This window comes from Arthrobacter sp. D3-18 (genome assembly GCF_054408525.1).
In genome coordinates, this window is the sequence record NZ_CP096439.1 from 173015 (window position 1) to 287741 (window position 114727).

At 60.6% G+C, this 114727-nt stretch carries 106 protein-coding genes, 1 pseudogene and 1 riboswitch (2 of these 108 cut by a window edge); of the genes and pseudogenes, 37 read left to right on the forward strand and 70 right to left on the reverse strand.

What is annotated here, in order from left to right; all coding sequences use genetic code 11:
• The 8 genes from M1D89_RS00780 to M1D89_RS00815 form a co-directional block, all read right to left on the reverse strand.
• Positions 1-467, reverse strand: partial view of an ATP-binding protein gene (locus M1D89_RS00780; RefSeq protein WP_498643862.1) — the 5' end (the start) only. The gene continues 631 nt to the left of window position 1, outside the view; 467 of the gene's 1098 nt are visible here — the first part of the coding sequence; its start codon is at positions 465-467; its stop codon lies off the left edge, out of view.
• 1328 nt (positions 468-1795) lie between these two features.
• Complete coding sequence (locus tag M1D89_RS00785; protein WP_498643864.1) at positions 1796-1933, reverse strand: hypothetical protein; 138 nt, start codon at positions 1931-1933, stop codon at positions 1796-1798.
• A gap of 333 nt (positions 1934-2266) precedes the next feature.
• Positions 2267-3907 carry an amidohydrolase gene (locus tag M1D89_RS00790; RefSeq protein WP_498643866.1) on the reverse strand — a complete coding sequence of 547 codons (1641 nt, stop codon included), beginning with the start codon at positions 3905-3907 and terminating at the stop codon, positions 2267-2269.
• 239 nt (positions 3908-4146) lie between these two features.
• Complete coding sequence (locus tag M1D89_RS00795; protein WP_498643868.1) at positions 4147-4956, reverse strand: amino acid ABC transporter ATP-binding protein; 810 nt, start codon at positions 4954-4956, stop codon at positions 4147-4149.
• The gene (locus tag M1D89_RS00800; protein ID WP_498643870.1) at positions 4953-5960 is read right to left on the reverse strand and encodes an amino acid ABC transporter permease; all 1008 of its coding nucleotides are present in this window, start codon (positions 5958-5960) and stop codon (positions 4953-4955) included. Before M1D89_RS00800 ends, M1D89_RS00795 begins: the two co-directional genes overlap by 4 nt.
• On the reverse strand, positions 5957-6898 hold the full coding sequence (locus M1D89_RS00805; RefSeq protein ID WP_498643872.1) for an ABC transporter substrate-binding protein: 942 nt from the start codon (positions 6896-6898) through the stop codon (positions 5957-5959). The genes M1D89_RS00800 and M1D89_RS00805 overlap by 4 nt, the downstream gene beginning before the upstream one ends.
• Positions 6899-7551: 653 nt before the next feature.
• Positions 7552-9309, reverse strand: coding sequence for an FAD-dependent oxidoreductase (locus tag M1D89_RS00810; protein ID WP_498643874.1), 1758 nt, complete (start codon positions 9307-9309; stop codon positions 7552-7554).
• 65 nt (positions 9310-9374) lie between these two features.
• Complete coding sequence (locus tag M1D89_RS00815; protein ID WP_498643878.1) at positions 9375-10676, reverse strand: MFS transporter; 1302 nt, start codon at positions 10674-10676, stop codon at positions 9375-9377.
• Between the two features lie 191 nt (positions 10677-10867).
• On the opposite strand from M1D89_RS00815, the gene M1D89_RS00820 reads away from it, so the two are divergent.
• Together M1D89_RS00820 and M1D89_RS00825 are read left to right on the forward strand one after the other, a co-directional pair.
• Entirely contained in the window at positions 10868-11722 is an 855-nt protein-coding gene (locus M1D89_RS00820; RefSeq protein ID WP_498643880.1) for a sugar phosphate isomerase/epimerase family protein, read from the forward strand.
• Between the two features lie 5 nt (positions 11723-11727).
• The gene (locus M1D89_RS00825) at positions 11728-12513 is read left to right on the forward strand and encodes an SDR family NAD(P)-dependent oxidoreductase (RefSeq protein WP_498643882.1); all 786 of its coding nucleotides are present in this window, start codon (positions 11728-11730) and stop codon (positions 12511-12513) included.
• Here M1D89_RS00825 and M1D89_RS00830 read toward each other — a convergent pair.
• The gene (locus tag M1D89_RS00830; protein WP_498643884.1) at positions 12510-13511 is read right to left on the reverse strand and encodes a LacI family DNA-binding transcriptional regulator; all 1002 of its coding nucleotides are present in this window, start codon (positions 13509-13511) and stop codon (positions 12510-12512) included. The genes M1D89_RS00825 and M1D89_RS00830 overlap by 4 nt on opposite strands.
• Before the next feature lie 112 nt (positions 13512-13623).
• On the opposite strand from M1D89_RS00830, the gene M1D89_RS00835 reads away from it, so the two are divergent.
• Entirely contained in the window at positions 13624-13893 is a 270-nt protein-coding gene (locus M1D89_RS00835; protein ID WP_498643886.1) for an ROK family protein, read from the forward strand.
• A 373-nt stretch (positions 13894-14266) separates the two neighbouring features.
• On the opposite strand, the gene M1D89_RS00840 is transcribed toward M1D89_RS00835, so the two are convergent.
• The 9 genes from M1D89_RS00840 to M1D89_RS00880 form a co-directional block, all read right to left on the reverse strand.
• Positions 14267-14521 (reverse strand): hypothetical protein, encoded by a 255-nt coding sequence (locus tag M1D89_RS00840; RefSeq protein ID WP_498643888.1) that lies wholly within the window; start codon positions 14519-14521, stop codon positions 14267-14269.
• A 482-nt stretch (positions 14522-15003) separates the two neighbouring features.
• Positions 15004-15525, reverse strand: coding sequence for a hypothetical protein (locus M1D89_RS00845; protein ID WP_498643890.1), 522 nt, complete (start codon positions 15523-15525; stop codon positions 15004-15006).
• Positions 15503-16798 carry an SIR2 family protein gene (locus tag M1D89_RS00850; protein ID WP_498643892.1) on the reverse strand — a complete coding sequence of 432 codons (1296 nt, stop codon included), beginning with the start codon at positions 16796-16798 and terminating at the stop codon, positions 15503-15505. Before M1D89_RS00850 ends, M1D89_RS00845 begins: the two co-directional genes overlap by 23 nt.
• Positions 16799-17054: 256 nt before the next feature.
• Positions 17055-18152, reverse strand: coding sequence for an ATP-binding protein (locus M1D89_RS00855; protein ID WP_498643894.1), 1098 nt, complete (start codon positions 18150-18152; stop codon positions 17055-17057).
• 377 nt (positions 18153-18529) lie between these two features.
• Complete coding sequence (locus M1D89_RS00860) at positions 18530-19918, reverse strand: FAD-binding oxidoreductase (protein WP_498643896.1); 1389 nt, start codon at positions 19916-19918, stop codon at positions 18530-18532.
• Positions 19919-20053: 135 nt separating this feature from the next.
• Positions 20054-21436, reverse strand: a complete 1383-nt coding sequence (locus M1D89_RS00865) for an MFS transporter (RefSeq protein WP_498643898.1) — start codon at positions 21434-21436, stop codon at positions 20054-20056.
• 141 nt (positions 21437-21577) lie between these two features.
• Positions 21578-23248, reverse strand: coding sequence for a thiamine pyrophosphate-binding protein (locus M1D89_RS00870; protein WP_498643900.1), 1671 nt, complete (start codon positions 23246-23248; stop codon positions 21578-21580).
• A gap of 8 nt (positions 23249-23256) precedes the next feature.
• Entirely contained in the window at positions 23257-24531 is a 1275-nt protein-coding gene (locus tag M1D89_RS00875; RefSeq protein ID WP_498643902.1) for an alpha-hydroxy acid oxidase, read from the reverse strand.
• Positions 24532-24569: 38 nt separating this feature from the next.
• The gene (locus M1D89_RS00880) at positions 24570-25886 is read right to left on the reverse strand and encodes a cytochrome P450 (protein WP_498643904.1); all 1317 of its coding nucleotides are present in this window, start codon (positions 25884-25886) and stop codon (positions 24570-24572) included.
• A 102-nt stretch (positions 25887-25988) separates the two neighbouring features.
• Here M1D89_RS00880 and M1D89_RS00885 point away from each other — a divergent pair, with 102 nt between their 5' ends.
• On the forward strand, positions 25989-26888 hold the full coding sequence (locus tag M1D89_RS00885; protein WP_498643906.1) for a LysR family transcriptional regulator: 900 nt from the start codon (positions 25989-25991) through the stop codon (positions 26886-26888).
• Positions 26889-26937: 49 nt separating this feature from the next.
• Here the strand turns inward: M1D89_RS00885 and M1D89_RS00890 are convergent, their stop codons facing one another.
• The 8 genes from M1D89_RS00890 to M1D89_RS00925 all read right to left on the reverse strand — a co-directional run bounded on the left by M1D89_RS00890 (position 26938) and on the right by M1D89_RS00925 (position 36867).
• On the reverse strand, positions 26938-28449 hold the full coding sequence (locus M1D89_RS00890; protein WP_498643908.1) for an NAD-dependent succinate-semialdehyde dehydrogenase: 1512 nt from the start codon (positions 28447-28449) through the stop codon (positions 26938-26940).
• Positions 28450-28469: 20 nt separating this feature from the next.
• Positions 28470-29273, reverse strand: a complete 804-nt coding sequence (locus M1D89_RS00895) for an HpcH/HpaI aldolase family protein (RefSeq protein WP_498643910.1) — start codon at positions 29271-29273, stop codon at positions 28470-28472.
• On the reverse strand, positions 29258-30043 hold the full coding sequence (gene hpaH, locus M1D89_RS00900) for a 2-oxo-hept-4-ene-1,7-dioate hydratase (RefSeq protein WP_498643912.1): 786 nt from the start codon (positions 30041-30043) through the stop codon (positions 29258-29260). Before hpaH ends, M1D89_RS00895 begins: the two co-directional genes overlap by 16 nt.
• Before the next feature lie 85 nt (positions 30044-30128).
• On the reverse strand, positions 30129-31220 hold the full coding sequence (gene hpaD / locus M1D89_RS00905) for a 3,4-dihydroxyphenylacetate 2,3-dioxygenase (protein WP_498643914.1): 1092 nt from the start codon (positions 31218-31220) through the stop codon (positions 30129-30131).
• Between the two features lie 41 nt (positions 31221-31261).
• Positions 31262-32800 (reverse strand): 5-carboxymethyl-2-hydroxymuconate semialdehyde dehydrogenase, encoded by a 1539-nt coding sequence (gene hpaE / locus M1D89_RS00910; RefSeq protein ID WP_498643916.1) that lies wholly within the window; start codon positions 32798-32800, stop codon positions 31262-31264.
• Positions 32801-32838: 38 nt separating this feature from the next.
• Positions 32839-34326, reverse strand: coding sequence for a fumarylacetoacetate hydrolase family protein (locus M1D89_RS00915; RefSeq protein ID WP_498643918.1), 1488 nt, complete (start codon positions 34324-34326; stop codon positions 32839-32841).
• Positions 34327-34449: 123 nt separating this feature from the next.
• Positions 34450-35814 carry an MFS transporter gene (locus M1D89_RS00920; RefSeq protein ID WP_498643921.1) on the reverse strand — a complete coding sequence of 455 codons (1365 nt, stop codon included), beginning with the start codon at positions 35812-35814 and terminating at the stop codon, positions 34450-34452.
• A gap of 147 nt (positions 35815-35961) precedes the next feature.
• Entirely contained in the window at positions 35962-36867 is a 906-nt protein-coding gene (locus tag M1D89_RS00925) for a LysR family transcriptional regulator (RefSeq protein ID WP_498643923.1), read from the reverse strand.
• Positions 36868-37009: 142 nt separating this feature from the next.
• Between M1D89_RS00925 and M1D89_RS00930 the strand changes: the two genes are divergently transcribed.
• From M1D89_RS00930 to gnd, 11 genes are all read left to right on the forward strand, one after another.
• The gene (locus M1D89_RS00930; protein WP_498643209.1) at positions 37010-38209 is read left to right on the forward strand and encodes a cytochrome P450; all 1200 of its coding nucleotides are present in this window, start codon (positions 37010-37012) and stop codon (positions 38207-38209) included.
• The gene (locus M1D89_RS00935) at positions 38209-38535 is read left to right on the forward strand and encodes a 2Fe-2S iron-sulfur cluster-binding protein (RefSeq protein ID WP_498643212.1); all 327 of its coding nucleotides are present in this window, start codon (positions 38209-38211) and stop codon (positions 38533-38535) included. The genes M1D89_RS00930 and M1D89_RS00935 overlap by 1 nt, the downstream gene beginning before the upstream one ends.
• The gene (locus M1D89_RS00940) at positions 38535-39791 is read left to right on the forward strand and encodes an NAD(P)/FAD-dependent oxidoreductase (protein WP_498643214.1); all 1257 of its coding nucleotides are present in this window, start codon (positions 38535-38537) and stop codon (positions 39789-39791) included. The genes M1D89_RS00935 and M1D89_RS00940 overlap by 1 nt, the downstream gene beginning before the upstream one ends.
• 89 nt (positions 39792-39880) lie before the next feature.
• On the forward strand, positions 39881-41515 hold the full coding sequence (locus tag M1D89_RS00945) for a phosphoglucose isomerase-related protein (RefSeq protein ID WP_498643216.1): 1635 nt from the start codon (positions 39881-39883) through the stop codon (positions 41513-41515).
• A gap of 61 nt (positions 41516-41576) precedes the next feature.
• Positions 41577-43085, forward strand: a complete 1509-nt coding sequence (gene zwf / locus M1D89_RS00950; protein ID WP_498643951.1) for a glucose-6-phosphate dehydrogenase — start codon at positions 41577-41579, stop codon at positions 43083-43085.
• Positions 43082-44038 carry a glucose-6-phosphate dehydrogenase assembly protein OpcA gene (locus M1D89_RS00955; protein WP_498643218.1) on the forward strand — a complete coding sequence of 319 codons (957 nt, stop codon included), beginning with the start codon at positions 43082-43084 and terminating at the stop codon, positions 44036-44038. Before zwf ends, M1D89_RS00955 begins: the two co-directional genes overlap by 4 nt.
• An 88-nt stretch (positions 44039-44126) precedes the next feature.
• A complete protein-coding gene (gene hxlB, locus M1D89_RS00960; protein ID WP_498643220.1) occupies positions 44127-44723 on the forward strand; it encodes a 6-phospho-3-hexuloisomerase in 597 nt (198 codons plus the stop codon).
• An 80-nt stretch (positions 44724-44803) separates the two neighbouring features.
• Positions 44804-45427 (forward strand): 3-hexulose-6-phosphate synthase, encoded by a 624-nt coding sequence (gene hxlA / locus M1D89_RS00965; protein ID WP_498643222.1) that lies wholly within the window; start codon positions 44804-44806, stop codon positions 45425-45427.
• A gap of 110 nt (positions 45428-45537) precedes the next feature.
• Positions 45538-45819 (forward strand): hypothetical protein, encoded by a 282-nt coding sequence (locus M1D89_RS00970; RefSeq protein ID WP_498643224.1) that lies wholly within the window; start codon positions 45538-45540, stop codon positions 45817-45819.
• Positions 45820-45890: 71 nt separating this feature from the next.
• Positions 45891-46103: a hypothetical protein gene (locus tag M1D89_RS00975; RefSeq protein WP_498643226.1), complete on the forward strand. Its 213-nt coding sequence runs from the start codon at positions 45891-45893 to the stop codon at positions 46101-46103.
• 244 nt (positions 46104-46347) lie between these two features.
• Positions 46348-47784 carry an NADP-dependent phosphogluconate dehydrogenase gene (gnd, locus tag M1D89_RS00980; protein WP_498643228.1) on the forward strand — a complete coding sequence of 479 codons (1437 nt, stop codon included), beginning with the start codon at positions 46348-46350 and terminating at the stop codon, positions 47782-47784.
• A gap of 331 nt (positions 47785-48115) precedes the next feature.
• Here gnd and M1D89_RS00985 read toward each other — a convergent pair whose 3' ends face one another.
• The 6 genes from M1D89_RS00985 to M1D89_RS01010 all read right to left on the reverse strand — a co-directional run bounded on the left by M1D89_RS00985 (position 48116) and on the right by M1D89_RS01010 (position 54797).
• Positions 48116-49540, reverse strand: coding sequence for an NAD(P)/FAD-dependent oxidoreductase (locus M1D89_RS00985; protein ID WP_498643230.1), 1425 nt, complete (start codon positions 49538-49540; stop codon positions 48116-48118).
• On the reverse strand, positions 49537-50664 hold the full coding sequence (locus M1D89_RS00990) for an epoxide hydrolase family protein (protein WP_498643232.1): 1128 nt from the start codon (positions 50662-50664) through the stop codon (positions 49537-49539). Before M1D89_RS00990 ends, M1D89_RS00985 begins: the two co-directional genes overlap by 4 nt.
• On the reverse strand, positions 50664-51764 hold the full coding sequence (locus M1D89_RS00995; RefSeq protein WP_498643234.1) for a 2,3-butanediol dehydrogenase: 1101 nt from the start codon (positions 51762-51764) through the stop codon (positions 50664-50666). The genes M1D89_RS00990 and M1D89_RS00995 overlap by 1 nt, the downstream gene beginning before the upstream one ends.
• A gap of 59 nt (positions 51765-51823) precedes the next feature.
• The gene (locus M1D89_RS01000) at positions 51824-53236 is read right to left on the reverse strand and encodes a flavin-containing monooxygenase (protein ID WP_498643236.1); all 1413 of its coding nucleotides are present in this window, start codon (positions 53234-53236) and stop codon (positions 51824-51826) included.
• Between the two features lie 199 nt (positions 53237-53435).
• Positions 53436-54440, reverse strand: a complete 1005-nt coding sequence (locus tag M1D89_RS01005; RefSeq protein WP_498643238.1) for an AraC family transcriptional regulator — start codon at positions 54438-54440, stop codon at positions 53436-53438.
• Between the two features lie 174 nt (positions 54441-54614).
• A complete protein-coding gene (locus M1D89_RS01010) occupies positions 54615-54797 on the reverse strand; it encodes a hypothetical protein (protein WP_498643240.1) in 183 nt (60 codons plus the stop codon).
• 331 nt (positions 54798-55128) lie between these two features.
• Between M1D89_RS01010 and M1D89_RS01015 the strand changes: the two genes are divergently transcribed.
• From M1D89_RS01015 to M1D89_RS01025, 3 genes are all read left to right on the forward strand, one after another.
• On the forward strand, positions 55129-55644 hold the full coding sequence (locus M1D89_RS01015) for a trehalase-like domain-containing protein (RefSeq protein ID WP_498643242.1): 516 nt from the start codon (positions 55129-55131) through the stop codon (positions 55642-55644).
• 152 nt (positions 55645-55796) lie between these two features.
• Positions 55797-56978, forward strand: a complete 1182-nt coding sequence (locus M1D89_RS01020) for a glycoside hydrolase family 15 protein (RefSeq protein ID WP_498643953.1) — start codon at positions 55797-55799, stop codon at positions 56976-56978.
• 143 nt (positions 56979-57121) lie between these two features.
• On the forward strand, positions 57122-59368 hold the full coding sequence (locus M1D89_RS01025; protein ID WP_498643244.1) for an ATP-binding protein: 2247 nt from the start codon (positions 57122-57124) through the stop codon (positions 59366-59368).
• A 228-nt stretch (positions 59369-59596) separates the two neighbouring features.
• On the opposite strand, the gene M1D89_RS01030 is transcribed toward M1D89_RS01025, so the two are convergent.
• Positions 59597-60694, reverse strand: a complete 1098-nt coding sequence (locus M1D89_RS01030) for an ATP-binding protein (protein WP_498643246.1) — start codon at positions 60692-60694, stop codon at positions 59597-59599.
• Positions 60695-60932: 238 nt separating this feature from the next.
• On the reverse strand, positions 60933-61316 hold the full coding sequence (locus M1D89_RS01035) for a hypothetical protein (RefSeq protein ID WP_498643248.1): 384 nt from the start codon (positions 61314-61316) through the stop codon (positions 60933-60935).
• A gap of 378 nt (positions 61317-61694) precedes the next feature.
• Here M1D89_RS01035 and M1D89_RS01040 point away from each other — a divergent pair, with 378 nt between their 5' ends.
• Both M1D89_RS01040 and M1D89_RS01045 read left to right on the forward strand, forming a co-directional pair.
• A complete protein-coding gene (locus M1D89_RS01040; protein ID WP_223941739.1) occupies positions 61695-61901 on the forward strand; it encodes a ribbon-helix-helix protein, CopG family in 207 nt (68 codons plus the stop codon).
• Entirely contained in the window at positions 61898-62266 is a 369-nt protein-coding gene (locus tag M1D89_RS01045) for a type II toxin-antitoxin system death-on-curing family toxin (RefSeq protein ID WP_498643251.1), read from the forward strand. The genes M1D89_RS01040 and M1D89_RS01045 overlap by 4 nt, the downstream gene beginning before the upstream one ends.
• Positions 62267-62520: 254 nt before the next feature.
• On the opposite strand, the gene M1D89_RS01050 is transcribed toward M1D89_RS01045, so the two are convergent.
• Genes M1D89_RS01050 through M1D89_RS01060 form a run of 3 tightly spaced genes read right to left on the reverse strand, consistent with a single transcriptional unit; the run spans position 62521 to position 65155 of the window.
• A complete protein-coding gene (locus M1D89_RS01050; protein ID WP_498643253.1) occupies positions 62521-63093 on the reverse strand; it encodes a flavin reductase family protein in 573 nt (190 codons plus the stop codon).
• A 2-nt stretch (positions 63094-63095) separates the two neighbouring features.
• Entirely contained in the window at positions 63096-64142 is a 1047-nt protein-coding gene (locus tag M1D89_RS01055) for a methionine synthase (protein WP_498643255.1), read from the reverse strand.
• A 20-nt stretch (positions 64143-64162) separates the two neighbouring features.
• Positions 64163-65155 (reverse strand): DUF1852 domain-containing protein, encoded by a 993-nt coding sequence (locus M1D89_RS01060; protein WP_498643257.1) that lies wholly within the window; start codon positions 65153-65155, stop codon positions 64163-64165.
• A 120-nt stretch (positions 65156-65275) separates the two neighbouring features.
• On the opposite strand from M1D89_RS01060, the gene M1D89_RS01065 reads away from it, so the two are divergent.
• From M1D89_RS01065 to M1D89_RS01075, 3 genes are all read left to right on the forward strand, one after another.
• Positions 65276-66217 carry a LysR family transcriptional regulator gene (locus tag M1D89_RS01065; RefSeq protein WP_498643259.1) on the forward strand — a complete coding sequence of 314 codons (942 nt, stop codon included), beginning with the start codon at positions 65276-65278 and terminating at the stop codon, positions 66215-66217.
• A 390-nt stretch (positions 66218-66607) separates the two neighbouring features.
• Positions 66608-66784: riboswitch (cyclic di-AMP (ydaO/yuaA leader) on the forward strand.
• Positions 66785-66794: 10 nt separating this feature from the next.
• A complete protein-coding gene (locus M1D89_RS01070; protein ID WP_498643261.1) occupies positions 66795-67634 on the forward strand; it encodes a LysM peptidoglycan-binding domain-containing protein in 840 nt (279 codons plus the stop codon).
• A 194-nt stretch (positions 67635-67828) separates the two neighbouring features.
• Positions 67829-68962 carry a tyrosine-type recombinase/integrase gene (locus tag M1D89_RS01075; RefSeq protein ID WP_498643263.1) on the forward strand — a complete coding sequence of 378 codons (1134 nt, stop codon included), beginning with the start codon at positions 67829-67831 and terminating at the stop codon, positions 68960-68962.
• A gap of 1163 nt (positions 68963-70125) precedes the next feature.
• Here the strand turns inward: M1D89_RS01075 and M1D89_RS01080 are convergent.
• Together M1D89_RS01080 and M1D89_RS01085 are read right to left on the reverse strand one after the other, a co-directional pair.
• Positions 70126-70779 carry a GIY-YIG nuclease family protein gene (locus M1D89_RS01080; protein ID WP_498643265.1) on the reverse strand — a complete coding sequence of 218 codons (654 nt, stop codon included), beginning with the start codon at positions 70777-70779 and terminating at the stop codon, positions 70126-70128.
• A 158-nt stretch (positions 70780-70937) separates the two neighbouring features.
• Positions 70938-71807 (reverse strand): hypothetical protein, encoded by an 870-nt coding sequence (locus M1D89_RS01085; RefSeq protein ID WP_498643267.1) that lies wholly within the window; start codon positions 71805-71807, stop codon positions 70938-70940.
• A gap of 974 nt (positions 71808-72781) precedes the next feature.
• Between M1D89_RS01085 and M1D89_RS01090 the strand changes: the two genes are divergently transcribed.
• Positions 72782-74014, forward strand: a complete 1233-nt coding sequence (locus M1D89_RS01090; RefSeq protein WP_498643269.1) for an exonuclease domain-containing protein — start codon at positions 72782-72784, stop codon at positions 74012-74014.
• Between the two features lie 319 nt (positions 74015-74333).
• Here the strand turns inward: M1D89_RS01090 and M1D89_RS01095 are convergent, their stop codons facing one another.
• From M1D89_RS01095 to mobF, 6 genes are all read right to left on the reverse strand, one after another.
• Entirely contained in the window at positions 74334-75239 is a 906-nt protein-coding gene (locus M1D89_RS01095; protein WP_498643271.1) for a hypothetical protein, read from the reverse strand.
• On the reverse strand, positions 75202-76557 hold the full coding sequence (locus M1D89_RS01100; protein ID WP_498643273.1) for an AAA family ATPase: 1356 nt from the start codon (positions 76555-76557) through the stop codon (positions 75202-75204). Before M1D89_RS01100 ends, M1D89_RS01095 begins: the two co-directional genes overlap by 38 nt.
• A 471-nt stretch (positions 76558-77028) precedes the next feature.
• Complete coding sequence (locus M1D89_RS01105) at positions 77029-77805, reverse strand: hypothetical protein (RefSeq protein ID WP_498643275.1); 777 nt, start codon at positions 77803-77805, stop codon at positions 77029-77031.
• Positions 77806-77873: 68 nt separating this feature from the next.
• Positions 77874-79007 carry an ImmA/IrrE family metallo-endopeptidase gene (locus M1D89_RS01110; RefSeq protein WP_498643277.1) on the reverse strand — a complete coding sequence of 378 codons (1134 nt, stop codon included), beginning with the start codon at positions 79005-79007 and terminating at the stop codon, positions 77874-77876.
• Positions 79004-79717: a hypothetical protein gene (locus M1D89_RS01115; protein WP_498643279.1), complete on the reverse strand. Its 714-nt coding sequence runs from the start codon at positions 79715-79717 to the stop codon at positions 79004-79006. Before M1D89_RS01115 ends, M1D89_RS01110 begins: the two co-directional genes overlap by 4 nt.
• A gap of 415 nt (positions 79718-80132) precedes the next feature.
• Positions 80133-84545 carry a MobF family relaxase gene (gene mobF, locus M1D89_RS01120; protein WP_498643281.1) on the reverse strand — a complete coding sequence of 1471 codons (4413 nt, stop codon included), beginning with the start codon at positions 84543-84545 and terminating at the stop codon, positions 80133-80135.
• Positions 84546-84948: 403 nt separating this feature from the next.
• Between mobF and M1D89_RS01125 the strand changes: the two genes are divergently transcribed.
• A complete protein-coding gene (locus M1D89_RS01125) occupies positions 84949-85383 on the forward strand; it encodes a hypothetical protein (protein ID WP_498643283.1) in 435 nt (144 codons plus the stop codon).
• Here M1D89_RS01125 and M1D89_RS01130 read toward each other — a convergent pair.
• From M1D89_RS01130 to M1D89_RS01160, 7 genes are read right to left on the reverse strand one after another with little or no spacing between them, the layout of a single operon-like run.
• On the reverse strand, positions 85327-85803 hold the full coding sequence (locus M1D89_RS01130; protein WP_498643285.1) for a hypothetical protein: 477 nt from the start codon (positions 85801-85803) through the stop codon (positions 85327-85329). The genes M1D89_RS01125 and M1D89_RS01130 overlap by 57 nt on opposite strands.
• Positions 85804-85816: 13 nt before the next feature.
• Positions 85817-86077, reverse strand: coding sequence for a chemotaxis protein (locus M1D89_RS01135; RefSeq protein WP_498643287.1), 261 nt, complete (start codon positions 86075-86077; stop codon positions 85817-85819).
• Positions 86078-86118: 41 nt separating this feature from the next.
• Entirely contained in the window at positions 86119-86709 is a 591-nt protein-coding gene (locus M1D89_RS01140; RefSeq protein ID WP_498643289.1) for a thermonuclease family protein, read from the reverse strand.
• Positions 86706-86966 carry a ParB family protein gene (locus tag M1D89_RS01145; protein WP_498643291.1) on the reverse strand — a complete coding sequence of 87 codons (261 nt, stop codon included), beginning with the start codon at positions 86964-86966 and terminating at the stop codon, positions 86706-86708. The genes M1D89_RS01140 and M1D89_RS01145 overlap by 4 nt, the downstream gene beginning before the upstream one ends.
• Before the next feature lie 34 nt (positions 86967-87000).
• Positions 87001-87855, reverse strand: a complete 855-nt coding sequence (locus M1D89_RS01150; RefSeq protein ID WP_498643293.1) for a single-stranded DNA-binding protein — start codon at positions 87853-87855, stop codon at positions 87001-87003.
• A gap of 5 nt (positions 87856-87860) precedes the next feature.
• Entirely contained in the window at positions 87861-88166 is a 306-nt protein-coding gene (locus M1D89_RS01155) for a hypothetical protein (protein WP_498643295.1), read from the reverse strand.
• Complete coding sequence (locus M1D89_RS01160; protein ID WP_498643297.1) at positions 88163-88447, reverse strand: glutaredoxin family protein; 285 nt, start codon at positions 88445-88447, stop codon at positions 88163-88165. Before M1D89_RS01160 ends, M1D89_RS01155 begins: the two co-directional genes overlap by 4 nt.
• Positions 88448-88744: 297 nt before the next feature.
• On the opposite strand from M1D89_RS01160, the gene M1D89_RS01165 reads away from it, so the two are divergent.
• Together M1D89_RS01165 and M1D89_RS01170 are read left to right on the forward strand one after the other, a co-directional pair.
• Positions 88745-89167, forward strand: coding sequence for a hypothetical protein (locus M1D89_RS01165; protein ID WP_498643299.1), 423 nt, complete (start codon positions 88745-88747; stop codon positions 89165-89167).
• A gap of 515 nt (positions 89168-89682) precedes the next feature.
• Positions 89683-90093 carry a hypothetical protein gene (locus M1D89_RS01170; protein ID WP_498643301.1) on the forward strand — a complete coding sequence of 137 codons (411 nt, stop codon included), beginning with the start codon at positions 89683-89685 and terminating at the stop codon, positions 90091-90093.
• Positions 90094-90203: 110 nt separating this feature from the next.
• Here M1D89_RS01170 and M1D89_RS01175 read toward each other — a convergent pair whose 3' ends face one another.
• From M1D89_RS01175 to M1D89_RS01225, 11 genes are all read right to left on the reverse strand, one after another.
• Entirely contained in the window at positions 90204-90581 is a 378-nt protein-coding gene (locus tag M1D89_RS01175) for a hypothetical protein (protein WP_498643303.1), read from the reverse strand.
• A 249-nt stretch (positions 90582-90830) separates the two neighbouring features.
• Positions 90831-92177, reverse strand: a complete 1347-nt coding sequence (locus M1D89_RS01180; RefSeq protein WP_498643305.1) for a ParB/RepB/Spo0J family partition protein — start codon at positions 92175-92177, stop codon at positions 90831-90833.
• Between the two features lie 582 nt (positions 92178-92759).
• Positions 92760-93071 carry a hypothetical protein gene (locus M1D89_RS01185; RefSeq protein ID WP_498643307.1) on the reverse strand — a complete coding sequence of 104 codons (312 nt, stop codon included), beginning with the start codon at positions 93069-93071 and terminating at the stop codon, positions 92760-92762.
• A gap of 61 nt (positions 93072-93132) precedes the next feature.
• Positions 93133-93483 carry a hypothetical protein gene (locus M1D89_RS01190; protein ID WP_498643309.1) on the reverse strand — a complete coding sequence of 117 codons (351 nt, stop codon included), beginning with the start codon at positions 93481-93483 and terminating at the stop codon, positions 93133-93135.
• Positions 93484-94055: 572 nt separating this feature from the next.
• Positions 94056-94448 (reverse strand): hypothetical protein, encoded by a 393-nt coding sequence (locus tag M1D89_RS01195; protein ID WP_498643311.1) that lies wholly within the window; start codon positions 94446-94448, stop codon positions 94056-94058.
• 61 nt (positions 94449-94509) lie between these two features.
• Positions 94510-95418, reverse strand: coding sequence for a DNA-processing protein DprA (dprA, locus tag M1D89_RS01200; protein ID WP_498643313.1), 909 nt, complete (start codon positions 95416-95418; stop codon positions 94510-94512).
• 533 nt (positions 95419-95951) lie between these two features.
• On the reverse strand, positions 95952-96086 hold the full coding sequence (locus M1D89_RS01205) for a hypothetical protein (protein ID WP_498643315.1): 135 nt from the start codon (positions 96084-96086) through the stop codon (positions 95952-95954).
• A gap of 215 nt (positions 96087-96301) precedes the next feature.
• Entirely contained in the window at positions 96302-97315 is a 1014-nt protein-coding gene (locus M1D89_RS01210; protein ID WP_498643317.1) for a DUF4192 domain-containing protein, read from the reverse strand.
• Between the two features lie 587 nt (positions 97316-97902).
• Complete coding sequence (locus M1D89_RS01215) at positions 97903-98253, reverse strand: hypothetical protein (RefSeq protein WP_498643319.1); 351 nt, start codon at positions 98251-98253, stop codon at positions 97903-97905.
• A 75-nt stretch (positions 98254-98328) separates the two neighbouring features.
• Positions 98329-98604 carry a hypothetical protein gene (locus M1D89_RS01220; RefSeq protein ID WP_498643321.1) on the reverse strand — a complete coding sequence of 92 codons (276 nt, stop codon included), beginning with the start codon at positions 98602-98604 and terminating at the stop codon, positions 98329-98331.
• 71 nt (positions 98605-98675) lie between these two features.
• Positions 98676-99110: a hypothetical protein gene (locus tag M1D89_RS01225; protein ID WP_498643323.1), complete on the reverse strand. Its 435-nt coding sequence runs from the start codon at positions 99108-99110 to the stop codon at positions 98676-98678.
• Positions 99111-99628: 518 nt separating this feature from the next.
• On the opposite strand from M1D89_RS01225, the gene M1D89_RS01230 reads away from it, so the two are divergent.
• From M1D89_RS01230 to M1D89_RS01240, 3 genes are all read left to right on the forward strand, one after another.
• Positions 99629-99805, forward strand: coding sequence for a hypothetical protein (locus tag M1D89_RS01230; protein ID WP_156424667.1), 177 nt, complete (start codon positions 99629-99631; stop codon positions 99803-99805).
• A gap of 663 nt (positions 99806-100468) precedes the next feature.
• Complete coding sequence (locus tag M1D89_RS01235) at positions 100469-100708, forward strand: hypothetical protein (protein WP_498643325.1); 240 nt, start codon at positions 100469-100471, stop codon at positions 100706-100708.
• On the forward strand, positions 100690-101013 hold the full coding sequence (locus M1D89_RS01240) for a hypothetical protein (RefSeq protein ID WP_498643327.1): 324 nt from the start codon (positions 100690-100692) through the stop codon (positions 101011-101013). Before M1D89_RS01235 ends, M1D89_RS01240 begins: the two co-directional genes overlap by 19 nt.
• 370 nt (positions 101014-101383) lie before the next feature.
• Here M1D89_RS01240 and otnC read toward each other — a convergent pair whose 3' ends face one another.
• From otnC to M1D89_RS01260, 4 genes are all read right to left on the reverse strand, one after another.
• Positions 101384-102013, reverse strand: a complete 630-nt coding sequence (gene otnC, locus M1D89_RS01245; RefSeq protein WP_498643329.1) for a 3-oxo-tetronate 4-phosphate decarboxylase — start codon at positions 102011-102013, stop codon at positions 101384-101386.
• Positions 102010-103296: a 3-oxo-tetronate kinase gene (otnK, locus tag M1D89_RS01250; RefSeq protein ID WP_498643331.1), complete on the reverse strand. Its 1287-nt coding sequence runs from the start codon at positions 103294-103296 to the stop codon at positions 102010-102012. The genes otnC and otnK overlap by 4 nt, the downstream gene beginning before the upstream one ends.
• A gap of 29 nt (positions 103297-103325) precedes the next feature.
• Positions 103326-104006 (reverse strand): aspartate/glutamate racemase family protein, encoded by a 681-nt coding sequence (locus M1D89_RS01255; protein ID WP_498643333.1) that lies wholly within the window; start codon positions 104004-104006, stop codon positions 103326-103328.
• A 349-nt stretch (positions 104007-104355) separates the two neighbouring features.
• Complete coding sequence (locus M1D89_RS01260) at positions 104356-105258, reverse strand: LysR substrate-binding domain-containing protein (protein ID WP_498643335.1); 903 nt, start codon at positions 105256-105258, stop codon at positions 104356-104358.
• Positions 105259-105426: 168 nt separating this feature from the next.
• Between M1D89_RS01260 and solA the strand changes: the two genes are divergently transcribed.
• Together solA and M1D89_RS01270 are read left to right on the forward strand one after the other, a co-directional pair.
• Positions 105427-106611, forward strand: coding sequence for an N-methyl-L-tryptophan oxidase (gene solA, locus M1D89_RS01265; RefSeq protein WP_498643337.1), 1185 nt, complete (start codon positions 105427-105429; stop codon positions 106609-106611).
• Positions 106612-106666: 55 nt separating this feature from the next.
• Positions 106667-107341, forward strand: coding sequence for a haloacid dehalogenase type II (locus M1D89_RS01270; RefSeq protein WP_498643339.1), 675 nt, complete (start codon positions 106667-106669; stop codon positions 107339-107341).
• Positions 107342-107722: 381 nt separating this feature from the next.
• Here M1D89_RS01270 and M1D89_RS01275 read toward each other — a convergent pair whose 3' ends face one another.
• The 3 genes and pseudogenes from M1D89_RS01275 to M1D89_RS01285 form a co-directional block, all read right to left on the reverse strand.
• Positions 107723-110206 carry a site-specific integrase gene (locus tag M1D89_RS01275; RefSeq protein ID WP_498643341.1) on the reverse strand — a complete coding sequence of 828 codons (2484 nt, stop codon included), beginning with the start codon at positions 110204-110206 and terminating at the stop codon, positions 107723-107725.
• On the reverse strand, positions 110203-110799 hold the full coding sequence (locus M1D89_RS01280) for a tyrosine-type recombinase/integrase (protein WP_498643926.1): 597 nt from the start codon (positions 110797-110799) through the stop codon (positions 110203-110205). The genes M1D89_RS01275 and M1D89_RS01280 overlap by 4 nt, the downstream gene beginning before the upstream one ends.
• A gap of 348 nt (positions 110800-111147) precedes the next feature.
• Positions 111148-111366, reverse strand: a pseudogene (locus tag M1D89_RS01285) (site-specific integrase); the annotation flags it as partial.
• A gap of 90 nt (positions 111367-111456) precedes the next feature.
• On the opposite strand from M1D89_RS01285, the gene M1D89_RS01290 reads away from it, so the two are divergent.
• The 5 genes from M1D89_RS01290 to M1D89_RS01310 all read left to right on the forward strand — a co-directional run.
• Positions 111457-112320: an ATP-dependent DNA ligase gene (locus M1D89_RS01290; RefSeq protein WP_498643343.1), complete on the forward strand. Its 864-nt coding sequence runs from the start codon at positions 111457-111459 to the stop codon at positions 112318-112320.
• Between the two features lie 255 nt (positions 112321-112575).
• Positions 112576-113145: a TetR/AcrR family transcriptional regulator gene (locus M1D89_RS01295; RefSeq protein ID WP_498643345.1), complete on the forward strand. Its 570-nt coding sequence runs from the start codon at positions 112576-112578 to the stop codon at positions 113143-113145.
• Positions 113146-113223: 78 nt separating this feature from the next.
• On the forward strand, positions 113224-114066 hold the full coding sequence (locus M1D89_RS01300) for an alpha/beta fold hydrolase (RefSeq protein WP_498643347.1): 843 nt from the start codon (positions 113224-113226) through the stop codon (positions 114064-114066).
• Positions 114067-114098: 32 nt separating this feature from the next.
• On the forward strand, positions 114099-114404 hold the full coding sequence (locus M1D89_RS01305; protein ID WP_498643349.1) for an EthD domain-containing protein: 306 nt from the start codon (positions 114099-114101) through the stop codon (positions 114402-114404).
• Between the two features lie 54 nt (positions 114405-114458).
• On the forward strand, positions 114459-114727 hold the 5' end (the start) of the coding sequence (locus M1D89_RS01310; RefSeq protein WP_498643351.1) for a hypothetical protein. The gene runs 460 nt beyond the window's last position; only the first 269 of its 729 coding nucleotides appear in the window; the start codon lies at positions 114459-114461; its stop codon lies beyond the right edge, outside the window.

Consider the following 114727-nt stretch of genomic DNA (forward strand, 5'->3'; position numbering starts at 1 on the left):
TCCGCACGGTCTGCCGAGTGTATTTCGTCAACGGTGAAAAGCAGCCCTGTCTTCTTCTCCGCGAGAACGTTCAGCAGCTGGTTTCCCAACCGCCTCCAGTCAACCTGCCGCTCCGGCGGCAACTGGGTGGTAACGGTGAAACCTGCCACGCCCAATGCTGTGATCCTGCGACCGGTCGGGCCGGAGCCGAGTTCATCCAGGTGCAGCCGCATGGTCTCGCCGATCCGTCCGACGAACCCCGGTGTGGCCGTCTCGGGAACAACAACCCACCCTTGCCGGGCGGCCGCGCCCTGGGCGGCACTGAGTAGGGCGGTCTTGCCGATGCCGCGGGCGCCTGTGATGATGGTCAGCAATCCGGGCGCCCCAGAGCCAAGCTGCAGGCCGTACTCAAACTCATCGAGCATCCCCTCGCGGCCAATGAGTTCTGGGGGAGTGGCGCCGGCTGTAGGGCGGAAAGGGTTCATCATCGCAGATCCTTGTGAGTCCTTGTGAGTCTTGTGAGTACCTGTGAGTCTACTCCTCCAAGGCCACCTACCCGACACTCGATCGTCGTCCGATGATCGATGTCCGGGGACCAGACCTGGACCCCTAGCGGCTTGGGCAGTTCCGCACCGCTCTGCATGACATTGGCTGGCCGCTGACCGACTACCCGGGACCAACCTGCGAAAACACCCGAAGCAGTGCGGGACGGGTTACCGATTCTCTTTTGACTCGCCTCACTCCAATGCCGATAATGGACCTTCCGTAAAGCTACGTCAAGAGCGGCGACTGGGCGGAGGACCGGGTTCCCGCTGGCGTGAAGTGGCACCGGTACTGGCAGCCGGCCTCCTTGTTAATCCCGCAAACACGGGTAAGGACGACTTTCGAAGCGCCGTTTCCGGGCCAGCTGGACCAGCTGGGCTATATGTTCCGAGCGTGAGGGCCTTTTTCTGCCTTTTGCACGACACCAAGCTGCTTGGCCGGGGCGATACCGTCCACTGGTGTTCCATGATCAGAGAAAGTTCGAGCTTCACGTTTGCCATGGGAGAGTCCTCAAGCGTGAAGACCAGACTCTCCTTGACGAACTCGACCCGCACCCCTCGCGGATGAGAACCTGGACGAGCGCGCAGGCGAACGAGGTTACGCCCGAACGGGTCCTGCCGTTCACCACCACGGTGTCCCCGTCCCGGACAAACCGCATCAGCTCGGGCAGTTCTTGGAAGTGTCTCTGCAGGAGGCCGGGGCCGTGAAGACCCAATCCAGAACCTGGCCTTCAAGCAGGTGCTTCTCGTTCTGTCCAGCGTGCTTACATAGACGTACCCATCCGCAGTCCGGCCAGTGTTCGTCTCCAACCCTGAACCCAGCAGGTTGAGTTCGAGGCCTGTCTGAGAAAGAAGTCAATGAAAGCCTCGAAATTGTCACGTTTGGGTTTACGCCGGGCAAATGCATCAGCAATGACGCACGGCTGATTAGGTCGACTCAGGGTTAGTCCAGAGCTGGCACCTCGCGTTGCGGTAGTACTTTTGCGGGTTCTTGTGCCGTGCACAGGTGACGGTCTCTGGGTAACCAAACTGAGGTGCCTTCATCGGCGTAGACCGCTACGCGGCCGCGGCCTCCTTCGAGCCAAACCCAGAAAACAGAGGCGTCCTGGGTCCGAGCATCAATTTCCCCGGCAAGGAGCGGTTCCCGTTCTCGCTTGACAATGACATCGTCGCCTTCGTCGAGCTGCCCCCACTGGGTGCTGGGCAGCTCGTCGCCTCTGTCGCTAGATGAGGGGGCGATTAGATCGTTCAAGTTCTGAAATGTCATGTCCGTACTAGCCACGGTCGGCAAGGCGGTGGTCCTGTTCGGCGTTGACGAGGTCCATGGTGACGCCGTTGAGCGCCTTCGTCGTACCGCGCTGAACGCGGGTAGACCGGGTCTCCTTTTCAGGAGTAGTTGTCCTGGTGGTCATGAAGAAAATTCCTGTCTGGAGTCCGTTTCAGGGGTGGTGGCCAGCGAAAATGGTTGGCTCGGTCGTCCCCGTTTCCAGATACTTGGTTGGACCCATGGGGCCGGGAGGTACCGGCGTGCCCCGGGGTGGGGAGTGGATACAGTATTGAGCTGGCATGCCAGCTGAGGGTATTACCAGGGAGGTCGGCTTGTGAATGGCTGACACTCCGGCGGGGTGTTGCTCATTTATTGTTGGCGTGGCTGGCTGGGCTGAGTGACGGCGCATCGAGAGCGGTGCGATGATCTGTGCAGCGAGAAACTTTAGAGCAGCCTGTGGATCGTGCATGCCCCGGTTCTAGCTGGTTTGTAGTGTTCCGTAGCGTGGTGTGCCGCCGATGATGGTCGCGGCTACCTGGATTGATCCGATCTGTTCGGGTGGGACGTGGAGCAGGTCGTCGGTGAGGACGACGAAGTCGGCCAGTTTGCCCCGGGTGAGGCTGCCTTTGCGGTGTTCCTGATGGTCGGCATAGGCGGAGCCGTAGGTGAATGCGCGCAGTGCCTGGGCAGGGGTGAGCCGCTCTGCCGGGTTCAGGATTCTTCCCCCAGGGATCTGCCTGTTCACCAGCGAATGTATGCCCAGCAATGGGGCGCCGGCGACGATGGGCCAGTCCGAGCTTCCGGGCAGCTCAAGCCCGCCGTCCAGGAAGCCGCGCTGACGATACAAGTATTGGGCCCGGTCCTCGCCCACGGCCGCCAAATAGGTATCCCCGAACTCGTCCAGGAACCTGGCCTGCGGCACGGCAATCACGTCCGCGGCCCGCAACCGCCTGATCTGGCCATCGGTCGCCAGGCCCATGTGTTCGATCCGATGACGCAGCCGGTTCTTCGGGAAGGCCAGGCGTGCCTGTTCGTAGGCGGACAGCACGGTATCGACGGCGAGGTCACCGATGGCGTGGGTGGCGACCTGCCAGCCTGCAGCTGTGAGGTCGAGGATTTGTCGGCGCAGTTCCTCCGTGTCTTGCAAGAGGTAGCCTCGCTCGCCCGCGGTGTCTTCATAGTCGCAGCACATGGCAGCGGTGCGCATCGAGAAGGCACCGTCGCTGACGATCTTCACCGCACCAATCCGAAGCCAATCATCGCCCAGCCCGGTATGGACCCCCAGGTCAAGCCCGAAATCCGGGGTGCCTGAGCCGTCGTGTTCCAGCTTGTGAAGTACCTCGAAGTACGGCATCACGGTCGCGCGCAGGTCCAGCAGGCCCCGGTCCCGTGCGGTTTGGAACGCCGCAATGTCGCTCGCTCCGGTGCCCCACATTCCGCCAAGGCCCGGTTCGGTGATGCTGGTCAGGCCCATGGCGGCGGCGTTGCGTGCCGACCGGCCGATATCCTCGACGAACTCATCGAAAGGTTTCGGCCCAATCGCATCAAAGACCAGAGCCATCGCCTTTTCGGCGATCACCCCGTTGGGGCGGCCATCTTTCCCGATGGCGATATGCCCGCCGTCGATGAACGGGACATCTTTGGTTTCATTGAGCCCCAGTCGCCGCAACGCAGCGCGGCCGGCCACTCCTCCATGTTCTGACTTCTGCAAAAGCCATACAGGCCGGCCGTCAGCGGCCCGGTCCAGGGCGTCCGGGTCAGGATGGCCGCCGAGGTAGAGCGACTCGTACCCCTTTCCAACCACCCAGGCATCAACAGGAAGCTGCTGGGCCCTTTCGGCCACCAACTCATAGAGCCTGTCAAGTGTTGGCGCCTCGCCGGGCGATACGTCCAGCAGGGTCAGATCCCGCCCGCCTGTCGAAAGGTGGTAGTGCGCATCATGGAAGCCGGGCACGACAGGAGCGCCCTGCAGGTCATAAACGACATCGGAGGAACAGCCCTCCAGTTCCTCGTCCAATCCCACGATCTGCTCACCTATGACCCCCAGCGCACGCGCGTGCGGTCGACCAGGATCGACAGTGGTGAACCGGCCATTGATAAAGAGCGCGTCGAGTTTCACGAAAGGTCACCTATCCGAAACTGATCAGTTCTCATTCTTTGCATGCTGCACCTTTCCTTTCAGATTGAAGACCACCAACTGCCACAAATGGTCCGTGGGTTTCACCGAACACATTGGCCACTTGGGATACGTTCTTTGATTACCCCTCCCGCAGATCGCGCCCTTATTCCTTGGGCTCAGGGCAGGAGGGCAGGTTTCCGGGACGTAAAGACGTGCTCGCTCCAAAGCTTTGTCGGGGTTTAGAGGACTTTGCTGAGGAAGGTGCGTGTTCGTTCTTGCTGGGGGTTGGTGAGGACGTCGCGGGGGTTGCCGGTTTCGACTACGATTCCGTTGTCCATGAAGGTCAGTGTGTCGCCGACTTCCCGGGCGAATCCGATCTCGTGGGTGACGACGATCATGGTCATGCCTGATTTTGCGAGGTCTTTCATGACGTTGAGGACGTCGCCTACGAGTTCGGGGTCCAGGGCCGAGGTGGGCTCGTCGAACAGCATGAGCTCGGGGTCCATCGCGAGGGCGCGGGCGATCGCGACCCGTTGTTGTTGGCCGCCGGAGAGTTGGGCGGGGTAGAAGTTGGCTCGTTCGGCAAGTCCGACGCGGTCAAGGAGTTCGTGGGCGCGTTTCTTGGCGGAGGTTTTGTCCTGGCGTTTGACCTGGGTTGGTGCTTCGATGACGTTCTCCAGGGCAGTTTCGTGGCCGAAGAGGTTGAAGCGTTGGAACACCATGCCGATGTTGCTGCGTTGCTGTGCGATCTCTTTTTTGTGGAGCTCGTGCAGCTTGTCGCCTTTTTCCCGGTAGCCGATGAGTTCGCCGTTGACCCTTACGCGCCCGGCGCTGATGGTTTCGAGGTGGTTGATGCAGCGCAGGATCGTTGACTTACCGGATCCGGATGGTCCTATCAGGACCGACACTTCGCCTTGTTTGACGGTCATGTCGATTCCCTTCAGCACGTGGTGTTGGCCGAAGAATTTGTGCACCCCTTCGATGGTGACCAGGTCCTTTGACTCGTGACGGGACGTGTTCTGGGATAGGTGGTGGGCTGGTGCGCTCATCGGCCGCTCTCCTCGGTGGTTGGCCCGGCAGGGCTGGGGCCTCCGGGGGTGTTGTCGCCGGTGCTGGTCTTCGCGGCGGCAACCTTCGCAGCGGCCCGGTTAATCGGGGCGGAGGTTAGGTTGTCCACGCCCTTGCCGTAGTACTTTTCGATGTAGTGCTGGCCGACCATGAGGATGCTCGTGATGACGATGTACCAGGTGGCAGCGACGAGCAGGAGCGGGATGGGCAGGTAGGTCCGGCTGGCCAGGGAGGTCGTGACGAAGGTCAGGTCCAGGGTAAACGGCACGGCCAGGACGATGGAGGTCGTCTTGAGCATGCCGATGGTTTCATTTCCGGTGGGTGGGACGATCACGCGCATCGCTTGCGGCAGGACAATGCGCCACAGGATTTTTGTGCCGCGCATGCCCAGGGCCTCGGCAGCTTCGGCCTGTCCCCGGTCGACGGCTTTCAGGCCGCCGCGGAAGATCTCGGCCAGGTAGGCGGACTCGTTGAGTCCCAGCCCCAGAACCGCGGCCCAAAAAGCGGTGAGCACGTCCTGGGTGGTGAAGTGGAACAGTTCCGGGCCGAAGGGGATTCCCATGGAGATCTTCGGGTACAGCACGGAGATGAGTCCCCAGAAGACCAGCTGGGTGTAGACAGGGGTTCCGCGGAAGATGAAGATCCAGAACCAGCTGGACCAGCGCAGGATCGGATTATCGGACTGTCCCATGAAAGTCAGGAGGACCGCGAGGACGATGGCAATCGCCATGGAGAGGACTGTGAGGAGCAGCGTCCATCCGACGCCGCGGAAAACGTTCACGTCAAGGATGTAGAGGGCGTAGGTATCCCAACGGAAGTTGGGGTTGGTGGCCAAACTCTGCAGCGCCAAGGCCACGCTGATGACGATGATGGATGCGCTGATCCATCGGCCGGGATGGCGTACCGGAACGGCCCTGTTCAGTTCGGGCGCCCTTTCGCGTCCTGACCGGGTGATCTCACTCGGGTGAGTAGTGGTGGGATTCATTCTGCGACCGAGGGGTTGAGCTCGGAAGTGGAGATGGCGCCGTCGGCGACGTTCCACGTATCGAGGATCTTCTTATAGGTCCCGTCAGCGATGAGTTTATTCATGGCCTGGTGGATGAGTTTCGCCAGTTCGGGGTCGTCCTTGGCGATGGCGATGCCCTGAGGCACGACGTCGCTGATCTTGCCGACCTTCTCCATAGTGCCGTTCGACTGATCGACAAGGAGGCCTACGACAGGGGAGTCTGCTATGACCGCATCAACGGCTCCATTGGTCACCCGGATTTGGAAGTCCGTCATCTTGTCCAGCAGAACGATCTCGACAGGGTCCTTGCCCGCTGCAGCACAAGCGTCGCTCTTGGCCTGCGCAAACGTGACCAATGTGCTTCCCGACGCTGCACCGACCTTCCTGCCGCAGGCGTTCTCGGGCGAAAAGTTGTTCGGGTTGCCCTTCTTGGTTGCCCAGGCGATACCTGCCTGGAAGTAGCTCACAAAGTTGACAGCCTCCAGGCGTTCCTCTGTGATCCCGAAGGAGCTTATGCCCAGATCATATTTCGGTCCCAGGGCAGGGATAATCGCAGTGAATGCGGCCGACTGGACTTCAGCCTTAAGCCCGAGCGTGGCAGAAAGGGCGTTGGCAATGTCCATCTCGTACCCCATCGGCGTTTGGTTATCCGCACCCCCGAGGAACTCGGCCGGCGGGTAGGCCGTGTCGGAGGCGACCAGGAGTGTTCCTTTGGACTTGATCACGGCAGGAACCTGCGAGGCCAAAGCCTCGTCTTTCGCGACGGTTCTCGAATCGAAGGCGGCCGGGCCTGATGCGGAACCGTTGCCCGAACCCCCTGGCGCGGCCTCAGAGGCGTTCGTGCATCCTGTCAATGCAAGGGCGCCGGCGGCCAGCACGACGAACCCTTTCATAGCGAGTTTAAGGGAGAGAATCATGTCGTTGTCCTTCAATTGAAGTATGGCGCTGTCTTCGTACCAGCCGCCGGATCATGTTGGTCAGCCAGATCATCGTCGACCTGACCGCTCGGAGAGAATGGGCATGAGCAGGGAGTCGTCCATGCAGACAATTACGGAATCTTCATCTGTTAATGCAGCATTCTGGCCCTGCCGGGCATTGGGATATTTGGACAATTCAAAGGACCGAGGCCAGTGTCATTTGTCGTGTACACAGCCATCCATTCAGCTTCGTGAGGGATCCAGGACGAGTGCGTCCACTGCTCGGGAATCGGTCTGCACCAGGTGGGCCCCGTCCCTGCCGCGACTTTGGGCGTACGGAAGTCGTCTTGCGTCGAGCTACAGAAACAAATGGTTGGCTTGTCCACTCGAGTTGCCGTCACGGAACTTTTGGTTCCTTCGCCGGAATATCCCGCCAATATATCAATGGGCAAGTTTTCTTATATCAGACTGGGTTCATGGATTAGCAATTCTTTTGCTCAGGGCTTCTTTAGCGTCTGGCTCACAACTAAGCGTTTGGCAAGCACCTCAAGGTGTCTCCCCAAGTCGGGCTTTAGGTCCTCCACTGGGTACTCCGAAGGCTCCTGAAATCACGAAGGAGCATGAATTCGTGGCAGTGGGCCTGCTGAGGACGCTTAGTACTCATCTTCGTAGTCCGTGACGCCGGCCAGGTCGCGTCCGGCGATGTATCCGAAGGTGAGGGCGGGGCCGAGGTTGATGCCTCCGGCGGGGTAGTGGCCTCCCATGACTGATGCTTGGTCGTTGCCGGCGACGTAGAGTCCATTGATGGCTCGCCCTGCGTTGTCCAAGGCACGTGCGCGTGGATCGGTGGCAAGGCCTGCGAAGGTGCCGAAGGAGCCGGGGAGAACCCTGACGGCGTAAAAAGGTCCCTTTTCCAAGGGGCGGAGGGATGGGTTGGGTGTGTTCTTCGGGTCTCCGCCGTAGCGGTTGAATTCGGTGGTTCCCCGGTTGAATTCGGGGTCGATGCCGTTGCGGGCGTTTTCGTTGAAGTCCGCCACGGTCTGTGCCAAGGCTTCAGGATCGATGCCGCAGGCACTGGCGAGTTCTTCGATGGTGTCGCCCTTTTTGAGGTAGCCGGATTGGAGGTAGGGGAACAGCGGGACGGGTAGTGGTTTGGCCATTCCCAAGGGAAACTTGCGGACGTAGGCGGCGTCGGCGATTTGCCAGGCTTCGACCGGTTCGCCGTCGGGCGTTGCTTTGAGCATTCCTTCGACGTAGTCGTAGTAGCCGTTGGCTTCGTTGACGAACCGTTTGCCGTTGCGGAGCACGCCGATGCTGCCTGGTTTGGCCCGGTCCATGATGTGGGGGAATGTTCCTGTGCGGCCGTTGCGGTAGGGAACCAGGGAGACCGGGCACCAGGCGGCGGGCGATTCGACGTTGGTGTCAAAGCTGGCGCCGACGGCCTGCGCCATCGCTATGCCATCTCCGGTGGTTTCCTGGGGAGCCAGGGTCCAGTGTTCTTGACCGGTAGGCGTACTAGGGAATAGTTCGGCGCGGCGGGCCGCGTCGTTGGGGAAGCCGCCCGTGGCGAGCACGACGCCGCGCGAAGCGTTGATGGTGTAGCTTCCATCGGGTGAATGTACGATGGCGCCGCTCACGTTGCCTTTCTTGTCGGTGAGGAGGTGTTTGGCTGGTGTGGAGACGCGGATGTCAACACCAAGATCGTCAGCTGATTTCAAGAGCCTGGCGGTGAGGGCGGTGCCGTTGACGAGTTGCATGTTCCGACGATGGATGAGCAGATCCAGAACGTGGAGTCCCACGCGCCATGTCGCATGGAGCAGGCCTTGGATGTTGCCCTGGGATGCGGAGAGGAATTTGGTGAGGTCAGGTCCGGCCATGATGCCCATGCCCAGGAATGAGGTTTCGTAGAGTTGGTGGCGTGCCTTTGCCCGTAGCTGGGGCTTGATGTTTCGTGCGTTGAGGGGTTTGGGGCCGACAGAGCGGTTTCCGGTGCCCGCGCCGGGGGTCTGGCCATAGATGTCTTTGATCTTGGCCCCGGGAACGAATTGGAGGCTGGTCTTGTTGTGGAAGAACCCGACCATGTGGGGGACTGCTTCCAGGAAGGCCTCGATCCTTTCCGCGTTGTAGTTCGTGCCGAGGCGGTGGTGCAGGTAGGTGCGGAAGAGTTCGGGGTCCTCGTTGATTCCGACTGCTTTGGCCAAGGGGTTTCCCGGGGTCCAGGCCCAGCCGCCGGACCAGGACGTGGCACCGCCACAAACGTCCGCCTTTTCCGCGACGATGACTTTCAGTCCGTGGTAGGCCGCTGTGACCGCAGCTGAGAGGCCGCCTGCGCCCGATCCGATGACGAGGACGTCGCAGTCCAACGTGGTGCCGGAGGTTGCGCATGATTCACTGGTTTTGGGGGTCTTCACTCTGTTCTGGCCTTCAGTTTTGTTGGTTGGTCGCGTGCAGGGGCTGGTTGGGTACTGCTTTGGGTTTAGCGGTGTTCCTTGTTGGCCCACTTATAGGACCAAAGGCTGGAGACCAGTGCTATGAGGCATAGCCCTGCAAGGAGTGCTGCTGCCGGGACCCAGCTGCCGCTGCTTGCCATCAGGGCGGTGGCGATCAGGGGAATGAAACCACCGACCGCGCCAGCCAATGCGTACGCAAATCCTGCGCCGCTGTATCGGATCCGGACGTCGAACATGTCGGTGAACCACGTTTGCTGGACGCAGGTGGAGATGTTGTGTCCGAGGTTGATCAACGCGACGAAGCCAAGGATCATCGGGAACAGATCGCCGCTTTCAAGGGCTGCGAAGAACGGGGCTGCTGCAAGTGCTGCGGCCAGTGGGCCGATGATGTAGAACCACTTCCGGCCGAACTTATCGGCGAGTCGTCCCCAGAGGGCCAGGAACGGGATGGCCAGGACCATGGCAACCATGGATGCGGTCAGGACGGTGGAGGACGGGGTGTCTGTGAAGTTCTTGACGTAGGCAAGCGAGAACGTGAAGCCCATGTAGAAGGTGCTTTGGTCCACCATTCTCATGCCGATCACTGCCAGGATCTTTTTGGGGCTTGTTCGCAGGGCTTCGGCCAAAGGTGCCTGTGCGGCCTTGTGTTCCTCTTTGACCGCGGCGAATTCCGCTGATTCCGGCACGCCCGCCCTGATCCAGAGGCCGACCAGGGCAAAGAGGATGCTGATCACGAATGGCAGGCGCCAACCCCAGGCAAGGAACTGTTCAGGGGTGGTCATGGCGGTGACCAGTGAGAACGCCGCGGTGCCGAGCAGCAAGCCGAGGAAGGAGCCGATCTGGACACCGGTGGCCAGGAAGTTCCGCTTGCCAGCGGGTGCGTTTTCCACCGCCATCAGGGCCGCGCCGCCCCATTCACCGCCGACAGCGATGCCTTGAATGGCCCGCAGGGTCACAAGAAGGATGGGTGCTGCGACACCGATTGCCGCATAGCTGGGGAGCAATCCGATGGCCGTGCTGGCCAGGCCCATCATGATGACGGTGATGAAGAGCATGGTGCGGCGGCCGTACTTGTCACCGAAGTGGCCGAAGATGGCCCCGCCCAGCGGGCGGAACAGGAAACCGACAGCGAAGGAACCCATGGATGCCAGCAGACCGGCAACTTGGTTGTCCGACGGGAAGTACAGGGGACCGAAGACAACGGCAGCGGCTGTGCCGTAGAGAAAGAAGTCGTACCAGTCAACGACTGCGCCGACTGTGCTCGCCAGTGCCGCACGGCGGCCGGCCTTGGCGCTGATCGTTACCGGGGGATGGGTGGGAGTGCTCATGGCGGCAGTGCTCCCTGTGCTGGGGGTTTGGGGACTCGTCATTGCGGTTCACCGCAACCTTTCTGTAGCTCGGCTGCACCTTTGCTGGCGAGCGGGATGAGTGCTTTAATGACTACGTAGTCATTTAGTGATTTTGATCATACGCGCATCGTTGGATCGCGGTCAAACACCCATTGAGCAGGACGGAAGACATGAACAGAACCATTGGCCTGGCCCACTTGTCAGCGTTGCATCTGAGCCCGCCTGAACTGGTCCAGGCTGCGGCCAACGCCGGCTTCACCTCTGTCGGCATCCGCGTTTACCCGGCGACCAAAGGCGAATCGACCTACCCCATGGCGGTTGGCTCCCCCCTGTTTGTACAGACGCTTGATCGTCTCGCAGGGACGGGAATGGCGGTGCGTGATGTAGAGGTATTCACGCTCAACGGGAATCGTGGACGCGCCGAATGGGAGCCCATGCTTGAAGCGGGAGCTGCCCTGGGTGCGAGTGTTTTGAACGTGATCGGGAGTGATCCGGAGGTGGGCCGGCTAAGGGATAGCCTTGCGGCGCTGGTCGAAGATGCCCGCGCGTTCGGGATCAGGCCTTCCGTTGAGCCGATCTCCTATCAGCCTCTGGCATCCGTGCCTGCGGCGGGACTGCTTGTCCAGCAGACGGGATGCGGAATCATGCTCGATGTTCTTCACTTCGTGCGTGCCGGCGGCCGGATTGCGGAGCTGGAGGATCTTCCGTCAGGGGCAGTGACTGTTATCCAGCTGTGTGACGGCCCAGCCGACACCCCGGACTTGCCGGTCCCGCGTGCCATGCCCTTGGGACAGGACGTCAACGGATCACCTCGGCAGATCGAATCCCGCTCAAAGAGGCTTGCCCCAGGGGAGGGTGTCTTCCCCCTCAGGGAGATCCTGGACCTCTTCCCGGACACGCCGGTCAGCGTCGAAGTCCCTGACGTCTTGGCTGTAGAGGCGCATGGCACAGTTGCCCACCTCCAACACCTCTATGAGGCAGCCGCAACGCTGACCCGCACCTCCCTGAAAACCGAAGCGAAGTGAACACCATGAGCGAACTCACCCAGGAAAAAACAACCCGAACCGCCACCCCGGAGACCTATTGGCCCGGTCGCTTTCAGGACCAGGTGATCCTGGTGACCGGCGCCGCCGGCGGCCTCGGCTCGGACACCGCGGACCGGCTGGCACGCGAAGGTGCCACAGTTGTATGCACGGATGTCCATGCCGGCGGACGGGGCGATGGCAGCGGTCCGTCGAACTGCATGGCCCTGAATGTCACCCAAAGGCAGGACTGGGACCACAGCGTGCAGGCTATTCTGCAGCGGTACGGAAGGATCGACGGGGCGCTGTTTGCCCACGGCATCCAGGGGCCGGAGGTTCCCGTGACGGAGATGCCGGCAGAGGGATGGGCCAGGACCCTGAGCGTGAATCTGGACGGCTGCCTCCACGGCTTGGCCAGCGTCCTGCCGGTCCTCACCAAGCAGGCCTACGGCAGGATTGCCATCCTGTCATCCATTTCCGCGCGTGAAGGGAATCCGCATCAGGCGGCATACTCTGCGTCCAAGGCTGGCCTTGTTGCACTGGTGAAAACGGCAGCGAAAGAGGTGGCCCCTTATGGTGTTACGGTCAATTCCATCGCTCCGTCCATGATGAAGACCCGGCTCCTTCAGGACCTGAGCCCGGAACGAAACGCCCAACTCCTTGCCAAGGTTCCGATGGGAAGAGTCGGGCTACCGGAGGAATTCTCGGCTTTGGCCACATGGCTGCTATCCACCGAGGCCAGCTACATGACAGGCCAGACACTGGACCTCAGCGGCGGCCGTAACACGGCCTAAGCCGGCGGGCCCGTCGTTGCGCGCACCTGCAAATGGACCGGAAACACGGACTTCATCGCTTCGCTGGGAGGCTCGCCTTCGATCCTCCCAGCAAGACGGTCCACTGCCAGATACGACATCTCCGGGATCGGCTGATGCACTGTGGTGAGGTTGATGAAGGCCCACCGCGCCGGCCCCGAATCATCGAATCCCACCACCGAAAGCTGCTGGGGAACACTGATCCCCAGTTGCGCAGCCGCGTCCAACACGGCAAACGCCAAGGCATCCGTCACGCAATACATTGCCGTCGGCCGGTCCTGGGTGTCCAACAACTCCAGCGCGGCCCGGACCCCCTCTTCATGGGTTAGCCGCAGATGGCGAATCCAGTCCTCACGAACCTGAAGCCCACGCCGTCCCATGGCCGCCCGGAACCCGTCCTCACGGTCCCGGCCATTGGACCGGTCCCGCAGAGTGGTCAGGACACCGATGCTCTTGTGTCCCAGGCCTTCGAGATGGGCCACAACGATCTCGCCAGCGCGTCGGTCATCGGCAAGCACTGCCTCGACTTCAACAGTTGTATCGTCACGGCTGAGCAACACCACAGGTGTCCCACGCTCCAACACTCTGCGGACGGCGGCAGAAGATTCCCGCGCCGAAACAAAAATCATTCCGTCCACCGTTGCACTGTCCAGGACGTCAACTGCCTCAGGGTCAGGTGAAATGTCCGGGTCCCGGATGAGGACCATCCGATACCCGCGCTCAAGAAGCCGGTTCTGCAACGACTCCACAATGACCGGATAAATAGGGCTGGTCAGGTCAGCAACAACCACACCAACGGCGTGTGTCCGCCGCGTCACCATCATCCGGGCAGCGGCATCAGGCACATACCCAAGCTCCCTCGCCACGGAAAGAATCCGCGCTTTCGTGGCTGGGGCAACGGATGGATGGCCACGAAGGGCACGAGACACTGTCGACTGCGACAATCCCAAATGACGGGCCACGTCAACGCTGGTTACCATTCCACCATCGTATTTCACCAGATCAGCTCGGGTCCGCGGCGGCAGAGTCCCCTGTGGATGCTATTGAACGTTCGCCTGTGCCTACGCACGGGACGCTTCCGGCGAGGCCATCATGGCAGCCATTGAAGAATCCGCCGATGAGTGTTTCGTTGGGCGGAAAATTAGCGGCATCGGCGTGGGGGCTGCAGGCATGGTTGATGCCACCACAGGCACCATCATCTCCATGCACCTGACGCCCGGGCTGAACGGACTCCAGGTCGGTGCCCGGCTCCAGGGGCGGTACGGAGTTCCAGTACTGGTGGATCACCACCCGAGGGTCCACGCGCTGGGGGACCGCTGGTTTGGCCTTGGCCGGCATCTGCAGGACTTTGGGAGGCATTAGGTTTCGAGATCGTCGATCAGGGAGCGATAGTCCGCGGCAGGGACGGTCTGCGGTCCGCTGGGAGATTTCCGTCCTATCGACGGCATGGATCACGTCAACGGGGATGACGAGTCCTGTGCCTTGATCTCCTATTGCAGTTGAGGCACCAAATGATCGTTCTAATTTGTCATTCAAGGATGATCCCTTTCAGAACGTGGCCCCCGTGTTTCTGGGAGATCTTGCCCCTTGCAGGGTGGAGCAAGTGGAATGGTCCTATCCTGTGGATGCTCCTCAGCGGCAAAGCGTTTTGATGGCTTCTGGCAAGAAACGACCTGCGGCTGCGGGCTGGAGCGCAATGATCGTCGCGTCGTTATGCTGAGCCTCGCTGCGATTATCAGCGTGGCGATGGCAGGTAAGGCACCGGCGAGCAACATGCCGGCGGGGGGACCGAAATGCTCAACAACATTGCCGAGAAGGGGCCCCCAATGGCGGCACCGCCGAACCAGACGAGCTCGTAAATACCCATGATGCGCCCCAGCATGCTGCCGGGGGCGGCGATCTGCACCGTGGAGTTGGCCAAGGTCTGCAAAAGCAGAGTACTCGCACCTACGCACAGCAATAGTGCGTGGAAGATGAGAGGTGCCTGCACGGCGGCCGAGAAAATATAGAGCGAGGAGAGCAGACCTGCGAACAGCAGCAGCGTCCCCTTCCCACGGCAATCATCCTACGCACAGGTTTACTCCAACGCAGGCTACGACGGACGGCTGGGCCGACGTCGACGACAATAACTATCGACCGATCTTTTTTCCTCAAGGAGTTCGGGCTGGTCCCTGACATGGGAAAACACAGCAAAACGCACATGGACGGGTTCTCTCATCTGTTTGAACTCGTCCTAGTTAAATGCCGATAACGGAGATTCCGTCAACTTAGCAGGCCTCCAGCAGCGGCAGATCGATCGGGGCGGTTGGGGGAGGGGACTTAGGAAAGCCTGGCTTGGCGCAGGTACTGGGCGGGTTGTCCTCTGCCGCCGGGTCACGACTCTTCGGACGCCTTGCGGCGTGGTTCGGGAAGCGAGAGTCCAGCGCCTCTCTATGCGACGCGGGTGCCAGGTGGAGCTGGGAGCCAGCGTCCCTACCAGCGCTCCGACCTAGCTAGGACCGTGTCCAAATCATCCAACTTTGCGGTAAAGGGATCTGGCTCCCCGTTAGCTGATGGAGACCAGTTCCAGGCTTGGTGGTCGCCGTGCAACTCGAAGTCTTTCCGCCAGACGTTCTTGTCTCCTGAAATTCTTGTACGGGCTGCATGGAGATACTTGCCAGCTGAGGGGGTGCTGTGTTCTTTCGTAAGGAACGTGTGCGCCATGGCCATACGGTATTCGGCCTGGCAGAAAGCCCTCTTAAAGTCGTCGCCAGGCCCAGTCAGGTGGCCGATCAGCTCTTGCATATCGTCCGCGATCAATTCGCTTTGAGGGTAAATCCAAAGTGTTCCGTTCCAGCGTGGTGCTGCTTTCGCGAGGTTGTAGTCAACAACGATCTCGTCCTGCAGTGCTAAGAAGGCAGGTTCAGGATCGCGCTGGGAGTACGCGTCTTTCCACTTCGGCTCAGTTGCCGCACGGATAAACACGTCCTCCCTATCTTCGGTGACAGCAATCATGGCGATGGCCCGGAGGGCTAGGAGTGCGGGGTAGTGCGGGGTAGTGCGCAAGGTTGTACCAGGCCTCTGTATACGAGGAAACCGGCACGCGCGCCTTCAATAGCTGTTGAACTGCCCACACCCAAAGATCAGCATGGATGCGGTCCCGATCAAGAGATACACCGGTAGCAATGAGACGCACTAGCGTCTGAGAGCTACGACGCAGAGATAGGCATTGATCGTCGAAGACGGCTGCGTAGTCCCCGGAAGGGCCCATACCTCCGCGCCCGTGGATGTATGTGGCAATAGGGCCTATTTCGGCGGCGAGGAGTTCCCGGATTTCTATGTAGGACTCCCGATGGGGCAAGAGTCTTTTCAGGCGGGCGATGGCCATGTCTTCGGTCAGCTGCGGCGCCGCCAAGGCATCCAAGGAATCCAGGCGTTGTTGTATGTCTGGGAAGAATTCATCGGCTGTGACATTACTGATGACGGCAGCCGCGTGTTGTTCGATCAGGGCGTCGGCGGCCGATCCCAGCCCATACAAGGTGGACCAGTACAGGGGATAGCGTCGACTCTGCCTGCCTTGGAGAGCTTGTACCAGAGCTTTGTCCCAGTCCGCTGACCAGCCGTTGATGATCAGACCAAAGTTCTCCATAACCTCTTGAAGGATTTGGTGGGTGGCGGGCCCATAGACGGTTAGCTCGGCGAGCGTGTTCTTCTGATCAAGGGACTTGTAATCGCCGTGGAGCTTGATAACGGTGCACTCCGCATGATGGAGCGGCTTTCGGGCTTTTATGGCGCTTTCCGTGGACAACACCTGGTATGGAATGGATGCCTGGTCTAGCGCCTGCTCAATGAGGCTATCGAAATTGGTCGTAAGGATGACCCGGATGGCCCCCCGGCGGACGAGTCCAGCGATCCCGTGGTGCGCCGTACCGGGCACCTTGCGATTGTCGGCCCGGTCTTCATCCGTGGGCTCGAAGTGTCCGTGCAGGAGCGCGCTGCGGGCGGCAGGCGTTCGGCCCAGGGATTCGAGGAGCCTTGAGTAGCCAAGTTCATTGCCATCACCGTGCTCTGCCCACCAGGCATCTATTTCCGCATCACCAGCGTCAGCGCTAATTGGGGTGCCCTCGGCAGCTGCTGCCTGTCGCACAAGATCCTTGATGACGCCCCACCCCGTAGGGATGCCGGCACCCGTAGATGTTCCCGAGCCGATAAGGAGGGCATAGACGCCCGGCTGGGCATGCAGGGAGAGCGCAAGCCCAATGCGGGGATCGATGGTGCGAGCAGTCATATCGCCACAATAATGCAACGTCTATTATCTTGTTCGCCGGACGGCTGATGCCCCGCCTGTGGCCTGCTGGCCTTGGTCCTTGCGCTCTGCTGCCGGTTGGCGTGGGCCCGCACTGCTGGCGGGGGCCACCGCAAGCCGACGAGCGATTCTCTCGTCTAATGACGGTCCGGTCGAACGCCGATAATGGACGTTTCGTCAGCTGGGAGAGTAAACGGCGGCGGCGAGTTCCTAGCCGTGATCATTCCGGAGGTTTCGCTTATAGAGGGCTTGTTTTGCGGAGGTACTCGCGCAGGCCGGGGATGGCGAAGTCGACCTTGCCGTATGCGGGGGCTTCGATGAGTCCTGCTGCTATGAGACGTGCCCGGTAGTTGGCGACGACGTTGCTCTTGGCGTTGAGCCGTTTTCCGATATCGCCGGCAACAACAGGGCCGTCGTCTTCGGCCATGGCACGCAAGAAGTCTTTGTCTTTGTCTGACGCGGTGGAGAGGGCCGCCTCGATGACTGTCGCCTCGTGGCGGCGGGTGGCGGCATTGATGGCCTGGGTGATGTTTGTCCTTTCCAAGGCCATGTTATTGATTTCGGCTTGTCGCCATAACTGGTAGCCGATGAGCTGGATCAGGAATGGGTACCCTCCGGTCGCCTCAGCCGCGTACCGGACCAAGTCAGCGCTGATGCTGATGCCAGCATTTTGGAAGGTGCTGGCATAGGACCGTTCAACCTCCGCAATGGCCGCGGCGTGCAGGTCGATACGCTCTGCCCGGCGCAGAAACGTTGCCACGCCTTCGTTGAGCAGATCCGAAACCGCTGCCGGCAGACCGGCGAAGATCAGTCCTATCGGAAGCCCATCGCGAATGAAATGCTGGACATCGGCGGCAAGCTGGGACAGTTCCGCACGGTCTGCCGAGTGTATTTCGTCAACGGTGAAAAGCAGGCCCGTCTTTTTCTCCGCAAGAACGTTCAGCAACTGATTTCCCAGCCGCCTCCAATCAACCTGCCGCTCCGGCGGCAACTGGGTAGTCACGGTGAAACCTGCCACGCCCAATGCTGTGATCCTGCGCCCGGCCGGGCCGGAGCCGAGTTCATCCAGGTGCAGCCGCATGGTCTCGCCGATCCGTCCGACGAACCCCGGTGTGGCCGTCTCGGGAACAACAACCCACCCTTGCCCTGCGGCCGCTCCCTGGGCCGCGCTGAGCAGCGCGGTCTTGCCGATGCCGCGGGCGCCTGTGATGATGGTCAGCAACCCGGGCGCCCCGGAACCAAGCTGCAGGCCATACTCAAACTCATCGAGCATCCCCTCGCGGCCTATGAGTTCAGGGGGAGTGGCGCCGGCGGTAGGGCGGAAAGGGTTCATCATCGCAGATCCTGTGAGTCCTTGTGAGTCTTGTGAGTCCCTGTGAGTCTACTCCTCCAGGGCCACCTACCCAGACTCGATCGTCGTCCGATGATCCATGCCCCGGGGACCAGACCTGGACCCCCAGTGGCTTGGGCAGTTCCGCACCGCCGTGCATGACATTGGCGCTGGCCGCTGACCGACTACCCGGGACCAACCTGCGAAAACACCCGAAACAGTTGGGGACGGATTAGCGATTCTCTTTTTATCGCCTCACTCCAACGCCGATAAGCACCCATGTGTCACCTTTTCCTCCGACCTACTCATCGAGTGAATTAGTGGGCCGAGGCCCTTTTGCGTAGGACGAGCTGCCCGCCTACCGGGAAGCTCCTAAAAGGACCTCATACGGCGGAAAGGACCGATGCACGCTCGGGTAAAACCTTTCCGGGGTTCAGAAGTGCCTTGGGATCCAAGACTGCTTTGATTCGGCGTTGAATGTCGAGCACTTCCTCGCTTTGTTCCCACGGTAGCCACTTCACTTTGTATTGTCCGATGCCGTGTTCACCGGTTATGGTTCCGCCGAGTGCCAGGCCTACCCGAACCGACTCGTCAAGGGCTGCATCAAGCTGCGGCACAAGGTGGGTACTGGTTGAGGGAACCCAAAATGTGGGATGCAGATTTCCATCTCCCGCATGCGCGACGACTTTCAGGCCGATTTCGCGTTGATTTGCGATGCGCTCAAGTTCCCCTATGTACTCACCTAGGCGGGATTTGGGCACCGCCACGTCTTCGCCGACTCTGATGACGGTTTCAACTTCTGCGCCCCGGCTGTGCCGACGTAGCTCAACTAATGCTTCGGCTTCGGCACTTGTTTCCCTGGTGACGTCTGCGCCAAGGACGGTAAGAGCTTCCCGGATAATTTGCTCCTCCACGGTTGCGCCATGTCCGTCGGTTTGTACGAGCAGCAGGCAGGCGCCACGGGCTCGCAGCGCCGAACCTTGTTGTTCATCCAGTTGTCTAAGGGTTCCCTCGTCCAGAAGTTCCAGGATGGCGGGTTGAACCCTTTTAGTTGCGATGGCCTGGACACCGACGGCCGCTGATTTTATGTCGGGAAAAAATGCAGCAACTGTCCGCGTTTCAACAGGCAAGTATCTCAGGCGGACAGTGGCTCCCACGATGACACCAAGAGTCCCTTCTGAACCAACGAAGAGACCAGTGAGGTCATAACCGGCCACGCCCTTCACGGTCCGGTGCCCGACCTGGATAAGCCTCCCGTCCGCGAGGACTACGTCGAGAGCGAGGACGGCATCTCGCGTGACCCCATATTTGGCGCATCGCAGCCCGCCTGCGTTAGTCGCGATATTGCCGCCAATTGTTGAGGTCTTGTAACTGGCCGGATCCGGTGCATACATGAGCCCGTGCACGGCGGCGGCCGCGTTAAGGTCTGCATTGATCACCCCGGCCTCGACGCGGGCTATTTCATCCGCAGGATTTAATTCGATGATCTTATTCATCTTGTCTAGACAGAGAACAACGCATCCTTCGGTGGCATGGGCACCACCTGACACGCCGGTACCCGCGCCGCGGGTCACGACAGGCGCACCGTGTGCATGGGCTATACACATAGCCAGTTGCACGTCGTGAATATTTTCAGGCCAGAGCACTACCGACGGTTTGATTCGCTCCTGTACAGGGCCTTCATCGACAGAGTATTTATGGAGATTGGATTCGGTGGTGCTGAACTTTTCAGCAGGGAATGAACTTCGAATTGTCTCGATGAATGTGGTCAAAGCACGCCTCCCATGCGTGGACTCGAGCAAAGGCGGAGAGGGCTGCTCGAGCCCTGTCCGCCCGGGTTTTCAGTGCGCCGAGCTGAGGGGAGCGGACAGGGCGATTTCCCTGTCTGCTCACCCCAGGACTGAGGCTTAGGCCATTTTTGTCGCGTTCGAATCTTGCTGAGTCTTAGGTTCTGTGTTTACGTCGGAACCCTCGACCCCTAGATCCACTCCACGTGTTTCGCGAACTGTGCTTACAGCCACAAGTGAGATCAAGCTCAGGGCAATGACGTACAGCCCTACGGAGGGCGACCAGGATGTCGCGTCCAGGAGCGCCTGCGCAACCGTTGCCGCGAATGCTCCACCGAGAATTGCTCCGATAGCATATCCGATGGATACGCCCGAATAGCGCACTTCCACGGGGAACATTTCGGCGTACAGAGCTGACATTGGACCGTAGGCAAAGCCGAGCCCGACGGTCATCACGACGACGCCGAGGCCAAGGAGCCAGATGTTGGCGGTGTCGATGAGGAAAAACAATGGCACCATCCATACGATGAGGGCGACGTAGCCGATTTGGAATGTCCTGATCCGGCCGATTTTGTCTGACAGTGCGCCGCTCCAGATCGTCGTAATCAACCATGCTGCCGCAGCTACGGTGGTCATAAGCAGGACCTGCGACCGGTCCATTCCTAATTTTGTGGTGGCATACGAAGCGATGAACGCTATAAGTACGTAGCCGGCCGCGTTGTTGCCCATAAAGATCAGTGCGGACTGAAGAACCTGCTTGCTGTTGGATTTGAAGAGTCTGGCCAAGGGGGCGGAGGACTCGCTGCGACGCTCAAGCAGCTCCTTAAAAACGGGACTCTCGTCCACGGCGCGCCGGATGAAGAAGCCAACAACTATGAGAAGAACCGAGAGAAGGAACGGAATCCTCCAGCCCCATGCCAAGAAGTCTGCGGGGCTCAACGTGGCGCTCAGAACGGCAAGTACACCCGTGGCCAGAAGCATGCCTATGGGGACACCGATTTGAGGAAACGCACCGAAGAGTCCGCGCTTGTGGTTCGGCGCGTGCTCCACCGCCATCAATGCCGCGCCACCCCATTCTCCGCCGGCTGAGAAACCTTGAACGATGCGCAGCAGCATCAGGAGCAGGGGCGCCCACACGCCGATTTCGGCATAGGTGGGCAGTACCCCCATCGCGGCTGTGGCGCCACCCATCAAGATGAGGGTGAGTACCAGCATCTTCTTCCTGCCAAGCCTGTCTCCGAGGTGCCCGGCAACAATTGCCCCGAGTGGTCGGAAAAGGAAGCTGATGCCGATTGATGCCAAGGACACGAGCTGGGTGAGTGCAGGACTGTCCGCTCCGAGGGGTTTGAAGTACAACTGACCGAACACAATGGCGGCTGCGCTGGCGTAGATGAAGAAGTCGTACCATTCGATTGAGGTACCGACCAGGGTGCCTGCCAGCACCCGTCGTTGTTCTTTGCTCATGCGGTGGCTGGCACGAGGGGGTAGTGGTTGGGATGACATAAGAACTCCATTGTTCGTAAGGGTGTTGTCCCGACCCTCACCCATAAGGGTGAGGTTTTGGGGCTGGTGTTGCCATCGGCTGGTCCGCGGTGGCGCTGCAACTGATGTCATATGTTGTGGGTCCAGGTTTGTGGCCCGTGATCAGGCCGCAGGAATTGCGTCCTTCTTGGACGCCGCTTCTACGCTTTCTCGCATGTAGTCCGCGACGATGGTTTGGGAGACCGGGATGTCGAGGACGAAGACTCCGTTTGCTCCGGCAGCTACCCATTCCCGTAGGAAGTCGAGGTCGGCCAGTGATTGGGCTTTGATGCCTTGGGCGCCCAGCGCGCGGCCTACGGCTGCGAAGTCGACTTCGTCGATGAGCATTGCGGTCTTGTCTAGCCCTTTTACGGCGTATTGATGAAGTTCTGCGCCGTAGGCGGCGTCATTGAAAACTACAACGACACCGCTCTTGACTGTTCGGATCATGGTCTCGAGGTCGGGCAAGGCCATGAGTCCTCCGCCATCACCGCTGATGAGAACGGTGGTGTGTTCCGGGCGAGCTGCGGCTGCACCTACTGCGAAAGGGAACCCGAGCCCGATGACTTGGTAGGCGGTGCCGCTTAGTATGAGTGATCGTGCGTCGGGCACCGAGGCGTACATCGGCATCCATCCGAGGAAGTGGCCGCCGTCCTGAACGATGGTCCGTTTGGCCGGGAGTATGTTGTCGAGTGCCTGAGCGAACGGACGTGGGTCCAGCCGTCCGTCATCTGCAGTTTCGTTGAATGATGGTTCGTCGAAGATTTCCCGTGCCGCAACTCTTGGTTCGTTGAGTCGCCAGGACGAGCTGGTGCGGGGAGGAACAGCCCGTAGGGCATGGAGCAGTTTGTTGGCGAAATCCTGGGCGTCGGCTTGGACGTACTCTGTCACGCTGGCGTGTGTTTGGGCTGCCTGCGTGTCTACTTGCACAATGGATTGGGCTGAGGAGAACAGTGTTCCGTAGCGCATTTGGAAGGTGTTGAGACTGACGCCCACGGCTAGGACGACATCGGCCTGGCGGAGCAGGTCATGGGCCCCAGCCCTGGCGAACCCGCCCGCGATACCCAGGTCCCAAGGGGAGTCGAAGAGGTTCCGTGCCATGACTGAGGTGGCAAACAGTGCGCCCAAGTCATCTCCTATATCCCGCAAATTTTCTGCTGCGCCTGCTTCCAGCGCACCGCGCCCACCCAAGATCAGGGGGCGTTCGGCCTGCCGGAGAAGACTGGCGATGCGTGCAACGTCTTCAGCGCTGGCCTGCGGCAGGACGTAATGAGGCAATGGGGTCACGGGTGTTGCTGGCTCTGCGGCGGCTGCTGCGATGTCGTAGGGGATGGCCAGGATGACGGGGGAAGAGGTGCGGTATGCAAGTTCGAATGCCTGATGAGTCATTGCTGCAGCGTTGCTGGCTGTGATGGTCAGTGTTTGAACGCCAAGACCTTCCGCGACCATTTCTTGGTCGATGTCGATTGGGCGGCGAACTGCGGGCGCATCTCCAACTATGAGGACCAGAGGGATACGGGCCATCCTCGCCTCGGTGAGCGCGGTAAGCGTGTTCGTGAAACCAGCTCCGTAGGTGGTTGTGGCAACGGTGGCTCTTCCAGATGCCCGGTAATAGGCGTCCGCCATCGCGACAGCTCCGGATTCATGGCGTGCGCTGATGAATGTTGTTCCCCGGGTGGTGAGGTTGCTGAGCAGGTGCGCGTTGCCGTTGCCCATGAGGCCGAATACCGCATCGCATCGCTCGGCGACGATGTCTGCTACGACATCGGAGACGGTTTGTTGGTTGAAAAACATGAATGTCCTTAGGGGAGTGGTGCAGGGATGCCCAGGCTGACGAGTGTTTCGTTGTTACGCCACGGCGCTGAGGGCGGATAACTCCGGATGTGGTCAGGTGTCAGATCAGCCAAGTTGGTGACGCCCAGGAGTTGCATGATGATCTTCATTTCAGCAGCGAGAATCTGTGGTGCCCGGTCTACACCCTCCTGACCGCCGGCCATCAGGGCATAGAGGTATGCCCGACCGATGAGCGTGAAGTTCGCACCTGCAGCTATGCAAGCGATGATGTCCCCGCCGGACATGATTCCCGAATCGATGATGATTTCTGCGTCCGGCCCTACTTTTTCGCGGATCGCCGGTAGTGAGAGGAAGGGCACGGGTGCCCGGTCCAATTGGCGTCCTCCATGGTTGGAGACGACGACTGCGTCGGCTCCTGCGTCGAAGGCCCGTACGGCGTCAGCGGGAGTTTGAATTCCTTTGACGATGAGCTTTCCGTTCCAGGCAGTCCTGAGCCAGGCCAAATCCTGGAAGTTCAGGGATGCATCGAACATGGCGTTTGCCTGCTCGGATACGGAACCATGGCTGCTGTCGAAGTTGGCGAAACCCAGCGGCTTTGTAGTCAGGAAATTTATCCACCATTCGGGGCGGTACGACGCGTCAAGAATCGTCTTCAGCGAGAGAGTCGGCGGCAAGGTCATCCCGTTTTTGACGTCCCGGTAACGAGCGCCTCCGACCGGGGTGTCGACGGTGACAATGAGGGCTGAGTAGCCCGCCTTCGCGGCCCTCTCGATCAGTTCGAGGGACCGGGCACGGTCTTTCCACAGATAGAGCTGGAACCAGTTGACGGCGGTAGGAGCTGCAGCTGATACATCCTCGATGGAAGTGGTTCCCATGGTCGAAAGAGCGAAAGGTATTCCCGCCGCTGCGGATGCCAGGCGACCGGCGATTTCTCCTTCGGCGGGGGCTAGCCTGGTGAGGCCCGTCGGGGCGATGCCCGCAGGCATGGAAAAATCCGTGCCCGCTATGGACCCGGAGAGGTCAACGCTGGTGACATCTCGAAGGACGTGTGGGACGAACTCAACGTGCTCGAAGGCTTCCCGGTTACGCTTCTGGGTTGACTCGCTGAACGAGCCACCGTCTACGTAATCAAAAGCTGCCTTGGGAGTTCGCCTGCGTGCGATTCTCCGGAGGTCGTTGATGGTTGTTGCGGAGTTGATGCGTGCCCGCCGGCGGTTGATGTCGATGGGTTTGAAATGCAGTAGTTCGCGGAGGCTGTCCACGCTGGGTACTTGCCGTTCCATGGCCGTCCGATCGATTAGTGGTGAAACCTGGTGCTGGCTTAGTTCCATGTAATGGGGAGGCTGGTGAGGCCACGGAAGACCCAGCCATCCCATTCAGGGTTTCTGCGAGAATCGGTGCGGAGGCCGGGGAATCGTTCGTAGGCGAGGGGAACAGCAATCTGCCCGATGGCGATTTTGGCTGCCCAGTGTCCTGCGCACAGGTGCACTCCGCTGCCGAAACCCAGATGCGCTTGTTTTGGTCGAAGGGGGTCAAAGACGTCGGCGGTTGCGCCGAACACCTTCGTATCCCGGTTTGCTGACCCGACAACTACTCCGATGCTGGCGCCAGCCGGGAGGCGTACGCCCCCCAGCGTTGTCTCCCGCGTGGTTTCACGTGGGTACATTCCGATGGGGGAAAGCCACCGTACGGCCTCGTCGAAAATTGAGGGCCAGAGTGCCGGATCGTGGGCTGCTGATTCCAGGAGGGATGTATCCCGGCTGAGGGCCCAGACAATATTGGTAATCATGTGCTGGGGCTCGTTCATGCCGCCAGCGATCGTTAGCTTGATGTTGGAAGCGACGTTCGAATGAGGAAGGCCACTGTTCGCCAAGGCCGACGTCATCGAGCCATCAGGGTTGGCCGCATAGTACGGAATGAGTTCGTCCAACAGCTCGTCCAGCTCGGACTGGGACGCATCGCAACGCCGCCAGATGTCAGGGTCATCCAGCACATTGCCGGTTCCCGCGATGAAATCGTGGGACCACCGCCGCATTTGGTCCACGTCGACGTCTTTTAGGCCCAGGAGATCGATGAGGTTTTGTGAAGCCACCGGAGCGGCGTAATCACGATTCAGGTCAGCGCTGTCGGGGCCCTCCCCTTCGAGAACCTCAAGGTATCGGCGCGCATTGCGTTCGAACACCGGCGCCCACGATTCTTTGATGTTCTTGGGGCGAAGAACAGGGTTGACCGCGGCACGGTCCGTCGCGTGTTCGGGGTCGTCCTTACGGAGCATCGGCCTGGCACCGAGAGCCCGATTCATGGTCGACCCGCCGACATCTGCCGAGAACGTCTCCTGATCCATTTCAATCTCGTGACAGAGTTCGTAGGAACTAACGAGGTATCTGTTGAGCGCAGGAACCCACGCTACGGGAGACTCTCGCCGCAGACGTTCATAAGTGGGATAGGGATCAGCCATCATCTCGGCGGGGTCCAGCCATGCCGCCTCTGGGGCGTCAGAAGAGGTGGAATCGGCGGCGACAGTGATCGCTGCTTTTTTGAGGGCGGACATAGCATCTCCGGTGTTTAGTGCCAGGCCGGATGCTGGAGCATCGTCGGCAGTGAAACCGAAGGGGCAAGTTCCTGCGGGGGTCGTCATTGAGCACTCCTGGAAGGTCTTTAGACATCAGTTTCGCACCGGAACTTCCTCGCGTAAATTGAAGATATTAGGGGTATTAGTTCAGTTTTAGGAGGGATTCTTATGGCCGGGTTCACTCTTCGGCAATTGGAACTCATGGTGGGGTTGGAAGAGCACCCAACCATGAGTTCAGCCGCTGCTGCCCTGCACATTTCGGAGTCCGGGCTCTCACACGCCATCACCGATCTGGAAAACCTCATGGGGGAGCAACTGTGTGTACGTCGTAAAGCCAGAGGTGTCCATCTAACGCCTGCCGGGGCGTACTTCGTCCGTCGGGCTCGCGTGATTCTCAACGATGCCAATGCTTTGGCGGGAGAACTGGCTGATCTCGACGGGCGGCTGAAGGGTCCTGTCTCTCTGGGTTGTTATCCGGGGCTTGCCAATACAGTGCTGCCCGCGATCCTTGAGGGATTTCCTGGTGAACACCCTGAGGTGCAACTGTCGATTTCCATGGGCAGCAGCAATGAGATGCTGTCGCGTGTCGTTTCAGGCGAGCTTGATGTAGCCGTTTTGTACGATTTGGGGCTTCCGCCGGGCTTGGTATCGCACAAGATCTACGACACGGAGGTTCTGGCGATTCTGCCTGAGCATCATCCGCTTGGCGGGAACGCCGCTATCGATCTTGCTGACTTGGCGGACGAACCCCTCATTCTGCTGGATTCAGCGCCGAGTTCCGACAACACTCTGCTCATGTTCAGCCAACGTGGGCTGAGCCCAAATGTGGCGCTGTCAGTGCCTCAGATCGAGTTGGTACGTGCTTTGGTGGGCCGCGGCCTCGGCTATAGCCTGCTGATGGCCCGTCCCAATTGGGTGCCGTACACAATTGAGGGGCGTCGAATCAATGCCGTTCCGCTGGCACCGGCTGCCGGTGCGACGTCGGTAGTAGCAGCATATTCACCCACCCCCGGGGTAAGCCGGCGGGCTCAAGCGCTGATCACGTACGCATCCGAAGTGTTCTCGTGACAGAAGGTGCCCCCGCCTGTGCCTCCGGGGGCGCCTTCTGTCACGAGAACTAGCTCGAGTATGGGTCGCTGATGCCGATGTATTGGGTGGTGGTGTACTCAGAGATGCCCTCGGCTCCGCCTTCCCTGCCGAGCCCCGATTGCTTGACCCCACCGAACGGTGCGGCCGCGTTGGAGATCACGCCTGCATTGAATCCGACCATGCCGAACTCAATCTGTTCCGCTACCCGAAGGAGTCTGTTGAAATCCTTGCTGTAGAGATATGACGCAAGCCCGTATTCCGAGCTGTTGGCAAGTTCTATTGCTTCTTCCTCTGTGGCAAATGTGGTGACGGGGGCTACCGGGCCGAAGATTTCCTGGCGCAGGATCGCAGCATTGTTTGGAACGTTCGCCAGGACGGTGGGCTGGTAGAAGAAGCCGGGTCCGTCTACCGGTGATCCTCCGATGGACGGGACTGCTCCAGCCTCGACCGCCTGGGTGACCAGTGCGTGGACATCGGCCCTCGCTCGTGCGTCGATGAGAGGACCGACATTGGTAGCAGGATCTGTGCCTCGTCCGACGGTGAGCTGGCCCATTGCTGCGGCAAACTTCCGAGTGAAGTCCTGCGCGACAGACTCGTGAACGAGGAAGCGGTTGGCGGCAGTGCAGGCCTCTCCCATGTTCCGCATTTTGGCGGCCATGGCCCCCTCGACGGCGGCATCGATGTCCGCGTCTTCAAAGACGATGAAGGGGGCATTTCCGCCTAGTTCCATTGAGCTGCGTAGCACGTTGTGCGCGGCGTCGGCCATCAGGCGCCTACCCACGGGCGTGGAGCCGGTGAATGAAATCTTCCGCAACCGGGAGTCCTTCAGCAAGGGTCCGGAAATCGCAGCAGCATTGGATGTCGATACAACATTCAGAACGCCGGAAGGTAGGCCGGCCTCCATCATGGTTTGGGCGAACAACTGCGCGGTCAGGGGAGTGAGGTTCGCCGGTTTGAGCACCATGGTGCAGCCCGCAGCCACGGCTGGGGCTACCTTGCGGGTGGCCATAGCGAGAGGAAAGTTCCATGGTGTGATCAGCAGGCACGGGCCGACCGGTTTGTGCTGGACCAGGATCTTGTTCTTGCCTTCAGGAGTGGTGAGGTAACGACCGTAGTCACGGACGGCTTCTTCCGAGAACCAGCGGAGGAACTCGGCCCCATAGGTGACTTCGCCACGGGCCTCGGCCAGCGGCTTACCCATCTCCAACGTCATCAATAGGGCGAAGTCTTCCGCCCTCGCGGTCACCAAGTCGAATGCCCGGCGCAGGATCTCGGCACGCACCCTGGGTGCTGTGCGTGCCCAATGTGCCTGAGCGGCGTCGGCCGCATCCAACGCGGCGACAGCGTCCGCGCTGGTACCAGATGCAAGCGTGGCGAGTACCTCCCCGGTAGCCGGATCGTGTACGTCAAAGGTTCCGCCATCGGATGCCTCGCGCCATTCACCGCCGATCAAGAGTCCTGTTGGAACCGCAGCGAGAAGCGCACCTTCGCGCTCCTCTCGGGAAAAGGCAGAAGGCGTGGCATCAGATACAACAGTCATGAGGTGTCCTAACAACGGAGTCAGTAACTAGTAAGAATTTCGCTGGTGGATGGTCGACGGTACTTGGCGGCCAGGCCTTCGGAGGCCCTGGCCAAAATGGCAACATCGGCCCCTACCAGCACAAAGGAGGCGCCGGCGTCGAGATACGCGCGTGCGGTGGCCTCGTTGAAGGCGTTGACACCGGCTGGCTTTCCGGCCACTTTCGCGGCTTCGAGGCAATGCTCGACGGCGGCACGCACCAACGGGTTTTCCTGCTGTCCCAGCAGGCCCATGGACGCGGCGAGGTCCGAGGGGCCGAGGAAGATGCCGTCCACGCCGTCGACAGCGAGGATGTCTTCGGCGGCGTCAACGGCGGCGGTGGATTCGATCTGAACGGTGATGCTGACGGTTTCGCCGGCTTGGGCGAGGTAGTCCGGGATTCGGTTCCAGCGTGACGCCCTTGCCAGGGCGGAACCGACGCCGCGGACCCCGTGTGGCGGATACCTCACCGCAGCAACGGCGGCGGATGCCTCAGTCGCGGAATTCACCATGGGGATCATCAGGTTCTGCACCCCGAGATCCAGGAACTGCTTAATCACGACGGTGTCGTTGACCGGGGGCCTGACCATGACCTGGACGGGGTAGCCGTGGATTGCCTGGAGTTGGGCGAGGATCGATTCGAGTCCGTTGGGACTGTGTTCGGCGTCGACCAGGATCCAGTCCAGGCCGGACCCGGCGCAGATCTCCGCGACGAGCGGGCTACCGGAGCAGACCCACATGCCGGCCAGTGGGCGTTCCGCCGAAGCGAGGGACGAGTAGAAGGTGGGGCTCAGCTGAAGTGACATGTTACGACTCCCAACGGTCCGTAGTCCGCGTGCACGGTATCGCCTTTGTAGACCCAGAGGGGCCGGGTGAAGGAGCCCGCGAGGATGATGTCACCGGCTTTCATCGAGTCCCCGTGCGCGGCGATCTTATTGGCCAGCCAGTGCACCCCGTTGGCCGGGTGGTCCAGTACTCCGGCTGCCACTCCGGTCTCTTCCACGGTCTGGTTTTTGTACAGGATGGCCGAGACCCAGCGCAGGTCCACAGCGTCGGGCTTGACCGGTCGTCCGCCGATCACCATGGCTCCCATCGCGGCGTTGTCCGAGATGGTGTCCACGATGGTCCGGCCCTCCATTTCGATCCTGGAATCGAGGATTTCGAGGGCCGGAACCACGTAATCGGTAGCGTTGAGGACATCGAAAATGGTGCAGCCAGGTCCCTTCAGCCCTGATTTCAGGACGAAGGCGAGTTCCACCTCAACCCGGGGGTGGGTGTACTTGTCCCACTCCATGGAGCAACCGGTTTCGAGGACCATGTCATCGAAGATCGCGCCGTAGTCCGGTTCGGTGATGCCTGTGGCGGCCTGCATGGCCTTGGACGTGAGGCCGATCTTCCGCCCCACCAACGTCCGCCCGGCTTCCTCGTTCCGCTGTCGCCACAGTTGCTGCACGGCGTAGGAATCCTCCACCGTCATCTCCGGGTAGCGGGCAGTCAGGCGCGGCACCGGGTTACGGTCCTGCCCCGCCTTCACAAGTTCATCAGCAATGGCTTCAATCGTCTTCGCGTCCAGCATCAACGTTCTCCTCAGTCGTGCGGGTGAGTCTTTATGAGGGTGGCCGGGCCTGCAGTTGCGATGCGGACCGGCCACCCGGTCTTAGTTAGACCTGCACTCCCAACTTGAAGCCCTCTGCGGAGTTGCCCTCGTCGGGGCGGGTGTAGGAGAAGCCGTCAGCGCCTACGGTGACGGCCATTTCGGACTTGTCTTCGCGTTCGATCACGGGTTGGGGGTTGCCGTCGAGGTCCAGGACCAGGGACGCCTCGGTGTACCAGGACGGGACCACGGGGTTGCCCCACCAGTCGCGGCGCTGGTTGTCGTGGACGTCCCAGGTGACGGTGGGGTTGTCCGGATCGCCGGTGTAGTAGTCCTGGGTGTAGATCTCTACGCGGTGGCCGTCCGGGTCCAGGATGTAGAGGTAGAAAGCGTTGGACACGCCGTGGCGTCCGGGACCCCGTTCGATGCGGTCGGAGATGCGCAGGGCACCCATTTTGTCGCAGATCTGGATGATGTTGTGCTTCTCGTGCGTGGAGAACGCGATGTGGTGCAGGCGGGGTCCGTTGCCACCGGTCAAGGCGGTATCGTGCACGGTCTGCTTGCGGTGCATCCACGCCGCGTACGTGACGCCGTCGGAGTCCTTGATGTCCTCGGAGACGCGGAAGCCGAGGTCCTCGAGGTATTTGCGGCCCCGGGGGACGTCCGGGGTGACCTGGTTGAAGTGGTCCAGGCGGACCAGTTCACCGGCGGAGTAGAGGTCGTAGCGCTGGGTGAGGCGTTCGACGTGCTCTACGTCGTAGAAGAACTCGTACGGGAAGCCCAGCGGGTCTTCCACACGGACGGAATCGCCCACGCCCTTGGTGAAGCCTTCCGTGCGGCGTTCCACCCGGCAGCCGAGTTCGCGGTAGTAGGCCTCGGCGGCGTCCACTTCGGCCGGGGACTTTACCCGGTACGCGAACGCTGCGGCTGCGGCAACCGGGCCTTTGCGGAGGACCAGGTTGTGGTGGATGAACTCCTCGAAGGAGCGCAGGTAGATGGTGTTCTCGTCTTCTTCGGTGACGTGCAGGCCCAGGAGGTCCACGTAGAACGCGCGGGATTTGGCCAGGTCCGTGACCACGAGTTCCAGGTAGGCGCAGCGGACAATGTCCGGTGCAGGGACGGTGGGGGTGGCGATGGGGCCGGTGAGGGGGTTGCTCATGATGGTCTCTCTTCGTTGAAAGGGGTCGGTGGGGAGTTGCTTTAGCCCTCGTTGGCAGCAGAAGCGTCGATGCTGCCGAACTTGGGGGTGTGCACGGACCCGAGGGTGATGTGCACGGCTTGCTGGCCGGTGTAGAAATCGATGGAACGGTAGCCGCCCTCATGGCCCAGACCGGAGGCTTTCACGCCACCGAACGGGGTACGGAGGTCGCGGACGTTGTGGCTGTTGAGCCACACCATTCCGGCTTCGACGTTCTGGGAGAAGTTGTGGGCACGGGTGAGGTTCTGGGTCCAGATGTAGGCCGCCAGGCCGTACTTGGTGTTGTTGGCCAAGGCGAGGGCTTCGTCGTCGTTCTCGAAGGGCGTGATGGCCACGACGGGACCGAAGATTTCCTCCTGGAAGATCCGCGCGTCAGGCGCGACGTCGGCAAACACCGTGGGTGCGATGTAGTTGCCTTCGGGCAGGTGCTCGGGTCGGCCGCCACCGGCCAGGAGCCGGCCTTCGGACTTGCCGAACTCCACGTAGGAAGCGACTTTTTCGTAGTGCTCCGGGTGGACCAGGGCACCCACCTGGGTCTTGGGATCGTGGGGATCGCCCACCACGATGTTCTTGGCCCGGGCAGCGTACTTTTCGCAGAATTCGTCGTAGATGGCCCGCTCAACCAGGATGCGGGAGCCGGCGGTGCAGCGTTCGCCGTTCAGGGAGAATACACCGAACAACGCGGAATCAATCGCGGCATCCAGATCTGCGTCAGCGAACACCACGCACGGGGACTTGCCGCCGAGCTCCATGGACAGACCCTTGAGGTTGGCCGCGGCGTTGCGGAAGATGGTCTGGCCCGTGGTGGTCTCGCCGGTGAAGGAAATCAGCGGCACGTCCGGGTGCTTCACCAGCGCGTCACCGGCTTCTTCGCCGAGCCCGTTGACCAGGTTGAACACGCCGGCAGGCAGGCCGGCGTCCTTGAAGATCTGCGCCCAGAGAGAGGCGGACAGCGGGGTGAACTCGGCAGGCTTCAGCACCACGGTGTTACCCGTGGCCAAGGCCGGGGCGAGCTTCCAGGACTCCAGCATGAACGGGGTGTTCCACGGAGTGATCAGGCCGGCGACGCCGATCGGCTTGCGGTTCACGTAGTTGATCTGTGAGCCCGGGACCTTCATGGCGTCGTCGAACTGGGCCACGATCAGGTCAGCGAAGAAGCGGAAGTTCTCGGCCGCACGCAGCGCCTGGCCCTTGGCCTGGGTGATCGGCAGGCCGGTATCGAAGGTCTCCAGCTCGGCGAGGCGGGCTTCCTGTGCCTCCACGGCGTCGGCGATCTTGTTGAGCACGCGTGCACGCTCCCGCGGCTTCATCTTCGGCCACGGACCGTTGACGAACGCTTCGCGGGCGGCCGCCACTGCGAGGTCGATGTCTTCCTTCTGGCCCGCTGCAGCGGTGGCGTAGTTGCCGTTGGATACCGGGTCCAGGACATCGAAGGTCTTGCCTGAGATGGAGTCGACGAACTGGCCGTTGATGAAGTGCTGGATGTGCGTGGGCAGATCCTCGGGAACGTAATGCTTGGTGGTTTCTACTGAGGTCGTCATCGTTGAAGTCCTAACTGTGGGTTGTGATTAGTCGCAAATTAGTTCTGAAGGGCTGCTTGGTGCTCGGCATACCGGGCCTGCCATTCGGCGTTCATCGGGTAGAGCCCGTCGACGCTGTTGCCTTCCTGGACCATCCGGAAAATGAAGACTTCTTCCTTTTCCTGGGCGATGCAGTCATCCACGAGTTCCTCGGCGATGGCCGGCGGGATCACCAGGATGCCGTCGGAGTCGGCCACGATGATGTCCCCGGGCTGAACCGTGGCACCGCCGCAGGCGATGGTGATGTCCGTATCCCACGGAATATGCCGCCGGCCGAGCACGGCGGGGTGCGGGTTCGCGAAGTAGGTGGGCATCTCCAGGCCGGCCACGGCCGAGTAGTCGCGGACCCCGCCGTCGGTGATGATCGCTGCAGCACCACGGACCTGGGCGCGCAGGGCGAGGATGTCCCCGACCGTGCCGGTGCCCTTCTCACCGCGGGCTTCCATGACCAGGATCTCGCCCTCGTTCACCGAGTCGATCGCGCGCTTCTGGGCGTTGAAGCCGCCGCCGTGGCCCTTGAACAGGTCCTCGCGGTTGGGAACGTAGCGCAGCGTGCGGGCCAGGCCCACCACCTTGCGGTCCGGGCGGGTGGCCTGCAAGCCATCGATGCTCACGTTGTTCAACCCACGCTTGCGCAGCTGGGAAGACAGGGTCGCGGTGGCAACCGACTCGAGCTTGGCCTTCAGCTCCGGCGTCAGCACACCCGCGGCAGGTGCCAGTCCGGCGGCTTCCCGCGAACCGTACGCCTCCTCCCGCTGCGTGTCATCAGTCTTGGGCCGGGCACCAAAGTCCGCGAACGGCGTCGTACCTTCGGTTACTTTGGTGGCCAGGCGGCCGGTGCTGAAATCACCCGCGGTGACCTCTACCTCCACAACATCTCCCGGCGCAGCGACCGAGGCGCCAGCGGGGGTGCCGGTGAGGATGATGTCGCCCGCTTCAAGGGTGAGCAGCTGCGAGAGGTCCGCGACGAGCTGGGCGAACGGGAAGAGCAGGTCCTCGGTGGTGTCGTCCTGGACGAGTTCCCCGTTGTGCCAGGTCTGGATCCGCAGGGCGGCGGGATCCACCGCATCGGCCGGAATCAAGGCCGGGCCAATCGGGGTAAAGCCGTCGCCGCCCTTGGAGCGGACGTTCGATCCCTTGTCCGCGTACCGGAGGTCGTACACACCGAGGTCATTGGAAGCGGTGACCCACTCGACATGGCTCCACGCGTCTTCCAGGTCAACGCGGCGGGTGGACTTGCCGATGATCAGGGCGATCTCACCCTCGTAGCCGAGCAATTCACAACCGGCCGGACGCTCAACCTCGCCCGGAGCATCCGCGGACCCCAACGCCAAGGAGGAGGACGGCTTCAGGAAGTATGAGGGCTGCGCCGGGGTGCGTCCGCGCTGGGCCACGCGGCTCGGGTAATTGATGTGGACGGCAATGACCTTGCGGGCGCGGGACAGCCTGTCCTGGCTGACTTCCTGGGTCCGGAACTCCGGTGTCATGGCGCCTCCTCCTGAATTTGATATGAAATCGTATACGAAAATAGAACGAAAAAATAGCGCCCACTGGGCCAGCGTCGCACCAGTGCCAGCCTCGCCGATATTTTGGGCGAGGCTGGCACTGATCTACGGGTGAACTTCTGCGGTGGCAGGATCGCTTGAGGGCACGTCGTGGAGTGCGCCTTTGGAAGTCTCCTTCATCAGGAGCACTGCGACGAGGCTGACAGCAGAGATACCGATGATGTAAGCGGAAATCAAAACCGTGCTGCCCGTGGCGGCAAATATTCCTGTCGCGATGAGAGGCGCGAATCCGGCACCAAGAATTGAACCGACTTGATATGCGATGGAGATTCCGGTGTAACGGACTCGGGTGCCGAAGAGTTCGGCCAACATAGCAGCTACGGGGCCATACATGGCGTAGGAAAAGAGTTGCATTACGCAAAGCGCGATGATGATGCCCCAAAGCGTCGCGGTGTTGATGAGTGCGAAGAAGGGGAAAGCCCAGAGGATCTGGCCTATGGCTCCGGCCAGGAATACAGGCTTTCGACCGATTCGGTCGGACAGGCGCGAGAAGTACAGCAGCCCGAAAGCTCCGATCAGCGCGGCGATCAACACCGACCACAGCATGGCCGAGCGATCCATGCCGATGACTTGGGTTCCGTAGCTGAGGCTGTAGGTGGAGATGATGTACCCCAGTGCGATGTTCGCGACGATTGCCAGGGATCCGAGCACGATGGCTTTTGGATACTTTTTGAATGCTTCTGCCAGAGGGAGGCGGGCCTCTGTGCCCTCGTCTCTGACCTTGGCGAAGATGGGGCTTTCTTCCACGCGAAGACGGATGAAAAGCCCGATCAGGATCAGTACCACGCTGATGAGGAAGGGCACCCGCCAGCCCCAGTCCAGGAAGGCGGCGGGGGAGAGTGTGGTTGTGAGAAGAATGAACATGAGGTTGGCGAGAACGAGTCCTGCGGGGACGCCGACCTGCGGCCAGCTTCCATACCAGCCGCGTTTGTGGGCAGGCGCGTGCTCCACGGCCATCAACACCGCACCGCCCCATTCGCCGCTTACTGCGAATCCTTGAATCATGCGGAGGGTCAACAGCAGAATCGGGGCTGCGATGCCGACGGCGGCAAAGGTGGGCAACAAGCCCACTCCTACAGTGGCTATGCCCATCATCATCAGTGACAGGACGAGCATCCTTTTCCGCCCGATCCGGTCCCCGAGATGGCCGAAGACGATGCCACCCAGGGGCCGAACGAAGTAGCCGATGGCAAAAGTTGCGAATGCGGCCATGGTTCCCGCTGCCGGGCTGAAGTCCGGAAAGAAGAGTTTTCCGAATACCAGGGCTGTGGCTGTGGCGTAAATGAAGTAGTCGTACCACTCGACGGTGGTTCCGATGGCGCTGGCCAGAGCCACGCGGCGGACCGTTCGTTGCTGTAGCCGAAGGTCCTTGGTCTCTGGGTATTGACCTGAAGTTGCAGTTGCGGACATCAATAGCCTCCTTGCTATTGGGGTCGACAAATCTTTGCGCCCAACGGGGGCTGTTTTTGTGCGACTGGAGATTTGAGTGTGACCCAGGACCCATACTGCGGTAAAGCAGGAATTGCGGGGGTTTTTCCACGGAAAAAGTGCAGAAGATTAGATGGGGGCGCTCCAGTCGATGGTTTTGGCGTACTTCACCAGGGCCCGCGCCCTGGAGGAGAGGTGCACCCCTTCGGCCCAAATCATGTAGACGACAATCTGAGGGACCGGAGGGGTGATTTCCTTCACCAACAGGGGTCTTCCCTCGTAGCTGTGATTGTTGCGTGGACGCTGAACCAACACGCTGTAACCTAGGCCCCGCCCGACCAGGGCCCTTACTGTTTCGTAGCTTTTTGACCGGTGACGAACACGCGGTTGCAGGCCACGTCCGGTGAAGAGAGCCATTGTATGGGTCGTGCTCGGAGGTACATCAAAGAGAATGAAGGGTTCCGATTCCAGATCTTCCAGCGAAATCGATTCTTGGTCAGCGCGTGGATGATCGGCCGGGATCAGGATGTGGGCCGGCACGGAATAGAGGCGGACGCGGTTGGGATTCCCCGAAATCTGCATGTCGTACACTACAGCGACGTCAATGTCACCGGCGGCCAAGGACTCCAGAAGTTGGTTTTGGGAGCCTTCAACCATGTTTACTTGGACTCTCTCATGCAGCTCGCCAAAACCCGCCAGGACCTTCGGCAGGACCGTTGGAGCGAGCGTCAGGTAGCAGCCGACCGTCACCGGTCCGGAAAGTTCTCCGCTGGGCGCCGAAGCTGAATGCTGAATTTCAGTGGCTGCCCGCAGGATGGAGCGTGCTTGTTCGTAGACTTGCTGCCCACTGGGAGTAAGAGCGAGGCCATGTGCCTTCCGGCGCACACACAGTTGCGCATCGAGGACCCTCTCAAGGTCGGTAATGGCCGCTGATAGCGCTGAAGCGGATACGTGCATTGACTCGGCGGCGGCCGAGATCGTTCCGGCGTCCGCGGCGGCTATGAAGTACTGAAGTTGTCGCAGCGTGAATTCCACACCAGTCTCGCTCTCACTCCGGGCACATCCACGGAAATTCTGAGGTATATGCGCTGATTATTGAACTTTACCTGACGAATGGTGTCTGTCCAGAATGTTTGTAGAGGCCCAGCGGGGCCACACGTACTACGAGGAAGTAGACATGACGACATCAGCGTTGATATCTGACTGGGTCACCCTGGACGACCTCTACAAGGACCCCTTTCCCATCTATGCCCGGCTCCGCCGCGAGGCGCCCGTGTCGTGGGTTCCGGTAGCCAACCGCTACCTCGTCACTCGCTATGAGGACTGCCACAACATCGAGTTGGACCAAGAAACGTTCAGCGCGAACGAGACTGACTCGCTGATGAAGGTAGTCATGGGGCACAACATGCTCCGCAAAGACGACCCGGAGCACGACGTTGAACGGAAGGCCTGGCAGCCGACCCTTCGCCCCCGCGCGATCAAGGACAACTGGCAGTCCGTGTTTGAGGAAAACACCGAGAAGTACCTCGAGGAACTCGCCGCCCATGGCCCCGGCGCCAACCTGATCTCGTCCTTTGCCGCCCCCCTAGCGGCCGAAAACCTCCGTCGCATCTTGGGTTTCGAGAATGCCCATCAGGAGGACCTGCAGCGCTGGTCCCAGGACCTGATTGACGGAACGGGCAACTACGGAGATAACGCAGACACCTGGGAACGCGCCAATCGTTCAGCAGCGGAACTGGACACCGCGCTGGACGAGATGATCGCTCACTACAAGACCAACCCGAACCACTCCATGATCTCCGGCCTGGTGAACTCAGCCGGATACCAAATGCCCGTGGAGCTCATCCGCTCGAACATGAAGATGACCATTGGCGGCGGGATCAACGAGCCCCGCGACGTCATTGGGACCGCTTTGGTAGGGCTTCTGCAGAATCCGGACCAGCTGTCGCAGGTGTTTGCCAACCCGGGGCTCTGGCCCAGCGTTTTTGATGAAACCGTGCGTTGGGTCGCGCCCATCGGCATGTATCCCCGCCAGACAACCCGCGAGGTCGAAATCGGCGGCGTCACTATTCCGGCCGGATCCAAACTCGGCATCTGCCTGCTCTCCGCGAACCGCGACGAATCACAGTTCGCAGATGCCGACAAATTCGACATCAACCGTGAAAAGCGGCCCCATCTTGCCTTCGGCGGCGGTGCGCACTTCTGTGCAGGTGCCTGGGTGGCGAAAGCGTCCATTTCCGGGGTTGCGCTGCCGAAGCTTTTTAAACGGTTTGAGGGACTGAAGCTTGACCAAAGCCGACCAGTGACCGTGGGTGGGTGGGTCTTCCGGGGCCCACTGGATGTACCCGTCACCTGGGAAAAGGAAACGAGGAACTAATGTCTGAAATCACATTTGTCGCTGCTGGCGGCAAGGAAACCACCATTGAAGCCAAAGACGGCGTCTCCATCATGAAAGCGGCCGTAGCCAACTCCGTGCCGGGCATCATCGGAGAATGCGGGGGACAGGCAATGTGCGCAACCTGCCACGTCTATGTCAGGGACGAATTCCTGGAAGCACTGCCCCCAATCAGTGATGACGAAGAGGAAATGCTTGAAGAGGCGACTGCACCGCGCGACGAGGAACGCAGCCGACTCGGCTGCCAGCTCCATGCCGGCAACGACTTCGAGAAAATCGTCGTCGAAATCCCAGGAAGTCAAATCTAATGACCCGCCGCGGAGTAGTCATTGTGGGAGCCGGCCAGGCCGGCATCCAACTGGCTGATTCACTGCGCCAAGAAGGTTACACCGGCCTGATCACTGTTGTCGGCGACGAAGCAGGGCTTCCCTATCAGCGCCCCCCGCTGTCCAAGGAGTTCCTGAAGGATCCTAATGAGATGCCTGATGCGCTCCCGCTGCGGGGCAGCGACTTCTACACGGACAACAACATTGAGTTGCTGGCCCCGGCCCGGGTTGTCAGCATCGACCGAGGCGCGAACTCGGTGATCTTGGACGACGGAAGCACCCTTGGCTACTACCATCTGGTATTGGCCACGGGGGTCCGAAACCGCAAACTCGATGTGCCTGGCGCGGAGGCCGCTGGCGTCGTGAACATCCGGACACACGAAGACGCCCAGCGGGTTTGGAACAAGCTGGGCGGGGCCAAGGCTCCCGTAGTGATCGGCGCCGGCTTCATCGGTCTCGAATTTGCTGCAGCAGCAGCTTCCAGGGGACTGCCCGTAGTGGTCCTGGCTTCTTCAGACCGCCCAATGCGCCGTTCGTTGACGCCTGAAACTTCGAAATACTTCAAGTCGGTACTTCCCATCAAAGGCATCGATATTCGGTACAGGCAAGACGTCGCCGAGATCATGACCGACGCCCAAGGGCACGTCAATGCTGTAGCCCTGGCTTCGGGAGAAGTACTCCAAACCGACCTCGTTGTTGTCGCGGTAGGCGTCATTCCCAACGACGACCTGGCCACAGCGGCCGGCCTGGAAGCCCACGATGGAATCCTCGTCGACGAGTATCTGGCGACGGATGATCCATGCATCTCGGCTCTGGGCGATTGCGCCAGCTATCCCAGCATCCATGCCGGCCAGATCGCCAGGCTGGAATCGGTACAAAACGCTTCCGACCAGGCCAAGTTCCTTGCCCGCCGGATCACCACGGGCAAGGCGGGAGGACGCTACTCCGAGGTCCCTTGGTTCTGGAGCCATCAAGGCGATATCAGACTGAACATGGTCGGAATTTCCCGTCCTGACCTGCAAACCGTGATACGCGGTGATATGGAGGCAGGGAAGTTTTCGGTGTTCGGTTTCGATGACGAAACGCTGGTGTGCGTCGAGTCCGTCAACGCATCCGTAGATCACATGGCAGCACGTCGAATTCTGTCCTCGGGGAATCTTCCGTCCAAAGAACAAATCATGGATCCCGACTTCGACCTGAAGAGCTTCTCAAAGAAAGCCCCCGTGACCGCGGGCTGACAGCTGCCGAATCATCAACTTTCCGACAGGACAGCACCACTGTTCCATGACCCGGCCGCCCTCTGCGGTGCCCCGGAAGGCAAGAACCAATGAATGCAATCAGCTATGGCGCCACCGGCGCGGCTCAACAGGCCATCGCCCAGCACATTGACGGGCTGGTTCAGGACAAGATCGCCACGCGGATTTTCGAAAAGGACCACACCTTATGGGGTTCGGCTGCGCAATCGGAATCAGCAATCCGCCTCGGGTGGGTGGACGCTCCGGCTGTTTCTCAGCCTTTGGTGAATCAAATCTTGGAACTGCACGATGCCTTACACGCAGAAGGTGTCGGCCGTATCGTGCTGTGCGGCATGGGCGGCTCTTCCTTGGCCCCCGAGGTTATTACCCGCACCGCAGGTGTCGAGCTGACTGTGCTGGACAGCACTGATCCTGAACAGGTCAGTGCTGCTTTGGCGGACCGGCTGAATGAAACGGCAATCGTCGTCTCGTCCAAGTCCGGATCCACCGTGGAAACCGATTCCCAGCGACGGGTCTTTGAGGAGGCGTTCACCGAGGCCGGCATCGATGCCAAAAGTCGGATCATTGTCGTCACCGACCCGGGATCTCCGCTGGACAAGGCCTCCCGTGAAGCCGGGTACCGTGCCGTCTTCAACGCAGACCCCAATGTGGGCGGCCGTTTCTCCGCCTTGACCGCTTTTGGTTTGGTCCCTTGCGGTTTGGCAGGGGTGGACATCCAGGCTTTCCTGGACGAAGCAGAAGAGGCTGCTGAGATCCTCAACGAGGATTCTGCGGACAACATCGGTCTGGCACTGGGCATTGCCTTGGGTGGTACCAGCCCGCTGCGCAACAAGATCGTCATTGCTGAGGACGGCTCGGGAATCGTTGGCTTCGCCGACTGGGCCGAGCAGCTTCTCGCTGAATCGACCGGCAAGCTGGGAACTGGCGTGTTGCCCGTCGTGGCAGGTCCCGATTCGCCCGAGGCTCTCGGTGGTGCTGAGGACGTCCTGGTTGTGCGCCTGGTCGGTGCCGGGGCCAGCGAGGAACTGCGTGAGAACGAGATTGCCATTTCCGGCGGGTTGGCTACCCAGATGTTCGTCTGGGAGTTCGCCACCGCAGTTGCTGGCCGCCTGCTGGGCATCAACCCGTTCGACCAGCCGGATGTCGAAGCCGCCAAGATCGCGGCGAGGGGTTTGTTGGACGCCCGCCCCGAGCCCACACCCGCCGCTTTCACCGATGGTGTCGTGGAGGTACGCGGTGGCGACTGGCTTGGTTCGGCGGCTTCAGTCACCGAGGCTGTTGAGGCACTGCTGAGCCAGTTGGGGACAGACGGCTATCTGAGTGTCCAGGCGTATCTGGACCGCGTAACGCATTCACCCCTTGAGGGCATCAGGGATGAATTGGCAGCAGTCAGCGGACGACCCGTGACCTATGGCTGGGGACCCCGGTTCCTGCACTCCACGGGGCAGTTCCACAAGGGTGGCCCGGCCATTGGTGTTTTCCTCCAGATCACAGCAGCAGCGTCCACGGACGTGAAGATCCCGGACCGCCCGTTCAGCTTCGGTGAGCTCATCCAGGCACAGGCCTCGGGCGACGCCCAAGTCCTCGAAGGCCATGCCCGTCCGGTCCTTCGCCTGCACCTCAGGGACCGGGCAGCAGGCGTGGAGCAACTCCGGGCCGGCATCAGCTCGCTATCCAAGATCACCACATCCGCTACTAACAGCTAAGGCCTGAGCAATGGTAGACACACTCCCTGAGACCCGGCTGGAGGGCCGGTACAGGAACCCCATGCGGGATCCGCGGGACCGGCGCCTGAACCGCATCGCCGGGCCCTCATCTTTGGTATTTTTCGGAATCACCGGCGACCTGGCTCGTAAGAAGCTCATTCCCGCCGTGTACGACCTAGCCAACCGCGGGCTCCTCCCACCGAGCTTTGCTTTGGTCGGATTTGGCCGGCGGGCGTGGAGCACCGAAGAGTTCACAGCGCACGTGCTGGAGTCGGTGAAGTCCTTTGCCCGTACACCATTTGACGCTTCTGTATGGCAGCAATTGGCCGCAGGTATTCGTTTTGTCCAGGGCGAATTTGACGACGACGATGCATTTGAGCGCCTCGGTACCGTGCTGGACGAGCTCGACGAGACACGTGGTACCCGAGGCAATCATGGCTTCTACCTGTCCATTCCGCCTAAGGCGTTTGAGCAGGTGTGCCGTCAGTTGTCCAAGCACGGGTTGGCCCAGGCCAAACCCGGCCAGTGGCGCCGGGTGGTCATCGAGAAGCCGTTCGGGCACGACTTGCAGTCGGCACGGCAGCTGAACGACATCGTTGAGTCGGTGTTCCCAGCCGATGCCGTATTCCGGATCGACCATTACCTGGGCAAGGAGACGGTGCAGAACATCCTGGCGCTCCGCTTCGCCAACCAGTTGTTCGAGCCGTTGTGGAACGCGAACTATGTTGACCATGTTCAGATCACCATGGCCGAGGATATCGGCACCGGTGGCCGGGCAGGCTACTACGACGGCGTAGGCGCGGCCCGCGACGTCATCCAGAACCACCTGCTGCAGTTGCTGGCACTGACCGCTATGGAAGAGCCCATCTCTTCCAACGCCGATGATCTGCGGGCCGAGAAGGAAAAAGTCCTCGCCGCAGTGAAACTGCCTCAAGACCTGTCCACCCACTCGGCGCGCGGCCAGTTTACCGGTGGCTGGCAGGGCGGTGAGGAAGTCCTCGGCTACTTGGAAGAAGACGGAATTCCCGCCGACTCCAAGACCGAAACGTACGCTGCCATTCGTGTCGATATCAACACACGACGCTGGAATGGCGTGCCGTTCTACCTGCGCGCCGGGAAGCGTTTGGGGCGACGGGTCACGGAAATAGCCGTGGTGTTCAAGCGTGCCCCGAACCTGCTGTTCCGAGACCACGGCGAGGACGACTTCGGCCAGAACGCCGTGGTCATCCGCGTCCAGCCCGATGAGGGCGCCACGATCCGTTTCGGCTCCAAGGTGCCGGGGACGCAGATGGAAGTCCGCGACGTCACCATGGACTTCGGCTACGGACATTCCTTCACCGAGTCCAGCCCCGAAGCGTATGAGCGGCTGATTCTGGACGTGCTGCTGGGTGAGCCGCCGCTGTTCCCCCGGCACGAGGAAGTGGAGCTCTCCTGGAAGATCCTGGACCCGTTCGAGGAATACTGGGCCGGGCTCGATGAACGACCGCAACCTTACGCACCCGGCAGCTGGGGTCCAGCCTCAGCCGACGAGCTTCTTGCCCGCGACGGACGAACCTGGAGAAGGCCATGATCGTAGATCTCCCCGACACCACCACTTCCAAGATCTCCAAGAAGATCACGTCGTTGCGCGAGCAGGGCGGTGTGATCGCCCTGGGTCGCGTCCTGACGCTGGTCGTCGTGACCAAGTCCGGGCGCGAAGAGGAGGCCATCGAGGCGGCCAACGAAGCCAGTTGCGAACACCCGTGCAGGATCATCGTCCTCACCGATGCAGGAGCTGAAGCCCCGGATCGGCTCGATGCCCAGATCCGCGTCGGTGGTGACGCCGGAGCCTCCGAGGTCATCGTCTTGCGCGGTTTCGGGCAAATGGCCCATGAGAGCGAGTCACTAGTTGCGGCGCTATTGCTCCCGGACGCCCCCATCGTGGCCTGGTGGCCGCACGGCGCCCCGGAAAGCGCACATGAGACCTCCATCGGCAGGATTGCGCACCGACGGATTACCGACTCCGCGAACGAGCCGGACCCTCGGGCAGCTCTGGAGAACATCCGATCCACGTACAAGGCAGGCGATACCGACCTGGCGTGGACCCGGCTGACGAGCTGGCGCATGCAACTGGCAGCGGTTTTCGATCAGATACATGCAGGGTCGGTCTCCTCTGCCCGGATCGAAGGCGCACCTGATTCTCCGAGCACTTTGCTGATGGCCGCTTGGCTGATGTTGACCTTGGACGTACCCGTTTCGATCGAGTCGAGCCAGGAGGGTACCGGTCTCCGTCGTGTGTGCCTCCAAACACCCGATGGGCGGGTCGAACTATTCCGTCCGGGAGTGTCGGTCGCTGAGCTGTCCCAGCCGGGCCAACCGGCACAGCGCATCACGCTTCCGCGCCGCAGCCTTAAGGACTGCCTGGCCGAAGAGCTCCGCCGGCTCGATCCGGACGAGATCTTTGGCGAGACCGTACACACGCTGCCTAGCAGAGAGGACATCGTGACTCCCAGTCCGGCCGCGGAGATCATCCTCGTCGGGTGACCATTCGGTCAGGTTCGCAAGATGTCCGACGTACCAACTTCAAGGGCCGAAGTTCGGCCCCCCACAATCCAAAGGAAGGAAACGAAACGTGAATCCCACTGTAACCGGTGCTCGTCCCCGGGATGCCGCTCAGTCCGTGACCACTAACATCTCCGTCATCCAAGAAGAGATAGCTGCAACGCTCGCTGGAGTAGACACACAGCAACTGGCTAAGGTTGCCGGTCTCGTCGAAAATGCTGATCGTATCTTCGTTTCAGGCGCCGGCCGCAGCGGGCTCGTGCTGCGTATGGCCGCCATGCGACTCATGCACCTAGGACTAACAGTCCATGTAGCAGGCGACACCACGACTCCAGCCATTGCCGCCGGAGATCTGCTGCTCGTTGCATCCGGCTCTGGAACGACCTCTGGCATTGTCATGAGCGCGGAGACTGCTTCCGGCGTTGGCGCACGGATCGCGGCCATCACCACAAACCCTGATTCGCCGCTGGCAAAGCTGGCAGACGCAGTTGTCGTAGTACCTGCTGCACAAAAAACGGATCATGGATCGTCTGTCACTAAGCAGTACTCCGGCAGCTTGTTCGAACAGACCCTGTTCCTGGCAACAGAATCGGTTTTCCAAACCCTGTGGGAAACGACCGATGAGCCAGCAGACAAACTTTGGCTACGCCACGCGAATCTGGAATAGCCCCTCGCCTAGTAGCCCACGAATTCCGCGCGGCAGCCCCGCACGGATTGTTTCACCCCACATAAAGAAAGAGAAAAACCATGAAACTCCAGGTTGCAATCGACCTCCTGACCACCGAAGACGCACTCGAACTGGCCGGCAAGGTCGCCGAGCACGTCGACATCATCGAACTCGGCACGCCGCTGATCAAGTCTGCAGGCTTGTCCGTGATCACGGCCATCAAGGGCGCACACCCCGACAAGCTCGTCTTTGCTGACATGAAGACCATGGATGCCGGCGAGCTCGAAGCCGATATCGCCTTCAAAGCCGGAGCAGACCTTGTCTCCGTACTGGGCAGCGCCGATGATTCAACAGTTGCTGGCGCCGTCAAGGCAGCACAGGCCCACAACAAGGGCATCGTTGTAGACCTCATCGGTGTTCCCGATAAGGTGACCCGCGCGAAGGAAGTGCGTGCATTGGGTGCCAAGTTCGTTGAATTCCACGCTGGCCTGGACGAGCAGGCCCAGCCGGGCTTCGACCTGAACGGGCTCCTTACGGCAGGAGAAGAAGCACGCGTGCCCTTCTCTGTTGCCGGCGGCGTCAACGCCAGCACCATCGCGGCAGTACAGAAGGCCGGTGCCGAGGTGGCAGTGGCTGGCGGAGCGATTTACGGCGCTGCTGACCCGGCGCTTGCAGCTAAGGAACTCAAGGCAGCAATCGCCTAGTACCCGACTCGAGAGGCGGTCTGCACATGGTGCAGACCGCCTCTCCGCTACACCTACTTCATAACTTGCGCGGCTGCACAGCGCAGCGGCAAACGCTCGGAAGGAGCGAAATGCAGCGTCAAAAACATTCGCAATTGAGTGGCGCCCGCGGGCTCCCCGGTTGGCAGCCGTTTCAAAACTGGGAAGCGCTGGCCCCGGGAGACCTGGTCGAGGTGTGGTCCGAAGGGACAGCGCTCCATTACGCCTACGTTGATGACCTCAGCGAGAACGGATCCATTGTTTGGCTCGTAGAGGACGGGACGGGCAGCCGACGGCTGGTCCTCCGGAGCGATCCAATAACTCTCTACGCGCCAAAGACAGAGAGAGTGAAGTTGGCGGAGCTCTCAGCATGATTACTTTACGAACTCCCAATGGACCACACGGCTGGTCATCCACCGGCGAAATAACCTCTGATGGTCGTGGCATGCAGAGCCCTTTGACCCCTGTGGAAGTCCTGGTCACCATCCCCGAGGACCGACACGTCCTCCTGTCCGAAGCAGAGAACAAGCTTCAACAAGAAGCTCTGCTCCGGAAAGCCTTCGGGATACTCGTCACGCGTCACAACCTTCACAAATACAGCCTGGAACTCAGCGCCGAGGTCCCTTTCGGTGAGACCCGTGAAAGATCCATTCTCTAGGAATCCTGCCTACGGCAGTCACCCGGTCTCGGCTTCCTGCAACTGGGTTGACAGCACCACATCTGATGAGAAGTACCAACCCCGCCGTGATCAAAGCCGGTAAATGACCGGAAGCCCTTCCATAAGCACCACTAAATCTGCCTCTGACGTTATCGATGCCCGGTTTCGGGCAGTCGACTGCCACATCCCTATCGAAAACCGCCTCCTTTCTTTCCCTTGAAGTCCCTACAAAATTGGAGTTTTGATGACAGCACACATCGGTGTCACCGGCCTTGCGGTGATGGGCGCCAACCTGGCCCGCAACCTCGCACGCAACGGCTTTACCGTGGCTCTTCACAACCGCTCCGTGGAAAAGACTGACGCCCTGCTTGAAAAGCACGGCGCTGAGGGTGACTTCATCCGCACGGAAACTTTGCAGGAACTCGTCGATTCCCTTGAAAAGCCCCGCCGTGTCCTGATCATGGTCAAGGCCGGCGCTCCCGTTGACAACGTGATCGAGCAGCTCGAACCGCTGCTCGAAGCGGGCGATATCATCATCGACGCTGGCAACTCCCACTACGAGGACACCCGTCGCCGGGAAGCCGCGCTGGCGAAGAAGGACCTGCACTTTGTAGGTGTCGGTGTGTCCGGTGGTGAAGAGGGTGCCCTGAACGGCCCGTCCATCATGCCCGGCGGTTCGCGTGAGTCCTACGACGCCCTTGGCCCGCTGCTGGAGAAGATCTCCGCGAAGGTCGATGGCGAACCGTGCTGCGCCTGGGTGGGCACCGATGGCGCCGGCCACTTCGTCAAGATGGTCCACAATGGTATCGAGTACGCCGACATGCAGGTCATCGGTGAAGCGTTCGACCTCCTTCGCTCCGGCGCCGGCATTGAGCCCGTTGAGCAGTCCAAGATCTTCGCTGAGTGGAACAAGGGCGATCTGTCCTCCTTCCTGATCGAAATCTCCGCTGAGGTCCTGGGCCACGTTGACGCCAGGACGGGCAAGCCGTTCGTGGACGTCGTGGTTGATGCTGCAGGCCAGAAGGGTACGGGCCGCTGGACGGTTATCTCTGCCCTGGAGCTTGGTTCCCCGGTTTCCGGCATCGCCGAGTCCGTCTTCGCCCGCGCGTTGTCTTCCCAGACCGAGCAGCGCAAGCTTGGCCAGGAACTGCTCGCCGGTGAAGAAGCCGCAGTGGAAATCCCCGAGACGTTCGTTGAGGATGTCCGGCAGGCACTGTATGCGTCCAAGCTGGTCTCCTACGCCCAGGGACTGGACATGCTGACCTCCGCTGCCAAGGAGTACGGCTGGGACCTGAAGCTGGACGAGATCGCCTCGCTCTGGCGCGCAGGCTGCATCATCCGTGCAGAACTCCTCAAGGACATCACCAAGGCCTACGCGGCCGAGGAGAAGCCCGCAAACCTGCTGTTCGCACCGGCCTTCACCAAGGCCATCGCCGAGGCACTCCCGGCCTGGCGCCGCGTCGTGGCAACCGCAGTCCAGCTGGGCATCCCGGTACCCGTGTTCTCGTCCTCACTGGCGTATTACGACGGCCTGCGCCGCAAGCGCGTGGCCGCTGCCCTCATCCAGGGGCAGCGCGACCTCTTCGGTGCGCACACCTACGGCCGTGTGGACACCGAGGGAACGTTCCACACCCTCTGGGGCGAAGACAAGTCCGAAATCTCGGCGGTCGACACCCACTAATTCTTCAGCCCAAAAATGCACCCTCCCACACGGGAAGGGTGCATTTTTGTATAGGGCCAAATTACCCAAGAACCCGTCGATGAGCCGAGGGACGCTCGTCATCATCCATCTGTTCCGGCCCTGAGTTGCGGGCGGCTGCTGATGTGACCCTGAACGCCACAAATACAAAGACCTCCAGACCCTTGGGGTCCGGAGGTCTTTGTGTCTCCGCGCTCCTGTCTGACGTTATGAGCCGGCGAAGGGTTCGTTGCGGGAAAGTCCTACCCTTCAGCGGTTGTTACGCGTATATCAGGAGCGAGACGTCAAATTGATGCCGAATAGGCACCTGGGCTTAGACGTTGGCAGCCACCTTGGTGGGGGAATCGACCTCACTGAGGAGCTCCTCGGTCTTCCCGATGAGCGTTTCAACCAGTCCGCGGAATCCTTCCAGAGCCGCTTCACGGTCAGGGCCGGCCGGCGGGAGGGGAGTTCCGACACGGGTGGTCAGACCCGAAAGCCGAGCGTCTTGACGCCACTGCACAATTTCCGGATCGCGGGACCAGATCATCTCACTATGGAAGTTGGCAAGGTAGGCACGGAGGAAGTCCGCCTCATCTGCAGGGTGGGCTACCGCGGGAGTGTAGTCATTCTTGGTGGCATCATCACTGAAGCGGGCCTCGATGTGAGCGATGAAGGCGGCACTGTAGACCTGCTGGCAGAAAACGACAGACTGCAAGGTGATGAGTCCCTCGCTAAAGACAGGAACAGTCTCGAGGTGGGCGAGGCCGTTGGCCGTGCAGTCAACGTAAAGGGCGCCGGGTTCCATTTCTCGACGACCGTTTTCCAGGGTAATGCCGGCAGGATCGATCTCGAGGACGCGTCCGAGGCGGACCACATCCGAGATCCGGCGGATGGCTTCATGCTCCGAGCGCGTAACGGTGGCACAACGGAAGGCTGTAGGTCGGACATCGTCGGAGAGCCGGAAGAAGTATCCACTCTCAATAAGCTTGTCGTACAGCTCATTCATCGACTCAGATCCCAGCCAGGAGCCGAAGAGAGCGTTGGCATAGCCGTCCGTCATCTCAATAAACTGCTCGCCAGGCTGGCAGACTTCGCGGTTGAACAGCCACGCGTCCCGGGGAACAACCCACGTGATGCTGTCCGGAGATACGCCTCGGTCCAGCAGCCACAGGGTTGCGTCGATTCCTGTCTTTCCGCCCCCGACGACGACATAGCGGTTGTAGCCTTGGCCGATGCGGGCGAGCCCGTTCGGAGGAACGACGTCAACACCGTTGAAGGCAAAGGGCGGGGGAGTCGTGGCCGGAACAGATACTTTGCTGTGAGTTGAATCGACCGTGCGCTTGCGTGCCTTGATGTCGATCTCTTCCCCGGAAAGGATGCCCCGCGCCTTGCCATCCCCGAGATATTCGGTGTTCGGCAGGTACCGGACGCGGCCGCTACCCAGGAACTTCTCGCTCATGACCTTTTCAAAGTAGTCACGAATTTCATCAGCTGTGGCGAGTTCCAACAAACCTTTGTTGTGCCCGCGGGTTTCCACGTGGCCGGTACCCATGGGCCGGGAGTTGACCCCGTAGAAATCCGAGGGCTGGTGGAGACGAACGTGGTCATAAGCGACCCGCCAATGTCCGCCTGGCTTGTCGTAACGATCAAGGATGATGATGTCGGCGTCAGTTTCATCCAGAAGGGTGTCAACGAAGGCCAGTGCGGTGGCGCCAGCGCCGACGACGAGGTAATCAGTAGCGAGTTGGGTTGTCATGCGTTTTCTCCAAAGTAGGCGGGGAAGAAGGCCCTGATTTCGTCGAGAACAATCTCGGGCTTTTCCAGAGCGGCGAAGTGACCGCCGGATTCAAATTCGCTGTAACGCGCGATGTTGTAGACGCCTTCGAGCCACTCCCTTGGTGAGGCGAACGGTTCCGCCGGGAAGGCAGCTACTGCGGTGGGGACGGGAATCTGCGGGGGACCGATGACGTCCCCGCCTTCGAGCGCGGATTCGCGGTAGAGGCGGGTCGAGCTGACGATGCTTCCCGTCAGCCAGTAGAAGTGCAGGTTGGTCAGAAGGATGTCCCTGGAGAAGGCTGCGTCAAGGTCTCCGCTGGAGTCGCTCCATGCGCTGAACTTCTCCAAGACCCAGGCGGCGAGCCCCAGAGGTGAGTCGGCCATTCCAAGCGTCAGTGCATCCGGAACCAGGCTTTGCACGTGAAGGTAGCCGGTGGCTTCATACATGCGCCCTCCCCATTCGGGGGTCGGGACGAAATCACCGTACGGGCCGGTGAACGGCATCGTGATGTGAAGGGCTGCCACTTCGTTGGGGTGCAGCCGGGCGATGCGCGCACCAATGAGGGTTCCCCAGTCTTCGCCGTGGACGGCGTAGGTGGGATACTCCAGAACGTCGTGCATGAGCTCGTGCAAAGCGTTCGCCATGCGCTCAGGCCCCCAGCCGGCATCGACCGGTTTGCCACTGAACCCAAAACCGGGCAGCTCTGCGATGACGACGTCGAACGAAGGAGCATCCGGTGCTCCGTGAGCTGCCGGGTCGGTGAGGGGGCCGATAAGATCCCAGTACTCAATGGGTGAGCCGGGCCAGCCATGAAGGAGCAGCAGTGGGACAGACCCCGGCTTGGCGCCGCGGATGTGCCAGAAGTGAATATCCACTCCGTCAATTTCGGTCAGGAAGTGAGGTCGTGAGTTGAGCTTCTGTTCCCAGGCCCTCCACGAGTATTCCTCTGCCCAGAAACTGAGCATGTTCTTGAGGTAAGGAATGGATGCACCGTAGCGGGTGCTCTCACCTTGGGGGATGACCGGCCACCTGGTCTGGCGGACACGCTCGCGCGTTTGGCGGATCAGATCTTCGGGGATGTCGATCTTGTACGGAGTAATCATCAGTTTTTGCCTCCATGCGCGCTGGGTGGGAAGACGAGGACCTTTGCTTGGCTGCGGTCCTTGCTGAGAACTTCCAGCCCGGTGGTGACGACGTCATCCAAGGGAATCCGGCTGGTGATCAGCGGGCGTACATCAATTGCCCGCGAGGCGAGAAGCCCGAGGACCTCGGGGAAGTTGTCCCGGTAGATGATGGTTGAGGTGATGCGGATTTCGTGGACCATCACCAGCCCTGTGTTGACGGTGGGGGGAGCGCTGAAGATCGACAGGATCACCAGTTCGCCGCCCTTCTTGGACAGCGTGAGAGCCAGATCGAGGGTGGGCTGCACTCCTGCGGCCTCGAAGACGACGTCTACTCCGCGGCCGTTAGTGGCAGTTTGGATGACTTCGTATGCGTCCTCAGTGGACGAGTTGATCGGGAGTGCACCGATTTCCTCGCCTAGGGCCAGGCGTTCCGGGACGATATCAACAAGATAGATCTCGCGGGCACCGGCTGCTTTGAGCATGAGCACGGTGAGCAGGCCGATGGGTCCGGCGCCGACAACGGCAGCGGTCTGGCCGACACGGAAGGTGCTGGCGACAACAGCTCGGTGCACCACAGCCAATGGTTCTGCGAGGGCCGCTTCGTCAAGACCGAGGCCGTCGGGAATTTTGTGAGCGGCATATTCTTCCACGACCACGTATTCGGCGAAGCCGCCATCGGCGTTGAAGCCGTAGAGGCCAACTTCGCCTGCACGGAAGTCACCGAGGTTGTATTGCCCTCGCTGGACGACAGGTGAAGAGAAGTCCTTCAGGACCGGTTCTATGGCCACGCGGTCACCGACCGCTAGGTGGGTCACATCGGGTCCGACCTCGACCACTGTGCCGGAGAACTCATGGCCTAGAACCAGCGGGGCTGCCCGGCCGCTCAGTGCGTGCTTTTCCAGTGATACCCCCAGCGGGGATTTGCTGAGGTCTTCGTGATAGGCGTGGAGGTCGCTTCCGCAAATCCCTGCCCAGGCGACGGCAATCTTCACTTCGCTTCCACCGATGGGCGGGATTTCGAAGTCTTCGACGCGTACATCGTGCACGTCGTGCCAAACGGCTGCTTTCATCTGACTCATGTTTGTCCTTGTCGTCTTTGACTTGGCGAAGGCGGTGGAATGGTCCACCGCTAGGGTGTTCAGACCGTGGCTGCGGCCACGAGTGCAGGGGACTCGTAGAAGTCGTCACTGCCCGGGTGCGTTGGGATCTCGATGTTGTATTCCGTGCGGAGCTCGTCCTGAACTCGACGAAGCGTGGGGACGTCGATCTGGTTGACATTCCTTCGGACCTGCAGGAACGGGAAGTCTCCCTGGAGGTTGGGCCGGTATTCGCGGCGCAACCGTTGCATGTTCTCCAGGTTCTCGCCTGTGACCGTTGCGGCGGCGTCTGCGGCAGCGACCTGGACGAGTTCGTCGAACATTGAGAAGGTGCAGTCGGCGAAGTGAAGCACACCTGATGCGTACAGCCCGGGGACATTCTGGGCCAAGGCTCCGAGGAGGAACTGTGGGTGTCCTTCGACTTCGTCCACGAGGCCGTCGGGGAGCCACGGGATGTGCAGGTCGTATCCGGTAGCCAGCACGATTAGGTCAAGTTCGAGCGAACGGCCGTCGGTGAAGTGGACGGTGCTGCCGTCGATCCGTTCGATGCCCGGGCGGTGCTCAAGGAGGCCGTGGGAGAGTGCATGCAGGACCTGGTTGTTCGCAATCGGGTGGGTTGTAGCTGGGGCATGGTCGGGTTGGGGGAGACCGTACTTTGACAGATCACCAACCCCGGCGACGATGAGCTCGACAGCCTGTTCGAAGTTGGGAGTGTCGAAGAGGCTGGTGGCGGGGATTTGGGCGTTGCCCTGGAAGATATCCGGCACCGCTGCGCCGAAGGCAACCTTGGGGAAGAACCAGTACCCCCGGCGCGTGGACAGGTACGCCTTATCCGCATGGAAAGCAGCATCGGAGACGATGTCGACACCGCTGTTACCTGCTCCTACGACGAGGACCCGCTTGTCCCGGAACTGCTTGGGGGAGTCATAGCGGGCGCTGTGGATAACTTCACCAGTAAAGGTCTCGACGCCGGGAATCTCAGGGATGAAAGGATCCCACTGCGCACCCCCTGCGTAAACGACGCCGCGGTACTCGGTAGTCTTGCCATCGGCGCGCGTAACGATCCAGTAGTCGCCGCGCTCATCTGAAACGGGCCGGGCTTCAGTAACTTCAGCGCCGTACGTGATCAGCTCTTCCAGGCCCGTTTCCTTGGCAAAGCCGTGGACATAGTCGCGAATCTGATCCCAGCGGGGATAAATCGGGTAGCTTTCGGGCATCGGGTAGCCGATGAATCCGCCGCCGTCCCGGCTGCAGATGAAGTTGCAGGACTCGTACAGTGGGGAGCCCGGGTTGTCGATGTTCCAGATTCCACCGGGTTTGTTGAACCGTTCAAGAATCTCCACTTCAAGGCCGTAACGCTTGAACGCCCGGGCTGCGACCAGACCCGCAGGTCCTGCGCCGATGACGGCAAATGTTGTCGGCAGGGCCGGTGTGGAAGTCTGAGTTTCGTTCATGTGGCAGTTCCCTCCTCATGCGCGGGTGACCTCGGTGTCACTGGGTGGGCCAGGACGGCGTCTATGCCGTCGGCAACACTCCGATGTGTGGGCCTCCGCGCTATTGCTATCTCTCGCCTCTAAGTGCGACGGATTCCAGTGTGAGCCGCGCCACCCAGCAGCTCAACGGCTTTGCGTAAAGCGGCCAGAAGTGGGGCTTCTAGCCGAGAGTGTTGCGCAAAGTGGCCTTCGGAGATTCCCCAAAAACGTGTGAATAATAGGCCGCGAAACGTCCCAGATTGCCAAAACCCCACCGTCGGGCGATTTGCGCTACTGACGCTTCCTGGGCGGTAGCAAGGATCAGTTCCTGGCGGGCACGCTCCAAGCGCACTGAGCGCAAATATTCGTGGGGAGTTGTGTCCAGGTCAGCTCGGAAGGCGGCTTGGAGGGACCTAACACTCACCCCGACATGGGCGGCCAGAGACGACATGGTGATTGGTTGGTCGGCGAACCGGTCCAGGTAGGCAACAGCCAACTGAACTAAGTTGTCCTGGCGTCGCTCCACCGCGCCGGCGGCTCCTTCAAGCCCGGCGCCACCGGTTAACAGGAGCAGGCCTGAAACTACTGAGTCTTGTAACGCCCCGCTTAGGAGAGGATTCGTTGTGAGAGTGCCCAACGGCGAAAGACCGTTAGTGAGCAATTTCAGCAGAGTGAGCCACTCATGTCCTTGCGGGGTGTTTAGCGGCAGGGACAGGTCGAAATGAAGGTCTCGTACAGGATGTCCGAAGAGCTCCGCTGCACGCAGCTCCAAAAGATCCTTTGAGATCTTCAGAGCGAGGACCCGCCCTTCCTGTTCCCACCCCTGAATGATGGCATGCTGACCCCGCTGATAAACGGCAGCGCTGCGGGTTTCGATAACCCGCGAAATGTCCCCACTTGCCGTCTTGAGCGGCCAGTCCAGAGGAACGTTGACGTGATAGGAATCGTCCAGCGGGGGTGTCTTGATGTACACGCCGCCGCTGTACTTCATGAATCCTACTGTCAGGTCAGCGCTTACCAGCGCCTCCACGGAGAAAGTCAGTGCCTCTCCTGAACTCAAAGGGGTAGCGCGGTGGGGGTGGTAAAGCCGTCCGCCTACAACGCTGGCACTTTCGAGGGAAGTTGCCCGCTCGCTTACAACCTGAAAGTGTCCGCTTTTGCGAGGCTGGTCCCCGGGAGTTTGCATGCCTTACTTCCTTGTTAGGCTCTTCGCTCAGCCTTGAGCGCAGGAGGGGAAACCTCCGTATAACCCAAGCTACTGTCCTGTAAACCTGCATCAGTACAGGTCTATACCTCAACCAGGGAACAAGGCCCCCAACACGGCAACGCCTGGTGGTGATGCCTGATGTCCCGAGGCGGGCTACTGGAAAACAGTAAGTCCGGTGCTTGGGTGGGCGGTAGCCCTCGAAGGGCGCCCACCGGGGTGGCAAATGAAGAATCGCGGCTGCATGACCGGCTTGTAGGGAACAATCAACCACTCTCCACCGTAGAACTCCACGTAGGAGTCCGCCGGGCAACTTACGAAAGCTTCTTCTCGCGTCATAACCTACGCCACCTTTCCTGCATCACTTGAGGATTGCTGATGTCCCTAGAATCCCCAAGAGTGCGGGGCCTGGGACGGGGGAAACTACCTGATTCACTACTTGATCTTCCCGTCGGGCGGCTAACTGGGCTCAACGCCCTGCTTCTACGGCTATTCTGGGCAGCAATCTTCATCGGGTAAAGTTCAATAATCAGCACATATTCTGCACTTTCTCTGAGGTTTGGGAAGTCCTACCTGCGGAAGGCTTCGGCATCGTGCCCGGACGCCTGGACCTCGCGAACTATCCACTAACCTCTGCCATTGCGTGCTGCAGGTGTGCTTTAGTAGGCGTATGGCGGAATCGATTGAGGATTACGCGCTGCTGTCAGACCTTGCTACGGGGCCTTTGGTCTCCAAGAGGGGCAGCATCGATTGGCTCTGCTTTCCCCGCTTCGACTCCCCAGCGACGTTTGCAGCACTGCTGGGAACTGAGGCCAATGGTCGCTGGGTCCTGGCACCCGACGATGCTTCAGCGCATGTGATTGATCGCCACTATATTGACTCCACTTTCATATTGGAGACAACTTGGGAGACAAATAGGGGGCGGGTTTTGGTTACCGACTTCATGCCCGTAGGACGACCGACTTCATCACTTCTGCGTCGCGTCAACGGGTTGACGGGGGTCGTCAGAGTTAGCCAGGACATAAGCATCAGGCCCCAATATGGCGCCATAAGGCCGTGGATGAGTAGAACGGGCACAAAAGAGCGAAACTCCCTTCAAGCGATGGCCGGCCCGGATGCCTGGGCCTTGTACTGCGACCCACTTCGGCTCCGCACCTGGAAGGCCACAGCAGCACCATCGATGTAACTGCGGGCGACCAAAGGGATTTCGAACTAGTGTGGTTCCCGTCATACCGGGAACCCCCTTCGCCCACCGACTTTGACGGGGCACTTCAGCAGGCTCTCATTTATTGGACGACATGGGGCGGCAATTGCCGCCAGGACGGTCCGTACAGCCCGGTGGTCAAACGCTCAATTCTCGTACTGCGGGCCTTGACTCACTTCGAGACCGGTGGAATTGTCGCAGCTCCCACCACGTCCCTGCCAGAGGAGTTCGGGGGAACCCGCAATTGGGACTACCGGTTTTGTTGGCTCAGGGATGCGGCCCTCACCCTTGAATCGATGCTGACACACGGCTACGAATCGGAAGCATTGAGCTGGCGTCACTGGCTGCTTCGGGCTTTGGCCGGGGATCCCGAAGACGTGCAGATAATGTACGGCATAGCGGGCGAGCGGGATCTGCCGGAAAGAGTTTTGGAGCACCTTCCCGGTTATAACGGATCAGCCCCGGTTCGCATCGGTAACGCTGCGTCTACCCAATACCAAGCTGACGTCATTGGTGAAGTGATGGTCGCTCTGGAACGACTGCGGTTGGCCGGAGGGCAGGAAGATTCTTTCTCCTGGGCCCTTCAACGGGCGCTCCTATCGTTTATCGAGCAACACTACGACGACGAGGACTACGGCTTATGGGAAATGCGCGGGTCGAGCAGATACTTTACGCATTCACGGGTGATGATGTGGGCGGCCTTTGATTGCGGTGTTCGGGCCGTTTGCGATCATGGGCTTTCCGGGCCAGTCGCTCACTGGTCGGCACTACGAGACCGGTTGCACGCAGAAGTGATGGACCGCGGTTTCAACAGCGATCTCAACAGCTTCACGCAAACCTACGGCGGTTCCCAGACCGATGCAGCCTTACTAGTGCTTCCTCAGGTTGGATTTCTTGCCTACGACGACGAGCGGATGCTGGGAACAGTCACCCGGATCGAAGATGAACTTGTTACCAGCAATGGGCTCTTGATGAGGTACCTCACTGATACCGGAGTCGATGGACTTGAACCAGGAGAGCATCCTTTTCTTGCTTGCTCTTTTTGGCTAGTGGAGCAGTACGCCCGCACGGGAAGGCATGCCGAGGCTCAAGTTCTTATGGACCTGTTGGTCGGCTTAACAAACGAACTTGGCCTTCTTAGCGAGGAATACGACGGAGATCAGAATCGCATGGCTGGCAATTTTCCGCAGGCCTTTTCACATCTTGCTCTCGTCCGAGCAGCGGACGCCATGCATGGAGTCGATCGGTTGAGCATGGCTTACAGAGGTCTCCGGAATCCAGCGGTCACGCGACGCCCCGTCGCAGGCCACGATTAGCGTCTGATCGGTTGAGCAATGAATAATTCCGGGCGTCGATGAGGTCCGCTTCAGGATCGGGAAATCTGCCCCTGCAGTTGACCAGATTCGTTGGCCGTCGTCGGGAACTCATCAACGTGCGTGAGGCAATGAGCGGGTCACGAATGGTCACCCTAGTGGGGCCCGGGGGAGTGGGAAAAACGAGACTTGCCCTGCAAGTCGGGGCAACGGTAAGACCATCTTACGATGACGGCGTTTGGTTCCTTGATTTTTCATCAGTGGACGATCCTGCGCTGGTCCCCGACGCCCTTTTATCTGGGCTGGGACTTCGAGCGATCTCCACCCAACGCGCGGCTGCTCAACTCATGTCCTACCTTGCCGAACGCCATCTTCTATTACTGCTAGACAACTGCGAGCATATCCTCAGCGGTTGCCGACAATTGGTCGAGTCGCTCCTCGAGAACAGTCCTCGACTGAATGTCTTGGGGACAAGCCGCGAACCCTTTGGCATCAGAGGCGAAAGGGTTATTCCCGTTCTGCCCTTTGAACTACCACAGCAGGGCGAAGCACTAGACGAGACAGCTGTCCGTCGCTTCGATTCACTGGCGTTTCTTTGTGACCGTGCAATGGCGAACTCACCGGATTTCCGCATAAACAATGAAAATGTGGCAGCAGCTGCGGAACTTTGTGCGCGGCTCGACGGCATCCCGCTTGCTCTGGAGCTAGCGGCCACACGTCTTCGGTCTCTCAGCATCGGGCAACTGCTGGAGCGGACAAAGAGCCGCTTTGCCATTCTGACGTCAGGGAGCCCAACGGCGCCGGCCCGTCAGCAGACACTGCGAGCACTCATTGATTGGAGTCACGATCGCTGTTCTGCGGAAGAGCAAGTCCTATGGAGAAGGATGTCCGTCTTCGCAGGAAGCGCTGACCTTGAAGCCGTTGAACAAGTTTGTTCAGACACAGTTCTCCCTCGCGGCCAGATTCTCCCCTTGATCGATTCGTTGGTATCTAAGTCGGTCCTGATCGCCATCGTAACGCCGAGCAGCGTTAGGTACAGGGTCCTCGAGACAATCCGGCAATATGCCCTCGAACGCGCTCAATCACTCGGCGAGGACGATGAACTGAAACAACGGCATGCCCTGTACTACATGAGACTCGCGCAAACCAGCACCCGTGAGTTCTGGTCGACAGAACAGGATGCTTTGATAGGTCATTTACGTCTGGAGCACGAGAACCTTAGAAGTGCCCTCGCATACCTACTTTCCCTCCCCGAGGCTAAAGGTGGGTCAGTGCTATTGCTTGCCGCCGAGTTGCGATTCCACTGGATGGTGGGCGGATATGTCAGTGAGGGAAGGCATTGGCTGCATCTTGCCCTTGCAACACCCGGTCATGAAGAAGTTGATCGAGCACGCGCACTCTGCATCGCCGCTTGGGCAGCTGCTGTACAAGGCGATCTTGCTGAAGGACGGGAGCTCCTCGACTCGTGCACGAGACTAATCGAGAATCTGAAATGCAGGAATCAGATAGCCCTGCTGGAAGCTGAGGAGCTTCAGTCCCAAGTTCAAACGTGGTCGGGCACGATTTTGCTCTTCGGCGGAGACCCGGAGGGTGCCGCAACCCTATTCGAAGGAGCACTGGCTCATAGCCGGCAAAAGAATCACATCGAGGGCATCATGCTTGTGCTCCTGCAGCTGAGTGTCGCCTACGCGGTAATGTCGGACTACGAAAAAGCCGACGCGGTTTCTACTGAAGCAATTGAACTCAGCGAAAGCCTCGGAGAAACTTACGTGAAGTCCGTGAATCTTTGGTCCCAGAGCTACTGCTCCTGGGCCCAGGGAGATCCGGAAAAGGCACTTCAGTACGCCCACGAGAGCCTGAACCGCTCTCTAATCTTTGACGATAAAGTCGTCACAGCACTCAACCTTGAAGTGGTCTTTGGAGCCCTGGCCCAGTTGGCAAAGTACGAGGACGCGGCCATGGTCAGCGGCATGGCAACCCGCAGTTGGGAGTCCGTGGAGAGCAGCATTGCCGCGTTCGGGCCGGAACTTGCCCGCGCGCATGACCGGGCGGCGGAGCGAACAGCGAGAGCCTTGGGTCCCCGTCTTCATCGTGAGGCAGTGGCCCGGGGCTACAAAATGGGTGCCGACGAAGTTATAGCTCATCTCTTGGGCCTAGCGCGCCCAACCCATAAGTCGGCTGCTCAAGGGGTCGTGGAAACGCTCACAAAGAGGCAGCTTCAAGTTTCCCAACTGATCGCTGCGGGACAGAGCAATCGGGAGATCGCTGACAACCTAGTCCTCTCAACCAGGACCGTCGAGGGGCACGTGGAGAGCATTCTCGCGAAGCTAGGTTTGAAGTCACGCACTCAAATCGCATCGTGGGTTAATCAACGATCGGTGCTTGAAAACTGAAGAGAAAATTCCCACAACTGTGAGGAGACCCAAGGACATGAAATTCATTCCCGGCATAGACGAGCTGACCCGGAGAAACGCCGGAGGTCTCGCGGCATGGGAGTTCTCGCAGCTACTTCTACTCGCGTTGTTTAAACGCCGATAATGGACGTTTCGTTAGCTATGAGTCAGGTTCGGTTGTGAGTCCTCCGCATTGAGTCGTTCAGGTGCTCATCGCGCAGGATGCGGCTATTGGGGGCTTGTTTTGCGGAGGTATTCGCGCAGGCCTGGGATGGCGAAGTCGACCTTGCCGTATGCAGGGGCTTCGATGAGTCCGGCTGCGATGAGACGTGCCCGGTAGTTGGCCACGACGTTGCTCTTGGCGTTGAGCCGTTTTCCGATGTCGCCTGCGACAACGGGGCCGTCGTCTTCGGCCATGGCACGGAGAAAATCCTTGTCTTTGTCAGACGCGGTGGAAAGTGCCGCTTCAATGACGGTCGCCTCGTGGCGACGGGTCGCAGCATTGATGGCCTGGGTGATGTTTGTCTTTTCCAAGGCCATGTCATTGATTTCGGCCTGCCGCCATAACTGGTATCCGATGAGCTGGATCAGGAACGGGTACCCTCCGGTTGCCTCAGCCGCGTACCGGACCAAGTCACTACCGATGCTGATGCCCGCGTCGCGGAAAGTGCTGGCGTAGGAACGTTCGACATCGGCAATCGCCGCGGCGTGCAGGTCGATGCGTTCTGCCCGGCGCAGGAATGTTGCTACTCCTTCGTTGAGCAGGTCCGAGACCGCTGCCGGCAGCCCGGCGAAGATCAGTCCTATTGGAAGCCCGTCGCGGATGAAGTGCTGGACGTCGGCGGCAAGCTGGGACAGTTCTGTACGGTCTGCCGAGTGGATTTCGTCAACGGTGAAGAGCAGCCCGGTCTTTTTCTCCGCGAGGAGGTTCAGCAGCTGGTTTCCCAACCGTCTCCAGTCAACCTGGCGCTCGGGCGGCAGCTGGGTAGTAACGGTGAACCCTGCCACGCCCAACGCTGTAATCCTGCGACCGGTCGGGCCGGAGCCGAGTTCGTCCAGGTGCAGCCGCATGGTCTCGCCGATCCGTCCAACGAATCCCGGTGTGGCCGTCTCGGGAACAACAACCCAGCCTTGCCGGGCGGCCGTGCCCTGCGCTGCACTGAGTAGGGCAGTCTTGCCGATGCCGCGGGCGCCTGTGATGATGGTCAGCAATCCGGGAGCCCCGGAGCCAAGCTGCAGGCCGTACTCAAACTCATCGAGCATCCCCTCGCGGCCAATGAGCTCAGGGGGAGTGGCGCCAGCAGTTGGGCGGAAAGGGTTCATCATCGCAGATCCTGTGAGTCCTTGTGAGTCTTGTGAGTCCTTGTGAGTCTACTCCGCCAAGGGCACCACCCGGGCATCGCTCGTCGACCGGTGGTTCCGTCCGGGATGTCCAGCGCGGCAGAAGCTATCGATTTTCAACACCAGCAACGCTAGAGCACTGATGCAAGACCTCAGGGTGGTCTGTTGCAAACGGTGCCGGGCCAGGCAGGCCGATGGCCGTCAGCGCGCGTCGACCTCGGGATCAGCCGATCGGAAGAATCGGATGTGCTGATGACTCCTGTTCCTCATCGAACCAGCGCACCACGCCGCTGCCTTCATAAGCCCGGCTGAGCATCTCCTGCAACCCCGCCGCCTGCCGGACCGAGAGGTCCAGCTGTTCGACGGCTATCGAGACGCCGACGGCGCTTTCGTCGTGATGTTCCGCGAATTGGACTCCCGGCGTGGTGCGTTTGTGCCATTGGGCGAGTTCGCGCAGAGCATGCTCAATGGAGCGTTGCGCGTCCATTAGGGCACCCAGGACCTGACCGCTACTAGAGGGCCTGTCGAGCCGTTCACTGAGTTCGGCGAGCTCACCCGCGGCGAGTCGGAGGCTGTCGGATGCCTCGACCGCGTCTTTTGCCCTCATGCTGTGCCTGCTTCCCGTCGACGCCGTGACCACCAGTCTACGTAAGGTTGCGCGTGACCAGCCCAGGCCACGAGCACGTTCGTCTGGGGCGAGGCGGGTGACCAGCGGAAACGCCACATTACTCAGGGAACGGGAGTTATTTCAGCCACTTCTACTCGCCCCCCTCGAACGCCGATAATTGATCTTATGTAAAGTAAACCAGTGATTATTGCGTCGGGTGCACGATTCACTCCTCCTCCGCCCGCCGCGGCGGACCCACCAGAAGCACAATGATGCTTGGTCTGCGCAGCGTGGCGCCGGGATTCAGTTGCCTGTCACTTGACTGAGGATCATCCGGGCGGCATCAATAGGAAGGTACCGATTTGGTACCATTGAGTCATGGCAATGAATCTGCGTGTCCCAGAAGACCTTGATCGCCGATTGGAGAAGTTGGCCGCTGAGGAACACACCTCCAAGTCCGCGCTCCTGCTGCAAGGCGCGGAGCTGGTTCTGCAGCGCCATGCCCGCCGACGTGAAATTAGCGAAGGCCTTGATTTCGTCATGAGTCACGATGCTGAGCTGCTGACCCGGCTTGAGGACGCGTGACAGCGTACCTCGACATTGAAGACGCCCTTCAGGTCGTTGACCGGTACGGCTTCCACATCCGCGACGTTGGCTTGTTGGCTTCGGCGCTGGCCAGGCCGGCTACAACCGTCATGGGCGCAGAAGCTTATCCAGATCTTGCGTTGAAGGCCGCTGCGCTGCTTGAGTCCGTGGCCCGGTTCCATCCAATCATTGATGGGAACAAACGAACTGCCTGGACGCTCATGGCGCTGTTGCTGTGGGTCAACGGCTACAGGCACGACTTCACCACAGACGAGGGATTCGAGCTTGTCGTTGGTGTCGCCGCAGGCGCCATTGAACTGCGGGATTCTGCCGGCAAGATTTCCCGGCATCTGGTGCCACGCTGATCTTCCTCAATTCGCCATGCGGGAGCGGCCAGCGCCATATCGAGTCCGCGTTGAGGGGTTCTTTGGGTTGCAGAACCATTGGAAGCCTGGACAGCCGGGCGTAGCGTGTCCTCGTAGTCAGCATAAAACCTGCGTATTGCATCCCAGCCGTTCAGGAAGTCGATGGGCTCCGCTGTTAACGACGACGACGGCGGGAGTTACCTCCCGCCGTCGAGCGTTGTTCGTCTTGGCGCCTCGCGTTGTTGGCGCGGCGCTCAGCCTTCGAGCTTGGAATGCTCGCCCAGACGGTGCCATGAACGGTTGTGGTAGACCAGGGCGTCGCCGGGTTCTCCCGCTGGGACGTCACGCATCACGCGGGACTCCAGGGCGTGAACGGCGATGATGGTGGAGGTCCCTACCTCCATGCGGTTGATGACGGCGCAGCGCACCCAGGCGCGGACGTCGTCATACACCGCTTCGCCGGTTGCAAGGGCTGACCAGCGGTGCGTCTGGTTGAAGCGGTCGGCGCCGGGGGTCGCTCCAAACTTCGCCAAGTCGACGTCGTGCGCGTCCAGCAGGTGCACGACGACGGTTTCGGCGCGCGAAAGCACCGTAGACGCAGAGGACAGTGCCGAGACCGAGAAAATCAGCAACGGAGGTTCCGCGCTCACTGACACCACGGACGATACTGTCAGTGCCACCGGTCCTTCGCCGGCATCGGCCGTGATGACGGCGACACCGCCTGGGTGGCCACGGAACAGTGCTTTGAATTCGTCGGCTGAGAGGGAGGACGGGAAGCTCTGGTTCGGAGCCCCCAGCCAGGTGTCTGGGGGGTAGGCGTGAAACATTGTTAGGACACCTTGGGTGCGGAGCGGGCTAGTTCCTCGCGAACGATTCTTGTTCCTGCGCTGAGGGCACTGAGTTTGGCCAGTGCGACGTCCCGGGGGAATGGTGCCATGCCGCAGTTGGAGCTGGCTATGAGCTTGTCCGCATCGACGAACTGCAGGGCTTTGCGGAGGGTGTCGGCGACTTCCTCCGGGGTCTCGATGGTTTCGCTTGCGACATCGATTGCCCCGAGCATGACTTTCTTGCCGCGGAGGAGCTCGATGAGGTCCATGGGCACGTGGGAGTTCTGGGATTCCAGCGAGATGATGTCGATGCTGGAGCTCTGAAGCAGCGGGAACGTTTCCTCGTACTGCCGCCACTGCGAGCCGAGCGTCGCTTTCCAGTCGTTGTTGGCCTTGATCCCGTAGCCGTAGCAGATGTGCACGGCGGTTTCCGCGCGCAGTCCTTCTGCCGCTCTCTCGAGCGCAGCGACGCCCCAGTCCTTGACCTCTTCGAGGAAGACGTTGAACGCGGGCTCGTCGAACTGGATGATGTCCACGCCGGCCGCTTCGAGTTCTTTCGCCTCCTGGTTCAGGATCGCAGCGAACTCCCAGGCCAGCTTCTCGCGGCTCTTGTAGTGGTCATCGAAGAGTGTGTCCACCATGGTCATGGGACCGGGAAGAGTCCATTTGATCGGCCGGTCGGTGGTTGCGCGGAGGAACTTCGCGTCGTCGACGAATACCGGCCGCTCGCGGCGCACCGGCCCGACGACGGTAGGCACGCTCGCGTCGTAGCGATCGCGGATGCGCACGGTCTTGCGCTGTTCAAAGTCCACCCCGCTGAGATGCTCTATGAAGGTGGTGACGAAGTGCTGGCGGGTTTGCTCGCCGTCGCTGACGATGTCGATACCGCGCCGGCTCTGCTCGTGGATGGCAATACGCAGCGCATCCTGCTTGCCCTCGAGCAGCGCATCTCCCTCCAGCTTCCACGGGGACCACAGAGTCTCCGGCTGTGCGAGCCACGATGGTTTGGGCAGGCTTCCAACAACAGTGGTGGGCAAAAGTGTGTTCATGATTGACGTTTCTCCGTGGGTCAGTTGACGAGGGCGGGGTATTTGGCGGTCCACTGGTCCAATAGATCCTTGTGGGGCGTAATGAAGTGTTCCTCCGTGTACTTCGCCTGAGTGACCGCGAGCTGACTGCGCTCGACGCGGTCGTAATCGATCTGGGTCCGCGAGTAATCCTGCTCTCCCAGGCTCGGTTGGTAGACGACGGCGGCGGCGGAGTTCGCGTTGTAAATTTCCGGGCGGTAGATCTTCTGGAACGTCTCCATGGTGCTGATGGTGCCGATGAGCTGCAGGTTGGAGTAGTCGTTGAGCAGGTCGCCGCGGAAATAGAAGGCCAGCGGCGCAACGCTGCCGCGTGGCATGAAGTAGCGCACCTGCAGCCCCATCTTTGCGAAGTAGGCGTCCGTCAGTGAGAACTCGTCCTGCTGGTACTCGACGCCCAGGACGGGGTGATGGTTCTCCGTTCGCCGGTATGTCTTGGTCGTGGAGACGCTGATGCACACCACGGGTGGCTGCGGGAAGCGTTCCTGGCATGCCGGGGAATCGAGGAATTGCTGGAACAGTTTGCCGTGCAGATCGCCGAAGTCCTCGGGAACGGTGGGCTTGCCTGCCTCCGCTGCTGCCGCTGGCAGTACGACGCTGAAGTCGAAGTCACGGACGTAGGAGGAGAAGTTGTTCCCCACGATCCCTTGGTGGCGGACCCCGTTCAGCTGGTCAACGATTTGGATGTCGAGAACCTCGAACAGGGGGAACTTCTGATCGGTGCCTTCGGCAGTGAACTCTATCTGCACGGAAACGATCTCAAGCTCGAGCGTGTAACGATCCCGGTCCGGGTTGTCCCAGCTTGCGAGATCGTTGAAGCGGCGCCGGATCATGGTCAAGGCGTTGCGGAGGTTCTCCTGGCGGTGCTCGCCGCGTGCCAGGTTGGCGAAATTCGTGGTGATCCGCGAGCCTTCCGAGGGGGAGTAGTCCTCGTCGAAGGGGGTCGTGGTGATGCTGAAGGTGAAGTCGTCTGCCATGTGCTGCCATTCCGTTGATGGGCCGGAGACGGCCTTTCCGAAGGTGATGTATCCATGGTGCAGCTTTAGGAGGGGTATCAGGTAACTAGTGGTTGCTATGCATTGATATAGAATTTGCCTATGGCCCAGATTTCGAGCGGATTGACCCTGCAGCAGCTCCGCTACTTCATAGAAGTTGCAGCCGAGGGGTCGATCTCCGCGGCTGCCGATCTTCTCTACGTAGCGCAGCCGACAATGTCTGCATCGATGAAGGACCTTGAGGCCCGGGTGGGCCGTGCGCTCCTGATTCGCTCCGCCCGCGGGGCCACCCTCACCGCCGACGGGGTAGAGTTCCTCGGCTACGCGCGGCAGGTCGTGGAGCAGTTCGCTCTCCTCGAGCAGCGCTATCTTGGCCGGCCACCGCGGCGACGTCTGCTCGGGGTGTCAACGCAGCACTACTCTTTTGCGGTGGACGCCTTCGTCCGGATGGTCAAGGCCACTGATGTGGCCGAATACGAGTTCTCGCTCCGTGAGTCCCGCACCTGGGACATCATTGAGGATGTCCGGACGCTCCGCAGCGAGATAGGCATCCTCTACCGGAACGATTTCAACCGGAAGGTCATTGCCAAGCTGCTCCGGGAATCCGGCCTCGCGTTTACTCCGCTTTTCCTCGCCGATCCTCACATTTTCGTTGCACGGAACAACCCGCTCGCCTCAAAAGAGCGTGCGACCCTCGATGATCTCGCCGGGATGCCGCGGCTGACCTTCGATCAAGGTGCGAACAACTCTTTCTACTTCGCGGAGGAGATTCTCTCCACCATGTCCAGTAAGCAGGAGATCCGGGTCTCTGACCGTGCGACGATCTTCAACCTCATGATCGGGCTCCACGGCTACACGATCTCCACGGGCATCATCAGCGGGCAGCTCGACCCGGAGATCGTCGCTATCCCGCTCGAGGTTGACGAACGCATCGAGATCGGCTGGATCGGCCACGCAGCGATCCCGCTCACAGACCAAGCGCAGCACTACCTCAGGGAATTGCGGGCCGTCGTCGCCGAGTTCGGCGTAGCGCTACTCGACTGACCCCAGGTGAGCGGGCGGGTCTTTACCCCTTCGGTGACTGGACGTTTTTGTTGCAGCCGAGCGGGTTGCTGGTGCCGTACCGGCCCGTCGCCGTCGTTAGCATGGGCGGGGCGGACGCCGGCGAGGAAACCGGCCCGTTCCGGGTAGTAGCGACCCAGCCAAGGTACATAGGAGGACTGGGCTGAGGACCGTGATACGTATTGGTGAGCTACCGGGCGTATACGGACTCCCGTCGCTGACCTGCAACGTCAGTCCTGGTATGGGTGAATCTGAGGCGGCATCAGGGTGAACGCCAACCCTATATTCCGTTATCGGAATGTGACATCTGGGAAAAGCAGCGGCTAAGGTTGCTCGGTGTCCTGGTTCAAAGCTGGGACATACCCGTCAGTATGCCGAGCCCTGCCGCTGAACCGGGACCCCAACGCAATCAACTGGCAGGGACGGGGGAACCACTTTTCCATGGCTTCATCCGAGGCCTTGGGGTTAAGCCATACGACCGTCCTGAACGGCGTACGGCCGGGTGTCTCCGACCCGAACCCGACAGCTCACCCCGCAGGCATGGGAGAGGCAACCAACCATGTCCAAGATCTTCACTGCCGCACGCCATCGCGCAGCCCCCACCACGTCCCGCACCATGATGCTCGGGCGGCCGGCCCTCGTAGTCGCCGCCGCGTCCGGCCTCTTTTTCGGCTTCAGCGCCCCGGCACAGGCCAGCGTCGGCGGACCTGACAACTCCGGGGCAGCCACTGTTCAGGGCCAGGTAAGTGCACCGGCAGCTGTGGCTCTGGTTCCTGCACCGGCCGCAGCCAACGTTCATACCGTCGTCCCCGGCGACACCCTGGGCCAGATCTCCGCCGCGAACGGCGTATCCCTCAACGACGTCCTGGCCGCCAACGGGATGTCCCTGAGCACGGTCATCTATCCGGGCGGCCAGATCAAGATCCCCGGCGCAGGGCAAACGGGTGCGGCAGCGGCCGCGACAGTCGCGTCGGCGTCCGAGGGTGCAACAACCCCGGCACCGACAGCCCAGACTGCCCTGGCGTCGGCTACGCCCACCAACACAGGCGTCGCGCTGGCCTCAACCTCGGCTCCAGCCCAGGCCCCCACCGGCTCAGCCGGCTCGGCAATCCTGGCCTCCGCGTACTCCCAACTGGGAATGCAGCAGGACTGCACCGCCATGGTGGAGAAGGCACTGCGCTCTGCCGGCAAGAGCGTGGGAGACCTGGCCCCGGGCCAGTTCTTCCAGTACGGCAGCGTCGTGGGCACCCCTGCCCCGGGTGACCTGGTGATCACCGCCGGACACGTCGGCGTCTTCGCAGGCAACGGCCAGGTTGTCAGCGGCGGCGTGGACGGTTTCAAGACGGAGGTCCACTCCCTCAGCTGGCTCCAGGGCGCATCCTTCGTCCGCGTAGCCTGACCCCTACCGGTCGGGACGGCGGCGGGCGTCACCCAGCCGCCCGCCGTCGTCGGCCGTTGTTGATCTTCAGACTCCCTGCCCCGACCAAGGCATATCGCTCCGCCGTTACTTCTGGAAGCTCGACACCCGCGAAGGACCAGTCAGAGGCGGACCAGCTCTTGGAAACAACGACCCGCAGGGCGTAGCCTTCCCTCGTGGTCAGCATCAGCACCCGCCTCCGCTGGGACGGATCCATCGCATACTCCTTGCGTTGGCGTGATCTCGAGACTCGACGCCAACGCCGCCTGACCGTAGCCTCTGAGCAGGAAGCGAGCAGCCTGGTCGAGCATCTCCACTGCCACGGCCGGCTCCCGGAACCCGAGGCGCTGAGTGGCCGGCCAGGGTCTCTGACTATTGCCGACGTGGTCCAAGAACATATCGATCTGCTCATCCGGCCAGCTCCCGGGACGGTTGCCACCTACCAGCGAATCCTTGACCTGCACATTCGACAGACCATAGGCCATGTAGCGCTTGAGGACTTCGGCTATCGAGACATCATCCAGTGGATCCAGTACCTCACGTCAAAAGGCATCGCACCGAAAAGCATCCACAACATGCACGGGCTACTATCGGCGGCCATGAATACTGCCGAACTACTTGGATACACCACCCGCAATCCGTGCCGGGGCGTACCATTGCCAACGCTTGAGCGCGTGGACGACGGCGCCCGGTTTCTTACCCCTGCAGAATTCTTCTTGCTCCTCGACGGCATGGACGAGAACTACACAGCCTTTGTGCAGTTCCTCGTCATGACAGGAACTAGATTCGGTGAAGCAACCGCCGTCCAAGCAGCCGATATCGACCTCACGTCGCGCGTACCTGCCGCACGAATAAACAAAGCATGGAAACGGGATGGAAGGTCGGGCTACTACCTAGGCCCCACCAAAACCGGTGCGGGAAAACGTACGATTGGGATCAACACGAGCCTGGTGAACCTGCTCCGCCCGTTGCTATCCGACAAGGTGGGCAACGACCTGGTTTTCACCACAGCTGGAGGGGCCCGTATCGGCCACAAGCCATTCTGGCAACACCTGTGGGTTCCAGCCGTCCAAGCAGCCCAAACTAACGGGCTGACGAAGTCGCCACGGATCCACGATCTGCGACACACGCATGCCTCCTGGCTCCTACAGGACGGCGCTATGCCGCTCTTCGCCATTTCACGCCGGCTTGGTCATGCATCTGTGCGGACAACCGAACAGGTCTACGGCCACCTCATGCCCCAAGCACTTCAGGATGGCGCGGACGCAACCGAACGCTCAATTCAAGGCTTCATCCATCCTTCGCAGTGAAAGTTGAAGTTGGAATTTGGCCGCTCGGACAGCACTCCCCCAGCGACTGTCCGACGAAACCTATAACGGACGTTATGTCAAGTTGTCATTATGACAGGACATAAAGCCCATACTTTCAGTCTAGCGTTTACGCCTCGAAGTGCTGCCAAAAACTTGGACTGAGAGCGAGGCACTGATTGGCCCTTGGGACGTTAGTCATCACGGTGCCTACGGCGTGAGCAGAGGCCGTCTGCCGAACGCTGCGACCGGCATCGTGCCTCGTCCGATTTTGAACCGCCGGTAGAGTCCGAGGCTTATCGCCCATGGTTGTGGCTCTCGGATACGTGGTAGAGATCTGTGGATTAAAGTTTCTTAAAGAAATTTTCTTCCTGGAAGATTCCCTAACTCTGGACACTGCATTTGGCGCACTCAGGTTCTATTTCGTGGACTCAGCGTCTATATAAACTTTGAGTGCACCAAAAAGCACATCTGCGTCCCAGCGTTTTCCCTATTTTTCCCGCCCTAACGCCACTCCAAAGCCTGTGGATAAAAGGAAACCAGCGGGACGCACTAGAAGTCATTGCTAGGCTTGAAACATCGGGCAACAGCCTGCTGTGCCGTTAACGAACTATGGACCCGACTGGCATCGGATCCACGTTCTGAGCGGTGCGCTCATTGGTGCGGTATGAGGGCTGTAGAACCTCAAACTCCACACTTTGAGTCTATGGCCCTACGCATGTAGGGCGCAACGCTGTTGTGCCTACAAACACGTGCGTGCCGTGCCCTGTTCCTCCGGGAGGAGGTGCCGCCATGGGATCCCAGCGGAAACGTGAAGAACCATGGGGCGCCTGGAACCTGGTAGTCAACATCATCAGGCTAGCCGTTGATGTTGCCCGCCTGTTCTGGCACAACATCCCGTAAACGGGAGCGGCGGCCACCAGCCATGAGCTGGTGGCCACCGTCGCATCACCCGCGGCCACATCGGCGATATTTTGCGACGACGTGACCGTTTCAGCCCCACGGGGTGCAATGTTCAACGGATTTGGCTCCGAGCGGAGCCCAGAAGTCCGGCTCTTGTTGCTGAGTGAGACAACTCTGGCCGGATCCGTCTCACTCAAGGCTCGTTGGTGGAGATTCGCGGTTTCCGGAGTCGATCTGCCGCCAAGCCGTGAGGAGGCGCAGGCTTACTCGGCTACGTCTTCGGGGTGAGGTTCCTCGGGCCGTACTGGCTTCAGTAGGCGCCGCTTGATTTCCCAGGGGAAGAATCGAGCGCCCATGATCCTCTCGCCACCGGGGACACGGTTCAGAAGGAAGTCAGGTGGAAGTGCGCTGACCAAACGTCCCTCCTGTTCCAAGCCTCTGGTGGTCTTGGCCGCGAAAATGCGGGAAGTATCCAGAGCACGGAACGAATCAATTGATAAAACGGATGAGTCCTTGCTTCCGAAGATGAGTCGATCAAACTGTTTAGTTCCGCTCCAATGGCGCTTGATCCGTGCCCGGATATCGCCCGTGTAACCAACGTAGATCTGCTTGTATCTGTCGAGGACCATCACGTAGATGCCTTCCACGCCGCTAAAGTCGGACAAATTGGTTACGACCCCCAAGTTTTTGTGGGCTGAAGACGTCCTGGACACAACATCCATGAAGGCCTTGCCCGACAGCTGCTTGAAGAAGTCCATGTTTAGGTCGAAATTTTCCAATGCCGCTTTGCGCTGCATCGCGCAGTATTCGTCGTTGAAGAGGATATAATCTTCGTCTTCGAAGGCCCATGCCTCGTCTTCCCAGGCGGCGTCTGTATATAGCTCCCGGGGCAGCCGAGTTGATCTCCGTTTGTTCACAAGGGCGTACTCGTCTCTTATCAACCGGTGGCCATATCGGCTGGTGCGAAGAGTCTCCCCAAAGTGTTTTCGCGGGGGCGTCCGGCCGCTCATCCGAACGGCGAACAAACCACTGGTGCCAGGCTGCTGTCCGGACAGCCCTTCCGGTCCGCTTGGCTTCATTTCGCCTCAAGTTTCGCGAGGCGCTCGGCAATCTTGCTGCCTGCGCGGCGGCTGCCCGGGCACCGCGCCAACCAACGCCTCAAGACCTCGATCTCTTTATCCCTCTCCCCCAGCTTTCTGTGGACGATGGCCGCCTGTTCGGTGTACCACGGCGCGGGCTCCCGGCCGCCAGCATCTTGTTCTGCAGCCTGAATGGCCTTGTAGCAAAGCACGAGTGCTTCTTCATGCCGGCCTTCACGCTTAAGCTGCTTGATCGGTTCGACCAGCTCAAGGTAATGAACGCCATCAACCATTCCCCGCTTGAACTGTTGCGCCCTTTCACCACCACCCTGAAGAGCCTCTCGGACCATCGTGGACATAGCCACGTGGGAGCTGTTGTTTCTCTCCGTTGACGAGAGCGCTGGTGGATTGTCCTGCGAGTAGGCCCACTGCGGTTCCCCTTCTCCCAGCCAAACATAGGCTTTGGCCATGAATTTCTTATCTCGGAGTACGTGAAGCTGGTACACGACCGCCCCACTGGCCCCGATCGGGAGGGGTAGGTCCCGAGCCACGTAAGAAGGGAGACACCCCACCTTCTCACCCGCCACCAGGACGGCCACTGCTTTGGCATCAACGAGGTTATCCGGCTCCCGCTGCAGCTGGGCTTGCCCCTCGTAATAACCGCGCTCCCCCACCTCCTGGCGGTCCACCAAGGCGGCAACGGCGTCCTTCGCAAAAGTTGTTGTGCCCGCTACCTCGAGGCACTGGTGATACTGCGACGATATCGAAAGCGTGATCGGCTGATCGGCGCGACTTTGCTCGAAATCCGGGTGCTGCACACCCTGTGCCTCACCGAAGATGCTTCTGATCCAAGATCCAAGCCCCATTGTTTCCCCTCAAATGATGCGGGGTCTCGACCCCGGTGGGCCCGACTCTACCAATCACATCGAGAGGCGGTCATCAGTGCGGCAAGGCTGGACTTGGCGCATACTCGTTGTTGCCAGATCTGAGGTCCGGTCCCTCTGGTTATTACCGCACCACTGTTCGAGACCCAGGCCCAGGCCCTTTCAACCAGATCCCAATTTCGGCCCTTCCTTGGATCGGCGACCGGGCCGCAACCCTAAACGACTTTCCGATGGAGAGTAGCCCCCATTGTGGGCATCTCACCAGCGCTCAATGACTAGCGTGTCGAAGAGGGGCAACTGGCTCTAATGCGCACGGGATCGCGGTCCTGGATGTTCACGATGGCCGCTGGGCTGTTTGGCAGGTTTCGACTGCATCGCTCACGGGGTCGGGACGGGCGGGATCAACGAATGCCGTCGTCACCGAGGGCTTCGACGAGCGGGTTTTCCTGAGCCTCACGTACAACCGGCCCGTCTTCCTGACGTCGCGGGCGCAGAAGCACTGCCAGGAACGTGTGGTCCTGGATACGACGGCTTTTGTACCGGAGGACTTCCTTAGAGACTGTGCGTCATGGGTCGACTATCTCCAGGGACTCTTTTGGGCCGAGAACGATAGCCGCCGCGAGTATAACGCGACCACGGCAACCGCCCGCAAGGAAGCCAAGGCGGCAGGCCTACCGCTTCCCGACTTTCAGCGTCGCGCCCCTCTGCAGGACGCGCCCCTCTGCAGGACATTGATTGGCCCGCTCCCCCACTCTCAAGCGTGTGGGAAAGCAGCCCAGCGTGTGAAGACCCAGTCAACGTCGAGGCGCTGCGTATTGCTAATGGGTGCATACAACTCCTCAATTATTGGCAAGAGATCGAAAACGACCGGTTGAAGAAGTCACGCTCTTACTACAAGGGAGCCGGGGGTCCGGTCGCTCGCCCGTGGCCTACGCGTGCACCCGAGTCGGTGGACAATGTCTGAGCCGATGTTCGCCGTGGTCGATGTGGAGACCACAGGGCTATTCCCGTCGATGCATGATCGTGTTGCTGAAATCGCCGTGGTGCGCGTTGACTCCAGCGGGGCGATTCTGGATCGTTGGGAAACGCTGGTCAATCCCCAGAGGGATCTTGGCCCTCAACGTATCCATAGGATCAGCGCGGCCGACATACTTGATGCGCCAACCTTTCCCGAGGTGGTTCCGGCGCTGACGGAGGTTCTGCAGGGCTGCATCATGGTGGCCCACAATCTACGGTTCGACTCTGACTTCCTCGGCTACGAGATGACCAGGGCTGGTATCGAAATCCCCGACGGGTTCCTTCAAGGTTTATGCACCATGCGACTTGCCCACGACTACGTCGTCGGCAACGCACGGTCTTTGGCCCACTGCTGCGAGTTCTTCAGCATCGAGAACTATCGCGCTCACTGCGCAGGCGACGACGCAGAGGCAGCAGCCGGGCTCCTCGGCCGGTACATAGATCTCGACCCCGATCGACCGGAATGGTCACAGGCGTTGGGTGTCGCCTCGTCGCTGTCGTGGTCTTCCCGTAATTCGGGCTCAGCGGCTTTCATTCCCCACAAGCGCCATGCCCTGGGTGCGGTCGAGAAGCACTTCCTCTCGCGTATCACCGCGCACATGCCCGACTACACCGGGCCGGAAGAGCACGACCAGTACCTGGATCTTCTTGGGCAGGCGATGCTGGACTCGCACCTCTCGGTCCATGAAACACGCGCCTTGGTCCGTTTGGCTGATGAACTGGGCATCAGTCAGGACCGCTGCCGGAAACTTCACGCCTACTACGTTGAGCAACTCGCTATTGCTGCTTGGGCTGACGGCATCATTACACCTGCCGAGGAGGCAGAGCTGTACCAGGCGGCGGCGCTGTTGGACGTGGATGGGGTAGTGCTCGAGCATGCCCTGAGGAACCCGCCCGCGGTAGCAGCTGAGTCCGGGCCGGTCACAGGAAAGATTCGTCCCGGCTCAACCCTTGTTTTGACCGGGGCCATGACACGCGAGCGAAGTGAACTCTCCAGTTTCCTAACGGAGATGGGCTATGTCGTCGCAGAACGAGCCACGAAGAAAACTGACCTTGTGATCGCCGCAGATCCCGACAGCCTATCGGGTAAGGCGGCGAAGGCCCGGCAGTACGGAATCCCCGTCGTAGCGGAAAACTTTCTCTACGACGTCCTTGGCGTGCCCAGCTTCTAGTTCAACCCCGAGTAGCCGTCGCTCAACGGACGTGTACGGACGACTAAGTTTCAGGTGGTGGCTTTAACGACGTAATTAGTTCTCCAGCGCTGGTCACGGCGGTAATTGTCCAAGGCGCTTTGGACAATTGGCACGAAAGTCTGGGGATTACGGCGCCACGGCTCGCATTGAACAAGTGATTGTTGCATCGCGTTGCCCTACACTTCACTTCAGCTACGTAGGTATTCATCTCAGAAAAGCGCATCTGAGCAACCTCAAGGGGATCGCGCCTTTCACTGGTGGCCCCAGAAGGTGTCTCTTCGGGCTAGATACGGACAATTCAGTTGATTGTCGCCCAAGCGCAATGGAATACATTGCGCGAGTGGCTGTCCGCCCAATTCCGTATAGCCTCCTTCACGGGGAGCTGACGAAGGGTCTCACAATCTGTAGCAGTGATTAGGCTTGCCGCCAGCGCTCCTGCTCCAGCCGACTTTGCACCACCGTGACGAAGTATTGCGGCGGCGGCTCCAACCAGATCGTGACCTCCGCAGAACCTTACGTCCCCATTGATTCTTAGGGCGGCTTCACGAACTAGGGTTTCAACGGCGGGGATGTCAACACTGATCGGTGAACGTGCATTGGCCGCCATAATGTAAGCCGAATAGCCTTTTGATGAGAAGTCCCCATTGATTACTTGGGAAAAAGGAAAATCGCGGAGATTGAGTCCTAAATTCTCAACTTCATTTACCAAGCGAAGTGCAGCCAGCTTCAAGCACATGCTCGAACAAATATCAGTAAGCTTGGCTCCAGTAATTTGCTCAACATTCTCAAAGGCGTCTACGCCGTGTACCCGAAGAGCGCGCTCAAAAATGTCAGGCCTAGAGGTAACTACGTCTGAAACTAAGTCATAGCCTCTAGTCGCTACAAGATTTGGAGGATAATTGGCAGTCTTCCCGGTGAGATCGTCTAGGTCACGATCGATCATGGAGTAGACACCCGCTACCGGCTGCGAGGCAAGCAAATGGCCGGTGGCTAGCACATTCGGCTTTCCGCCCAAGACGAGAACGCTGATCTGTTCTCGAAGCAAGTGCCCATACAAAATGGTGTCCTCGTCGTCGCCTTCAACCAGGAGGAAGAGGTGGCGATCAACTTGTCTTTGCATATTTATCCAAGCATAGGCAATATCAGGATTCAGGAGCCGCTGCATCTTATAACTCAATATTCTCCGGGCCAAGCTGAACAGCATGGGACCACCAGTTATTTATAATCTGAGGACTGTGCGTTGCCACAATAAATTGAAAACCTGAAAGATTCGCGATCTCTCGAACATCATTTATGAAGTTAATCTGCCAACTGATGTGCAGAGAAATTTCCGGCTCGTCGATCATGACAAGACTTCCGGCTTCAACATTGAAGAGTAGTCCGTACATGAGAATAATCTCATGCTGTTCGCCGGACGATAGTGCGTCCAAGTCGATGTCTCGACCATTGTCATGCCTGACCGCAAGGCCCTGGAGAGCATTGATATGCAATTTTTTGCCCAAGAGACGGGAATTGATTATGCGCTCAAGGAGCTCAATTTTAGATAGTAACGCTTCAAAGGAATGGAGTTTTTGATCAGCGTCACTAAGGTAAAGCTCAAGCATGGATAGCTCGTAGGGTTCAAGCTCGCGAGGCGGTAGTGAGAGTTCAGCCGCGAGGCCAATTAGTGCGATTTCTGCCAACCGGCTTCGGAAGCGATTCTGGGATTCATACTCCTGGCGGAGCTCATCCTCACTTCGTACCGGTGTAACACGCTGAGTTAGCATCCGGTTTGGAAATGTTCTGTCAAGTTGCTGCGTAATTTTTGAGTTATCAGCCAGCGCATCGGCGAGCAATTTTTGCATTTGATTTGCATACTCAACAATAGTTGTTTGGGGCCGACTGCTCCGGCCACTGTGGATTCGGGAATTTCTATCTAGATATTCCTCAATTTTCAGCCGCTGAGTTTCGATCAGATGGGTGTGCAGGCCAGTAGAGAAATCCTGCATCTCAACAGGTGGCCCCTGTTTCGTTCCTCGCCTCGAACGCCCGATCTGCCGAGAGCCGAAGCGATGTTCAAGATCTTCCGTTTCGGCGATTTCACCATCGGTTCGGTCGCGCCACAGGTCTGGCCCTACTCTAATCCACGAAGTATTTCTAAGCAGAAAGGACTCAAACTCGGTGGACTCGTCAGTGGTAGTGGTCCAATCAACGGGGTCAAACCCTGGTCTATAGAGCGTGACGGTCAGCGATATTTTGTCATCGCCTTCCTCGTTGGCGTGGGTCTGGGTAAGGATGGCTTCAAGGCGCGTGCCATCGCTGTAGGCCAAGGTCGCAGATTCGAATGGCATTCTCAGTAAACGTGAGCTTTGAAGCTTGGAAAGAGCGTCAATTATTTCCAAGAACTTTGTTTTGCCGATTCCGTTTGGGCCGTAGATTATGACAAACTCATTTGCATTATCGAACTGAATGAAGTGATCATATTCATAAAGAACCTTCGACGCCCGGACTGAAGTCAGTCGAATGCCATTTGAGTCGCTCAAGATGCTCCTATCGGTGTTCCCTGCAATGATCGTATCCGACTGATGTCTCATCTAGAGGCTCGTCAGCGCCCATGAACTACTCACGTTGAGACCCAGCAACCACCCCCTCTGACGTACCCCACTGAGGTTCCATCGCTCAGAATGCTGTTGCCTGACTCTCTACATGGTGATTCCCCGCTGCCTTCATCTGTCCAAGGAATGAGAGAGGCACTTCAGTAAAGAGCAATGCGTCGGCGCTATGCTCATGGCAACGGCTCCGAATAAAACCGCCGGCCGTCGACCGTCGCGGCACCGTAGCCAGCTGAGTTCGGGGGTGTTCTGCGCCCTGTCATAGCGGCCGGACATGCGAAGAACTCCCTAAACGAACGTTTGTCGTCGCGGTGCCGTCAACTGTATGTCTACTGCATTGCAACTACTGGACACCTGGCTGCGGCCGACTTTCGGAACGAACACTGCTTCCGGGCTGAAAAACTAAGTAAAGGCCATCCGCCAAGGGGATCCGCCGGTCCAGCCGATACCTTCCAGAAAGATGTCTTCTGCAGCTTCTATAGCATCGTCCAGCGAAGGATCGTCCGGACTGATCTCCGCGAATAAATAGTCCGTCCAATGGCGCTCCTTCCGGGACCATTTGGACAGCAATCCGGGATACCAATAGACCCACAAGTAGTCCAGGGCTACATGTTCATCCAAGGCGGGCAGTAGATGCCCGATCACCGGTCCCGCGCTGATGAGCTCCAACGCAAACCCGTCCATGGGATGAATGATCAAGAAGGCATTCCGGGACATGTCGGAGGATCCGACTTTGTGTTGCAGGGCCTCAGCTGCCTCCATGATCTTCTTCGAGCCCAGTTCGAGAATCTTGAAGGCATTCTGTATTTCGACCTGGTACGTGTCGCCCGGCCTCATGTTGTACTCGTGCTTGCGCCACCTTCCAGGGAGCGACTTTACCTCTACAGCTGCGCGGAGCGACCCGCCGAACGGCCAGAGCGGTGTTTGCGCGCTGGTGCGCTCAAACACAAGGTCGACCCCGCCGTCTTCGTCTACCTCCACGGGCAGGAGATACAGAGCTGTCATGAGAATCGCCGCTATATGCTCTCCGGATCGCACCTTCAGCTTCTCCGCTTCAGGCATCTGAACCAACTGCTGCGCGGCATCAACCAGGGCCGCGGCAGGCATGGCCACCACAGAAAGCCCTTTGGATTCGCGTTCCCGCGGAGGTTCTCCCCAAATGCTTGTTTCGCTGCGCATACTCGTCTTTCTGACCCCTCAACGAGGTCCGGACTGTTGAGGTCCCCTACCCGGATCCGGGCTTCCCGTCAGCGAACCAGCGTAAGCTTTGGCCGCTCGTCTACAAGCCCCAGCACTTGCCGCACCCGTTCCGGAGCCCATCTGAGCTCATTTGCCAGATCGGCCACAGCAAACCCGATTTTCTCAGCAACTTTCATTGCCTCGGTCAGCAGCATCGGGACTTCTCCCGGGTAGTCCGCCACGGACGCCTCCTGCCGGTTGCCGGACCTTAGTTTTTGGTACGCACGCCGGACGGAAACATCTGAAGCACCCTTGAGTTCCTGCATGCGAAACACCAGCGCCTCGGGCGAAACACCCCACGTCTGGCTGATCTGGCCAAGCCGTGGAAGGTTCATAGTGGCAGGGAGAACCGGCTCTATTTCGGCCCGCGGCATAAGAAACTCAGCAGCAAATGCATCAGCTTCGCGTTCCTGCCGCGGGTCCCCGACAGCAAGTTCGCGATGGAGGATGAGATGGCCAAGTTCGTGGGCGCACGTAAACCTGTGCCGATAGACAGAACGGGCCCTTTCCGGGGTCACGACGACGATGGGGCGGTTCAGTGCTGCCGTAGAGAATGCATCCACCCGTGCGGTTTCGTCTTCGTCGCCGCGGAGAGTGAGAACCGAAACGACGATGCCGTTGCGCTCCATGAGTTCCACCAGGTTGGGAACCGGGCCGCTGGGCACCTCCCAGTAGGCTCTGAGGGCCCTGGCGGCTTCTATGGGGGACATGCTGCTGTCCGGTTCGTTGAACGGAACATTCACATCCGGGAAGGCCACCCGCTTTTCGAGCGCGAACGTTACTTCCCACACCTGTTCGACGAAGGAAGTTGCCTTGAGCCGCTCCGCCGCGCGCGTCGAGCGAAGACTGCGGAAATGGGCCTGGGAGACGTCCAGTTTTCCTATCGGCCTGCCCATGGCAAAAAAAGCAACAGGCTGTCCCAGCTCCTTGGCCAGCAGGCTCAATATCTCAGGACGTGGTGTCACGCCGGCCTCGTATTGGCCGATGGCAGCGCCTGACACACCAACCGCGTCGCCCAGCGCTTGCTTGGTAATCCCTGCCAACCGCCGCGCCTGCGTCAACCTGGCAGGATCAAAGTGATCTCTGACAGCCTGGGACGACATCAGTTCTTCGGTTGAGAACAGAGTGAGCTGCCTGGTCATGATCCGGATGCTTCCTTAGGCATCAGGTTGAAGCCGCGGCGGGGCTCGGAATCGAAGCTCTTCGGCTCCGGCTTTGCTGCTGCATCCGCCGAGTCCGCATGGAAGAGCTCCTGGGTGTTCTGCAGGATAAGCGTGCCGTCCTCATCCAACTGGGCATCAGCCCACACTGCATGGTGCAAGGCCTGATGGTTGCTGGCATAGGCAACGACTACTACCGGGTGATGCTTAAGCGACTCGGAATCCTCCAGCTCTTCCAGAGCGTCAACGAGGTCGATTTCTTCGGGCGTCAGGGTGGCGCGGGCGCCGTCGCCGAGGTCGAGCATTCCCTGTGAGGGGCCCACCGGCATGGAAAAGGTGCCGATCCGGGAATCCGACGTCCCATACTTCTGTTGGTGCAGGTCGGCCGTGGCCAGCCTGGAGTAGCGCCAGGGAACGAGAGCCGTGCCGTTGACGACGAGCACCTTGGGTTTGCCCTTGCCGGGCCGCTTGAATTCGACTCCCTCAAGTCCCGCCAGCGCCTCCTCGAGCCTCTCCTGGACGGTGTAGCTCACCTGACCGTAGGACCGCTTATGCTTCGACTTGATCAGCGCCTGGCCGTCGGCATGCTCATTGTGGCAGTTCGTAAGAGTGGTCAGGATGATCCCAGGAAGGCTCTTTCCGTGGGCACTAAAGCGACGAAACGACCATTCGACGTCGACCGCGTTCTTCAAAGCAACCTCCTGTAGTTTTCTACCTGAAACCTACATGAGCACTTTAGAAATATCCAAGAACGCGACACTCTTGGGCGTGTCGCGTAAGGAGCACGGAACCTCCGGTCTTCGCACTCACGTTGAAGCCGACAGATTTCTAGATCCCACATGTTGAGACTGTAACTCCGAGTACCTACGCAAAATGCACAACAATTAGTCGCCTGGATTTGCTGCAACTCGGCGCCGGCACACCGCCCGACTAAGACACTAGAGCCGCAAGGTGTCACAGACTCAATTGGCGAAGCCCCGGTCAAATAGCGGTTGACCGAAGCTTCGGTCGCATTATGCCCACTCAAAGCTTGAGGTTGGCTGTGAAGACAGACGACCATCATGGGTGCGTCCGTCCACCTCCGCAGGTAGTCCGTGTTGCCCGGTACTACAGTTCGCGTCCTTGGTCCTGTTGAATTTGGCGCGACTGCGCCGCTGCGCGTTCGGCTTGTTCCTTGGCGGCGTCCTTCCGCTCTGCCGTTTCCTCGGTTTGCGGCTGTGGCTGTTGCTGGGCCGCGAGTCGTGCTGCATTCCGTTCGGCCGTGATTTTCTCCAGTCGGCTGCGGAGACGTGGTTTCTCCGTCTGCGCCGGCGTGATGGCGGCCGGTTCCTGGGCGTTGGCTTCCCTGTCAGTGTCGGAAGCGCGCTGCGCCGGTGACTCGGGGGCGTGCGTGTCCTTGCTGCGCTCTACGGCGTGCAGTGCATCGAGCGTCCGGTCTTGGTCGGTGGCGTGTTTGGGAAGGGCGCGTGCGCGTTTGGAGACGGTCACTGCCTGGTCGTGGAGTTGCTGGCCTATTTCTTCGTTTCGGAACCGTTCTGGCACTGGTGTGGCCTCCGTTTCGGGAACGTTGTAGCGGGCACGGAACATTTCGATGCTGGCAGCGGTGTCGCGCCATTGTTGGGCCGCATCTGGGCGTGCCGGGACAGGGCCAAGTTTCTGTGCCCAGTCCGGTGGTGTGGCCGCCAGAAGGTGGCCGCGTTCGTCGAACCTTGCGGCGAGGACTTCGCGGCGGGCTGCGAGTTCTTCCTTCCAGGCCTGGGGCAGGTACGGGCTTGCTGCTGCACGTGCCGGGGCGATCCATTCCGGCAAGCGGTCGGGTGTCTGCACGGGGGTGGCAGGGCGTGGTGTGAGGGTGCGGAGGCGTTCCTCCGCCCGGGCGCGGGCGGCGATCGTTTCGTGTCCCCACGCACGCTGGGTGTTGGCCCTGGCGGCGGGGTTCTTCCCGTGGACGCTGCGGCTGCCGCGTTCGGCGGTTTCGGCCGTGCGCTGGGTTTCTTTGACCTGCTGGTTGCGGATCCGGTGTTCGTCCTGGAGCGCGCGCAGCTGCTGGTGGGCGCGGCGGGCCTGTGCCGGGTCGTTAATGGATGATGTTTCGCGTGCGGTGAACCGGGTGGTGAAGATCCGGCGTTCCAGTTCGGCGTCGGTGAGCTTGCCGTGCCGGCGGTTGGTCCAGTGGTCAGCTGGTTTCGGGCCGTGGATTGCAGCTGCTTCACGGGCGGCGCGTGCACCGGCTTCGGCTTCTGCCCGGAGTGCGGCCAGCTGGTCATCGGTCAGTCCTTGCAGGGGTCGTTCACCCACTTGGGCGATCAGCTCGGGGGCTTTGTCCACGATCTTTTCCACGCGCCAGGCGAGGACAGCGGAGAGGTCATCGGCGGTCTGGAATTCACGTTGGCCAACTGCGGTGCGCAGCAACCCGACGGTGTCCCAGCCGCCCTGTTCGGCCTTGGCCAGGTGCGTGGCTACCGCTCCCCAGGACTCGGCGTTGATGAACTTCTCTGCGTCCGGTCCAAGGATCTCCCGTGCCATTGCGGCCATGCGGAGGGTGTTGGCTTCTTCGTTGACGTAGCGGTATTGATCGGCCAAGGTTAGGGGCGAGTTGATGCGTTCGTATTCGGTGGCCATGGTCTCGTGTGCGGAGGAATCCTGGCTGTGGTTCCCCGCGATAGCGGCCAGAACACTGTCCCTGTCTTGACCTTCCTCGACGGCAACGAACAGCACGTTCTCGTCCCGGCCACGCGTAGCGGCGACGTAGGCGTTCTCACGGGTGGTGGAGGCATCGAGGATCGGGATACCAGCATCTTTGGTCATGCCCTGGGCACGGTGGGTAGTCAGGGCGTAGCCAAGGTGGACGTGCTCTGAGACGTACTCGGCGGGGAGACGGATGGTCCCGTCGTGCTCGAGGTGGCTGACCGACAGGGACCCGTCTTCGTGGGTTTGTTCGACGGTCCAGAGGTCGCCGTTCTTTACGACGTCGCGGCCGCGTTTGACCTTCAGCTGGGAATCGTTCAGACGGGTTACTACGTGGTCCCCGGCCCAGACGTGGGAGCCGTCGCGAAGCTGCACGGAGGTTCCGGTGCCGGCGACTTCTCCGGTTTCGATCCGGTAGGCCTGGGCACGTTCGGAGAGGCGTTGGGAGCTTTCGTTGGTCGGTGCCATCATCACCGCGGCGTCGCCCTGGTTCAGGCGGCTCTGCCACAATCCGAAAGCCAACCCTTCAACGGTTTCGATGCTTCCGGCTTGGACGCGTCCGTTGTCCTTGTACCAGGCGAACGGGTCAGTTTCGTGTTCTGTGGGTGTGCGCAGGAGCAGGGATGCTTCTGCTTCTTCGGGGCTGTGGAACCGGTGAATGGTTTCCAGTTCGGTTGCGCCGACTTCGTTGATCAGCAACCGTAGTGCGCCGCCGGCTTGGACGGCGGAGAGCTGCCGGTCATCACCGATGAGCCGGACGAGTCCGCCGCCGGCTTCCACTGCCCGCACGACGTCGGCGAGTTTGCCGGTGCCCTGCATGCCGGCTTCATCGACGATCACGAGGGTGCCGGGGGTGACTTTGTAAGTCTCGTTGGGGCTGAGCAGAAATTTGTCTGTCGTCCCGGCGGTGATGCCAAGTTGTTCGCCCAGGTTCGCGGCTGCCACGGCGGAAGGCGCAAGGCCAATGACCCTGCCGCCGGCGTGAGTGATCGCTGCCCGGACCAGGCCCATGGAACTGGATTTGCCGGTACCGGCGGCTCCGATACCCACGGCCAGGAGTTTCGATGAGGTTGCGAACTCGCGTGCGAGTTCGATCTGTCCTGCGTCCAGCGGGTGGGACTTTTCTCCGGTGGCCACGGCGAGGTTGTAGGCCTCCACGGCGGCGTTGAAGTCTTGCATGGATGCTGCCGGGATGACGTCCTTCTTCCCGGCGCGCAGGAGCAGGTTTTCGTTTTCGAGGATTTTCGTGGAGGTGTACCGGGTGTCGGTGCGGTGGTTGAAGTCGGCTGTTCCGGCGTTTCGGGTGAGTGCTTCGAACCGGCCGTGAACCTGGTCCGGTGTGATGCGAACGGATACAGTGCGGAGGCTGTGGGAGACAACCCGTTCAATGGTTCCGGCCGGGACCGGGCCGTGTTCAACGGCGTGCTCGCGTGCCCATCGGTTGGCCTCGGCCATGACGTTTTGCGCCGTCCAGGTGGAGCGTTTGTCCGAGACCGCGGCGACGATCTGCCGCGCTGTGGCGTCAATATCAATCTCAGTGACGGCAGGGCGGAGGGTCCGGGAACGGGTACCGGTGATGCGTTTGAGGTCCTTCTCCGTGAACAGGGCCGCGGCTTCCTGCCGCCATGCTTTGGCCTGTTCGGCGAGGGTCTTGGGCATCTCTTTGTCGGGCCGGGTGTCCAATGTCGCGGCCTGGGCGAGTTTGATCAAGGTGGCCTGGTCGGGGCTGTGGCCGTGCTGCTCTTCGTACGCCTGACGCAGTTCCGTCAGGCTCGAACGGATGCCCGTGCTGCGCTTGGAAAACAGCGCATTCAGTTCCCGCGGCACGGCCGCTACTTCCATGACGGGCTGCTTGGACCCGTTGACGGTGCGGGCTTCGAACTCCACTCCGTGCTCTTCCAGGTAGGCCTGTATCCGGGTGTTGTAGTGCTCCGAGACGGCCACCGCGGAGCGGTGCAGCAGCTTGCCGTCGATGGTCTTCCAGTTCCCCTGAAAGTCCTGGACCTTATTGGAGACCACAAGGTGGGTGTGCAGGTTCGGATCCCCCAGACGTGAATCGTGGTGCCGGAAGGCCGTCGCCGTCAGCCCGCCTTTGACGGAGGTCTGGGCGATGCCGTTGGTACCCAACCGCGTCGCCAGGGCGTGGGTTTCCAGATACTCCACGGACTGCTTGAGAGCGGCCTGGTGGGCTTCTTCGACAAGACGGCGAGTGTCGGCGTCCCCGAGAGCCCACAGTACGGAGATGCTTTTGACGGGAGTGAAGGTCAGGTCGTATCCGGCCACGGCGTTCTGCTGGGGTCGCAGCTGCGCGGTGATGTACCTGCCCAGTTCTTCCTTCGAAGCGGGCGGGCGTCCGTGTCCTTCACGGAACATCACAGCCCCCGCGGTGGCCCGTATACGGTGCCGCTCCCCCGCGTTGGGTTTGCGGCCCTGCATGCGTTCGAAGTCGCTCTCGCGAACGCGGATGGCCTGTGCCAGGGCGTTGTCTTTGGGGCCGTAGTCGTAGTAACGGCGACCCAATTTCGCCTCGGCCTGGGCGGTCTTTTCTGCCGCTTTGGCGGGAAGCCGCTCGGCCAGTTTCGCGGCGAGGATGGCTTCGTATTCCGGGTGCCGGCCCTGCCCGAAGAGATTGGCCATCTGGGCTTCGGTGACATTCCCGGACACTCCCAGCGCTTCAGCTCCGCGCCCGAGCCACTGACCCGGGGGAAGACCCTGGAAGGTGTAGTAATCGCCCAAGTGGCGGTCGCCTGCGCGCAGCTCATCACCGCTGGCGGTCTCCTGCGTGTAGTACAGGTAACCGGTGCCAGCACTGAGAACGTGCAGCGACATCATGCCCCGACTCTAGCGGAATCGGCCTCATTTATTCGAAATGCAAGAGGTGTGACTGAATTTGGCGTTTTGAGCTTGATGCGAGCTGGCGAGTATCGGTTCGAAAAACGTCGGATTCGAGTCCATCATTCTGATGCGAGTATCCACATGAAAAGCGGCAGCTTTGATTGTTGATACTCGCTGGCAGGGGTTATGCACAGCCCGAAAAACACCAGTGGTGCCATGCCTGGCCAGGGCAAGCTGTGTCTAACCCCTGCCAGCGAGCCACCGACCGCCCGCAACGCCCCGTCGGCGCCTCGGGTTGAACACGCGTGGGCTTCTAACCGTTAGGTTTCGGGGTGCCCGGGGGCGTTCTGCAAGAATGGGGAACGGAGACAGTAAACCGACCACACCACAGGGGGCCGTGATGGCTGGCAAGACACGCAACACGATGATCGTTCAGGCACGCCGGAAGACCGAGGAGTTGGCCGCGAAACGGCGCGAACGTGAAGCGACGCTTCACTCTTTGGCTACCGACTACCACGCCGCAACGATGATGGCCGAAGCAGGAGTCGAGGAAGCCGAACGGCAGGCAGCCGAATTGATCGCTACGGCGAAGAAGAACGCGGCCGCAGCCATTGATGATGCGAAGGAAACCGTTCGGAAGATGCTCGCCACCGGTGAGACCAGGCAGGGCATCGCCGAACTCCTGGACGTGAGTGTTTCCTACGTCCGCAGCATCGACGTGGCCACGCCGAAGAAGGCCAAGGCCGGCGCCGGTGCTCCGACTGCCGAGGCGCAGGGATCAGAAGAGAGTGGGAGCGTCGGGGTCGTGGCCGGACATGAGGGGTCGGATCACTGACTCATCCCATCCGTGCTCTTTCAGCGCATCACGGAGCTGCCGTGACTGAGCGGTGAAGTTCGCGCGACCGACGCCACGCCAACGCCATGAATGGGCGTTGGCGTGGCGTCTCTTTTGTGACCGGTCAATCAGGTTCTCGGCCTGCGTGCCAGGGAACAAGTGACTGTCGGGCCCACCCGTCGCGCGGATGCAGATCGGAATATCGCACGAGTGCATGAGCTTGGTGTCGGGATCCAGCTGTTCTCCGGTCAGCAGCAAGTGCGCGAAGCGTTGGGGCCGGAGAGCCTGTTGACCCGTGGCGGTTTTGATCCAGTACCGGCCATAGCCGTCATCACCGACCGCGCCGGTCCAGAGCCAACAGTCATTCTCCCGCGGTCCTTTGATGACCTTGGACCAGAACCGGGCCGCGTCCCGCGTCATGGACACGGCTGGTTCACCAGCGACGCCAGCGGCGTTCCAGCCGGTTCGCGGCGAAGAAGAAAGCGACCATGAACAGCGCCGGTGGCACTGCTTGGAGCAGGCTCTGACCGAGCCAGGCCACAACGGCGGTGACCAAGGCGATGACGCCGGCCGCCTTGCAGAGGAAGATCAAGATGACTTGGCCGGCGGCCACCGGGTGCGTGAGTGCGTAGATGATCCAGCCGCCCAGTGCGACGGCGGCGAACGCTGCGAAGAAGATCAGAACGACAGCCATGATGTGCCCCCTAGCGATGGGCTGATGCGTGGACGGCGGTCTCAGCAGTTCCAGCGGCCCGCCTTGCTCCTTCTGGCGTGGTCGGCGGCCGCGGTGAAGTCCTCGCTATAGGCAAAGGGCTTGCCGTAGCCGGTTGCCTCGGCGTGACCTTGTTCGAGGATGGTGCGGTTGGTCAGGGTGCCGTCGGTGGTCCAGACGTAGGCAAGAAGCCGGTCGTACTTGTCGCGGACCCCTTGGGCGGGATCCGCTGAAAGAAAGACCTGTTGCCCGTCCAGAAGTGAGTGCAGATAGATGGATGCTTCCGGGCCGCCGCACTCCACCGGCGCGTCTCCCTTGACGCTCTCCGGTGCGTTGATGCCCACCAGCCTCACGCGAGTGCTGGTGCCGTTGCAGCTGATCCGAATCGTGTCCCCATCGACCACCTTCTCCACGGCATACGGGCCACTGGCCGTGACTTGAAGTGCCGGCGGCCGCGTCGCCGTACCCGGCGCGGTACAAGGGACTTCCTGCAGCGGTGCCTGACTGCCGGCAGGAACGACCTGCGGTCCGCCCTGGGCCGCGCAACCGGACAGGGCAAGAACAGCCACAACACTGCCAAGCAGCAGCCGGCCCCTGTACTGGATGGCGGTCACGGGTGGTCCTCCTTAGCAGCTGTTTCGGCGCGGGTCCGTCGCCCTGGACGGAGTTCGCCGGCTTCAACTCCCGGCCATTTCCGGCCGTCGTTATACTTGCGCTGAAGCCGCCGCAGTTCCCGGCGTGCAGCTGCTTCAACGAAGTCCGAAATGGACACATACCCCTCGAGCTTCCCGACGGCTTGGACCGCTGCGCGGATCTGCCTCAGGTCCTCTTCCGTGAAGTAGGGGCCTTTCTTCTCCAGCGACTTCTTCATGGTCTTTGACCTTCCTGGGAGTGGTCGATTCGGCTTAGAACGGGGGTTCGGAGTCGGGCCCGTTGCCCCAGGAACCGGCGTTGGTCCGCGAGTTCGTAGCCCAAGGATCGTCCTGCTGGACAGGCTGCGCGGTGCTAGGCTGGTTCCCGAAACCTCCGCCGTTTCCACTGCCCTGATTGCTGCGCTGCGTACGGTTCACTTTCGCATTCGCGTAACGCAGTGAGGGGCCGATCTCGTCTACCTCGAGTTCTATGACGGTGCGCTTTTCGCCTTCTTTGGTTTCGTAGGACCGGGACTTCAACCGGCCGGAAACGATGACGCGCGTGCCCTTGGTCAGGGACTCGGCGACGTTCTCAGCTGCTTCCCGCCAGACACTGGCGCGGAGGAAAAGCGTCTCCCCGTCCTTCCACTCGTTCGACTGCCGATCGAAGGTCCTGGGAGTGGAGGCGATCGTGAAATTCGCTACCGCGGATCCCGACGGGGTGAACCTCAGCTCGGGGTCAGATGTCAGGTTTCCGATGACGGTAATGGTGGTTTCGCCGGCCATGATGGTTCCTTTTCCTCGTGTGCTGTTGGTGTTCTCGGTGTGTGTGCTGGTTTCGTTCTGAGGTTCGGTCCCACCCGGTTCATCGTGGGTGAGGTCGTTGGGTTGGTGCTGGTCTGCGGTGTGTTTGTCCCAGAGACCGCCGGCCCCGATGGGGGCCCGGTTGATCGCGTCAAGGTAGCGGTCATCCTCGACACTGAGGGGGATGCCGTAGTAGCCGGCGAAAGGTTCCTCCTTGGCGTCGGGGTAGATCCTGCCGCTGGGGTTGGTTTCCCGGAACAAGTCCACGTCCAACGGGACCCGCGGGCTGATCTTGAACCCGTCCACAGGGTGCGGGGTGGTCACGGTCCTCACCCTGCTTGGTGGTTCATGCCGTCATCACTCTGGGCGAGTTCGGCGATGCGGACGCTCAGCCGGGCGGTGAGCTGCTCTTCAAGGAGATCGCGGTTGCTGACCTCGTACCTGCTTTCGTTTTCCTCGTCGTAGAAGACGGTTGAGGCGCCGTAGAAGCGTCCCTCGGCCGGAGTTGCCGGGGAGTTCAGGAACGCAAGCCCGAACGCGGCAGCCTGGACTTCGGGATCGGTGCGAAGTTCCGCGGGAACACCCTGTTCGTCCAGAATTATGGTGATGGTCTCGGCGGTGATGGGCGTGTTCATGATGCCTCCTGGTGGCTTGCGGTGGTGTGGTTCATGGCGGCTTGGACGAGCTTGTCGCGGCGTAACCCGGACCAGTGGTCCTGGTCATCGGAATTGTTCACGATGACGGGTGCCTGGGAGTAGCCGAGCTCTTGGGTGATGTATTCCAGCGCTGCCGGCACTTCGGTGATGTCCACGGGCGTGTAAGTGATGCCTTTGGAGTCGAAGTACTCCATGGTGCGGTCGCAGTTCGGGCAACCGGGCTTGGTGTAAACCGTGTAATCGGTGATTGAGGAAGTCATTTTCAGTCCTGGGTTTCGTATCAGTTTGGTTAGGTTCGTCTGGCTGACTTGCTACTACTATTCTAGCTTTTATCCAATTGGATTTAAAGGTTTTTACCCTTATTTCCAGGGGTTTTTGACTGGCTTTTGGTATTGATTTTCTGGTGATTTGGGCGTCTGGTGAGTTTGGGAAGTGTCATCTTCAGAAGCTAGCTGCACAAACGTCCAAAGTCGTCTGCACAGCCACTACATGCCAGGGAAGGGATCCCCAAATGACCCGATTCGCTGCGTGAATAGATCAAGCCATACGCTCTACCCATGAGTGACGTAACGGTGGTTATCCGCCCTGCTGGTGCGCGGACCGAGATTCTAAATCTGCCGTATGAGGGCAGGGGTGCTGGCTACTCGATTCTGGGTGACATGTTCAAGGCATCACGCAGCGGCCAGGTGGAGTACAACCGTGGAGTCTGGTCCGTGTCGCGACCTCACACGAGCGCGGTCATTCTAGGGCTGGTTGATCGCTACGGGCGGGTCAAGGTCATTCAGCACGGCGGCGTCGACAAATGTGTCGAGCAGTGCTGGAGACGCGGCAAGACCGAGAATACCTGGCTGTGTGAATGCGCTTGCGCAGGCAGGAATCACGGATCCGGCGTGCCATACGCGCACACGGCGGGAGGCAACGGGCCGGCGGGGGCCCTCTCGGTTCAAGCCAGTGAACCTCGTGAGTTTTACGTGCCCTAGTGGGCTCCGTTCAGCTACGCCTGCCTCTTGTCTGCCCTTTCCGCGCCTTCCTCCTAAACAGGAGCAGCGGACAAAAGCACCACATTGCAGGGAACTATCGACCGAGCAGTGCTCTAAAGTCCTCTGCATAACGCCTATAACCACGGGAGCTTCTGTGCAGTCAGCTTCGGAAAATGACATTTGGGAAGATTGCGGGTAGTAGTCCGGTGTGACTCCCCCGGCTTCTTTAGCAGCTGACTGGCCGTTGGGTTCTTGTGCCTGTGTCAGGTGATTACGGTTGCCCCGATGTGTCGTCAAGGCTGAAAGGAACTGTTCCCCCGCGGGTGGTGGGTCGGCGGGGATTGGCTTGGCCCATGGGTGCTGTGGCCGGTCGTTCTGCTCTGGTAGCGAACTGATCCTGGTTGTGTGGGGCGGGCCGCTAGCCTTGGGTTTACCGACAGAAAGGTTCCTTGATGTTCTATCTTGTTCGCCCTGATATGAGGCTTCAGTGGGTTGATCTTCCAGTGAGGACGACCTTGGAGATTATTGAGGAGCACGGTGGTGATCTAGGCAAGGTCGAGTGGTTGGACGCTGAGCGGCCGATTGATCAGTACACCGTGCCGTTGGCGTTGCGGCATGGGTATGCGTGTTCTGCCGGCGTCGCTGTCCCGGCCGTAGTTTTCACGACAGTTGACCGTCCTGCGGATATGGCGAAGACGTATCAGGATCTCTTGCGGGCGGAAGCAGCCGTGGCCGGCCAGGACGAGATCATGGAGGCTTTGATGCCCGGATGGAAGGAGTCCGGGGAGAAACTTGCCGGGGAGGTGCACCGCAGCACGGAGGCTTCGATCAAGAAAGCGCAGGCTGATGCGGATGCTCTGCTGGCCGCTGACCCTAAGCCGGAGTTGGTTGAGCACTGGGCGCGGCTGGGTGGATCCATCAGCTGATTTTTCCGGGTTAAAGGGTGAAGGGCCGGCACTGTAAGTGCCGGCCCTTCCTATTTTCCCTCTGCAAAAGGAAATCTGTGGTTCAGTCTACAAGACTGAAGTCTTGCGCGTCAGCGCGTGGTTCCTGGGTGGGTTGCCCGGTGGCGGCGCAGGAGAAGGTAGGTGCCCAGGGCGAGGAAGGCTCCGATCGCTGCTCCGAGGATTAGGCCGGTGATGCTGCGCATGTTGTTCAGCAGGATCAGGGGCAGGGAGATGGCTGTGACGAAGCCGATGTGGAACGGAAGGGTGTCGTTGTCGTCATCGAGGTCTTCCATTCTGGAGTGAGCGATCATCCATCCGATGCCCAGATAGATTGTGGCGATGGCCGCGAAGATCAACGCACCTATCATCACTTGGTCAAGGATTGGGGGCAGTCCAGGGAAGATCTCGGCGAGAGTGACCCCTGGGGGTGTCTGGGTGTTCATGGTGATTCCTGTCTGTGCTGCCATGGGATGAGCCTAACGGTGACCTCCGACAGACTTCTCTGTGGTGGGGCGATGGAGTAGCCAGGTGGCCGGCGGGGCGCGGCTGTCGGTGGGCGTGTGCTTGGTGGCGTTGCACGGCGGTCCGTCGCAGGTGATTGGCTGCTGTGGTTCGCCCTGGGCGTCGGACCGCCCGACGTTTGGGAGGTTCCCGGCCCTGCCGTGGTGAGTGGCCGGGGTCTTGCCGGGCGGTGAGGGTTCCGCCCGGCAAGGGGCTTAGGCGGCTTGGGGTTCGTCCGCGGGTTCGGTGGTTTCCTCGGTTTCTGTCTTGGGGTCGGTGAGGATGATCTTTTCGACGTCGCTGGGTTCGTATCCCCATGCCGTGAGCTGGGTGAGGTAGTAGCGGGTGTTGCTGTGGCGAGTCCGCCAGCTCGTGCGATCGATGTTTGCCTCGTAGGCGGTGATCATGGTGGCGAGGGTGACCGTTTCGGGTTTGGTGGTGGGCTTGTCGACGTAGGCCGTGAACTCGCCGTAGCCGGTGCCGGTTCCCAGCAGTTCCGCCGTGAGTTCGGTCTTGTTGAAGGCCTTGGTCAGGATGTAGCTGGCGTGGGCAATCGTGTGGGCGATGAACTTCTGGGCGTTCTTCGGCAGGGCCTTGCGTGCCAGCAGGGTTTTGACGAACTCCCTGCGAACTACCTCGGCCGAGTCCATGGCTTTGTTGTTTTCGATGACTTCCCGGCGTGCGGCTTTTTCCTCTTCGGTCATGCCTCCTGCCGGGGCCTTGCCGTCCTTCCGCAGCCCGCGGGCCTTCCAGTCAGCTACGGCGAACTGTGTCACCAACCCGCTGTATCCGATGCCGACGTAGACCGCGTCAGCGTCCGTCTCGCTGACGCGTTCGCCCTCGCGGGTGGTCAGTGTGGAGATCAGGGCGGCGGGTCCCTTGTAGTCGTAGTAGCGGGGATCTTGTTCCAACACGGTCAGGCCTTTAGCGGCAGCCTCGGCGCAGGCTTCGGCAAGCAGGGCGTTGTTTCTGCGCTCGTCCCGGAGCCGCTGCGCCCGGTGGGCGAAGTTCCCGGGGTTCTCGGTGGCGAGGCGTTCGAGCGCGGCCACCGCGTTGGCATCGTCCGCGAATTCCTCGATCACGGCGGACTGCTCCAGCGTCAGGCCTTGGTCCAGGGCCCGGGTGGCGGTGGTGTTCGCTTTGACCTTCAGCGCGGTTTCGACAACTGCCTTCTTGGCCCCCATTTTCCGGGCGATGACGCTGGCGCTCACGCCCAGCAGAGCCATTTGGTGGAACGCTTCGGCACGGTCGCCGTCGGTGAGTGCGCTGCGGTGGTCGTTCTCCACTACCTGCGTGGCGAGGCGTTCCGCTTCCTCGGGAGTGGCGCCGACGAGCACGGGAATGGTCGCCGCTCCTGCCTCAACGGCTCCAAGGGTGCGGCGCTGTCCCATCAGGACGTGCACGGTTCCGTCCTCGGTCCGGTGGGCGACGACGGGCACAAGCACGCCATGTTCTTTGATGCTGGCCACGAACTCCTTGGTGAGTCCGGCCTCCTTGCGGACGTTGGTGTCCACCGTCAGAGTGGTGGGGTCAAGCAGTTCGAGCGTGGGTGTTGCGTTCATTGGTTTTGTGTCCTTTGCAGAGGATTGGTGAGGGAGCGGTGTGACCCGGCCAGCTACTTGCTTTCCTCCCCCGTTGTTTTTTGGCTGCTGGCGAAGCTTGCGGAGCTGTGGCCGACGGAGGCCTGTCTACCCTTGGGCAAGGTGTGGGAAATTCCCGGAGGAAATAAGCGACGCAGGAGCGCCGTAGGGACATTTCCTGCACCGCAGGCCCCGGAGCCTGCGGAGGGGCTAGACGGGGTGGAGCGGACACATAAAATCCGAAGGACAGCAGCCAAAAAACGTCGTAGACACAACAGGACCGGGCACGGCGGAGCTCTGCGACGACGGGACCGGGCCCAACAGCCGGCCACGGAGCGAAGCGGAGTGGACGCCCAAAAGGAGTGCGAGCCCCGCGAGCATGCTCCTCCCCTGGCCACCGGGGATCCGCCCAGGTTAATCCCGGCCCGGGCTTGCCGCACGCCCCAGGTGAGTAGTGCCGGCCCCGTTGCGGGAACGGCGGTCCGTCGCCGGCAACCACCCACCCAGGGCAAGCACCTGCGGCGGACCGCCCGCCCTTGCGAGGCGAACGGCCCACCCTCGGGTTTATGTGGCGCTGTCGATCTTGGTGAGGATCGCGTTGGTGGCTTCCTCGGTCTGGCGCTGCAGCTCCTTGATTTCTTCATCGGCCGGGGCAGCTTCTATTTTCTCGAGCTGGACCTGCCACGTATCCAACGCTGTGAGCAGTTCGGGCGTGAAGGTTGAATCCGGTTTGCCCTGTAGCCCGAAGTAGTAGAAGGCATCCGCCATTCCCGGGTGGCCGATCCTTGCGGCGGTCTCGGCTGCTTTGTCGCGTTGGCCTGCCTCGTGGTGGGCTTCGTAGTCGAAGTCGCCGTCTTCATCCCAGAAGTTCGTCATGGTTCTGTCTCCTCAAAACTTGGGGGGTGGCCGGGAGCTGGTCCCGGCCACCCCGAGGGGTTTAGGCCGCTGGCTGGGTGAGCCGGGTGTCGAAGAGTGCTTCGGCGCGGCGGATCAGATACTCCGGAACGTCGACGTCATGGCTGAGACCTTCTCGGCCCAGGAACACGGCGTTCCCGGTGACGGGCAGCTCAAGCCCGGTTTCGTGGAGCAGCTGCGCGGCGCGGACGTTTGATGGTCCGGTCGTTTGCGTCTCGGCGTTCAGGTAGACCTGCCAGTCGCCTCTGGCGATGCACTCCAGGCCGCCGCCGACGATGATTTGAAGGCTGCTGTGCCGTGCGTCGAGGCTGGCGACTGTGACGTTCTCGCTGAGTCGCGACGGGATGTACAGCGCAATCAGGTGGTTAATCATGGTTTTGTGTCCTTTGCAGAGGATTGGTGAGGGAGCGGTGGGACCCGGCCAGCTACTTTCTTTCCTCCCCCGTTGTTTTTTGGTTGCTGGCAAGCTTGCTTGCTTGGCGGCCAGCGGAGCCCTGTCTACCCGCAGGGCAAGGTGTTGGAAATCTTCGAAAGGAAATAAGCGAAGCGCCGTCGAAGAATTCCAGTGCCGCAGGCCCCGACTGCTTTTGGAGGGGCTAGACGGGGTGGAGTGGACGTCTACAATCCGGAGGACAGCAACCAGAAAACGTCGTAGACAAACAGGTGTTGACGGGCAGGAGCTCTGCGACGGACCGGCATCACCCAACAGCCGGCCACGGAGCGAAGCGGAGTGGACGCCCGAAAGGGGTGCGAACCCGCGAGCACGCTCCTGTCCTGGCCCGCTCGGATCCGCCCAGGTTAGTACCCGCCAAGGCTTGCCGCACGCACCAGGTGAGTGGTGCTGGCCCCGTTGCGGGAACGGCGGTCCGTCGCCGGCAACCACGCGCCCAAGCCGGCCACCTGCGGCGGACCGCCCGCCCACACAAGGCGAACGGCCCACCCTGCTTACGTGGCGCTGTCGGTCGGGCGGGTGTTGAATCGGCGGAAGTTCGCGGCGATTTCTTGGGCGATATCAGCCATCGGGGTTCCCGGCGTGATGGTCTTCTCTTCGTCGGCGGAGAACTCCACCGGTTCGCCGTCGTCGTCGTAGTGGTCCGGGCCGTAGTAGAGCTCAGCGGTGGTGAACTTGGATTCCAGGGGGTTCTTCCAGCTGAATGATCCGGGGCCAACCGTGAAGGTGTGGCTGCCTTCGCTCTGAAGGAAAAAGGTGGCGGTGCCTCCGCCGGTTTGTTCGACGTGAAGTTCCAGGCCTTCGGCTTTCATCGCGTCCACCAGGTCACGCGCGGGAAACCATTCGCTCTCTTCGGCGGCCTGTCGGGTTTCGGGGCTTTCAGTCATGGTTCGGTCTCCTTTACGAATGGGGTGGTGGCCGGGACGCCCGTCCCGGCCACCGGCTGGTCTAGCTGGCGAGTAGTTCGGCCAGTTCTGCGGCGTCGGAAACCAGTGCTGCCGTGCCTTCTTTCAGGAGCCTGTGGCAGCCTGCCGAGTTCGCGCTGTGCACGCTTCCGGGTACTGCCGCCACATGTCGGGCAATGGTTTCGGCGTGGTGCGCGGCGTTCAGCGCGCCGGAACGCCACCGGGCTTCGACAACACAGGTGACCCCGGCGAGGGCGGCAATGATGCGGTTCCGCTGCAAAAAGCGGTAACGCGTGGGCGCGTTTCCCGGGGGCTGCTCTGAGACAACCAACCCGTTGGCCCTGATCGCGGCCGCGAGGTCGGCGTTGCCGGACGGGTAAACCCGGTCAAGGCCTCCGGCTGCAACCGCGATGGTCGCCGGTCCGGTGCCGGTAAAGCCAGCAAGCGCGCCACGGTGGGCGTGCGCGTCGATGCCGTAGGCCAGGCCGGAGACAATGCAGATTCCACGCTGGGCCAGCCCATGAGCCATCTCACCGGTGACAGCTGCGCCGTAGCTGGTGGAATCGCGGGAACCGGTCAACGCTGCCGTGCGCTGTACCGCGGGGATCCCCTGGGTGATGTTCCCGACGTACCAAAGCCCGTACGGGGCATCAGGCAAATCATCGAGGCCGATAGGCCAGTGTTCATCCCCGGGGATAAGGAAACCTCCGCCCAGTCGTTCGATGGTGGCGAGGTCCCTTTCTGCGTCCACGTCTGGGATCCGCTGCGCCCAGCGGCGCAGCCCTTCGTTCAATTCCTCTTCGCCGATGTGGCGGAAGGTGTGGGGCGGTTGGGCGCCGGTTGCTACCCTCAGGGTCGCGTAGGCGCCCAAGGCGTGGACAAGCGCTCGGCCAGTGGAGTCCTGGGAGTCGAAAAGACGAGTCAGGGCGGCGCGTGCAATGCGGTCGTTCATGGTTTTGTGTCCTTTGCAGAGGAATGGTTGGTGAGGGAGCGGTGTGACCCGGCCAGCTACTTGCTTTCCTCCCCCGTTGTTTTTTGGCTGCTGGCGAAGCTTGCGGAGCTGTGGCCGACGGAGGCCTGTCTACCCTTGGGCAAGGTGTGGGAAATTCCCGGAGGAAATAAGCGACGCAGGAGCGCCGTAGGGACATTTCCTGCACCGCAGGCCCCGGAGCCTGCGGAGGGGCTAGACGGGGTGGAGCGGACACATAAAATCCGAAGGACAGCAGCCAAAAAACGTCGTAGACACAACAGGACCGGGCACGGCGGAGCTCTGCGACGACGGGACCGGGCCCAACAGCCGGCCACGGAGCGAAGCGGAGTGGACGCCCAAAAGGAGTGCGAGCCCCGCGAGCATGCCTCACTCCCGGCCACCGGGCATCAGGGTCATTTGGGTCTGGAAGGCGAAAGAGCCGGCACGTGGGTGCCGGCTCTTTCTGTTTTCTCTGCAAAAGAAATTTGTGGGGGCAGCTCGGTTGCTGCCGTGCTTTACAGCTCGTCTAGGCGGTGGTCTTCCAAGGGCCGGTCAACGGGTCCGGTGACCGGTCCGACTGTGAGTAGGCGCAGTTCCAGGACGTCTTCGGCTGGGCTTGCGTCGGGGGCAACGGTGTCTGCCTCGGTCATGCGAATCTCATCGGCCACAGTATGGTCCTGCCTTCGGGTGTTGGACTGCTTGTCCTTTTACCGTATCGGCTGTTCCTGCGGTTTCACTGGAAAGTCGCTACGCCCGCGGCAGCGTCATCGCGGCCGGCGGAGCGGAGCGGGGGAGGCCGCGCGCGCCTGGGCGAGATCCCGATGGGTAAGGCCGGACCCTTGGTGTGGGGTCCGGCCTCTTCCGGTTAGCGGCCTATCTTGCGGGCATAGGCCTTTTTCGGATCACGCACGCAGTCAGCCATCAAGCCGCGGCTGACCAGATCGGCCATGAGTTCAGCGAACCGGTAACCCTCGACGTCCTCCAGCGCGAGCTTGAAATACCGGCCCGCGAAACTGGACTTTCCTTTCAGCCATTCCGTCCAGCCGATCACGCTTAGCATCGGGGCGCGTTGTCCTTCGGGGGTGACTTTCATCAGCTCGAAGACAAGTTCCTGGGCCGTGTCCACGCGGTTCCAGTCAGGACGGGCAATGAACACACCGAGCAGCACGGAGGTGAACTGATCCGGGGCGTTGGTGATGATGTCCGCCATCAGGTAATCCCGGGTGATGGGGTGCTGCAACGCTCCTGCCAGTTCCAGCGCGGCCTCGTGGGTGAGTCCTTTGGGGTTTTCTAGGAGTTCAGCCCATTGGGTGCGGCGTGCTTCGGTGTCCTCGGGCCATCCGTCGGGTTTGTGCGCGGCGATCGTTTCGCGTGCTGCATCCTCGCCGGTGAACGGCTCAGGGGCGGTGAAACCGGTGACGTTGCTTCCCCGGTAGATCATGGAGGTGTTGCCGGTGCTGTTGGTGATCTCGTCCAGTGAGCGCTCGGTGCAGCACGCGCTGTCGGTGCACAGGTAGTTGCTCCACACTTCCGAGGTCACCATCCATGCGTCTTTCAGGGGCATCCGCGCTGTCTCCAACTCGGTGCGCAACGCCTGAACGTGCTCGGAGAACGGGCGGGGTTCGGCCGTGGTGTTCTCGTCGGTGTAGATGACCAGCAGGGTCCCGGTTGCCGCTTCGTCGGCTGTCGCGTAGCTGACGACGGTTTGGGCGAACGCCTTGGGTTCGAAGCAGAGCGGGGCATCAAGGCGCAGCGTGGCGCCGAGTGCGTTGCCCTGCATCGTGATCAGGACGAAGGATTCCTTGGGGGTCTCGCCCAGCATGTGGGGGACGTAGGCCAGGATGTCGGCCGGGGTGCTGATGTTGATGGGATCGTTCACTGGTTTTGTGTCCTTTGCAGAGGATTGGTGAGGGAGCGGTGTGACCCGGCCAGCTACTTTCTTTCCTCCCCCGTTGTTTTTTGGCTGCTGGCGAAGCTTGCGGAGCTGTGGCCGACGGAGGCCCGTCTACCCGCAGGGCAAGGGCAGAAAAATCTTGCGGGATCCGAGCTAGCGAGGATCCCTGGCTAAAGAATTTTCGGACCGCAGGCCCCGACTGCTTTTGGAGGGGCTAGACGGGGTGGAGTGGACACGTACAATCCGAAGGACAGCAGCCAAAAAACGTCGTAGACACGACAGGGCCGCGCACGGCGGAGCTCTGCGACGTCGGGACCGGGCCCAACAGCCGGCCACGGAGCGAAGCGGAGTGGACGCCCAAAGGGGTGCGAGCCCCCGCGAGCATGCTTCTCCCCTGGTCGCCGCGGATCCGCCCAGGTCAATCCCGGCCCGGGCTTGCCGCACGCACCAGGTGAATAGTGCCGGCCCTGGGCGGGAACGGCGGTCCGACGCCGGCAACCACCCACCTAAGCCGGCCACCTGCGGCGGACCGCCCGCGGTGACCGGCCACGAAAGACCGGCCACCCACGGGTCTACTCGCGGCGGTCGTGGAGCGGGATGGCTCCGTACTGTCCGGCTGCGCGTCGGAATCGTGAGTCGCTGCTGAAAATGAACGTGCCACCGAACATGTACCACGGGGCGGGTTCGTCCTCTGCGGCGACTGGCTCGGCATGGGTCGCGGTTTCGCGGTGGAAGCTCTCGTTTTTGACGAGCCGGACGGCGGGCCGTTCCTCGGTGGCTTCGAAAACTGGGTCGATGCCCTCGCCGATGACGGTTACCTCCATGACGCGGGCGGAAATGCCCTGATTGGAGAAGTCCGTGCCCAGGGCGTCGCGGTAGATCAGGGCGGTGATGCCTTTGGGGGCTGTGGTGGCGTTGCTCATGTGCTGGCTCCTTTGAAGTGGTGGGGGATGTACTGCCCGGCTCTGGCCGGGCAGTACATCGGTTCTCAGTTCCTGCTAGAGGAACGTGGGGCGGTGTTCTGCGGCGAACAGGACGGCCATGGCTTCGTTGTGCCAGTCCAGTGCCGCGTATTGCCGGGTGGTCTCCAGTACGGCTGGGTTCACGTGCGCCTCGGCGTTGACGGCTGCGGCCATGCCTCGGATGTGCGCGGCGAGGTCTTCGGCTCCGTCGGCGCTGTAGGCCACGGGGGACTTCTCCACGATTGCGGCGAGGGTTTCGAGGAAGACCACGGCTTGGGCCGGGCTGTTGGCGATGCTGCGGTTTTCGGTCATTGTCCTTGGTCCTTTGCTGGTTTGTTGCTTGCCGGGCGGTGAGGGTCCGCCCGGCAAGGAGACGAGGTCTGCTAGGCGACGGCTGTTTGGAACGTGGGCGGAATGCGGTAGCGGCTGGGTAGCTCTGCGGCGGCTACGGGCAGGTCTGCCGGGCCGTGGGCTTGTCCGTTCTTCCAGTGGGAAAACGCCTGTTCTGTGATCGCGTCCCAGTACCGGGCCTTGGTCCGGTAGAACGTCGTTTTCACGTCGCCCTCGCAGTAGGTGGCCATGCCGAACAGGTTGCCGATCGCGTCGGCGGTGCGGGTTCCGGCGACCATGACATAGGGCCACTGGCCCAAGTCCCAGCCGTCAGAGCCCCAGCTGGGGATCACGGCCCAGCCGTGCTCTGAGATGAGTTCCATCCAGTCGTAGCCGTCATTCATGTGGTAGTTGCCAAGCACGGTGACACTGTGGATGGTTTCGCCGGTGTCCTCGGTCGTGATCGTCTCAACGCTGATTGCGTTCATTGGTTTTGTGTCCTTTGCAGAGGATTGGTGAGGGAGCGGTGTGACCCGGCCAGCTACTTGCTTTCCTCCCCCGTTGTTTTTTGGCTGCTGGCGAAGCTTGCGGAGCTGTGGCCGACGGAGGCCTGTCTACCCTTGGGCAAGGGCAGAAAAATCTTGCGGGATCCGAGCTAGCGAGGATCCCTGGCTAAAGAATTTTCGGACCGCAGGCCCCGGAGCCTGCGGAGGGGCTAGACGGGGTGGAGCGGACACATAGAATCCGAAGGACAGCAGCCAAAAAACGTCGTAGACACACAGGACCGGGCACGGCGGAGCTCTGCGACGTCGGGACCGGGCCCAACAGCCGGCCACGGAGCGAAGCGGAGTGGACGCCCAAAGGGGTGCGAGCCCTGCGAGCATGCTCTCTCCTGACTCTTGTCAGGCTGGGTTGGTTGGTACGGTGAAGATGTCAGAAGGTGAGACTGACTGTGGGTCCTAAACCGGACGGCTCGAAGCGCTCTTACTGGGCAACTGGAGGATGAATGAGCGATTTGCCGAAGTACCGGCACGGTGGCAGAGACAGGAACAACTACGGTCCTGATCTAAACCTCCGTCGGAAACGTCGCGGGCTTGTCTTCGCCGTGGTCTTTGGCGGCTTATCGCTCCTAGGGCTGCTGGTGTGGTTCGTGTGGGCAGGTCTGGGCGCCCTGGCCCAGTAAGGGGCGGGCCCCGTCTGGCAGACCCGCCCCCAATCCGGTCTAGCCCTTGGGGACTTTCGAGTTGGCGCGGTACGCCATGATCGCCGCTCCCAGTGCTGTGAGCGAGAGAACGAAGTTCACGATGGTCAGCGGTTCCATGAGGTTTCCTTATCGGTGAGTTGGACTTAGTCTGAGAAGGAGCCGGTGGCCGCAACCGAAGCGGTCACGACCACCGGGTTTCGTAGCTACACCTACTTCCTTGCTTTACGCTTACGCTTCCGAGTTGCACCTCGGGAGCGTTTGCTTGTTAAGCGCGCGTTCCGCGGGAGAGTAGAGCAATGACAGCTGTCATCAGGCTCACGACCGAAGTCGCGAGCTTGATCGCTTCGTCGATGCTCATGTAGCCACCTCCTTCCTGCCCCGCCGTGCGAGGCCCCCGCGTCGCAGCCGGTCGAGGGTGGGCCGTCAACCCCGAAGAGTGACCGGGGAAGCCCGCGAAATAAGGGAGCGCAGCGACCGCGTGGGATTACTCGGTTGCGTGGGTTGACGGGTCGGGCCCCCGGACGGCTACGATCAGTGGCCTTGTACGGAGAACAACCCAGCCCCATGTAAGGCAAAAAGAGGCTTTTACAGCCCGAAGCGCAGCGAAGGTCCGTTCTGTTCTTGATCCTCTAGGCTGGGGCCATGGACAAGAAGAAAGCAGCGCTGACCTGGGCGCTTTTGGGGACTGGCTTCCTTGTGTACAGCCTCTACTGTGCCCTGACCACCGGCGGCACCTGGTATCTCATTGCCTCTGCCGTGATCCTGATGGTTTCCGGCGTGGTCTGCCTAGGAAGCGCGGCGTCAGATTATGCGACGCCCGGACCCGCAGCGCTACTAGACACAGCAACACTCAAAGGAGCAGCATGCTTGGTTTCAAAGTGAACGTCCGGAAAGAAGACAAGAGCGCCGAGCTGGAGATCCAGGGCTTCCCGGATCAGGAGACGGCCGAAGGTTTCGCGAACGAAGTTCACGAAACTTTGCTGGTGTGCAAGGACGAGAACGAAGAGATCACCGGATTCGAAGTTGGCCGGCCCGGCCCCATGGAGCCCCGTGAAGGCGCTCCCGAAGCGGACATCGAAGACTTCATCGATCAGATCACCATGTCCGTCATGAGCCCTGAACCAGCGAACCTGGTCAAAGGAGAGCCTCCGGTGCGTTTCGCTGTTGAGCAACCGATGACCTGGTAGCTCAGCGGGCGGCGCTCATCACTGGTCCTTTAGGCTGAGCGCATGGACGAGTCCATTCCGCGGGCACTACAACCACCGGTTGCTGTTGCCCTGGCGAAGCTCGTCAAGACCTTCCCCGGCCCTGCTGCCCTTCCGGGCGGGATTTGGGCAGAGCCCAAATGGGACGGGTACATTCACTGCAGTCTGTCAATCATTGGCCCATCGGCCAGATGCCGAACTGTTAGCTGCTGGCGCATTAATCAGATCCGGCTCGAGGTCAGCTGCTGACCACGCTCAATCCAAATGTCTCGGGTGGACACCTGTAATCATCAGGATCGGCGGCAGGCATCCTAGCTGGCCTGAAGATGATGTGATGCGAAGTGCACGTTTCCTAGGTACGGCTTGCGAAGAGTTGTGCCACTTGGGCTGGTTGGAGGGGTCGTGTGGCGTGGCCCTGGAGGAGAAAGAACAGTCGTGCTGTTTCTTCTACTTCCTCAACGGCGTCGACTGCCTTTGCCAAGGAGGGCGCGGAAACGATCGGTCCGTGGTTGGCCAGCAGCAGGGCACGGCTCGATGCTGCGGCTTTTTCAGCACACCCTCCCAGTCCGTGGTCTCCCGGTGCAAAATATGGCAACCGGACCAGCCGTCCCACCCTCATCACAAAGTACGCCGTCAAAGGGGGCAGAACGTCGCCGTCGTCCAGGTCCTCAAGGCATGAAAGGGCAGTGGCATATGGCGAATGCAGGTGGACTGCGGCGTGGTCTTCAGGCCTGGCCCGGTACATCGCCAGGTGCAGGAATGCCTCTTTGGAGGGGCGGGCCCCGGACAAGTGTTCGCCGGCGTCAGAGACCATTGCCAGATCGCCTGTTCTGAGTTCACCCAGGGAGGCGTTGGTGGGGGTGATCAGTATTCCTCTGTCCACGCGGGCGCTGAGGTTTCCGGAAGTTCCTCTGGTCAGGCCTCTTTGGTGCAGTGACCTGGCCAGTCGAACGAGTTCATTGCTGATATCCAGGTCAGTCACCGGTTGTGCTCCCATGCGTCAAGGAAAAGTGCGGGAGTTCCGAGGTTTCCGGATTTGAGCAGGATGGACAGCTCCGGGTCAGTTTCTGTTTTCAGCCACGGCACGCCTGGGGAGACTTCCTTCCCGACATGGGCGGTGGTGATGCCGAGCCTGCGGACTACAGCGCCGGAGGTTTCTCCACCGGCGACTATGAGTTGGCGGATACCCAAGCCGACGAGCCCTTCGGCGATCGCGGAAAGGCTGTCTTCGGTGATTTCCGCGGCCCGGGCCTGTCCGAGTTCCTTTTGAGTTCTCGAGACTTCCTGTGGAGAGGCGGTTGAATGGATCAGGATGGGGCCGTCCGTAAGATTTTCGCGCGCGAACAGCAGCGCTGCGCCGACGACGTCGTGTCCTTCGGCGATGGCAACAGGGTCGACCAGGAAGCAGGGGCGGAACTGCCGGAATGTGTCGATCTGGACGTTCGTCATCTCCGAGCAACTGCCTGCGATGACGGCGGCCGGGCCTGATGGCCGGGCGGCACGCCCCGATTCCGGGTTGTCGCGGTGCCCGCGGGCAACGGCCAGCCCTCCTACGAGCCCTGACCCGCCGGTGACAAGCGGGTGTTCGAGCGATGCGGTCCCCAGCACGGCGAGGTGGCGGTCAGTAAGTGTGTCGACGACGGCGTAGTCGGCACCTTCGCCGCTGAGGCTCCGGAATTGGGATTGAACTGACGGGGCACCGGCTTCTATGACGCTGTAACCGAGGTGGCTCACGAGGTTTTTGCTTTGGGCCTGAAGCAGCCTTGGCACGCTCGAATCCGTCATCGGGGTAAGCGGGTGGTTGCGCATGGATGATTCCTGCAGGAGGTCCGTGCCTACGAACAACACACCGTTGTACACGGTCCTCCGTAGTGCCGGGGTTCCGGGGGCGACGACTGTGATCTGGCCGGTGGGGACGAACTCTTTGCGGAGGGCATCTGCCACAGGGCCGATGTTGCCTTCCGGGGTTGAGTCGAACGTGGAGCAGTATTTGAAGTAGAGCTGCTGAACGCCTCGGGATTTGAGGGCACGTGCCGCCGCCAGGGACTCTTCTACAGCCTCAACGGCTGGAACGCTGCGAGTCTTCAGGGAGACCACTATGCAGTCAACGTCGTGCAGCTGCATCACGGGATCGGGAATACCAAAGGTCTGCACTACCCGCATTCCGGCACTCACAAGAGTGCCGGCCACATCGGAGGCTCCTGTGAAGTCGTCGGCGATAACTCCCAACCATGGGAGATTCGCATTCATTTGAGTGTTTGACATGGTCAAGTCCTTGTCGGTAGGGACGTTGCCTATGAGTCTTTGGAAGGGAAAAGAGTACTCAGCTGGGTCATCCCAGAGTCGGGGGAGGCAAGAACCGTGGGTCCGCCGGGCTGGTCTCGGGTATCCGCAATGACCCGGGCCATCGACGCTTGGGCGAGAACGACGACGTCGCACTCCCCTGCAAGCTCGGAGAACGCGGCGAGCACTAAACTGTCGTGCTTCGCGCGGTCACCTGAGCGTAGGGCAGTGAAGGCGCCGTCGACTTTCTTGGCAGTGATAGTGGGCGATTTGTTCTGCCCTTTGGCTGAATCCTGCACGAGCCGTGTGGTCGGCCCAAGGGTTGCAGATAGGGTCGCGAGCACGCCAATCCTCTCACCGGACAGTACGGCCAGCGTGGCCATTGGAGTGTCGATGCGCAGGACAGGGATGGAGACGAAGCCAGCAGCGGCGGTGGCCGCTTCTCCGATGGAAGAGCAACTCACCAACAGGGCCTGGGCACCGGATTCCTCAGCGTAGCGGGCATAGTTAACCAGCCGCCGTCGAACGTGTGCAGGCGTTGTTCCTATGGCAATGGTGTCGTGGAGCAGTGACTCGTCCACGAAGTGCATGACGCGGACGCCAGGAACGGTGCCCCTTGCCTTGGCTTCCATGTCCGTGACCAGTCCAGGCACCGTGTGCAGCATTGCGAGGGTGTTCAAGGATAAGTTCATATTTTCAGCGTAAGACACAAGAAGATGCCAATTAGCTGGGCTTGAGAGAAGGCATTGTTTCTGGGAGCGCAAGAAGCAAACACTTAGTCGGCCTCCTGGCATGAAAACTGCTCCCCGGTAGCTGGGACTGATTTCTCAATCCAAGCTGCCGGAGAGCAGTTCAGTATGAATGCGGGACTCTCGCCCGCTAAATTCCATCTGTTGGCTTTTTGGGCCTGCTCATCAGCGGCGGGAACGTCCGCAACGACCCACATCTTGCGGACCGTTTCATGGATGGTCCAGTGCCCCTCCCAGCCAGCGGGAGTCACGAACAGGGTACCGGGCTCGATGTCGAAGCGGGTCTGAATGGCTAAGAGCCGATCCTGGCAGCAAGGCCCTGCCTCAGATGCTCAATGACTGCGATGATCCGGCGTGGCGTCCTGGCCGTGGAGGGATAGAGCGCGTAGATGTCGGCGCTGGGCGTCTGGACGTCTGGGATAACCTGCTGTAGTACCCCCTGCTGGATCAGCGGGTTGACGTGCCAAGTGGAGCGCATGATCAAGCCCAGCCCTTGCATGCACCAGTCCGTCACCACATCCCCGTCGTCGCTGATCATGCTGCCGCTAACGTCCACGTATTCCTGCTCCTTGTCGCCAAAGCGCCACAGTGAGTAGTCGCCATTGTTTTCCCGCAGGACGATGCAGTTGTGCCTTTCGAGGTCCCGGATGGTCCGCAATGGCGGGGCGCTGTCCAGGTAGCTGGGCGCCGCACACACAATCCTTCGATTCCGTGCAAGAAGTTTTGCCTTGAGCCTGGAGTCCGACAGTCCTCCGACGCGAATGGCGATGTCGAAATTCGTACCCGAGATGTTCAACGGTAGCGGAGAAAGCTCCAGGTCTATCTGGATCAACGGATGCTGCCGGACAAACTCCCCCAACAGCGGCGCAATGTGCTTACGGCCTATCCCCAGGCTCGAATGCACAGTGATGCGTCCTTTAAGCTCACCATGCTGCGTGGAAAGCGCTTCTTCGAGATCAGTCTTCTGTTGCAGGATGGTCAAGGCGCCTGCCGCATAGAGCCGCCCCTCTTCGGTGAGGGTCAGACGCCGGGTGCTGCGCCGGACCAGTGGTACACCTAGGCGCGACTCCAGCGCGGTAAGGCGTTTGCTCACCGCCGACACTGACTTTCCCCAGTTCCTGGCAGCTTCCGTAAGGCTCTGGGACCGGGAGATTTGTTCAAAAAAGTCCAGATCATCGATCGATGTAAGGTCCATGACTGCTTCTTTCGTTTGTGGAAACAATGCATTCTCTCATGGCCTATTAATCAGCATCTTCTTGTGTCGTAGGCTGATCTGACTGGAAGCACAGCCGAGGTGGCGCCCTTCAAAGGCACACCAGGAATCGGGATAACGGCGTGCAACAAGGGAAAGCAAGGTATAGGCGTGACTACACTCGAAACGGACGTCGTAATCCTCGGAGTCGGCTCTGTAGGAAGCATGGCAAGTTGGCAGTTCGCCTCCCGGGGTCAGCGGGTTATCGGAGTAGACAGGTTTTCGATTCCCGGCCCGTTCTCTGCCTATGCCGGCGAATCGCGCTTATTCCGCAAGGTCTACGCCGAAGGCGGGCATTACACACCTCTTTTGCAGAGGTCACAGGATCTGTGGCGAGTTCTGGAGAAAATCAGCGGAACCCGCCTGCTCAACACTACGGGCGCTGTCACGATCTACGACGAACACAATCCGCGGTTGGCATCGCTCCTTGCAGCCGGAAAAGACAATGGCCTTGACTACGAGTTGCTCCGGGGCGACGAAGCCAGGGGAAAGTATCCCGAACATGTGATCAGGGACGCTGATGTCACCATCTTCGACCCCGAGGGCGGCTACGTGAGTTCAGAGAAGGCCGTGACCGCCGCACTCGTGCAGGCTACCCGGCTAGGTGCCAAATTCCTTGGAAACCGGCAAGCGCACAGCGTTGAACCGTTCGGCGACCGGTACATCGTGCGCACCGATCAAGAAGAAATCATCGCCTCCAAGATTGTCATCTCCCAGGGCAATGGTGCCGGCACAGTATGCAAGCAACTCGGTGTCCACCTTGCAGTCCTGCCGCAGATCCTGACATGGTTCCCCGTAGTGGACCCAGCTGCGTTCTGCAGGGAAGACATGCCGGTCTTCCTGAGGAGGGCAGAGGAAAACGGAAGGTCGGACAACGCCCAGCTTTACGGGTTCCCGAGCGCAGATGGCTGGACGGTGAAAGTCGTGGCGAGCATATTTCTGGACGAGGTTGAGTCCATGGAGAAGCCCCCGACGTGGGATCCTCGGCATTTGGATACTATCCGGGCGTGGGTCCGGGAATTCATTCCAGGGCTGATTCCGGACCCCGTGAGGGTTGCCACATGCGCGGACGGTCATTTACCGGATACGACCGCACTGTTCGGCAAAGTGCCAGGGATGGAAGGCGTGGTCGTTGCGGCCGGCTTCTCCGGCCACGGTTTCAAGATGGCTTCTGGGCTCGGAGCTATTGCAGCCGACCTCCTGCTGGACGGAACAACGGCCACAGACGTCAGTTTCATGAACCCCGGCAGGTTCCTCGGGCCGGATACCCGACTCACGTCCCTGGCTCTGAGCTAAAGGAAAAATCGTCCCAACACGACAAAGTACAAGCTAACAAAGGAACGGATTAATCATGGCAAACACGAACTTCCGGCCGAAGTACATCTCTTATGACGTCTACGGCACGTTGATCAACTTCAACATCTATCCCACTACCCAGCGCCTGCTCGATGGCCGCATCCCAGACGAGCAGTGGTTGGCTTTTAAGAAGACTTTCCGTGCATACCGGTTCGACGAGGTCAATGGCGACTACAAGCCCTACGAGCAGATCCTTCAGGATGCCTTTGACCGCGCATGCAAGCGGTTTGGCATTGGGCCGACCCCCGGTGCCGGTGGAGAGCTCGCTGAGGCTGTACGCAACGCCGTTGCCCACGAGGACGTGCCGGCGGCGCTGAAACTCCAAGGCGACAACTACAAGCTGGTGGCTTTGTCCAACGCTGACGACAGCTTCCTGGACATCAGCATTCCCAAGCTAGGCGCAGATTGGCACGCCGTCTTTACCGCTGAGCAGACCGGGGCTTACAAACCACGCCTCCAGGCGTTTGAGTACATGCTGGACACTCTGAACGCCAAGCCCGAGGACTTCCTGCATGTCTCCTCGCACCCACTGTACGACCACATCCCGATGTACAACCTGGGTTTCCGAGACCTTGTAATGCTGGACCGTGGCGCTGAACCTTTCGCGGATGGCTACAACATCTTCACGGTGAAGTCCCTGGACGAGCTGAACAAGCACCTCGGTCTATAGTCCCGATTCACCGCCCGCTTTAGGTATGTTCTACCTAGCCGGACCTGTTGGAGCTGCTTTAATAGGTCCGGCTTCCCGTATTGCGGGAACCGGCGTCACGCCAGTGGTTCTGATTTTCATTACCCCCAGACTGGCAGCTCGCCAAAGTTCCGATAGTCGTTGGCGACCTTCAATAGGACTTCATCGTGGGCGCCCCAGAGCTTCCGTTAAAGGTCACTGCAGGTTGAGAGTTCGCCCACAAGATCGCTGAGCTGACGGTCGTAGGGGGGAACGGCCTGCTTCGACGCCTAGCGCGACCCGGTTTCAATGTTCAACTAGACGCCTCGAATCCTCGGGGATTCGAGGCGTCGTAAAGTGCACGATTCCCAAATTCACAGCTTTCTACTTCGGCGATCTTGTTATTGCCTGATCCCCGAACCGCGCTTCGTCCCGACGGCGCCGAAGGTGAACGAGGCTTTCCTCCAAGGCACGGACTTCGCCAAGCCACTGGTGGTTTCGTGCCTCGTCGAGCCGTTCTTCGGCGTTGGCGGCCATGTCTTCGATTCGGCCTGCCTGGGCTGGATCCACCTGAAGGAACCGGCACTTTATGCAGGCGTGCTCATGCACGCACGGGGTCGCGTAAGGCCGGTGACAGGTGCCTAGCGCTACACGCCGCAGGAGGAAGTGCTGTTCGAACTCTGCCCATTCAGCCTCTGTTGCTGCACGGAGTTCCTGATCGGGGCGGGTTTGCCGACGCCGTTCGATGAATGCGTGGTGAGCTTGGATAACCTGTTCGGGGAAAACTGCGGTGTAGCCGCGGGTAGTCTCCAAGTTCAGATGGCCGAGCAGCGTCGAAACGATATGCAGAGGCAGTCCCGAACCGACCAGATCCGTGGCGAACAGCCGGCGGAAGTCGTGGGGTGTGAACGTCACTGGTAAGCCGCCTTCGTTCAGGCCCGCGTGGGCGGCGATGCCGATGAGCAGTTTCCGGACGATTTGGTACGAGAGTACGTTCTGGGTTGGACCGAGGAGTCTAGCGAACAGGTGTGGAAGTGGGTCACTGAACGTCTTGTCGTTGGGGTCGTACCGGGTGGACAGGGGCACTGTGTCGCTGGCGCCGCGGGCTCGTCGTTGGACCTCGAGAAGGATTTTCACCAGTTCTGGGGACATGGGGATAAGGCGTTCCTGATCGTTTTTGGACGGAACGATGTGCAGCAGGGGCACGATGGTGTTCGTGGTGGGGGCGATGTAGTGGCGTAGGGAGAGCTGAGTCAGTTCCAACAGTTCCTCGAGTCTGACGCCAGTCTCTTTGAGCGTTGCCGCAATTGCCCAGCCCCAAAAGCCGTCTGCTTCCAGGGCCGTGATGTCGGCACGTTTCCCCACAGACACCAGAGGTTTGGCTCCAGCCTCTACGGCAATTACTTTCGCCCAGACCCGGACGCGGACAAGCCTCGCCGACCGTACCGGCGGGTCGTGCCGCCAGTATGTCACCCCCGCGAAGGTGAAGACCTCCCCATGGGCGGCCGAGGCGGCGCGTTCGAGTAATGCTCTTCCGTGAGTGCGGCGTTCGTCTGCAGCGCGCATGAAAGCCGGAAGCAGCGGAGTCAACGACCTGGTGCGCTGCTGCATCCGCGCTTGGACTTGTCGCCGCTGCTTGGACTGGGCTTTTGACTCAGCCCGTGGCAGCGGGATGGGCGCGACCCAGTGGGCCCATCGTTCGGGCTGTTCATGTGACCACTCTGCGAGATCGCGGTAGAGGGCCCGGACGGCGAAGTAGGTGGAGGCAGTTTCCCTGCGGGGCAATCCATCCAGGGTTACTTTCACCCGTTCGCGCCATTGGGCCGCGACGTCGGGGGCAAGGTGTAGGTTCTGCTGGTCGGGGTTGATGTCGAGAACCTCGGCCCAAAACAAGCGCACGAGCCGGTAGGCCAGGCCTTCCAGGGAGCCGTAGTCCATGTTGGGTTTGAGTTCTTCAAGGTATTCGATCAGCAGATTACGGACTCCTGACTCGGGGATCCCATACCGTTTGACCAGTGTTTCGACAGTGTGTTGGCGGTTGGCGACGCTGGCATGCCAGGCGACCCGGAGAGTCGGGGACTCACCTGCCAGGGGTCCGAGCGCAACGAGCAACTCCCAAGCCAGATGTTCCCTGGTATGGCGTCGGCTCATGCGGGCAATGTGGGAGTAGGCAAGGATGTCTTCGCCGTTGAGCTGTCCCAGGCGTTTTCCGGTCCTGACCATGACTCTGGCGATGGCATTCTCAGCGTTCCGGCGAACGAGTTCGTGTGCGGCACGATACTGGGGCAGGTTTCTTAGACGTGCTGTTTCCTCGGGCTCGGCGACATCCAGGAACGTCGTGTTCCTGGGGCCTGTGTTCCATGCTGTTGATGAGAACAACCACTCATACGAAGGGCGCACAAGCCGTGCTTTGATGATGTAGGCCGTTCCGGCGCTGGCTTGGGCCGGGGTAAGCGACAATCGGGCACTGAGTTCAGCGGTGCCAGTCCTGGGTGCTTCGTCCAAGCCGGAAGCGAACCACCGCTCATCCCATGTCTCCCCCGGGAATCCGTTGATCCAGCCCAGAACTGCACGGATACCGCGTCGGAACAGCGGCCGGTACTTTTTACTTCTGCAGTACACATCGACGAGGGGCTCCGCCCAAGCCAATGCCTCGGGGATGCCGAGCCGTTGGAGGTGCCGAAACTCCCAATGTTCATCCAGCGATCTAAGCGTCCCGGAGTCGAAAGCCTGCCGAGGTAACACCCTTGTCCCTGCATGGGCGGCAGTGTCCGCTTGCAGCCGCAGTTCCCTCGCCCGGGCGTACGTCTGCGCCGCTGCTACCCGCTCCGGCGATCTCGGGTCCGCGATCGTGGTGTCCTCCGTCATTCGCCCAGTCCCAACAGTTCCCGCAGTGCCGCGGCGTCGTACTCGGGCTCGATTCCCGGCGCCGGTGGTTTGGGTCTGGCGTAATGGTCGAGAACCTTTTCCAAGATGTCCTCCATCCTTGGCTGCGTGTAGATGGTGGTGGTCGTGACATTGACGTGTCGCAACACTGTCTGGACATCGACCAGCGTGAAAGCGGGGTCCGCGATCATGCGCTCGGCGGCGGTGTGCCGCAGATCGTGCAGGGTCCAGTTCGACCCCAGCTGCTTCTGTGCCCTGGCGAACATCTGCCGCGCGGCTGAATAGCGTAATGGTCGGCGATTCTTTGGGTGCAGCGTCCACCAGACCGGATCCCCAGGCTCGCTGGGCTGGCCTTGACGCATGTATAAGGCCAACCACACGAAGGCATCCGGACTGGCCGGTACTAAGTCTCGGTTACGGGCGCCTTTACTCGTCACCATGAGAGTGTGTTCGCCGAAGTCGTAATCCCCGTGCCGCAAGCCAAGGAGTTCCTCGGCGCGGACGCCGCTGCTGAGCCAGAATGACAGCAATGCCCGATCACGGTGGTTGCCCAGGCAGTTGAAAATTGAGGCCACGGCATCATCAGGGATCCCTCGCCAAACCGGCTTCGGAACCCGCTGCCGGTAGGTGCCCCGCCTGGGAGGCCGGAACTGCTCCATGGGATTGTGGTGTGCATAGGCTCGTGGCCCGATTCCACGTTTCCGCGGAACGGGGTTCACCAGCGGTCCCAGGTTCATCTCGAGTGCGAAATCATAGAAGCTCGACAAAACCGTCAGCTGGTGGTTAATGGAATTGGCTGAGAACGTCGACCTCGGTCCCCGCTTGCGCGTGACTGTATTAGTCGTGTCAGCCCGCTCGGCTTGCCTCCTCAAAGTGTTCGCCGTCGGCGAGGCGCGCATATACTCCACCAACGCTCTGACATCCAGCCGCTCAGCACGCTCCCACGGGACAAAGCGACCGTGCAGAAACCGAAACCAACGCAGCAGGTCGTAGGCATAGCTCCGAAGCGTCGCTGGGGAACAATCCGACGCAGCAAGATCACGCAGGAACGAGGTGACAGCCTCATGCTCAGTCTCAGGAAACACCAGCCGAAAGGGAAGTCCCGTCTCCGACTCCACGACCCTGCCTAAACTCTCCGTCATGCCGCTCAGCTTTCCTGCCGAAGATTGCGAGAAGACCAACACAAAGTGCAGTTAACATGCCGGGCCATAGCTCTGAATGATTCCGACGAAGTGACCCTTTGGAGCCGACAGGGCAAGGAACTCTCCCGCATCTTCCCTGAACTGTGCGCAGCTTTTCGGGATCAGGTTCCGCCCGGCGTGGTCCTGGACGGTGAGGCGATCATCTGGAACGGGGACCGGCTGGACTTCGAGGCGCTGCAGCGCCGCATGGTCAGCTCCAGGGCGGCTCTGCCGGCAATGGTCCATGAACTGCCGGCCTCCTTCGCGGCCTTTGATGTTCTGGCCGTTGCTGGGCAGGACATCCGGGGTGTCCCGTTTACGGGCCGCCGGCAGCTGCTCGAGGAACTGGCCCGGGACTGGTCCGCTCCGTTGAACCTCTCCCCCACCACTACGGACATGGAATTGGCCAAGACATGGTTGAGGGATCTGCCCGCCACAGGAGTGGAAGGGCTGGTTTTCAAGGGAGGATCCCAGCCATACGATGGCTCCCGCTCCTGGTTGAAGTTGAAGACAAAAACCACTCTGGACGCGGTCTGCGCGGCCGTCATCGGCCCGATCAGCCAGCCGCAGGCGATCATCGCCGGCCTGCCGATCGATGGGCAGCTGCGGATCGTGGGCCGGTCCACGATCCTCTCGACGCGGGCAGGGCGTGAGCTGGGCCGCCAGCTCCACCCCGCACAGCCCGGGCATCCCTGGCCGGAAAAAATCAGCGAGACCTCGCTGAACAGATTCAGCAAAGACAAAGGCCCGGTTCACCTGACACTGGTCGAACCGATCGTGGTCGAGATATCGGCCGACGTCGCGTGGACCGGCAAATCCTTCAGGCACGGTGTAGGTTTCGTCCGCGTCCGTCCGGAGTTAGATCCTGATGATGTCAAACTTCCCCAGTCCCTCAAGGTCAGCAATGCGCACTGACCTCTTACCGTTCCTCGGACCTGGCAGAAACTCTTGCGCGAACCAGGGCCGCGCGGGGTGGCGATAAAGCGGTCAAAAGCGCGGCCAGGTTAGGTCCGCCCATGTATAGACCTCGACCAAAAGCACAGTCCTGCCGCGTATGAGCACCTCGTCAGTCCACCGTTTATTACCGTCCCAAAAGATATCCGACCGGTCTATTGCTTATTTGAGACGACCGGTCTATTCTGAAGTTATTACCCGGACAAAAGGATCACGATGAGCACGGACACCAAGCAGCGAATCGCCAGCACGGCGCTTGATCTTTTTCACGCGAACGGATACTCGGCGACCGGGGTATCGGACATCGCTCGTGCCGCCGGAGTTCCCAAGGGATCCTTCTACCACTTCTTTGAAAGCAAGGAAGCTCTCGCCGCTGAAACGGTAAAGCTCTACGAAACGACGATCAACTATGACCTGCTCGACAGGGGCTCACCATCCCCGCTGGCCCGAATCAAGTCTCATCTGACCTTCATTACCGCGATGGCAGAAACGGATGACTTCCAGCGGGGCTGCCTGCTGGGCAATTTCTCAACCGAGATGCCTTCCCAAAGTGCTACTGTCACCGCAGCGGTCGAACGCTCGCTCGAGCTGTGGACCGGGAAGCTTGCGAAGGCCATCTCCCAGGCACAAACTGAACAAGAGATCTCCAACCGCAGCGATCCGCAGCGGCTCGCCGGCTTCATCATTGCCAGCTTCGAAGGTGCCGTCGCGCGATCCAAGCTCACACGGTCACGGGCGCCCCTCGACGGGTTCCTGGAAACCGTTTACTCCGACATCCTGGCCTAACCGCCAGCCCCTCCACGCGACATTTTTGCTATACCCATTCTGAGACGACCGGTCTACTACCACTTGAAAGGCCATTTCATGTCCCAATACACAGCCCCGAACCTCTTTATTGCAGGTGCCAACGGCACCACGTACGCCTATCGCCGATTCGGCCAAGCAGGCACCACACCCATCGTCTTTTTCCAGCACTTCCGCGGGAATCTCGATAACTGGGACCCGGCGCTCGTTGACGCTATCGCCGCAGAACGGGAAGTCATCCTCTTCGACGCCAGCGGGATAGCCCTCTCGACCGGCGCAACTCCGACAACCTTCAAGGATTTCGGTGACGACGCGCTGACTTTCATCGACGCTCTCGGATTGTCCGAAGTTGATCTCTTTGGTTTTTCCATCGGTGGGTTCGTGGCCCAGGAAGTCGCCCTTCAGCGCCCCGATCTGGTCCGCCGCATCGTCTTGGCCGGCACAGGCCCCGAAGGCGGGGAAAACATGCACGGCTGGGCAGATGAACCACACGCCCACGCAATGAAAGATGTCCAGGACGCGGAAGACATCCACTTCCTCTTCTTCAACCCCTCCCCTGAAAGCAGGAAGAAGGGTGAGGAATTCGTCGGCCGCATCTTCACCCGGGCAGAGGACAGGGACGCGGATGTCTCCCTGGCAGCCCGGGACATCCAATCCGCCGCCATCATCGAATGGGGCATCCCGAATCCGGACAAGCTGGATCGGCTGACGTCGATCCAGGCACCCACCCTGGTAGCAAACGGGGACAACGACATCATGGTGCCCACCGCCAACTCCTACCTGTTGGCCGCTGCAATCCCGCATTCCGAACTCACCATCTATGCGAACGCCAACCACGGATTCCTCTTCCAGTACCCCCAAGAGTTCGCTGCTGAGGTTCTCGCCTTCCTGCAGAAGAACTAAACACCTCCCCATCCCAACCGAAGGACAAAGCAGTGCAGACGAAAATCACACTCATCATCGACAACCCGGAAGTACCGGAAGCATTCGAACACCACGTGCCGGCGCTGTTGGCCCTGGCAAAAGACCTCCCCGGCTTGGTCCGGACCGAGTCGGCAAAGGTCTGGCCCAAGGTGGACACCACCCCGACACCGGCCTACCGGACCCTTGACCTTTACTTCCCGGACTACGCGGCAGCTTCCCAGTCCGTAGCCACTGCCCAGGCCGGGGCGTTCTTCCAAAAGCTCACCGAAGCCGGCGGAACATTTACCGGACTCTTCTCCGAGCTCGACCGCAACTGATAAAACACCCGCCGCATCGGTCCCTCAAACCCGGAAATCTGAAAGAAGAAGATCATGAACGACCTCATCGAATTCATCCACGCCAAACGGCATACCGCACCATCCTGGGACGGCGTCCGCAGCGTCTCAGCAAAGATTCGCGTCCACGGCGTTTTCTGGCCTTTCAAGGGCCAGCCTGACCTGCTCGGAGACGTGACAGTCAAAGCCGACCTCAACCGGCAGCGCATCAGCATCACCCCCTTCGGGCCCGGCCGTACCCTGCATTTCGACGCTGCCCAAGACCTTGTGACCATCACCGACGAAACGGGCGATGTGGTGGACAG

Bases quoted from the DNA above. Each gene is read 5' to 3' on its own strand.
- M1D89_RS01185 (WP_498643307.1), bottom strand. From the start codon at position 93,071: ATGACGAACTTCTGGGATGAAGACGGCGACTTCGACTACGAAGCCCAC.
- hxlA (WP_498643222.1), top strand. From the start codon at position 44,804: ATGAAACTCCAGGTTGCAATCGACCTCCTGACCACCGAAGACGCACTC.
- M1D89_RS00815 (WP_498643878.1), bottom strand. From the start codon at position 10,676: ATGAGCACTCCCACCCATCCCCCGGTAACGATCAGCGCCAAGGCCGGC.
- M1D89_RS00835 (WP_498643886.1), top strand. From the start codon at position 13,624: ATGGCAGCCATTGAAGAATCCGCCGATGAGTGTTTCGTTGGGCGGAAA.
- M1D89_RS00885 (WP_498643906.1), top strand. From the start codon at position 25,989: ATGGCCGGGTTCACTCTTCGGCAATTGGAACTCATGGTGGGGTTGGAA.
- M1D89_RS01235 (WP_498643325.1), top strand. From the start codon at position 100,469: ATGGACAAGAAGAAAGCAGCGCTGACCTGGGCGCTTTTGGGGACTGGC.
- M1D89_RS00880 (WP_498643904.1), bottom strand. From the start codon at position 25,886: ATGACGACCCCCGCAGGAACTTGCCCCTTCGGTTTCACTGCCGACGAT.
- hpaH (WP_498643912.1), bottom strand. From the start codon at position 30,043: ATGCTGGACGCGAAGACGATTGAAGCCATTGCTGATGAACTTGTGAAG.
- M1D89_RS00940 (WP_498643214.1), top strand. From the start codon at position 38,535: ATGACCCGCCGCGGAGTAGTCATTGTGGGAGCCGGCCAGGCCGGCATC.
- M1D89_RS00970 (WP_498643224.1), top strand. From the start codon at position 45,538: ATGCAGCGTCAAAAACATTCGCAATTGAGTGGCGCCCGCGGGCTCCCC.
- M1D89_RS00975 (WP_498643226.1), top strand. From the start codon at position 45,891: ATGCAGAGCCCTTTGACCCCTGTGGAAGTCCTGGTCACCATCCCCGAG.
- M1D89_RS01240 (WP_498643327.1), top strand. From the start codon at position 100,690: ATGCTTGGTTTCAAAGTGAACGTCCGGAAAGAAGACAAGAGCGCCGAG.
- M1D89_RS01160 (WP_498643297.1), bottom strand. From the start codon at position 88,447: ATGACTTCCTCAATCACCGATTACACGGTTTACACCAAGCCCGGTTGC.
- M1D89_RS01025 (WP_498643244.1), top strand. From the start codon at position 57,122: ATGGTCACCCTAGTGGGGCCCGGGGGAGTGGGAAAAACGAGACTTGCC.
- M1D89_RS00875 (WP_498643902.1), bottom strand. From the start codon at position 24,531: ATGGAACGGCAAGTACCCAGCGTGGACAGCCTCCGCGAACTACTGCAT.
- M1D89_RS00920 (WP_498643921.1), bottom strand. From the start codon at position 35,814: ATGTCCGCAACTGCAACTTCAGGTCAATACCCAGAGACCAAGGACCTT.
- M1D89_RS01260 (WP_498643335.1), bottom strand. From the start codon at position 105,258: ATGGACCTTACATCGATCGATGATCTGGACTTTTTTGAACAAATCTCC.
- M1D89_RS01010 (WP_498643240.1), bottom strand. From the start codon at position 54,797: ATGACGCGAGAAGAAGCTTTCGTAAGTTGCCCGGCGGACTCCTACGTG.
- M1D89_RS00805 (WP_498643872.1), bottom strand. From the start codon at position 6,898: ATGATTCTCTCCCTTAAACTCGCTATGAAAGGGTTCGTCGTGCTGGCC.
- M1D89_RS00995 (WP_498643234.1), bottom strand. From the start codon at position 51,764: ATGAGTCAGATGAAAGCAGCCGTTTGGCACGACGTGCACGATGTACGC.
- M1D89_RS01055 (WP_498643255.1), bottom strand. From the start codon at position 64,142: ATGAACACACTTTTGCCCACCACTGTTGTTGGAAGCCTGCCCAAACCA.
- M1D89_RS01000 (WP_498643236.1), bottom strand. From the start codon at position 53,236: ATGAACGAAACTCAGACTTCCACACCGGCCCTGCCGACAACATTTGCC.
- M1D89_RS00845 (WP_498643890.1), bottom strand. From the start codon at position 15,525: ATGATTGCTGTCACCGAAGATAGGGAGGACGTGTTTATCCGTGCGGCA.
- M1D89_RS00990 (WP_498643232.1), bottom strand. From the start codon at position 50,664: ATGATTACTCCGTACAAGATCGACATCCCCGAAGATCTGATCCGCCAA.
- M1D89_RS01145 (WP_498643291.1), bottom strand. From the start codon at position 86,966: ATGAAGAAGTCGCTGGAGAAGAAAGGCCCCTACTTCACGGAAGAGGAC.
- M1D89_RS01130 (WP_498643285.1), bottom strand. From the start codon at position 85,803: ATGACGCGGGACGCGGCCCGGTTCTGGTCCAAGGTCATCAAAGGACCG.
- M1D89_RS00855 (WP_498643894.1), bottom strand. From the start codon at position 18,152: ATGATGAACCCTTTCCGCCCTACCGCCGGCGCCACTCCCCCTGAACTC.
- gnd (WP_498643228.1), top strand. From the start codon at position 46,348: ATGACAGCACACATCGGTGTCACCGGCCTTGCGGTGATGGGCGCCAAC.
- M1D89_RS00895 (WP_498643910.1), bottom strand. From the start codon at position 29,273: ATGTCACTTCAGCTGAGCCCCACCTTCTACTCGTCCCTCGCTTCGGCG.
- M1D89_RS00985 (WP_498643230.1), bottom strand. From the start codon at position 49,540: ATGACAACCCAACTCGCTACTGATTACCTCGTCGTCGGCGCTGGCGCC.
- M1D89_RS01190 (WP_498643309.1), bottom strand. From the start codon at position 93,483: ATGATTAACCACCTGATTGCGCTGTACATCCCGTCGCGACTCAGCGAG.
- hpaE (WP_498643916.1), bottom strand. From the start codon at position 32,800: ATGACGACCTCAGTAGAAACCACCAAGCATTACGTTCCCGAGGATCTG.
- M1D89_RS00955 (WP_498643218.1), top strand. From the start codon at position 43,082: ATGATCGTAGATCTCCCCGACACCACCACTTCCAAGATCTCCAAGAAG.
- dprA (WP_498643313.1), bottom strand. From the start codon at position 95,418: ATGAACGACCGCATTGCACGCGCCGCCCTGACTCGTCTTTTCGACTCC.
- M1D89_RS01295 (WP_498643345.1), top strand. From the start codon at position 112,576: ATGAGCACGGACACCAAGCAGCGAATCGCCAGCACGGCGCTTGATCTT.
- M1D89_RS01090 (WP_498643269.1), top strand. From the start codon at position 72,782: ATGTCTGAGCCGATGTTCGCCGTGGTCGATGTGGAGACCACAGGGCTA.
- M1D89_RS01095 (WP_498643271.1), bottom strand. From the start codon at position 75,239: ATGCTGTTCAGCTTGGCCCGGAGAATATTGAGTTATAAGATGCAGCGG.
- M1D89_RS01205 (WP_498643315.1), bottom strand. From the start codon at position 96,086: ATGACCGAGGCAGACACCGTTGCCCCCGACGCAAGCCCAGCCGAAGAC.
- M1D89_RS01300 (WP_498643347.1), top strand. From the start codon at position 113,224: ATGTCCCAATACACAGCCCCGAACCTCTTTATTGCAGGTGCCAACGGC.
- M1D89_RS01155 (WP_498643295.1), bottom strand. From the start codon at position 88,166: ATGAACACGCCCATCACCGCCGAGACCATCACCATAATTCTGGACGAA.
- M1D89_RS00945 (WP_498643216.1), top strand. From the start codon at position 39,881: ATGAATGCAATCAGCTATGGCGCCACCGGCGCGGCTCAACAGGCCATC.
- M1D89_RS01015 (WP_498643242.1), top strand. From the start codon at position 55,129: ATGGCGGAATCGATTGAGGATTACGCGCTGCTGTCAGACCTTGCTACG.
- M1D89_RS01225 (WP_498643323.1), bottom strand. From the start codon at position 99,110: ATGAACGCAATCAGCGTTGAGACGATCACGACCGAGGACACCGGCGAA.
- M1D89_RS00785 (WP_498643864.1), bottom strand. From the start codon at position 1,933: ATGACCACCAGGACAACTACTCCTGAAAAGGAGACCCGGTCTACCCGC.
- M1D89_RS01085 (WP_498643267.1), bottom strand. From the start codon at position 71,807: ATGGGGCTTGGATCTTGGATCAGAAGCATCTTCGGTGAGGCACAGGGT.
- M1D89_RS00865 (WP_498643898.1), bottom strand. From the start codon at position 21,436: ATGTCATCCCAACCACTACCCCCTCGTGCCAGCCACCGCATGAGCAAA.
- M1D89_RS00915 (WP_498643918.1), bottom strand. From the start codon at position 34,326: ATGACACCGGAGTTCCGGACCCAGGAAGTCAGCCAGGACAGGCTGTCC.
- M1D89_RS00830 (WP_498643884.1), bottom strand. From the start codon at position 13,511: ATGGTAACCAGCGTTGACGTGGCCCGTCATTTGGGATTGTCGCAGTCG.
- M1D89_RS01030 (WP_498643246.1), bottom strand. From the start codon at position 60,694: ATGATGAACCCTTTCCGCCCAACTGCTGGCGCCACTCCCCCTGAGCTC.
- M1D89_RS01070 (WP_498643261.1), top strand. From the start codon at position 66,795: ATGTCCAAGATCTTCACTGCCGCACGCCATCGCGCAGCCCCCACCACG.
- M1D89_RS00870 (WP_498643900.1), bottom strand. From the start codon at position 23,248: ATGTTTTTCAACCAACAAACCGTCTCCGATGTCGTAGCAGACATCGTC.
- M1D89_RS01230 (WP_156424667.1), top strand. From the start codon at position 99,629: ATGAGCGATTTGCCGAAGTACCGGCACGGTGGCAGAGACAGGAACAAC.
- M1D89_RS01195 (WP_498643311.1), bottom strand. From the start codon at position 94,448: ATGACTGAAAGCCCCGAAACCCGACAGGCCGCCGAAGAGAGCGAATGG.
- hpaD (WP_498643914.1), bottom strand. From the start codon at position 31,220: ATGAGCAACCCCCTCACCGGCCCCATCGCCACCCCCACCGTCCCTGCA.
- M1D89_RS01220 (WP_498643321.1), bottom strand. From the start codon at position 98,604: ATGACCGAAAACCGCAGCATCGCCAACAGCCCGGCCCAAGCCGTGGTC.
- M1D89_RS01110 (WP_498643277.1), bottom strand. From the start codon at position 79,007: ATGACCAGGCAGCTCACTCTGTTCTCAACCGAAGAACTGATGTCGTCC.
- M1D89_RS01180 (WP_498643305.1), bottom strand. From the start codon at position 92,177: ATGAACGCAACACCCACGCTCGAACTGCTTGACCCCACCACTCTGACG.
- M1D89_RS00800 (WP_498643870.1), bottom strand. From the start codon at position 5,960: ATGAATCCCACCACTACTCACCCGAGTGAGATCACCCGGTCAGGACGC.
- M1D89_RS01175 (WP_498643303.1), bottom strand. From the start codon at position 90,581: ATGGCAGCACAGACAGGAATCACCATGAACACCCAGACACCCCCAGGG.
- otnK (WP_498643331.1), bottom strand. From the start codon at position 103,296: ATGTCAAACACTCAAATGAATGCGAATCTCCCATGGTTGGGAGTTATC.
- M1D89_RS01040 (WP_223941739.1), top strand. From the start codon at position 61,695: ATGGCAATGAATCTGCGTGTCCCAGAAGACCTTGATCGCCGATTGGAG.
- M1D89_RS00795 (WP_498643868.1), bottom strand. From the start codon at position 4,956: ATGAGCGCACCAGCCCACCACCTATCCCAGAACACGTCCCGTCACGAG.
- M1D89_RS00930 (WP_498643209.1), top strand. From the start codon at position 37,010: ATGACGACATCAGCGTTGATATCTGACTGGGTCACCCTGGACGACCTC.
- M1D89_RS01215 (WP_498643319.1), bottom strand. From the start codon at position 98,253: ATGAGCAACGCCACCACAGCCCCCAAAGGCATCACCGCCCTGATCTAC.
- M1D89_RS01255 (WP_498643333.1), bottom strand. From the start codon at position 104,006: ATGAACTTATCCTTGAACACCCTCGCAATGCTGCACACGGTGCCTGGA.
- M1D89_RS01035 (WP_498643248.1), bottom strand. From the start codon at position 61,316: ATGAGGGCAAAAGACGCGGTCGAGGCATCCGACAGCCTCCGACTCGCC.
- M1D89_RS00825 (WP_498643882.1), top strand. From the start codon at position 11,728: ATGAGCGAACTCACCCAGGAAAAAACAACCCGAACCGCCACCCCGGAG.
- mobF (WP_498643281.1), bottom strand. From the start codon at position 84,545: ATGATGTCGCTGCACGTTCTCAGTGCTGGCACCGGTTACCTGTACTAC.
- M1D89_RS01060 (WP_498643257.1), bottom strand. From the start codon at position 65,155: ATGGCAGACGACTTCACCTTCAGCATCACCACGACCCCCTTCGACGAG.
- M1D89_RS01065 (WP_498643259.1), top strand. From the start codon at position 65,276: ATGGCCCAGATTTCGAGCGGATTGACCCTGCAGCAGCTCCGCTACTTC.
- M1D89_RS01005 (WP_498643238.1), bottom strand. From the start codon at position 54,440: ATGCAAACTCCCGGGGACCAGCCTCGCAAAAGCGGACACTTTCAGGTT.
- M1D89_RS01125 (WP_498643283.1), top strand. From the start codon at position 84,949: ATGGCTGGCAAGACACGCAACACGATGATCGTTCAGGCACGCCGGAAG.
- zwf (WP_498643951.1), top strand. From the start codon at position 41,577: ATGCGGGATCCGCGGGACCGGCGCCTGAACCGCATCGCCGGGCCCTCA.
- M1D89_RS00850 (WP_498643892.1), bottom strand. From the start codon at position 16,798: ATGACTGCTCGCACCATCGATCCCCGCATTGGGCTTGCGCTCTCCCTG.
- M1D89_RS01135 (WP_498643287.1), bottom strand. From the start codon at position 86,077: ATGGCTGTCGTTCTGATCTTCTTCGCAGCGTTCGCCGCCGTCGCACTG.
- M1D89_RS00820 (WP_498643880.1), top strand. From the start codon at position 10,868: ATGAACAGAACCATTGGCCTGGCCCACTTGTCAGCGTTGCATCTGAGC.
- M1D89_RS01050 (WP_498643253.1), bottom strand. From the start codon at position 63,093: ATGTTTCACGCCTACCCCCCAGACACCTGGCTGGGGGCTCCGAACCAG.
- M1D89_RS01270 (WP_498643339.1), top strand. From the start codon at position 106,667: ATGGCAAACACGAACTTCCGGCCGAAGTACATCTCTTATGACGTCTAC.
- M1D89_RS01105 (WP_498643275.1), bottom strand. From the start codon at position 77,805: ATGCGCAGCGAAACAAGCATTTGGGGAGAACCTCCGCGGGAACGCGAA.
- M1D89_RS01275 (WP_498643341.1), bottom strand. From the start codon at position 110,206: ATGACGGAGGACACCACGATCGCGGACCCGAGATCGCCGGAGCGGGTA.
- M1D89_RS00890 (WP_498643908.1), bottom strand. From the start codon at position 28,449: ATGACTGTTGTATCTGATGCCACGCCTTCTGCCTTTTCCCGAGAGGAG.
- M1D89_RS01165 (WP_498643299.1), top strand. From the start codon at position 88,745: ATGAGTGACGTAACGGTGGTTATCCGCCCTGCTGGTGCGCGGACCGAG.
- M1D89_RS00935 (WP_498643212.1), top strand. From the start codon at position 38,209: ATGTCTGAAATCACATTTGTCGCTGCTGGCGGCAAGGAAACCACCATT.